The organism is Pseudomonas imperatae (genome assembly GCF_057128625.1).
In genome coordinates this window covers 168,672-284,014 of record NZ_JBSKHP010000003.1, presented here as the reverse complement: position 1 = coordinate 284,014, position 115,343 = coordinate 168,672, and the positions used below count along the sequence as shown (strand labels likewise).

Below are 115,343 nucleotides of genomic sequence, written 5' to 3'. Positions count from 1 at the left end.
GATGAAGACCCTGGCGCTGGAAGGCATGACCATGATCTGCGTCACCCACGAAATGGGCTTCGCCCGCGAAGTGGCGCACCGCGTGCTGTTCTTCGACCACGGCAAACTGCTGGAAGACTCGCCCCCCGAGCAATTCTTCAGCAACCCCCGCGACCCCCGCGCCCAGGCGTTCCTGCGCCAGGTGCTGTAACCACCCCCACCCCATGGCCGCCGTGACGCAGCCTTCGGCAGCTGCTACGCGGATGCCCCGTAGCAGCTGCCGCCAGGCGGCGTCTGCAGGCGCCGCGGATGGCCCTGACGCAGCCTTCGGCAGCTGCTACGGGGTTAGACTCGGAAGCGGCCTACCAGGCCTTGGAGGTGGGTGCCCAACCGCGCCAGCTCGATGCTCGACGCTGCCGTCTCTTCACTGGCCGCCGAGGTCTGGTCCGACACATCCCGCACGTTCAGCACGCTACGGTTGATCTCTTCGGCCACCGCGCTCTGCTGTTCGGCCGCCGCGGCGATCTGCTGGTTCATGTTCTGGATGGTCGACACCGTGCGGGTGATGTTTTCCAGCGAGTTGCCGGCGCGGCGGGTCAGTTCGACGCTGCTGTCGGTGAGGCTGCGGCTGTTGTCCATCACGGTGGCGACTTGCTGGGTGCCGCTTTGCAGGCCGGCGATCAGTTGCTCGATCTCTTCGGTGGATTTCTGCGTGCGCTGGGCCAGGCTGCGCACCTCGTCGGCCACCACGGCGAAGCCGCGGCCGGCTTCGCCTGCGCGGGCGGCCTCGATGGCTGCGTTCAGGGCCAGCAGGTTGGTCTGCTGGGCCACGGACTTGATCACGTCCAGCACGCCGCCGATCTTGTCGCTTTCGCGCTTGAGGTGGCCCATGGCCTCGGTGGAATGGCCCACCTCGGCCGCCAGGCGCTCGATCTGCTCGATGGCCTCGCTCACCACCCGGTCGCCCTCGCGGGCCTGCTGGTCGGCGGCCACGGCGGCCTCGCTGGCCTGTTCGGCGTTGCGTGCCACCTCCTGCACGGTGGCGGCCATCTGGTTCATGGCGGTGGCCACCTGGTCGGTCTCGACTTTCTGGCTGGTGACGCCGGCGCTGGTCTGCTCGGTGACCGCCGACAGCTCCTCGGCGGCGCTGGCCAGCTGGGTGACGCCGTCGCTGATGCCGGCGATCAATGTGCGCAGGCCCACGGTCATGCGCTGCAGGCTGTTCTGCAGCTGGCCCAGCTCGTCGCTGCGGTCCACGGTGTGGGCGTGGGTGAGGTCGCCGGCGGCCACCTCGTCCATGATTTTCAGGGTGGCGTGCAGCGGGTGCACTACCTGGCGGGTGATGGCGAAACCGGCCAGCACGCTGAACACCAGGGCCATGAGCGCGCTGCCCGCCAGCCACTGCCTGGCGCTGGTGGCGTCGGTGTCGCGCTTGGCGGTTTGCGAGCGGGTCAGCTCGGCGCTCATGTCCAGCAGCACGCTGCCGTCATCGGCCAGGCGCTTGAACAGCGGCGCGGTGTCGCGTTGCGGGTCATTGGCCTTGCGCGCCTGGTCCAGCTCGGTGACGGTCTGGCGGTAGTCGCGGGTGGCGCTGATCTGCCGCTCCAGGCGTTCCACGTCCTCGGGAGAGGTAAGCAGCGCGTGGGCGCTGGCCAGCTGCGTGTCCAGCTTGCCCAGCACCGCCAGCACGCCTTCGATGCTGCCGTTCTCGTTCGCCACGCTCAGGCGGGCGATGCGCAGGTCGCGGGTCAGGTCGCTGACCGTGGCAATGCTGTTGAGCTTGTTGCCGCGCTCGATCAGCGCGCCCAGGCCGTTCCAGCCGGCGGTGAAGGTGAGCAGGGTCATGGCCAGCACCAGGCCGAAGCCCAGCATCAATTTGCGTTGCACACCGATGTGCCCGAGGTGGTATTGCATCCAACGATACATGCGCTTGCACTCCTAGCGAGCAGACAGGGCGTTTTGCCATTAGCGTGCCTCTGTATCGGCCCTGTGCCTAGGATCTGTAATACCGTGGATCGGACTTTTCTAGAACAAACGCGCCAGCAGCGCGGTGACGGCAGTCTCGACGCGCAGGATGCGCTCGCCTAGCTGTACCGGGTTCAACCCGGCCTTGCCCAGCAGTTCGACCTCGTAGGGAATCCAGCCGCCTTCCGGGCCGATTGCCAGGGTCACCGGCTCGCTCAGGCCGCGGGGGCAGGGCGGGTGGTCGCCGGGGTGGCCGACCAGACCCAGGGTGCCGTCGGCGATGGCCGGCAGGCGGTCTTCGACGAAGGGCTTGAAGCGTTTCTCGATGATGATTTCCGGCAGCACGGTGTCACGCGCCTGCTCCAGGCCCAGCACCAGATTCTCGCGAATGGCGTCGGGCTGCAGGAAGGGCGTCTGCCAGAAGCTTTTCTCCACCCGGTAGCTGTTCACCAGGATGACCTTGGCCACGCCCATGGTGGCCACGGTCTGGAACACCCGCCGGAGCATTTTCGGCCGCGGCAGGGCCAGCACCAGGGTCAGCGGCAGCTTGGCCGGCGGCGGCTGGTCCAGGACCACCTGCAGCTCGGCTTCGCGGGCCTCCAGGCGCAGCACTTCGGCGCGGCCCATCAGGCCGTTGATGCGGCCCACGCGCAGGCTGTCGCCCACGGCCACGCCGTGCACTTCCTGCATGTGCTTCAGGCGGCGGTCGCGCAGGACCACCCGGTCGGCCGCGATGAAATCGGCCTCCTCGAGCAACAGCAGGTTCACGCCTGGGTCGCTGGCGGCTGGTCGTTGTGGTCGCTGGCGTCCTCTTCATGGTCGCCACGCTTGCTGACCAGGCCGCCGAACAGCACGCCGATCTCGAACAGCATCCACATGGGCACGGCCAGCAGGGTCTGCGAGAAGATGTCCGGCGGGGTCAGCAGCATGCCGACCACGAAGCAGCCGATGATCACGTACGGGCGCATCTTCTTCAGCTGCTTGACGTCGACCACGCCGATCCACACCAGCAGCACCACGGCCACGGGGATCTCGAAGGCCACGCCGAAGGCGAAGAACAGGGTCATGACGAAGTCGAGGTAGCTGGTGATGTCGGTCATCATCTGCACGCCGGCCGGGGTGGCCGAGGCGAAGAACTTGAAGATCAGCGGGAACACCAGGAAATACGCGAAGGCCATGCCGCAGTAGAACAGCAGGATGCTGGAGATCAGCAGCGGCACTGCCACGCGCTTCTCATGCTTGTACAGGCCGGGCGCGATGAAGCCCCAGATCTGGTGCAGGATGACCGGGATGGCCAGGAACAACGAGACCATCATGGTCAGCTTCAGCGGCGTCAGGAACGGCGACGACACGTCGGTGGCGATCATGGTCGCGCCTGCCGGCAGGTATTCGCGCAGCGGCACCGACACGAAGGTGTAGATCTGCTGGGTGAAGGCGAACAGCGCGGCGAAGATGACGAAGATCGCCGCTACGCAGCGCAGCAGGCGGGTTCGCAGCTCGGTGAGGTGCGAGACCAGCGGCATGGGCTGGTCGTTTTCGGGAATTTCGCTCATGGGGCTCGCGGCGGCTGGGTCGGATCGTGAGGCGGCGTGTGGGCGCCGGGGACTTGCTCGGGCGAGGCCTGCACCGGGGCGGCCGGTGCAGGTTCGGCGTGCACAGGCGCAGGTTGTGGCTGCACCACCGGTGGCTGCGCGGGCTGCACAAGCGGGTTGAGGATCTTCTTCGCTTCCTGTTCCAGCGAGAGGATGTGCTCGTTGTGCAGCTGCCGGCGAATCTCGTCGGCGCCGATTTCACGTTCCACTTCCGCCTTGATGGCATTGAAGCTGCGCTTGAGCCGGCCTACCCACAGGCCGGCGGTGCGGGCGGCGCCCGGCAGGCGCTCGGGGCCGAGCACCAGCAGGGCCACCAGGCCCACCAGAAGCAATTCGCTGAAGCTGATCCCGAACATGACTTCAGTCTTTCCTGATGGGGTCTTCGACTTTCTGGGCCGTGGCATCGATGGTGTGCGGCTGGCTCAGGGGCGAGGTGGCCTGCGGGTGCACTGGCTGGGCAGGTGGCACCGGCTGGTCGGCGGGCTTTTCGTCGTCGTTCATGGCCTTGCGGAAGCCCTTGATGGACTCGCCGACGTCGGTGCCCAGGTTTTTCAGTTTCTTGGTACCGAACACCAGTACCACGACAATCAGGATGACAATCCAGTGTTTCCAGTCAAAGAGACCCATGGGGTAATTCCTCGTTCGATACGTTATGCAGAAGGCTGGCGGGCGGCTTTTTCGACGTGGCCGGAAAGCCCGAAGCGGCGGTCCAGTTCGTCCAGGACGGCCTGCGGGTGTTGCCCCAGCGCAGCCAGCATGACCAGGCTATGGAACCACAGATCGGCGGTTTCATAGATGACATCGCTGTAATCTCCGCTGACGGCGGCGTCCTTGGCGGCGATGATGGTCTCGACCGACTCTTCGCCGACCTTTTCCAGAATCTTGTTCAGGCCCTTGTGGTACAGGCTGGCGACGTACGAGCTGTCTGGCTCGGCGCCTTTGCGCGACTCCAGTACCTCGGCGAGCCGGGTCAGGGTGCTGTCAGTCATGGGAGTGTCCTGGCTGGTAGATGGCTTTCGGGTCCTTGAGCACGGGGTCGACGGTTTGCCAGCCGCCGTGCTCGTAGACGCGGTAGAAGCAGCTCTGACGACCAGTATGGCAGGCAATGTCGCCCACTTGTTCAACCATCAGGATAATCACGTCGGCGTCGCAGTCCAGGCGCATTTCGTGCAGGTGCTGCACGTGGCCTGAGTCCTCGCCCTTGCGCCACAGTTTGCCGCGCGAGCGCGACCAGTAGATGGCGCGGTTCTCGGCGGCGGTCAGGGCCAGCGCCTCGCGGTTCATCCAGGCCATCATCAGCACGCGCCCGGTCTTGTGATCCTGGGCGATGGCCGGGACAAGGCCGTCGCTGTTCCAGTTGATCTCGTCCAGCCAGTCTTTCATTTTTGACTCCGACAACGAGTTCGATCAGCTCGAACTCCTCACTAGTGTGCCACCCCGATGGGCGGCTGGCTATCAACGCGCGACCAGGTACAGGCCCGCGGCCAGCATGATCCACGCGGGCCACGCGGCCAGGCTGTCAATGGCGCCGCCGGTGGCGGCCAGTGTCGCACCCCCGGCCAGCAGGGCGCCACCCACCACGCGCAGCACGCGCTGTTCGCGTGGCTGTTGCCAGGGCGGCGGGGCGTCCTTGGCGTGGGGCTGCGACATGCGTTCCAGCAGGTCGCGGGTCATGTTGGCCAGGTGCGGCAGTTGCTCTACCTGGGATTGCACGTTGTGGAACAGGCTCTTGGGGCTCATGCGCTCGCGCATCCAGCGTTCCAGGAACGGCTGGGCGGTGCTCCACAGGTCCAGGTCCGGGTACAGCTGCCGGCCCAGGCCCTCGATGTTCAGCAGGGTCTTCTGCAACAGCACCAGCTGCGGCTGCACTTCCATGTTGAAGCGCCGCGCGGTCTGGAACAGGCGCATCAGCACCTGGCCGAAGGAGATGTCCTTCAGCGGTTTCTCGAAGATCGGCTCGCAGACGGTGCGGATCGCCGCCTCGAACTCGTTGAGCTTGGTCTCGGCCGGCACCCAGCCCGAGTCGATGTGCAGCTGCGCCACGCGGCGGTAGTCACGCTTGAAGAACGCAAACAGGTTGCGCGCCAGGTAGTCCTGGTCCTCGGGCGTGAGGCTGCCGACGATGCCGCAGTCGATGGCGATGTACTTGGGGCTCCACGGCGCCACGGTGCTGATGAAGATGTTGCCCGGGTGCATGTCGGCGTGGAAGAAGCTGTCGCGGAACACTTGGGTGAAGAAGATCTCCACGCCGCGCTCTGCCAGCAGCTTCATGTCGGTGCGCTGGTCGGCCAGGGTGGCCAGGTCCGTGACCTGGATGCCATAGATGCGCTCCATCACCAGCACCTTGGGGCGGCACCAGTCCCAGTACACCTGGGGCACGTAGAGCATGTCCGAGGCTTCGAAGTTGCGCCGCAGCTGGCTGGAGTTGGCCGCCTCGCGCAGCAGGTCGAGCTCGTCGTAGATGGTCTTTTCGTAGTCGGCGACCACGTCCACCGGGTGCAGCAGGCGTGCGTCGGCCGAGAACTTCTCGGCCCAGCGGGCCAGCAGGAACAGCCACGCCAGGTCCTGGCCGATGACCGGCTTGAGGCCGGGGCGCACCACCTTGACCACCACTTCCTCGCCGCTGCGCAGCTGCGCCGAGTGCACCTGGGCCACCGAGGCCGAGGCCAGCGGTTCGACGTCGAAGCGGCTGAACACCTCGACGATCTTCTTGCCAAGTTGCTCTTCGATCAGCTTGATCGCCTGTTGCGGGTCGAACGGCGGCACGCGGTCCTGCAGCAGCATCAGCTCGTCGGCGATGTCTTCGGGCAACAGGTCGCGGCGCGTGGACAGCAGCTGGCCGAACTTGATGAAGATCGGCCCCAGGTCCTGCAGCGCCAGGCGCAGGGCGGCGCCGCGGGTCAGCTCCAGGCGCTTGCGCGGCAGCCAGCGCCAGGGCATGGCGAAGCGCGTGATGCGCAGGAACCACGGCAGGGGGAGGGCGAATAACAGGTCATCGAGACGGTAGCGGATCACGACGCGCTGAATGCGCAACAAACGGCGGACGGCAAGCAGCTTCATGCGTTATCGCTAGGTTTGAGGGATCGGGCGAGGCGCTCTAGGCGCGCTTCGAGGCGTTCGACATCGAGCTTGAGCTCGTCGATTTCGGCAAACCTGGCTTCGGCTTCGTGCTTGCCCACCAGGGTGCGGGTTTCTTCGGCCAGGTATTCGGCCATGTTCTGGTTCAGGCTGGACAGGCCCTTGCGCACCCAACTGGCGTCGCGGCGCAGGTGGCCGCTGATCAGCTGGCTGGCCACCGGGCCGAGCCAGCGTTGCAGCTCGTATTCCCAGTCCAGTTCCAGGTCCTGCAGCACCGCCACCAGTTCCAGCAGCACGGCGCTGTCGCCGGCCAGGTCCACTTGCGGGCTGTGCAGCACGGCGGTCTTGTCGCGGCTCAGCGCCAGCTGCGCCAGGCTGCTGGCCGGGGCCTGCAGCACGCAGTCGGCCGGCGCCGCCCATTGGCTGGCCAGCATCAGGCCTTCACCGCTGGGCAGGATGAACAGTTTCATGGCCGGCATCAGGCAATCGATCTCGATCACCTTGCCGGCCAGGCGCGCCAGCCGTGGCAACGCCGTGCTGTCCAGGCGCAACACACGGTTGAGGCCGTGTTCGGCGCTGGCGATCAGGCCGCTGTACAGCATCAGGGCTTGATGCCGCGGTGCAGGGCGACGATGCCCGAGGTCATGTTGTGGTAGGTGACGCGGTCGAAACCGGCCTGCACCATCATCGACTTCAGGGTTTCCTGGTCCGGGTGCATGCGGATCGATTCGGCCAGGTAGCGGTAGCTTTCCGAGTCGTTGGTGATCAGCTTGCCGGCCAGCGGCATGAACGCGAACGAATAGGCGTCATACACCTTGGACATCAGCTTGTTGGTGGGCTTGGAGAACTCCAGCACCAGCAGGCGGCCGCCTGGCTTGAGCACGCGCAGCATCGAGGCGATGGCGTCTTCCTTGTGGGTGACGTTGCGCAGGCCGAAGGCGATGGTCACGCAGTCGAAGTAGTTGTCCGGGAACGGCAGCTTCTCGGCGTCGGCCTGGACGAACTTGACGTTGCCGGCCACACCCAGGTCCAGCAGGCGGTCGCGGCCTACCTTGAGCATGGAGGCGTTGATGTCGGCCAGCACCACTTCGCCGCTGCTGCCCACCAGGTGGGAGAACTTGCGGGTCAGGTCGCCCGTGCCGCCGGCGATGTCCAGCACGCGGTTGCCGCTGCGCACGCCCGACAGTTCGATGGCGAAGCGTTTCCACAGCCGGTGCATGCCGCCCGAGAGCACGTCGTTCATCAGGTCGTACTTGGCCGCTACCGAGTGGAATACCTCGGCGACCTTCTCGGCCTTCTTGCTTTCGGGCACGTTCTTGTAGCCGAAGTGGGTAGTAGGTTCGGCATCGCTGGCTTTGCGCTGATCGGTCATATCGCTGTCACCGGAAAAAATTACTGGCCATTCTAATCCCCATGGCCGGCTTTGTCTTGGCAAGGCTGGTCGCAGATGGCTTGGAAGCGCAACCGCGCTACTATAGCCAGCATTATCACTTGAGCGGGACTGGTTGGATGACGCAAATCAGCGTTGAGCGCAAACATGGCCTTGGGCGCGATGCGGCCCGGCAGAAAGCCGAGGTGCTGGTGGACAAGCTGGCCAGGGAATATGACCTGCAGGCCCGGTGGGACGGGGATGTGGTAGAGGTCAAGCGCAGCGGCGCCAGCGGTACCATCCGCATCGGTGAGGACACCATCCGCGTGGACCTGAAGCTGGGCATGATGCTGTCGATCATGGGCTCGTCGATCAAGGGCGAGATCGAGAAGGCACTGGATAAAGCGCTGGTCAGCTGACTCGTAGCCGCTGCCGCCAGGCGGCGTCAGCGGCTTGCGCGGTGCCTGTGACGCGGCCTTGCGGCCGCTGCTACGGGGGTTTTGGTTACTTCTGGACTACGGCGGTGCCGTCGGCCTTGGGCGCGATGGTGGCGTAGTCACGCAAGGTCTTGGGGTTGTACGGGTCGCCGATCAGGCGCGGGCGCGCCACGAACTTGTCGTTGACGATGCTCTTGGTCGGGTCCCATTCGTTGAAGCTCAGGCCCGCCAGGTCTGCCCACGTGTGGATCAGGTTCTGGGTGCTGTACGGCCGGTTGGCGTCGCCCTGGAAGCCCCACGCGTGGTCAGCCTTCCATTTCGGCGAGGCGTAGACCATGAACGGAATGGTGTACATGGCCGAGGTCGGGTTGCCTTCGTTGCGGCCCAGGTTGGTGTGGTCGCCCGAGTCGTACACGTCTTCGCCGTGGTCGGACAGGTACAGCAGGAAGCCGTTCGGGTCGGCGGCCTGGTAGTTCTTGATCAGGCTCGACACCACGAAGTCGTTGTACAGCACTGCGTTGTCGTAGTCGTTGTAGGTCTGCAGGCGTTCGCCGGTGATCGACGGCGGCACGCCGACGTTGTCCTTGAACTTGTCGAACTCTGGCGGGAAGCGGTACTGGTAGCTGACGTGGGTGCCCAGCAGGTGGATCACGATCAGCTTGCGCGGTGCGCTGTCGGCCAGGGCCTTGGTGAACGGCTCGATCACGTCGCCGTCGTACTGGCGGGCGTTCTGGTTGCGGTTGTTGTTCATGTACGACTGCTCGTCCGCCTGCGCAGAGAAGGTGGTGAGCATGGTGTTGCGCTTGGTCAGGGTCTGCTGGTTGGTGATCCAGAAGGTCTTGTAGCCCGCCTGCTTCATCATCTTGACGATGGACGGCGTCTTCAGGAACAGGTCCGGGTGCTCTTCGTCGGCGAAGGTCAGCACCTGCTGCAGCGCCTCGATGGTGTAGGGGCGCGGGGTGACCACGTCGTTGAAGATGCTCAGCTGGTCGCGCATCTTGCTCAATTCGGGGTTGGTGTCACGGCCATAGCCGTACAGGCTCATGTGGCCGCGGTTGGTCGACTCGCCAATCACCAGCACCAGGGTGGACGGCTGGCCGGCAGCCGTGTCCTTGAGGTTGGTCAGCGGCGGGATCTTCGCGTCCAGCGCCAGCATGTCCTGCATGCCGTCCAGCTGCTTGAGGTAGTTGTTGTAGCCGATCACCAGCTGCCACGGCACCGCAGGCTCCATGCGGCCCTGGAAGTTTTCCATGCCGTTCTCGAAGCCGCCTTTCTTCTTCACCGCCTTCACCAGCGGCCACACCACCAGGCCCAGGATCAGCGCCAGGCTCACCGCGATGGCCTTGGTGGTGCTGATGCGCACCGGGCGCAGGCGGGTCCAGATGAACACCGGCACCGCCGCGTAGAGCAGGAAGGTCGGCACCATCCACCACTGGAAGTACTGGCCCAGGTACTCGCCGGCTTCAGCGTTGTTGGACTCGAACATGATGAAGATCACGCTCTGGGAGAACTCCTGGTGGTACACCAGGAAGTAGAACAGGCTGCCCAGCGAGCACAGGAACAGCACGATGCCGATGACCGCGGCGATCACCTTGGTGCGCGAAGGGAACAGCAGCACCGGGATCAGCCACAGGGCGCTGAGGAAGAAGGCGTCACGGAAGCCCTGGAAACCGGTGGTGCCGGCGGCCAGGATCAGCGCCTGGGTCACGCCCGAGAAGTACCAGAAGAACAGGAAAAGCCAGCCCAGTCCTGCCCAATCGGTGCGGGCGCGGCGGGCAACTGCGGGGGATGCGGTGGTCATGTGGGTTCCAACTCTCGGCGATCAGGCGCCGGAGTCAGCTGCCCGAAATCAAAAACGACACGCATGCTACGACGTCATATGTGAGTTTTTTGTCAAAACCCTGAATATTTCGTGACAAACGGATTTTGGTGCTTAGGGTGAGCATTCTAATTTTTGTCATTAAGGTGTGCCTATGCCCTGTGGTCGGGTGGGCAATCCTCCCTCTTTACAAGCATGAGGTGCACCATGGCAAAAGCGATCCTGAAGAAGAAGGTCCAGGTTCCGGCGGAACACGCCGCCGGTGAGGTTCGTTCCTACGCCCGCAAGATCTGGCTGGCCGGTATCGGTGCCTACGCCAAGGCCGGCAAGGAAGGCGTCAGCTACATCAAGGAGCTGATCAAGACCGGTGAAGACGTGGAAAAGACCGGCAAGAAAAAGATCGACGCCGAGATCAAGGCCGCCAACACCGAGATCGCCGAAGTGAAGGGCGAGGTGAAGGCCGAGCTCAAGTCCGTGAAGGGCAAGGTCGAGCTGCAGCTCGATCGCATCGAAAGCGCATTTGATTCCCGGGTAGCCAGTGCCTTGAACCGCATCGGCATCCCGTCCCGGCATGACGTTGAGACACTCTCTGCTAAGCTCGATGAGCTGACGGCATTGCTTCAACGTGTCGAGCGCAAACATTAAGGAGAGCAGGATGGCTGGCAAGAAGAAGGTTGAGAAAGAAGGCAGCTCCTGGGTCGGCGAAGTAGAAAAATACTCGCGTCAGATCTGGCTGGCTGGTTTGGGCGCTTACTCGAAGATCAGCAATGACGGCAGTAAGCTTTTCGAGAACCTGGTCAAGGACGGCGAAAAAGCCGAGCAACAGGCCAAGGAAGAAGTCGACAAGGGCGTGGACTCGGTGAAGTCCACCGCCAAGACCGCCAAGTCACGGGTGGGTGATGTGAAAGAGCGCGCACTGGGCAAGTGGAGCGAGCTGGAAGAAGCGTTCGACAAGCGCCTGAACAGCGCCATTTCGCGCCTGGGCGTGCCTAGCCGCCTGGAAGTGAAGCAGCTGCACAGCAAGGTCGATACCCTGACCAAGCAGATCGAGAAGCTCACCGGGCAGTCGGTGACGCCGATCTCCAGCCGCACCGCAGCTGCCAAGCCTGCGGCCAAACCGCTGGCCAAGGCCGCTTCCACCGCCAAGGCCGCCACCAAGGCGGTGGCCAAGCCGGTTGCGGCGAAAACCGCAGCAGCGGCCAAGACCGCCACCAAGGCAGCCGCCAAGCCAGTCGCTGCCGCCAAGGCCGCCGCCAAGCCTGCTGCCAAGCCGGCGGCGAAAAAGCCTGCGGTGAAAAAACCGGCAGCCGCCAAGCCGGCCGCTCCGGCCGCCAGCGCTGCCCCGGCGTCCACCGCCAACAGCGCCGCCGCCCCGTCCGCGCCAGCGCCAAGCAGCGCGTCGGCCCCGGCAAGCGCCCCGCAGTCCTGATAACCTCAGGCTGACCAAACGCCCGGCCCCGCAAAGGCCGGGCGTTTTTATTTGCCTCCGTAGCAGCAACTGTCTTGTGGGAGCTGGCTTGCCAGCGAGCTTTTATGGCCCCAACAACTCGCTGGCAAGCCAGCTCCCACAGGATGCCGCGTCAGCCCTCCAAGTAGCGCAGGGCGATGCGTTCGGCGGCGTGCCGGGGCTCGGGGTGCAAGTGCGGGGCCACCAGCATCATGATCTGGTACACCACCACGCCCACCTCGCCGTCGCGGCCCAGGATGCGCTGGTAGTCCAGGGAAAACACCAGGGTCAGGGTGATCTGCTCCACCAGTTGCCCCAGGGCCTGGGTGTCGCTGGTGACCTGGCCCTGGGCTTTCAGGCTGGCCAGCAGCGAGGCCAGGGTGCGCTTGATGCCGTTGAGCAGGCTGCGCACGCCGCGCGCCAGCTTGGGCAGGCGCCCGGCCAGGTTGGACAGGTCCTGGAACAGGAAGCGGTACTGGGCCATGCGCTCCACGATCAGGTGCAGGAACAGCCAGTAGTCCTCGGCGCTGAGTTCCACGTGTTCGGGTGGGTCCAGCAGCGGCGTCAGCTCATCTTCGAAACGCTCGAACAGCCCCAGTATCAACGGCTCCTTGCCGTGGAAGTGGTAGTAGAGGTTGCCGGGGCTGATCCCCATTTCATTGGCGATCTCCATGGTCGAGACATTGGGTTCGCCCTGCTGGTTGAACAGCTGCAGGGCACACGCCAGGATACGGTCGCGGGTTTTCATCCGGTTTCTTGTCAGTCCTTGAGCAAAAAGTCAGCGCACCAGCACATAGGTACCTGGCGCGGCGTCCAGAGTCGGGTAGGTGGCGCTGCCGAGGGCCATCTGGGTCTCGCGCTGGGTGCCCGAGCGCGCTTGAATCCAGCTCAGCCATTCCGGCCACCAGCTGCCTTCGACGTGCTTGGCGTCGTAGTACCAGGCCCGCGGGTCGCTGCTCAGGCGGGTGTTTTCCACGTAGTTGGCCTTGGGGTTGCCCGGCGGGTTGAGGATGCTTTGCACGTGGCCGCTGTTGGACAGGATGAAACGGCGCTCGCCGCCCAGCAGCAGGGTGGAGCGGTAGACCGCGTCCCACGGGGTGATGTGGTCGTTGATGCCGGCCACGCTGAAGCTGTCCACGGTGACCTTGGACAGGTCGATGGCCGTGCCGCACACCTCCAGGCCGCCGGAGTGGCTGAGCGGGTTGTGCTTGAAGAAGTCCAGCAGGTCGCCGTGCAGCGCGGCGGGCAGGCGCGTGGTGTCGTTGTTCCAGTAGAGGATGTCGAACGGCGGCGGGGTCTTGCCCAGCAGGTAGTTGTTGACGAAGTAATTCCAGATCAGGTCATTGGGGCGCATCCAGGCGAACACCCGGGCCATGTCGCGGCCGTCCAGCACGCCGTGCTGGTAGGAGCGGCGCTTGGCCGCTTCCAGCGCCTGCTCGTCGATGAACAGCGCCGCCGGGCTTTCGATCTGGCTGTCCAGCAGGCTCACAAGGTACGTGGCGCTGGCCACGCGGCGGCCCTGGCGCTTGGCCTGCAGCACGCCTTGCAGGGCCGCCATGGTCAGGCCGCCGGCGCAGGCGCCGATCAGGTTCACGTCGCGCGAGGCGGTGATGGAGCGGCAGACGTTCACTGCTTCCTCCAGCGCCTCGACGTAGGTGGACAGCCCCCACTCCCGATGGCGGGCATCGGGGTTGCGCCAACTGATGGTGAACACCTGCAGGCCGTTCTTCAGCGCGTACTGGACGAAGCTGTTGGTGGGGCTGAGGTCAAACACGTAGTACTTGTTGATCTGCGGCGGCACGATCAGCAGCGGCTTGGCGTACTGCTTCTCGCTCATGGGCTTGTACTGGATCAGCTCCAGCAGTTCGTTGCGAAACACCACCGCGCCGGGCGTGGTGGCCACGCTCTTGCCCACCTCGAACGCCTCGCGGCTGACCTGGCGGGGCAGGCCGTCGTTGTGGCGCAGGTCGTCGAGCAGGTGGCCGATGCCCTTGATCACGCTGGTGCCGCCCGAATTGAACAGCTCCTTGAGCGCCAGCGGGTTGAGCAGCGAGTTGGTGGGCGACATGGCGTCGTTGATCAGCGCGAAGACGAAGTGCGCGCGCACGCGGTCGTCCTCGGGCAGGCCGCTTTCGTCGATCCAGGCCTTCACCTCCTTCTGCCAGCTGAGGTAGGCCTGTAGCCCGCGGCGGTAGAAGGGGTTGAGGCTCCAGGTGGGGTCGCTGAAGCGGCTGTCCTTGGGGTTGGGCTGGTGCAGCGTGTCGCCCATCAGTACCCGGCTCAGCTGGCTGCCCAGGCGCAGGGCATGGCGGGCAGTGAGCACCGGGTGCAGCAGGCTGTGGCGGCCTACGCTGCGCAGGGTCGAAACCAGGTCACGACCCCGCAGCCCGGTGATCGCGCTCTGGGCGTTCATAAAGGTGGCAGCGATGGGCGTGTGCCCCTTGGCTGGTTTCTCTTTCATGCGTCAACACTCCTTCGTCGGGCCTTCTACCAACACATGGGTGCAAGCGCCGTGCAGCACGCTTGCGTTGATCGCGTTGGCAGCACTCCGGCCACGCACGCGACAACCAGCGGCCCCTCAGGGGCCGCGAAATGGCGCCGGTTGCGGGTGCATCACCGCGCGTTGGCGCTCTTCCTGGAGAAACTTCATGATGATCGGCGCGACGGCTTCCGCCCGGGTAATCAGGAACAGGTGGCCGTCGTCGATTATGTGTAGTTGGGCGTTGGGAATGCGCCAGGCCAGCAGGCGCATATTGATCAGCGGGATCAGCGGGTCATCGTCGCCGGCCAGCACCAGGGTCGGCTGGTGGATCTTGTGCAGCCAGTGGATGCTGGTCCAGCCCAGCCCGGCGAACAGCTGCCAGTAGTAGCCCAGCTTGCCCGAGGAACGCACCTTGGCGGCGTGGTTCATGGCCAGGTCCGGGTCGCGGCGGAACGCGCCGCCGTAGATCTCCGGGGCAATGCGCACCACGTGCGAGGGCTGGATGTAGCGCCGCGGGCTGGCCATCATCCACAGCACCTTGGGCTTGCCCGGCACCATCACCGCGCCGGCCGCCGTGGCCGCCAGCACCAGTTTCTTGCAGCGCTCGGGGTAGTCGTAGGCGAACTGCTGGGCCAGCGCGCCGCCCCACGACACGCCAATGGCGTTCACCTGGCCGTAGTCCAGGTAGTCGAGCATGCGCGCGGTCAGGCGTGCCAGCCCCGGGAACCGGTAGGGGTAGCTGGGCGTGGAGGAGCCACCGACCCCGGGCACGTCGAACGCAATCACTTCCAGGTCAGGGTCCAGCGCCTGCACGAAGGGGAATACCAGCTCCAGGTTGGCGCCGATGCCGTTGAAAATCAGCAGTGGGGTCAAATGCGGCTTGCCTGGCCTTACCGCGGTGCGGATGGCCTGGCCATCCAGATCCACGGTCCGGAAGATGTACTGTTCCTGCATGCATCAAGCCCTATAAGGTTGTGCCGCCACGCCAATTGTCGTGGCGGTTCTCGGACGGGCCTGGCGCCTCAGCGCTCGTGCACGTAAGTCCCGGGTGAAGCCTCCCCGGCCGGGTACGCCTTGTTGCCCAGCTTGAGTGGCGCCTTTTTCAGTTCCCCTGAACGTTCGGTCAACCAGGCTGCCCAGTACAACCACCAGGAATCGGTGTGCTTGGTCGAATCCTCCTGCCACTGCACGGGGGTGGACGTCAGCTCGCTATTGGTCATGAACCGCGCCTTGGGGTTGCCCGGCGGGTTGAGAATGCTTTGGATATGACCGCTGCTCGACAGCACGAACTCCACCTTGCCGCCAAACAGTTGTGCTGATTTGTAGCACGAAGTCCATGGCGTGATGTGATCGTTGGTGCCCGCCAGGCAGAAAATATCGCTGTCCACCTGCTTCAGGTCGATGGCGGTGCCGCAGACTTCCAGGGCGTTGGCGCGGGTCAGCGGGTTGTTCTTGAACATTTCGATCAGGTCGCCGTGGAAGGCGGCCGGCAGGCGCGTGGTGTCGTTGTTCCAGAACAGGATGTCGAACACCGGCGGCTCGTTGCCCATCAGGTAGTTGTTGACCCAGTAGTTCCAGATCAGGTCGTTGGGGCGCATCCAGGCGAAGATCTTCGCCATGTCCTTGCCTTCCAGCACGCCCGATTGGTAGGAGTGGCGCTTGGCCGCCTCCAGGGTCTGCTCGTCGACGAACAGCGCCACCTGAGTGTCCAGGGTGGTGTCGAGCACGCTCACCAGCAGGGTCAGGGCGTTCACCTTGCGCTCGCCCAAGGCGGCGTAGTGGCCCAGCAGCGCGGTGCAGGTGATGCCGCCCGAGCAGGCGCCGAGCATGTTCAAGTCCTTGCTGCCGGTGACGGCCAGCACCACGTCCACCGCTTCCTTGAGGGCGTCGATGTAGGTCGACAGGCCCCACTCGCGCTGCGCCTTGGTAGGGTTGCGCCAGCTGATGATGAAGGTCTGCACGTTGCTGCGCAGGCAGAAGCGCGCCAGGCTCTTCTCGGGGCTGAGGTCGAACACGTAGAACTTGTTGATCTGCGGCGGTACCACCAGCAGCGGCCGTTCCAGGGTCTGCTCGGTGATGGGGCTGTACTGGATCAGCTCCAGCACGTCGTTGCGGTAGATCACCGCGCCCTCGCTGGTGCCCAGGTTCTTGCCCACCTCGAACGCGTCCATGTTGACCTGGCTGGGCATGCCGCCGTTGTTCACCAGGTCCTTGGCCAGGTGCGACAGGCCGTCGAGCAGGCTCTTGCCGCCGGTCTCGAAGAAGCGCTTCACCGCTGCCGGGTTGGCCATAGTGTTGGTGGGCGCCATGGCCTCGGTCATCAGGTTGATGACGAAGTGCGCGCGGGCGATGTCCTGGGCCGAGAGGTTGCTCTCGCCAGCCCAGTCGTGAAGCTCCTTGCGCCACGCCAGGTAGGTCTGCAGGTAGCGGCGGTACAGGGGGTTCTGGCTCCAGGCCGGGTCACCGAAACGACGGTCATCGTTTTCCGGCACCAGGCTGGATTTGCCGAAGATCACGTTCTTCAGTTCGATGCCAAAATGGGCCACGTGCTTGGCACTGTGCAGCGGCTGCTTGAGAGCCTGCCGCAAAATCATGCGCGCAGAGCTGAGCAGATCCTTGCCGCGCAAGCCGATGACAGGGTTCAGGCCCAGAGTATTTTCCGAGGCCTGGTACTTCAGTTCATCGTTGTTCTTGTTACTCATCTACGACGCTCCGTTGTCCTGAGACGAGTACTGGTGGGACTGTGCCGACAGCGCAGCCGCGAGCCAGTACTACTGCCCGGGTGACCAGTGATAGCGAACAGTTGTGTAACGACTGGCCGGGCAATGCATCGCGGAGTCTTGCTGGCAATCCTGCGCCTGCGGAAGGCTACCTTCTCTCGCAACGTCCGAACCCGACCAGTGCCCTGAGTGATGCAGGGAACTTGCCACTTCCATTGGTTACCCGACTTTGTACGAAATCGCAAGCGACCGTTGTAGGACCGCTGCCAAGGCATTCAAGCAAATAGAATTAGAAAATGCTCTCTAGAAAATCCGAGCCGCGGGCTAGAGCATCAGTTTGACTACCGACAATGCGGGGTCGCGGGTCTTGCCGGCTTTTTGCAGCTCGTCGAGGTAATCCGCCCACAGTTGCTCCTGGCGAATCGACAGCTGGTAGAGGTAGTCCCAGGTGAACAGGCCGCTGTCGTGGCCGTCGTCGAAGGTCAATTTTAGTGCGTACTGGCCGGCCGGCTCTATTTTGGACAGGCCAACGCCCAGCTTGCCGAACTGCAGGATGGGTTTGCCGTGGCCCTGGACCTCGGCGGAGGGAGAGTGCACGCGCAGGAATTCGGCGGGCAGGTGGTACACCTCGCCAGGGCCGTAGGTGAGGCTCAAGGTCTTCGAGGCTTTGTGCAGGTTGATGGCGGTGGGGAGCTTGGTCATCGATACAGGGCTCTGAAGTTCAGGTCGCCCTTGTGGGAGCTGGCTTGCCAGCGAGCTTTTCGCTTCTAAAAGCTCGCTGGCAAGCCAGCTCCCACAGCACAGGTGCTACGGGCAGGTCTTGCCTTACAGGATATACCGAGACAGGTCTTCGTTCTGGGCCAATTCGCCCAGGTGGCTGTTCACGTACTCGGCGTCGATGCGGATCGGCGTCTCGTCGTGGGCGCTGGCCAGGTCGCCAGCGCTGAAGGACACTTCTTCCAGCAGGCGTTCGAGCAGCGTGTGCAGGCGGCGGGCACCGATGTTCTCGGTCTTCTCGTTGACCTGGAAGGCGATCTCGGCCAGGCGCTTGATGCCCTCGGGCGCGAACTCGATGTTCAGGCCTTCGGTCTTCAGCAGCTCGCGGTACTGCTCGGTCAGCGAGGCGTGCGGCTCTTGCAGGATGCGCTCGAAGTCTTCCGGGGTCAGGGCCTTGAGTTCCACGCGGATCGGCAGGCGGCCTTGCAGCTCGGGCACCAGGTCGCTTGGCTTGCTCAGGTGGAAGGCGCCGCTGGCGATGAACAGGATGTGGTCGGTCTTGACCATGCCCAGCTTGGTGTTCACGGTGCAGCCTTCGATCAGCGGCAGCAGGTCGCGCTGCACGCCTTCACGGGACACATCGGCGCCGCCGACGTTGCCGCGCTTGGCCACCTTGTCGATCTCGTCGATGAACACGATGCCGTGTTGCTCGACTGCTTCCAGGGCCTTGGCCTTGAGCTCTTCCTCGTTCACCAGGCGACCGGCTTCTTCCTCGCGCACCAGCTTCAGGGCTTCCTTCACCTTGAGCTTGCGGGCTTTCTTCTTGCCCTTGCCCATGTTGGCGAACAGGTTCTGCAGCTGGTTGGTCATCTCTTCCATGCCCGGTGGCGCGGAAATGTCGACGCCCATGGCTTCGGCCACTTCGATCTCGATTTCCTTGTCATCCAGCTGGCCTTCGCGCAGGCGCTTGCGGAACAGCTGGCGGGTGTTGGAGTCGGTGCTGTGGGTCTGGTCTTCGTTGAAGCCCATGCGTGCCGGCGGCAGCAGGGCGTCGAGGATGCGCTCTTCGGCGGCGTCTTCGGCGCGGTGCTGCACGCGGGTGATCTCCTGCTCGCGCAGCAGCTTCAGGGCGGCGTCGGCCAGGTCACGGATGATCGACTCGACGTCGCGGCCCACGTAGCCCACTTCGGTGAACTTGGTGGCTTCGACCTTGATGAACGGTGCGTTGGCCAGCTTGGCCAGGCGGCGCGCGATCTCGGTCTTGCCCACGCCGGTAGGGCCGATCATCAGGATGTTCTTGGGCGTCACTTCAACGCGCAGCTCGGCCGGCAGCTGCATGCGGCGCCAGCGGTTGCGCAGGGCGATGGCGACGGCGCGCTTGGCATCGTCCTGGCCGATGATGTGGCGGTTGAGTTCGTGGACGATCTCGCGGGGGGTCATGGACATGATATGTGGCGGTCCTCTAGCGGTGCTGACAAGCGTGGGAAGGCCCGGCCGCAGCCGGGCGCCAGAACAACTTGTTACTCCGCGAGGTCCTGCTCCTCGATGGTCAGGTTGTGGTTGGTGAACACGCAGATGTCGCCGGCGATACCCAGTGCGGTCTCGGCGATTTCGCGGGCCGACAAGTCGGTTTTCATCAGCAGCGCGCGGGCAGCGGCTTGTGCGAACGCGCCACCCGAACCCATGGCGATCAGGCCGTCCTCGGGTTCGACGACGTCGCCGTTGCCGGTAATGATCAAGGAGGCGTCCTTGTTGGCCACGGCAAGCATGGCTTCCAGGCGGCTCAGGGAACGGTCGGTGCGCCATTCCTTGGCCAGCTCGACGGCGGCGCGCACGAGGTGGCCCTGGTGTTTCTCCAGTTGGCCTTCAAAACGCTCGAACAGCGTGAAGGCGTCGGCGGTGGCACCGGCAAAACCGGCGATTACCTGGCCGTGGTACAGGCGACGCACTTTCTTGGCGTTGCCTTTCATCACGGTATTACCGAGGGAAACCTGGCCGTCGCCGCCCATGACGACTTTGCCGTGGCGACGAACTGAAACGATGGTGGTCAAGGGGAGAGTCTCCACGCAGCGGGGCGAAAATGCCCTGATGGAAACTCATATGGGGGTGCGGTTGGCTATTTCAACCTTGGGGGATGAGCGGTGTTATTGCAGGGGGCTGGGGACGCGGCCTGCGGCCGCTGCTACAGGGCCGCGTCCGAAGGGCTTACTGGCGGGTCTGGCGTTGTTGTAACAACAAGTTGCTGAAACCGCTGCCCGACAGCTGCTTCTGCGCCACGGTCAGCTGTTCGCGGTTGCTGAACGGGCCGACCAGCACCCGGTACCAGGTCTCGTCCTTCACGGTGCCCGATTCAACCGCCACCGCCTGGCCCAGCAGGATGATCTGCGCGCGCACGCGGTCCGCATCGGACTGCTTGCGGAACGAGCCGGCCTGCAGGAAGAACTGCGTGGTGGCTGCCGGCTTGATCACCGCCGGTGCTGGCGGTGGCGTCTGCCCCGACAGCGCCGCCTGGGCGCGCGCGGTGTCGATCTTCGCCGCTTCCGCCGGGGTGACCGGTGGTTGCGCCGGCACCGGCGGGGTTTTCTCCGGCACGGCTTCAGGCGGCACGATCACTTCCGACTCGGGCAGCAGGGTGTAGAAGTCGTACTTGGGCTTCACCGGCGCCTGCGGGCTTGGCGGCGTCTTGTTGGCCTCGGCGATCTTGTCGGCCTTGGCCTGCTCGGGTTTCACCCGCTTGACGTCGTCATGCCCCGGCTCCAGCTTCATCAGGAAGACGATGAAGGCGCCGACCGTGAGGCCGACCGCCATCCATACCCAACCCGGGATCGGCTTTTTCGCTGGAGCGGAATTTCGGCTGGCGCCACGCTTGGGAGCAGGTTTTTTCTTGGCAACCAACTTACATGCGCTCCAGAGTTTCCAGGCCCAGCAGCTCCAGGCCTTGCTTGAGGGTGCGACCGGTCAGGGCGGCCAGGCGCAGGCGGCTTTGTTGCTGGGCCGGGGTGTCGGCGGCCAGCACCGGGCAGTTCTCGTAGAAGCTGGAGAACAGCCCGGCGACGTCGTACAGGTAGGTGCACAGCACGTGCGGGGTGCCTTTCTCGGCGACGTTGTTCAGCACTTCGCCGAACTGCGCCAGCTTGGCGGCCAGTTCGTGCTCCTGCGGCGCCTCCAGCACGATCTCGCCTTCGACGTCGGCGAAGTTCTTGCCCAGCTTGCGGAACACGCCGGCGGTACGGGTGTAGGCGTACAGCAGGTACGGCGCGGTGTTGCCTTCGAAGTTCAGCATCAGGTCGAAGTTGAAGCTGTAGTCGCTGGTGCGGTGCTTGGACAGGTCGGCGTACTTCACCGAGTCGATGCCCACCACCTTGGCGATGTTGCGCAGCTCGTCCTCGGCCAGTTCCGGGTTCTTTTCCTTCACCAGCGCGTAGGCGCGTTCCTGGGCTTCGGTCAGCAGGTCGATCAGCTTCACGGTGCCGCCGTCACGGGTCTTGAACGGGCGGCCGTCGGCGCCGTTCATGGTGCCGAAGCCCATGTGCTCCATGTCCATCGGGTGGGTGACGAAGCCGGCCTTGCGGGCCACGGCGAACACTTGCTGGAAGTGCAGGGCCTGGCGCTGGTCGACGAAGTACAGGGCGCGGTCGGCGGCCAGCTTGCCGCTGCGGTAGCGCACGGCGGCCAGGTCAGTGGTGGCGTACAGGTAGCCGCCATCAGCCTTGACGATGATCACCGGCAGCGGCTCGCCCTCGGCGTTCTTGAACTCGTCGAGGAACACGCACTGGGCGCCGTTGCTTTCGACCAGCAGGCCGGCGGCCTTGAGGTCGTTGACCACGTTGATCAGGTCGTCGTTATAGGCGCTTTCGCCCATCACGTCGGCCATGGTCAGCTTGACGTTCAGCAGCTCGTAGATCTTCTGGCAGTGCGAGAGCGAGATGTCCTTGAACTTGGTCCACAGGGCCAGGCAGTCCGGGTCGCCGGCCTGCAGCTTGACCACCAGGCCGCGGGCACGGTCGGCGAACTCTTCGGACTCGTCGAAGCGTTGCTTGGCGGCGCGGTAGAAGTTCTCCAGGTCCGACAGCTCGTCGCTGGTGATCGGGTTTTCCTGCAGGTACGCCATCAGCATGCCGAACTGGGTGCCCCAGTCGCCCACGTGGTTCTGGCGGATCACGGTGTCGCCGAGGAATTCCAGCACGCGGGCCACGCCGTCACCGATGATGGTGGAACGCAGGTGGCCGACGTGCATTTCCTTGGCCAGGTTGGGGGCCGACAGGTCGACCACCACGCGCTGGGTGGCGCCGGCCTTGCGCACGCCCAGCTGGGCGTCGGCCAGGGCGGCGTCCAGGCGGGCAGCCAGGGCCTGGGTGTTCTGGAAGAAGTTCAGGAAGCCGGGGCCGGCGATCTCGACCTTGCTGATCTGCGCGTCGGCAGGCAGGGCGGCGATCAGTTTCTCGGCCAGGTCGCGCGGTTTCAGGCCGGCCGGCTTGGCCAGCATCATGGCGATGTTGCTGGCGAAGTCGCCGTTCTTCTTGTCGCGGGCGTTTTCCACCTGGATCGCTGGCGTCAGCCCTTCAGGCAACACACCTTCCGTGACGAGTTGGGTGAGGGCTTGTTGAATCAGCTGGCGAATGGTGTCTTTCATGGTCTTCTCGTTCGACCGCATGGGCGGGCGGCGCCTGGAAGCGCGGGTGGAAAAACTGGATATTATCCGGTGCCAAGGTTGGCTTGCCAACCTTGTTTAGTGCAAGTTGTGGGAGCTGGCTTGCCAGCGAGCTTTTGGGCCTATTGAAAAACTCGCTGGCAAGCCAGCTCCCACGGTCTTTAATACAGGTCCACCGGGTCGACATCCAGCGACCAGCGCACCTGGCGGCCGCTGGGCATCTGCTCGAGCACCAGCAGCCAGCTGGCGATCAGGCGGTGCAGCGGCGCCCGGGCGCTGGCCTGCAACAGCAACTGCGCGCGGAAGCGGCCGGCGCGGCGCTCCATGGGGGCAGGCACCGGGCCGAGCAGTTCGATGCCTGCCAGCTGCATTTGTTCCCGCAGGCGTTCGGCCTCGCTGCAGGCTTCATCCAGGAACGCTTCGGCCTGGCCCGGCTTGTGCGCCTCGGCGCGCAGCAGCGCCAGGTGGGCGAAGGGCGGCAGGCCGGCGGCGCGGCGTTCGCTCAAGGCCTGTTCGGCGAAGGCGAAGTAGCCCTGTTCGGTGAGTTGCACCAGCAGCGGGTGGTCGGCCAGGTGGGTCTGGATGATCACCCGGCCGGGCTCTTCGGCGCGGCCCGCACGGCCCGCCACCTGCACGATCAGCTGGGCCATGCGCTCGCTGGCGCGGAAGTCGCCGGAAAACAGGCCGCCATCGGCATCCAGGATCGACACCAGGGTGACTCGCGGGAAGTGATGTCCCTTGGCCAGCATCTGTGTGCCCACCAGGATGCACGGCTGGCCCTTCTGGATGGTGGCGAACAGCTGGTTCATCGCGTCCTTGCGCGAGGTGCTGTCGCGGTCCACGCGCAGCACCGGGTAGTCGGGGAACAGGATGCTCAGGCGTTCCTCGGCGCGCTCGGTGCCGGCGCCCACTGGCCGCAGGTCCACGGTGTTGCACTTGGGGCAGTGGCGGGGCACGCGCTCCACGTGGCCGCAATGGTGGCAACGCAGCTCGCCGTAGCGCTGGTGCACGGTGGTGCGCGCGTCGCAGCGCGGGCACTCCGACATCCAGCCGCAGTCGTGGCACAGCAGCGTCGGCGCGAAGCCGCGGCGGTTGAGGAACACCAGTACCTGCTGGCCGGCCGCCAGGGTCTGGCCAATGGCCTGCTGCATAGGGCCGCTGATGCCGCTGTCCAGCGGCCGGCTTTTCACGTCCAGGCGCAGGAACCTGGGCTGCTTGGCGCCGCCGGCGCGGTGTTCCAGCTTCAGCAGGCCGTAGCGGCCGGTGTAGGCGTTGTGCAGGCTTTCCAGCGACGGCGTGGCCGAGCCCAGCAGGATCGGGATGTTCTCCTGGCGCGCGCGCACCAGCGCCAGGTCGCGGGCGTGGTAGCGCAGGCCTTCCTGCTGTTTATAGGAGCCGTCGTGCTCTTCGTCGATGATGATCAGGCCGGGGTGCTTCATGGGCGTGAACAGCGCCGAGCGGGTGCCGATAATAATGTCGGCCTCGCCGTCGCGCGCTGCCAGCCAGGCGTCCAGGCGCTCGCGGTCGTTGACCGCCGAATGCAGCAGGGCGATGCGCGCGTTGAAGCGCTGTTCGAAGCGCGCCAGGGTCTGCGGCCCCAGGTTGATCTCGGGGATCAGCACCAGCGCCTGCTTGCCGGCCTCCAGGGTCTCGCGGATCAGCTGCAGGTAGACCTCGGTCTTGCCGCTGCCGGTGACCCCGGCCAGCAGGAAGGCATGGAAACTGTCGAAGCCGGCGCGCACCGCCTCGAACGCCGCGCGCTGTTCGGGGTTGAGCGGCAGCTCGGGCTGCGCCAGCCAGTGTTCGTGGCGCACCCCGGGGGCATGCCGGCGCACTTCCACCTGTACCAGCTCTTTTTCCAGCAGCAGGTCCAGGCTGCCCTTGTTCAGGCCCAGCTTGCTCAACAGCTGGTGCGGCACACCGTGGGGGTGCTGGGCCAGGGTGGCCAGGGCCTCGCGCTGGCGAGGGGCGTTCTTGATGCGCGGGTCGTCCTGGCGCGCGTTGGGCGCGGCCAGCCAGAAGCGCTCCTGGCGCGCCTCGGCGGGCTCGCCCTGGCGCAGCAGCACCGGCAGGGCCCAGCTGAGGGTGTCGCCCAGGCTGTGCTGATAATATTGCGCGGTCCACAGGCACAGCTTGAACAGCGCCGGTGGTAGCGGGCTGACCGGGTCCAGCAGGGCCACCGCCGGCTTGAGTTTGTCGGCCGGCACGTCGCTGCTGTCGGCCACCTCGATCAGGATACCGATCATCTCCCGGCGCCCGAACGGCACGCGCAGGCGCATGCCCGGGGTGAACGCGCTGGCTGGCATGCCGGCTGGCGCCCGGTAGTCGAACAGGCGTCGCAGCGGCGAGGGCAGGGCGAGGCGCAGAATGACGTCGGGCACGCGTGGGGGCTCTCTGAAGTAGGGGCTGATTGCAGGGGCGCAGCCTACCAGACGACAGTCGGTGCAAGCGATAACTTGCGTGTTTGACAAGGTCTGATAAGATACGCGGCCTAATTACGTGCGGTATTCAACAATGGTGTTGGATGGCGGCACGCAGCCTGAGGAAGTGACCATGAAACCAGAAATTCATCCAGCGTACGAAGCCGTTGACGCCACCTGCAGCTGCGGCAACGTCATCAAGACCCGTTCGACTCTGTGCAAGCCACTGAGCCTGGACGTTTGCTCCGAATGCCACCCGTTCTACACCGGTAAGCAGAAAACTCTGGACACCGGCGGCCGTGTTGACCGCTTCCAGAAGCGTTTCGGCGGTTTCGGCGCTCGCAAGGTTTGATCTAACGATCGAGCTGGTAAAGAAAGGTGTCCTTCGGGGCACCTTTTTTTTGCCTGTTTTTTGAACAATAGAAGCTATGAATTGTTCACATAAATTAAATTAATTGTAGACAGTCGCAAGCCCCGCCGGCCGTGGCCCTGCGGCCAAAGTCCAATAGCCAGGCGCTTAAACCAAGTGACCGGCCAGTCTTGTCGCCTGTTTGCTGGGCGAGTATCCTCGGCGCTTCTAAAAGTCCATAGCACAAGCGGAACGCCAAAATGTCAGATTTGAAAACTGCCGCTCTCGAGTACCATGCCCAGCCACGTCCTGGGAAACTGAGTGTCGAGCTGACCAAGCCCACCGCCACTGCCCGTGACCTGTCGCTGGCCTACAGCCCAGGTGTGGCCGAGCCGGTCCGCGAAATCGGTCGCGACCCAGAGCTGGCCTACAAGTACACCGGCAAGGGCAACCTGGTAGCAGTCATCTCCGACGGCACCGCCATTCTCGGCCTGGGTAACCTGGGCCCACTGGCTTCCAAGCCAGTGATGGAAGGCAAGGGCGTTCTGTTCAAGCGTTTCGCCGGCATTGACGTGTTCGACATCGAAGTCGACTCCGAAAGCCCGCAAGCCTTCATCGACACCGTCAAGCGTATCTCCATCACCTTCGGTGGCATCAACCTGGAAGACATCAAGGCACCCGAGTGCTTCGAGATCGAGCGCGCCCTGATCGAACAGTGCGACATTCCAGTGTTCCACGATGACCAGCACGGCACCGCCATCGTTACCGCGGCCGGCATGATCAACGCCCTGGAAATCGCCGGCAAGACCCTGGAAGACGCGAAGATCGTCTGCCTGGGCGCTGGCGCTGCGGCCATCTCCTGCATGAAGCTGCTGGTGAGCATGGGTGCCAAGGTCGAGAACATCTTCATGATCGACCGCACCGGCGTGATCCACGCTGGCCGTGACGACCTGAACCAGTACAAGGCCGTGTTCGCCCACGCCACTGACAAGCGCACCCTGGACGACGCCATCGAAGGCGCTGACGTGTTCGTCGGCCTGTCGGGCCCGAACCTGCTGAGCGCCGAGCAACTGAAGCGCATGGCGGCCAACCCGATCGTGTTCGCCTGCTCGAACCCGGACCCGGAAATCTCGCCAGAGCTGGCCCATGCCACTCGCAGCGACGTGATCATGGCCACCGGCCGTTCGGACTACCCGAACCAGGTCAACAACGTGCTGGGCTTCCCGTTCATCTTCCGTGGTGCCCTGGACGTTCGCGCCAAGCGCATCAACGAGGAAATGAAGATCGCCGCCGCCAACGCCCTGCGCGAACTGGCCAAGCTGCCGGTGCCTCAGGAAGTGTGCGACGCCTACGGCGGTATCGGCCTGGAGTTCGGCCGTGAGTACATCATTCCGAAGCCAATGGACGCTCGCCTGATCACCGTGATCTCCGACGCCGTGGCCAAGGCCGCCATCGAGACTGGCGTGGCTACCCTGCCGTACCCGAAGAACTACCCGCTGAAAAGCGTGGATGACGTGTTCAACGGCTAACCGCAGCCGGTAACAAAAAAGCCCGACTCATTGAGTCGGGCTTTTTTGTGGGTCTTGCATTATCCGTGTAGCCGCTGCCGCCAGGCTGCGCTGGCCGGCGTGAGCCCTGGAGATCTTCAGTGAAGCACAGGGCCAGCGCAGCCTGGCGGCAGCGGCTACGGGATTGGGCGCGCCTTAGAACAGATCGATAGGCGCTGACTCGTCCGCCGGCAGCGGGCTGCCAGGGGCGCTGCCGTTGCCCAGTTCGTTGACCGACGGCGGCGTGTCCTCGCTCTTGAACAGCTCGAAGTAGGCGTTCGGCGTGCTCGGCGTCGCCGCGCGGCCGCTGATCGGGTCTACGCGCAGGCTGACGATGCCTTCCGGCTCGGCCTGGGTGTGGGCCGGCTTGTCCTTCAGCGCGGCGGCCATGTAGTTCATCCAGATCGGCAGTGCCACGGTGCCACCGAACTCACGGCGGCCCAGGCTTTCAGGCTGGTCGAAGCCGGTCCACACGGTGGTCATGTAGTCGGCGTTGTAGCCCGAGAACCATGCGTCCTTGGAGTCGTTGGTGGTACCGGTCTTGCCGGCCAGGTCGCTGCGGCCCAGGGCCATGGCGCGGCGGCCGGTGCCCTTCTTGATCACGTCCTCGAGCATGCTGTTGAGGATGAACGTGGTGCGGCCATCGACCACCCGGGTGGCCACGGCTGGCGGCTCGGTCAGCGCCGGGCTGGTGGCGCCGGTGATCAGCGAGTGCTCCGGTGCGGCGACGCCCGGCGCGGTGGCAGCGGCGCTGGTGTCGGCCGGCACGCTGGGCGGGTTGGCGACGAACAGGGTGTCGCCGTTGCGGCTCTCGATCTTCTGGATCAGGTACGGCGACACCTTGTAGCCGCCATTGGCGAAGGTGCTCCAGCCGGTGGCGATCTCGATAGGTGTGAGGGTCGCGGTACCTAGGGCCAGCGACAGGTTCGGCGGCAGGTCCTGCTTGTTGAAGCCGAAGCGGGTGATGTAGTCGATGGTCGGGTTCACGCCCAGTGCCTGCAGCACGCGGATCGACACCAGGTTGCGCGACTTGTACAGCGCTTCGCGCAGGCGGATGGGGCCCAGGAAGGTGTTGGTGTCGTTCTTCGGCCGCCAGACGTTGTCCATGTTGGCGTCGGCGAACACGATGGGGGCGTCGTTGACCAAAGTGGCCGGGGTGTAGCCGTTGTCCAGCGCCGCGCAATAGATGAACGGCTTGAAGCTGGAGCCTGGCTGGCGCTTGGCCTGCACGGCGCGGTTGTAGTTGCTCTGCTCGAAGGCAAAGCCGCCCACCAGGGCGCGGATGGCGCCGTTCTGCGGGTCAAGCGACACCAGCGCGCTCTGCACCGTCGGCACCTGGCTGAATTTCAGGGTGCCGTCCGGCTGTGGCTGCACGCGAATCAGGTCGCCCACCTGGGCCACGTCCGAGGGCTGCCCTGGGGCGCGGCCCTGGCTGTTGGTGTTGAGGAAGGGGCGGGCCCACTTCATGGTGTCCCAGGCTACGTGCTGCTGCTCGCCGTTGCGGTTGAGCACGCTCAGGCCGCCTTTATCCACCTGGGTGACGATCGCCGGCTCCAGGCCGTTGAGCGGCCGTTGCTTGGCCAGCTCCTGCAGCCAGGCGTCGCGGGTCTTGCCCGGCAGGCGCGATTCGGGGCCGCGGTAGCCGTGGCGCTGGTCGTATTCGATCAGGCCGGCGGAGACGGCAGCGTTGGCGTCTTCCTGCAGGTTGCTGGGCACCGTGGTGGTGACGCGGAAGCCTTCGGTGTAGGCGTCGCTGCCGTAGCGGCCGACCATCTCGGCGCGGGCCATCTCGGCGATCCACGGCGCGTTCACTTCCGGGGTCGGCACGTGGTAGCTGGCGTTGATCGGCTCGGCCAGGGCGGTCTGGTATTCGTCCTGGGTGATCTTGCCCAGCTTGTACATGCGGCCCAGGATCCAGTCGCGGCGCTCCTTGGCGCGCACCGGGTTGGCCAGCGGGTTGAAGCGCGACGGCGCCTTGGGCAGGCCGGCGATCATGGCCATCTGCGCCAGGCTGATGTCGCGGATCGACTTGCCGTAGTACACCTGCGACGCGGCATCGATGCCGTAGGCGCGGTTGCCCAGGTAGATCTTGTTCACGTACAGCTCGAGAATTTCATCCTTGGTCAGCTGGCGTTCGATCTGCAGGGCCAGGAGAATCTCCGTGGCCTTGCGGGAGAAGCTACGCTCACTGCTCAGGAAGTAGTTCTTGGCCACCTGCATGGTGATGGTACTACCGCCCGTCTGAATGTGGCCGCTGCTGAACAGCTGGCCGGCGGCGCGCATCAGGCTGCTGGGATCCACACCGTAGTGATTGGCGAAATTATCGTCTTCGGCCGACAGCAGCGCTTGAATGAAGTGCGGCGGAATTTCGGCGAACTTGATTGGAGAACGGCGCATTTCGCCAAACTCAGCGATCAACTTGTTGTCGCTGCTGTACACCCGCAGCGGTATCTGTAGCTGCACGCTCTTGAGCGCGTCTACAGACGGCAGGCTGGGGCTAAGATACAGGTAGGCACCGCTCAGGCCGAGCAGCAGGCCACAGAAAACGGCGACGAAGGACCACCAGAAAAACTTCAGCAGGCGTATCAAGGCTTTTGGATTTCCAGATAAAAGAATGGGTTACGCGCAAGGCACGGCGACAAGGGCAAAAGTGCTGGGCATTATAAGCATTTTTAGACACAGAGCGTTATTTGCGCTTCTGTCAAGACTGCTATTAAATGCTTCGTACTATAAGTGGTCCGTAAGTCACGGATAATGATAGGGAATCGGGCGTGCTTGGACTCTTCGGCAAGAAAGCAAATTCGCTTTTGGGGATCGACATCAGCTCGACATCGGTGAAGCTTCTGGAGCTCAGTCGCTCCGGCAACCGGTTCAGAGTCGAAGCCTACGCGGTTGAGCCCCTCCCGGCCAACGCGGTGGTGGAAAAGAACATCGCGGAGCTCGAGGGCGTGGGCCAGGCCTTGTCACGCGTGCTGGTCAAGGCCCGCACCAACGCCAGGACCGTGGCCGTGGCGGTCGCAGGTTCCGCTGTCATTACCAAGACCATCGAGATGGACGCTGCGCTTTCCGAAGACGAAATGGAAAACCAGCTCAAGGTCGAGGCCGATCAATACATTCCCTACCCGCTTGAAGAGGTCGCCATCGACTTCGAGGTGCAGGGCTATTCGGCGCGCAACCCCGAACGGGTGGACGTGCTGCTGGCGGCCTGCCGCAAGGAAAACGTCGAGGTGCGCGAGGCGGCCCTGGCCCTGGCCGGCCTGACCGCGCGCGTGGTCGACGTCGAGGCCTACGCCCTGGAGCGCGCCTTCGGCCTGCTGGAACCGACGCTGATGGAGGGCGAGGGCCCGCTGACCGTGGCCGTGGTCGACATCGGCGCCACCATGACCACCCTCAGCGTGCTGCACAACGGCCGCATCATCTACACCCGCGAACAGCTGTTCGGCGGCCGCCAGCTCACCGAGGAAATCCAGCGCCGCTACGGGCTGTCCATGGAAGAGGCGGGCCTGGCCAAGAAACAGGGCGGCCTGCCTGACGACTACGTGGCCGAGGTGCTGCAGCCGTTCAAGGACGCCGTGGTGCAGCAGGTCTCGCGCTCGCTGCAGTTCTTCTTCGCTGCCGGCCAGCACAACGACGTCGACTACATCCTGCTGGCCGGTGGCACCGCCTCCATTTCCGGCCTCGACCAGCTGATCCAGCAGCGCCTGGGCACCCCGGCCATGGTCGCCAACCCCTTTGCCGACATGGCCCTGAGCAGCAAGGTCAACGCCGGCGCCCTGGCCAGTGACGCGCCAGCGCTGATGATTGCCTGCGGCCTGGCGTTGAGGAGTTTTGACTGATGGCGCGCATCAACCTGCTGCCGTGGCGCGAACAGCTGCGCGAAGAACGCAAGAAACGCTTCCTGCTGGCCCTGGCCGGCGTGGTGGTGGGCGGTGTCGGCATCATCCTGCTGGCCGACCAGTACTACAGCCATGCCATCGATCAGCAGAACGCCCGCAACGCCTACATCCAGACGCAGATCACCGCCCTGGACGAGCGCATCAAGCAGATCGCCGAGCTGAAGGCGCGGCGCAAGCAACTGATCGAGCGCATGAAGATCATCCAGGACCTGCAGGCCAACCGCCCGATCATCGGCCACCTGTTCGACCAGCTGGCGCGCACCGTGCCGGACGGGGTGTATTTCACCGACGTGAAGATGACCGACAAGAGCATTGCCGTGTCCGGTTCGGCTGAATCCAACAATCGTGTATCGGACTTGATGCGCAACATGGAAGCTTCGCCGTGGATGGCCGCCCCCAGCCTGACCGAGGTCAAGGCCAAACAGGGTGCGGACCAGCAGCAGACCAACAGCAATAATTTCCAGCTCACGGTCCGCCAGACCTCGCCCGCCACCGAGGAGAACGCAAAATGAATTTCTCCGAATGGATGGACGGCCTGCGCAAGATCAACCTCAGCGAGCTGGACTTCAACAACCTGGGCTCCTGGCCGCCGGCGATGAAGGGCATCGCCGGGGTGCTGCTGATGGTGTTGATCCTGGCCCTTGGCTACAACTTCCACATCAGCGACATGGGTGACGAACTGGAGCGCGCCCGCGCCCAGGAACAGACGCTCAAGGAGCAATACGCCAGCAAGGCGTTCCAGGCGGCAAACCTGGAGGCTTACACCCAGCAGATGAAGGAAATGGAAATTTCCTTCGGCGCCATGCTGCGCCAGTTGCCCAGCGACACCGAGGTGCCGGGCCTGCTGGAAGACATCACCCGTACCGGCCTGGGCAGCGGCCTGGAGTTCGAGGAAATCAAGCTGTTGCCCGAGGTCACCCAGCAGTTCTACGTGGAGCTGCCCATCCAGATCACCGTGACCGGCAACTATCACGACCTGGGCACCTTCGTCAGCGGCGTGTCGAGCCTGCCGCGCATCGTCACCCTGCATGACTTCGAGGTGAAGCCGGTGGTCGACGGCAACACCACGTTGCTGCGCATGAACATCCTGGCCAAGACCTACCGCTACCACGACAGTGACAAGGACAAGGGGCCGGGCCCGGCCCAGGACAAGGGAGCGGCCAAATGAGGGCAGCATGCAGCCTTGTGCTGATCGGTTTCATGGCCCTGCTTTCCGGCTGTGGCAACGGCGATTTCGATGACCTGAAAGCCTACATGGATGGTGTCAAGGCACGGCCGCGGGGGACGATCGAGCCGATCCCCAAGTTCGCCCCCTACGAGCCGTTCACCTACCAGGCCTCGGCCTTGCGCAGCCCCTTCCAGCCGCCGGTCAAGATCGACCTGGCGCACCGGCAGAAGGGCGCCAAGCCGGTCAAGCCCGATCCCACCCGGGTCAAGCAGTTCCTGGAAGGCTTCAACATCGAGCAGTTTGAAATGGTCGGCACGCTGGCCAACGAAACCGGCAAGTTCGCCCTGATGAAGGGCGCCGGTGGGGTTTACCGCATGAAGGTGGGCGACTACCTGGGCCGCAACGAAGGGCGAATCGTGTCGATCACCGATTCGCAGGTCGACGTGGTCGAGATTGTCCCCGATGGCGAGGGCGGCTGGCTGGAACGGCCGCGCACCATCACTTTGAAAGAACGCTCATAACGGGCCTGGTCACGCACGCATAGTGGAAATCGATAATGAATAGGATGCTTTCAGCCCTTGGTCTCTCGCTATGGATGGCGCTGCTTTCGCCTGCCTTGATGGCGGCCACCCTGAAAACACTGGATGTGGCGGCGTTGCCAGGGGACCGGGTTGAGCTCAAGCTGACCTTCGACGCCCCCGTGCCGGCGCCACGCGGCTACACCACCGACCAGCCGGCGCGCATTGCCCTGGACCTGCCCGGGGTGACCAACGGCCTGGCCACCAAGACCCGTGACCTGGGCGTGGGCAACGCCCGCAGCGTGACCGTGGTGGAAGCCAAGGACCGCACCCGGCTGATCGTCAACCTCACCAACCTGGCGCCCTATGGCACCCGCGTGGAAGGCAACAACCTGTTCGTGATGATCGGCCAGGGCGCCAGCAACCTGGTGGGTGGCTCGGTGGCCCGTGCCCCGGCGCCTGCCGCCGCTGCCCCGGTTGGCGCGCTGCCACGCACTGCGGTGGCCAGTGCGGCGCCGTCGCGCCCGGTGTACGGCCAGCCAGCCGGCCGCGCCATTCGCAACGTCGACTTCCAGCGCGGCGAGCAGGGCGAAGGCAACGTGGTGCTCGACCTCAGCGACCCAAGCATCAGCCCCGATATCCAGGAGCAGGGCAACAAGATCGTCCTGACCTTCCCCAAGACCCAGCTGCCTGAGCCGCTGCGCGTGCGCCTGGACGTCAAGGACTTCGCCACCCCCGTACAGTTCGTCAACTCCACGGCCTCGGCGGACACCGCCACCGTGACCATCGAGCCGGGCGGCACCTTCGATTATTCGGTGTTCCAGACCGACAACAAGCTGACCGTCAGCGTGCGTCAGGTCACCGCCGAGGACATCGCCCGCAAGAACGCCGATCGCTTCGTGTACACCGGCCAGAAGCTGTCGCTGAATTTCCAGGACATCGACGTGCGTTCGGTGCTGCAGCTGATCGCCGACTTCACCAACCTCAACCTGGTGGCCAGTGACACCGTGCAGGGCGGCATCACCCTGCGCCTGCAGAACGTGCCGTGGGACCAGGCCCTGGACCTGGTGCTCAAGACCAAGAACCTCGACAAGCGCAAGGTCGGCAACGTGCTGCTGGTGGCGCCGGCAGCGGAAATCGCCGCCCGCGAGCGCCAGGAGCTGGAGTCGCAGAAGCAGATCGAGGAGCTGGCGCCGCTGCGTCGCGAGCTGCTGCAGGTGAACTACGCCAAGGCCGCCGACATCGCCAAGCTGTTCCAGTCGGTGACCAATTCCAAGGTCAAGACCGACGAACGTGGCTCGATCACCGTTGATGACCGCACCAACAACATCATCGCCTACCAGACCCAGGACCGCCTGGACGAACTGCGCCGTATCGTCGCCCAGCTGGACATTCCGGTGCGCCAGGTGATGATCGAGGCGCGCATCGTCGAGGCCAACGTCAACTACGACAAGAGCCTGGGCGTGAGCTGGAGCGGTGCGACCAACGGCTCGGGCAGCAGCAAGTGGACCGTGGCCGGCACCCAGACCACCAGCACCAACACCTTCGTCGACCTGGGTGCCACCAATGCCACCTCGGGCATCGGCCTGGGCTACGTGTCCAACAACCTGACCCTGGACCTCCAGCTCAGTGCCATGGAAGCCACCGGCAACGGCGAAGTGGTGTCGCAGCCCAAGGTGGTGACCTCGGACAAGGAAACCGCGCGCATCATCAAGGGCACCGAAGTGCCGTACCAGGAGTCCTCGTCCAGCGGTGCCACCTCGGTGGCGTTCAAGGAGGCCTCGCTGTCGTTGGAGGTGACGCCGCAGATCACCCCGGACAACCGCATCATCATGGACGTGAAGGTCAACAAGGATGAGCCCGACTACGCCAACGAGCTCAACGGCGTGCCGCCGATCAAGAAGAACGAGGTGAAGGCCAAGGTCCTGGTCAATGATGGCGAAACAGTGGTAATTGGCGGTGTTTTCTCCAATACCCAAACTAAAACGACAGACAAGGTGCCATTTCTCGGTGATGTGCCGTATCTTGGCCGCCTGTTTCGATCGGATACCGTGTCTGAGGCAAAAACCGAGCTGCTGGTGTTCCTCACTCCGCGTATCATGAATAACCAGGCGATTGCTGTGAGTCGTTGATTCTGTGCGAAATTTGATACTTGTTGGGCCAATGGGTGCCGGTAAGAGCACCATTGGTCGATTGCTGGCCAAAGAGCTCCGGTTACCGTTCAAGGATTCCGACAAGGAAATTGAACTGCGCACGGGTGCGAACATTCCTTGGATCTTCGATCAAGAAGGCGAAGCCGGTTTCCGTGACCGCGAGCAGGCCATGCTGGCCGAGCTGTGCGGCTATGACGGGCTGGTGCTGGCCACCGGTGGCGGTGCGGTGATGCGCGGTGAAAACCGCCAGGCCCTGCACGCCGGTGGCCGCGTGGTCTACCTGCATGCCTCCGTGGAGCAGCAGGTGGGCCGCACCGCCCGTGACCGCAACCGGCCACTGCTGCGCACCGCCGACCCTGCGGGCACGCTGCGTGCGCTGCTGGCCGTGCGCGACCCGCTTTATCGGGAAATCGCCGACCTGATCGTGGAAACCGACGAGCGGCCGCCACGCATGGTGGTGCTCGACATTCTCGAACGGCTGGCGCAGTTGCCGCCCCGCTGACGCGAATCGTCATGGAGTGCCCGCGCAAATGCGCTATCCTCGGCATCGCCCCGGCTTGCCAGCCAGGGTGCATGTCGACAAATAATAAATCCTGAGACAGGGCGACGGGCCCGGCTTCACTGTGGGGAAACATGCAGACAATCAAGGTCGAACTGGGTGAGCGCAGCTACCCGATCTACATTGGCGAAGGCCTGCTGGGCCAACCCGAGTTGCTGGCACCGCACATTGCCGGTCGTCAGGTGGCCATCGTCACCAACGAGACCGTCGGCCCCCTCTACCTGGAACAGCTGAGCCGCGCCCTGGGCGCCTTCTCGGTGACCTCCGTGGTCCTGCCGGACGGCGAGGCCTACAAGAACTGGGAAACCCTGCAGCTCATCTTCGATGGCCTGTTGACCGCCCGTCATGACCGTCGCACCACCATCATCGCCCTGGGCGGCGGCGTGGTCGGTGATATGGCCGGCTTTGCCGCAGCCTGCTACCAGCGCGGCGTCGATTTCATCCAGGTGCCTACCACGCTGCTGTCCCAGGTCGATTCGTCGGTGGGCGGCAAGACCGGCATCAACCACCCGCTGGGCAAGAACATGGTGGGCGCGTTCTACCAGCCCAACGCCGTGGTCATCGATACCGCCAGCCTCAAGACCCTGCCGGCGCGCGAGCTGTCCGCAGGCCTTGCCGAGGTGATCAAGTACGGGCTGATCTGCGACGAGCCGTTCCTGGGCTGGCTGGAAGACAATGTCGACGCCCTGCGCGCGGTGGACCAGACCGCCCTGACCTACGCCATCAAGCGCTCCTGCGAGGCCAAGGCCGAAGTGGTCAACGCCGACGAGCGCGAGACCGGCGTGCGCGCCACCCTGAACCTGGGGCACACCTTTGGCCACGCCATCGAGACCCAGATGGGCTACGGCGTGTGGCTGCACGGTGAAGCCGTGGCCGCCGGCACCGCCATGGCCCTGGAAATGTCCATGCGCCTGGGCTGGATCAGCCAGCAGGCCCGCGACCGCGGCATCCGCCTGATGCAGCGCGCCGGCCTGCCGGTGGTGCCGCCGGCGGACATGACCCCCGCACAATTTCTCCAGCATATGGCCGTCGACAAGAAAGTGATCGATGGCCGCATGCGCCTGGTGTTGTTGCGTCACCTTGGCGAAGCCGTGGTGACCGACGATTATCCAACTGAAGTTCTACAAGCCACGCTGGCGGCGGATTACCGCGCCATCGCGGCTTCGCTTTGAGGTAATAGAGTTCGATGACACTGCACGCCGATGAGGCCTTTCTGGGCCACTACCAACTGGACCACGACCCCTTTGCGGCCCGTGTCCCGGGCTTCAAGTTCTTCCCCGCCCAGCGCAAGCCGGTGCTGGGGCAGCTGCACCACCTGGCGCGCTACAGCCAGCTGCTGCTGGTAGTCACCGGCCCCGAGGGCAGCGGCAAGACCCTGCTGCGCCAGGCCCTGGTGGCCAGCACCAACAAGCAGTCGGTGCAGAGCGTGGTGGTATCGGCCCGCGGCGCCGGCGACGTGGCCAGCGTACTGGCCCAAGTGGCCCAGGCGCTGAACCTGGCCAAGGCCGACACCCAGGCCATCCTGGCCCAGGTAGTACAGCTGGCCCTGACCGGCCAGGAAGTGTATTTGCTGGTGGACGATGCGGAACAACTTGAGGAATCCGCACTCGAAGCCCTGCTGACGTTGGCAGCCGGTACCCCGGAAGGCCGCCCCCACGTGTTCCTGTTCGGCGAGGCGTCGGTGATCGACGGGCTGGAGCAGCTGAGCGCCGAGCAGGAGCTGTTCCACGTTATCGAGCTGCAACCGTACAGCGTCGAGGAAACCCGCGAGTACCTGGCCCAGCGTCTGGAAGGGGCAGGGCAGGGGATCCAACTCTTTACCAATGATCAGATTGCCGACATTCACGAAAATTCCGAAGGCTGGCCCGGCGCAATCAACCAGGTCGCCCGTGATGCAATGATCGAGGCCATGATCGCTAGCCGCTCGGCGGTGAAGCGTCCATCTATGGGGTTCAAAATGCCGAAAAAACACGTACTGGCACTGACCGGGGTTGTGGTGATCGCCGTGGCTGCGGCGGCCCTGCTGCCGGGCCGCAAGTCTGCCAACGCGCCTACAGCGCCGGCTACCGAACAGGCGCAGCTGCCGCTGGGCCAGGGCACGCCGGGCAACGCCCAGCCGAACCAGGACGGCAGCAACGCCGCCATCGAGTTCGCCGGCAACTCCAAGCCCATGCCGCTGCCGCTGGTCGGCCAGTCGCAGCCCGTGATGCGTGGCCCGCTGGCCGAGGCCGCAGGTTCGGGTGATGGCGAGGAAACCACGCCAATTGCCCACGGTTCCTCGGCGCCGCCCACTGTGACCACCACCGCGCCGCCACCTGGCGTGCCGGCAGGCCCTGCAGCCACGCCAGTGCCGGTGCCAACCCCCGCGCCTGCCCCCGTGGCCGCCGCGCGCCCTGCACCGGCGCCTGCGCCTGTGCACAAGGCGCCAGTACAGGTGGCTACCGCCAAGCCCGAGCACAAGGCCGTCGAGAAGAAGCCTGAGCCCGTGGCCGCTGCCAAGCCTGCCGCAGGCGGCGCTGGCGCTGGCTGGTACAAGGGCCAGGCCGCTGGCAACTACGTGGTGCAGATCCTGGGCACCAGCAGCGAAGCCACCGCGCAGAACTACGTGAAAGAGCAGGGCGGCGAGTACCGCTACTTCAAGAAAACCCTGCAGGGCAAACCCCTGTACGTGATCACCTACGGCAGCTTCAGCAACCGCGATGCAGCGGTTGCGGCAATCAAGAACTTGCCAGCGAAGGTCCAGGCTGGTAAACCTTGGCCTAGAAGTGTCGCCAGCGTCCAACAAGACCTGGCATCGACGCGCTGAATGCCGCAAGCCCTGACCCTATGGCGGTCGGGGCCTTGTCCGGTGGCACCATCCCCGCCACCCCGCTGAGCGTCTCCTGATACGACCCCAAGCCTGCTGCGCAGAACGCGGCAGGCTTTCGTGTCCCAGACTGTCTGTGGTTACCCCCATTGCAGTCCAGGCTGATAAGCTTCAGACTCAAGCATCGTTGCTACCACAACACCTTGCTTAAAACTTATAGAATTGCGACATGATTTTGTGCGGAGTCGCCGTGCAAATTTGTGGGCGACCCTGTCGCTGTGTACAATGACCTCCCTTTTGCCCCTGCAAAGCTGGCGTACGTTCGGCGCGGTTGGTAAGCGGTTGAATTGAAAAGAAATTTGTCCCCCAAGGGGGCAGCCTGGTGAGAAAGTGTCTATGAAAACAGGTCTGTACCAACCCGATGAATTCAAGGACAACTGTGGCTTTGGGCTGATTGCCCATATGACCGGCGAACCCAGTCACCACCTGTTGCAAACAGCCATCGAAGCCCTGACCTGCATGACCCACCGCGGTGGGATCAACGCGGACGGCAAGACCGGTGACGGTTGCGGCCTGCTGATGCAGAAGCCCGATCAGTTCCTGCGCGCCGTCGCCCAGGAAACCTTCGGCGTCGAGCTGCCCAAGCAGTACGCCGTGGGCATGGTGTTCCTGAACAAGGACGACGCCCGCGCCGATGCTGCGCGCGAAAACATGAACCGCGAGATCCTGGCAGCCGGCCTGAACCTGATCGGCTGGCGCCAGGTGCCTATCGACACCAGCGTCCTGGGCCGCCTGGCTCTGGAGCGCCTGCCGAAAATCGAGCAGGTGTACATCGGTGGCGAAGGCCTGAGCGACCAGGAATTCGCGATCAAGCTGTTCAGCGCCCGTCGTCGCTCGTCCGTGGCCAACGCCGCCGACACCGACCACTACATCTGCAGCTTCTCGCACAAGACCATCATCTACAAAGGCCTGATGATGCCGGCGGACTTCACCGCCTTCTTCCCGGACATGAGCGACGAGCGCATGAAGACCGCCATCGCGGTCTTCCACCAGCGCTTCTCCACCAACACCCTGCCGAAGTGGCCGTTGGCGCAGCCGTTCCGTTTCCTCGCCCACAACGGCGAGATCAACACCATCACCGGCAACCGCAACTGGGCCCAGGCCCGTCGCACCAAGTTCGCCAACGACCTGATCCCGGACCTGGAAGAGCTGGGCCCGCTGGTCAACCGCGTGGGTTCCGACTCCTCGAGCATGGACAACATGCTGGAGCTGATGGTCACCGGCGGCATCGACCTGTTCCGTGGCGTGCGCATGCTGATTCCGCCAGCCTGGCAGAACGTCGAGACCATGGACCCCGACCTGCGGGCGTTCTATGAGTACAACTCCATGCACATGGAGCCGTGGGACGGCCCGGCCGGCGTGGTGCTGACCGAAGGTCGCCATGCCGTCTGCCTGCTGGACCGCAACGGCCTGCGCCCGGCCCGCTGGGTGACCACCAAGAACGGCTACATCACCCTGGCGTCGGAAATCGGCGTGTGGAACTACAAGCCTGAAGACGTCGTGGCCAAGGGCCGCGTCGGCCCGGGCCAGATCTTCGCCGTGGACACCGAAACCGGCCAGATCCTCGACACCGATGCCATCGACAACCGCCTGAAGTCGCGCCACCCGTACAAGCAGTGGCTGCGCAAGAGCGCCCTGCGCATCCAGGCCACCATGGAAGACAACGACCACGGGTCGTCCTTCTATAACCCCGAGCAGCTCAAGCAGTACATGAAAATGTACCAGGTCACCTTCGAGGAGCGTGACCAGGTGCTGCGCCCGCTGGGCGAGCAGGGCTACGAGGCCGTGGGCTCCATGGGCGACGACACGCCGATGGCGGTGCTGAGCCAGCGCGTGCGCACCCCGTACGACTATTTCCGCCAGCAGTTCGCGCAGGTCACCAACCCGCCGATCGACCCGCTGCGCGAAGCGATCGTGATGTCCCTGGAAATCTGCCTGGGCGCCGAGCGCAACATCTTCCAGGAGTCGCCTGAGCACGCTTCGCGCGTGATCCTCAGCTCGCCGGTCATTTCCCCGGCCAAGTGGCGCTCGCTGATGAACCTCGACCTGCCAGGCTTCGAGCGGCAGATCATCGACCTGAACTACGACGAAAGCGTGGGCCTGGAAGCGGCCGTGCGCAACATCGCCGACCAGGCCGAAGAAGCCGTGCGTGCCGGCCACACCCAGATCGTGCTCAGCGACCGTCACATTGCCCCGGGCAAGCTGCCGGTTCACGCCTCGCTGGCCACCGGCGCGGTGCACCACCGCCTGACCGAGAAAGGCCTGCGTTGCGACAGCAACATCCTGGTGGAAACCGCCACGGCACGCGACCCGCACCACTTCGCGGTGCTGATCGGCTTCGGCGCCTCGGCGGTCTATCCGTTCCTGGCCTACGAAGTGCTGGGCGACCTGATCCGTACCGGTGAAGTGCTGGGCGACCTCTACGAGGTGTTCAAGAACTACCGCAAGGGCATCACCAAGGGCCTGCTGAAGATCCTGTCGAAGATGGGCATCTCCACCGTGGCCTCGTACCGCGGTGCGCAACTGTTCGAGGCCATCGGCCTGTCCGAGGAAGTCTGCAACCTCAGCTTCCGTGGCGTGCCAAGCCGCATCAAGGGCGCGCGCTTCGTCGACATCGAAGCCGAACAGAAAGCCCTGTCCGTCGAAGCCTGGAGCGCGCGCAAGCCGATCCAGCAAGGCGGCCTGCTGAAGTTCGTGCACGGTGGCGAATACCACGCCTACAACCCTGACGTGGTCAACACCCTGCAAGCCGCCGTGCAGCAGGGCGACTACGCCAAGTTCAAGGAATACACGTCGCTGGTGGACAACCGCCCGGTGTCGATGATCCGCGACCTGTTCAAGGTCAAGGAACTGGACACCCCGCTGTCGATCGACGAGATCGAGCCGCTGGAAGCCATCCTGCAACGTTTCGACTCGGCGGGTATCTCGCTGGGTGCGCTGTCGCCCGAGGCTCACGAAGCCCTGGCCGAAGCCATGAACCGTCTGGGCGCGCGCTCCAACTCCGGTGAGGGCGGCGAAGACCCGGCCCGCTATGGCACCATCCGCAGCTCCAAGATCAAGCAGGTGGCCACCGGCCGTTTCGGTGTTACCCCCGAATACCTGGTCAACGCCGAAGTGCTGCAGATCAAGGTAGCCCAGGGCGCCAAGCCGGGCGAGGGCGGCCAACTGCCAGGCGGCAAGGTCAACGGCCTGATCGCCAAGCTGCGCTACGCGGTACCGGGCGTGACCCTGATCTCGCCACCGCCGCACCACGACATCTACTCCATCGAAGACTTGTCGCAGCTGATCTTTGACCTGAAACAGGTCAACCCGGCCGCACTGGTTTCGGTGAAGCTGGTGGCCGAGGCAGGCGTGGGTACCATCGCCGCCGGCGTGGCCAAGGCCTATGCCGACCTGATCACCATCTCCGGCTATGACGGCGGTACCGGTGCCTCGCCACTGACCTCCATCAAGTACGCGGGCGCACCGTGGGAGCTGGGCCTGGCCGAGACCCACCAGACCCTGCGCGGCAACGACCTGCGCGGCAAGGTGCGGGTACAGACCGACGGCGGCCTGAAAACCGGCCTGGACGTGATCAAGGCAGCCATCCTCGGCGCCGAGAGCTTCGGCTTCGGCACCGCGCCGATGATCGCCCTGGGCTGCAAATACCTGCGCATCTGCCACCTGAACAACTGCGCCACCGGCGTAGCCACCCAGAACGACAAGCTGCGCAAGGACCACTACATCGGCACCGTCGACATGGTCATCAACTTCTTCACCTACGTGGCTGAAGAAACCCGTGAGTGGCTGGCCAAGCTGGGCGTGCGCTCGCTGGGCGAGCTGATCGGGCGTACCGACCTGCTCGAAGTGCTGGAAGGCCAGACCGCCAAGCAGAACCACCTGGACCTGACGCCGCTGCTGGGCAGCTCGCACATTCCGGCCGACAAGCCGCAATTCTGCGAAGTGGACCGCAACCCGCCGTTCGACCAGGGCCTGCTGGCCGAGCAAATGGTCGAAATGGCCAAGGGCGCCATCGCTGCCAAGTCCGGCGGCGACTACAGCCTGGACATCTGCAACTGCGACCGTTCGATCGGTGCCCGTATCTCGGGTGAAATCGCCCGTGCCTACGGCAACCAGGGCATGGCCAACGCGCCTGTGACCTTCCGCTTCAACGGCACCGCAGGCCAGAGCTTCGGCGTGTGGAACGCCGGTGGCTTGAACATGTACCTGGAAGGCGACGCCAACGACTACGTGGGCAAGGGCATGACCGGCGGCAAGCTGGTGATCGTTCCGCCCAAAGGCAGCCCGTTCAAGACCCAGGACAGCGCCATCATCGGCAACACCTGCCTGTACGGCGCCACGGGCGGCAAGCTGTTCGCCGCCGGTACCGCGGGCGAGCGCTTCGCCGTGCGTAACTCCGGTGCCCACACGGTGGTGGAAGGCACTGGCGATCACTGCTGTGAATACATGACCGGTGGTTTTGTCTGCGTACTGGGCAAGACCGGCTACAACTTCGGCTCCGGGATGACCGGTGGTTTCGCCTACGTGCTGGACCTGGACAACAGCTTCGTTGACCGCGTCAACCACGAACTGGTGGAAATCCAGCGCATCAGCGGCGAAGCGATGGAGGCCTACCGCAGCCACATCGAACGCGTGCTGGCCGAATACGTGGCAGAAACCGATAGCGAGTGGGGCCGTAACGTCTGGGAAAACCTGGACGACTACCTGCGCCGTTTCTGGTTGGTCAAGCCCAAGGCTGCCAGCTTGAAATCGTTGCTCACCAGCACCCGTGCCAACCCGCAGTGATATGCGCCTGAAGAAGTTGATGAGGTTTTAAAATGGCTGAACGTCTGAATAATGACTTCCAGTTCATCGAGGTCGGGCGCAAGGATCCGAAGAAGAAACTGTTGCGTCAGCGCAAGAAAGAGTTCGTGGAAATCTACGAACCCTTCAAACCCCAGCAGTCGGCCGACCAGGCCCACCGCTGCCTGGGTTGCGGTAACCCGTACTGCGAATGGAAGTGCCCGGTGCACAACTTCATTCCCAACTGGCTGAAGCTGGTGGCCGAGGGCAACATCCTCGCCGCCGCCGAGCTGTCGCACCAGACCAACACCCTGCCTGAAGTGTGCGGCCGGGTGTGCCCGCAAGACCGCCTGTGCGAGGGTGCCTGCACCCTCAACGACGGCTTCGGCGCGGTGACCATCGGTTCGGTGGAGAAGTACATCACCGACACCGCGTTCGCCATGGGCTGGCGCCCGGACATGTCCAAGGTCAAGCCGACCGGCAAGCGCGTCGCCATCATTGGCGCCGGCCCTGCCGGCCTTGGCTGCGCCGACGTGCTGGTACGCGGTGGCGTGACCCCGGTGGTGTTCGACAAGAACCCGGAAATCGGTGGCCTGCTGACCTTCGGCATCCCCGAGTTCAAGCTGGAAAAGACCGTGCTGAGCAATCGTCGCGAAGTCTTCACCGGCATGGGCATCGAGTTCCGCCTGAACACCGAGGTGGGCAAGGACGTGACCATGGAGCAACTGCTCGAGGAATACGATGCCGTATTCATGGGCATGGGCACCTACACCTACATGAAGGGCGGCTTCCCGGGCGAAGACCTGCCGGGCGTGCACGACGCGCTGGACTTCCTGATCGCCAACGTCAACCGCAACCTGGGCTTTGAAAAGTCGCCGGAAGACTTCGTCGACATGAAGGGCAAGAAGGTCGTGGTACTGGGCGGCGGCGACACCGCGATGGACTGCAACCGCACCTCCATCCGCCAGGGCGCCAAGGCCGTTACCTGTGCCTACCGCCGTGACGAGGCGAACATGCCGGGCTCGCGCAAAGAGGTGAAGAACGCCAAGGAAGAAGGCGTGAAATTCCTCTACAACCGCCAGCCTATCGCCATCGTCGGCGAAGACAAGGTCGAAGGCGTCAAGGTTGTCGAGACCCGTCTCGGCGAGCCTGACGCCCGTGGCCGTCGCAGCCCCGAGCCGATCCCCGGTTCCGAAGAGATCATCCCGGCCGACGCCGTGGTCATCGCCTTCGGCTTCCGTCCAAGCCCGGCGCCGTGGTTCGAGCAGTTCAGCATCCAGACCGACAGCCAGGGCCGCGTCGTGGCCCCGGAACAGGGCAAGTTCAAGCACCAGACCAGCAACCCGAAGATCTTCGCTGGTGGCGACATGGTCCGCGGTTCTGACCTGGTGGTGACGGCCATCTTCGAAGGCCGCAACGCCGCCGAAGGGATCCTGGATTACCTGGAAGTCTAAGCCCATGAAACTGGCCGGCTCCTGTGGGAGCTGGCTTGCCAGCGAGTTGTTGAGGCCCTGAAAAGCTCGCCGGCAAGCCAGCTCCCACGGTTGTTTGTGATGCCGGTGGGTTGTGGCAAATCGCCTCGATAGATAAAAGGCACGGCACACGCCGTGCCTTTTGCGTTCCAGTCTGGGAAAATGCTGGCACTTATCTGCCGGATGCTCCCATGACTGCCCTGAAGAACGACCGTTTCCTTCGTGCCCTGCTCAAGCAACCCGTCGACGTCACCCCCGTGTGGATGATGCGTCAGGCCGGTCGCTACCTGCCTGAATACCGCGCCAGCCGCGCCAAGGCCGGTGATTTCATGAGCCTGTGCATGAACCCGGCGTTCGCCTGCGAAGTCACCCTGCAACCGCTGGAGCGCTACCCGCTGGATGCGGCCATCCTGTTCTCCGACATCCTCACCATCCCCGATGCCATGGGCCAGGGCCTGTACTTCGAGACCGGCGAAGGCCCACGCTTCAAGAAAGTGGTCAGCACCCTGGCCGACATCGAGGCGCTGCCGATCCCCGATCCGCAAAAGGACCTGGGCTACGTGATGGACGCCGTCAGCACCATCCGCCGCGAGCTCAACGGCCGCGTGCCGCTGATCGGCTTCTCGGGCAGCCCCTGGACCCTGGCCACCTACATGGTCGAAGGCGGCTCGTCGAAAGACTTCCGCAAGACCAAGGCCATGCTCTACGACAACCCGCACGCCATGCACCTGCTGCTGGACAAGTTGGCCCAGTCGGTCACCAGCTACCTCAACGGCCAGATCCTGGCCGGCGCCCAGGCCGTGCAGATCTTCGACACCTGGGGCGGCAACCTGTCGGCCGCGGCGTACCAGGAGTTCTCGCTGGCTTACATGAAGAAAATCGTCAGCGGCCTGATCCGCGAGCACGAAGGCCGCAAGGTGCCGGTCATCCTGTTCACCAAGAACGGCGGCCTGTGGCTGGAAAGCATCGCCGACGCCGGCGCCGACGCGCTGGGCCTGGACTGGACCTGCGACCTGGGCGAAGCCCGCCGCCGCGTGGGTAACAAGGTGGCCCTGCAAGGCAACATGGACCCCACCGTGCTGTACGCCAAGCCCGAAGCCATCCGCGCCGAAGTGGCGCGCATCCTGGCCAGCTACGGCAACGGCACTGGCCACGTGTTCAACCTGGGCCACGGCATCACCCCGGAAGTGGACCCGGAGCATGCAGGCGCGTTCATCAACGCGGTGCATGAGTTCTCGGCGCAGTACCACCAGTAACGTCATTACTGACGATTGCTAAGGACTTTTCCTTCAAGCATTAGGAAACGTCTGACAGTAGCGTCCTAGGACGCCTCCGTACACTCGTCCCTCTTCTGATCTGAACAGGGACGTACTGTCATGAAACGTATCTTCACACCCGGTGCAGTGCTGGCGGCTGCCGGCATCGCACTGCTGGCCAGCCAGCAGGCGGCAGCCCACGGTTACATGAGCTATCCCCCCTCACGGGCCAAGCTGTGCCAGGACCGCCTGAACACCGATTGCGGTGGCGCGCAATATGAGCCCCATAGTGTCGGCGAAACCCTCAAGGGCTTTCCCGCCACTGGCCCGGCAGACGGCAAGCTGGCCAGCGGCCCGGACCGCTTCGGCGCCATGGACGCCCAGTCCGGGACGCGCTGGCACAAAACTGAAATCACCGACCGCGACATCGCCTTCGACTGGCGCTTCACCGCCGCCCACCCCACCACGGGCTGGGAGTATTTCATTACCCAGCCAGGCTGGAACCCCAACGAGCCGCTGACTCGCGCAAGCTTCGACCTGACGCCGTTCTGCACCGTGGCCTTCGGCGGCGGCTTTCCTACCGGCGGTTCGAACGCCAACCCTGGTGACCTGGGGCAGAAGCACTCATGCACCCTGCCTGCCGACCGCCAGGGCTACCACGTGATCCTGGGCGTGTGGACCGTGCATGACACCGGCAATGCCTTCTACAACGCCGTAGACGTGGACATCCAGACCGACCCCTATGACGATGGCTGGAAAAAGGTCGGCTCGTTCGCGCCGCTGCCCCAACTGATCGCCGGCGACCAGGTGACGGCGCGCGCCTTCAGCAGTGCCGGGGAAAGCACCGATTATTCGGTGTCGCTGGAGATCGCCAGCAACGAACAGGGCCAGCAGGACACCTGGAGCCTGGCGCTGGCGCAAAAACTCAACGCCGCGCACCCGCTGGTGCGGGCCGGCCAGCGCAACGCAGAGGGTGTGATCGAAGCCCAGCGTGGCATGAACCTGCTCTATGCCCAACCCGACAGCGACGTGGTCAGCTACCAGATGGACTTCCAACTGGTGGGCGACCCACAGGCCTACGCGCGCCTGGAAGAGCTGCAGCCCGAGTATGAACTGCATCAGGGCCGGGTCGACGTTGACCTGAAGGTGGCCACCAACCGCAAGCTCAACGTCGACGTCACCCTGTTCGATGCCGAGCACAAGGCGGTGGGCAGCGTGCAGCAGGTGGTCGATGCCACCACCGCGCCGCTGCGCATTGCCGTGCGCTCCAGCCCCGGTGCCCACCAGGCCAAGCTGATTGCACGCAGTGACGATGGCCGTATCAACCTGCAGGCGCTGCACGACCTGACGTTGACCGGCGAAGCGGGCGGGGCTGATTACGACTACGTCTACGGCGAAGGCGTCGAGCATTACAAGGGCGGTACCACGGTGCTGCAGACCAACGGCAAGGTCTACCGCTGCCTGTCCGACCAGCTCATGAGCTGGTGCCAGAACACCTCGCCCATTCATTACTCGCCGGGTATTGGCCATGCCTGGCAACAGGCGTGGGAAGAGCTCTGATCCTTGTTGCCGACCTGCCGGGTAAACGCTTGCCCGGCAACCTGCCTGAGTTAAGTTTTCATGACCCTACGTGTGTTCACCCCCCTGCAGGTCACCCTGCACTGGCTTTCGGCCGCCGTGATCTTGTGGGCGCTGTGCAGTGGCTTCCTGGTTGCCTTTGCTGATCTGCCGGCCCCGATCAAGATTTGGATCAGTGGTTTCAACGTTTCATTGACGACCTTGCTGACCCCGCTGTTTGCCCTGCGCATGGCCCTGGCCTGGCGCCACCGGCACCGGTGCGTGCAGGCCCCGGGCTTGATGGGCTATTTGGCGCGCCAGGCCCATCGTGCCTTGTACGCCGTTACCGCGTTGGTGCTGTTGACCGGGGTGCTGATGATGGATCGTGACATCGAAGTATTTGGCCTGCTGCGCCTGCCGGCGTTGGTAGACGACCCGCTGATGTTGCGGCGCTATCATGCTATCCACCTAAATGCCTGCGTGGTGCTCGCAGGCCTGCTGGTGGCGCACCTGGGCGCTGTGGTCATGCACCACTGGCGCCGCACGCCAGTGCTGCAGCGGATGTGGTTTTGATGGCCCGGCCCGCTGCGCTGCTTCAATTCCTCGCGCCCTTGTTGGTGGTGGGCTGGGCGGGCTGGCAAGGTGTGCAGGAGTATTACCTGCGCTTGCTGCCTGTGCCTGCGCCGCCCTTGACCATGCCGTCACCGGCGCCTGGCACTTTCGATGGCGGGGACATCGCCCTGCTGTTCGGCCTGGGGCCGCAAGCGCCCGCCGGTGAGCCTGTTGCAAGCCATGACGTGAAGGCTATTCTGGCCGCCCGCGATGGCCAGGGCGTGGCCTTGATTGCCAGCGCGGGCCAGCAGCACCTGTATCGCGTGGGCGATGCCCTGCCATCGGGCGCGGTGGTGCGACGTATCGAGCCTGGCCGGGTCATCATCTGGCACGCTCGCCATGAGCACACCCTCAGCCTGGCGGCCGCGCCGGCCTGGTTGGCCACCCGCGTGCCCGCAGAGGCGGTGCCACGTCATCTGCGCCAGGGTGGCAGGCCATGAAGCGCTGGCTTTGCCTGGTTGCCCTGGGCGTCTGCGGCCTGTGCCTGGCGCAGGATGAGCACTGGTACCTGAGTATGAAGGATGCCGAGCTGCGCGACGTGGTGCAGGAGATGTCCGCCATCCTGGGCACCACTATCGTCCTCGATTCGCGGGTGAAGGGCCGCATCAGCGTGCACTCGGACCGCGAGTTGGACCGCACGGGTGTGCGCGAACTGTTTTATTCCGTGCTCGACACCCATGGCTTTGCGGCGGTGGCCGATGGTGAGCAGCTGCTGATCGTGCCGGCCAGCGAGGCCAAGGGGCGCTCGGGCAGTGAGGGCCGCAGCCAATTCGTCACCCGCGTGGTGCCCTTGGGCGCTGCCAGCGCGGCGGACCTGGCAGCGTTGTTGCGCCCGCTGGTCTCCGCCAACGGCTACCTGGGTCCTTCGGCCTCGGCCAATGCCCTGGTCATCACCGACGCGTCGCGCAACGTGCAGCGCCTGGTGGACATCGTGCAACGCCTCGACACCGGCGCCAACCTCGTCCACGACGTGGTCGAGCTGCGCCAGGGGCTGGCGACCGAGGTAGCCAGGGTCATCGAGCAATCCCTGGGCAAGGTGGGCAGCGAGGCCGGCAGCCAGGTGCTGGCCGACCCGCGCAGCAACCGCCTGATCATCATCGGCACCCAGCCGGCCCGCCAGCGCCTGGTGCAACTGGCTCGCTCGCTGGACACCGGCGCCAGCCAGAAGACCGACAATTCACGGGTGGTCCGCCTGCGCCATGGGGATGCCGCACAGTTGGCCGAAGTGCTCGATGGCATCGCCCAGCAGATGGGCCAGGCCGTGCCAGCCGGGGCCGGCAAGGCCACGTTCAAGGCTGGGGGCGAGGTGATGGTGCGGGCCGACCAGAGCCAGAACGCCCTGGTGCTGATTGCGCCACCCCTGCAGCTGGACACCCTGGCGCGCATCATCGAGCAGTTGGACCAGCCGCGGGCACAGGTACTGATTCACGCAGCCATCGTCGAGATATCCGGCGACGTCAAGGAGGCCCTTGGTGTGCAGTGGGCGTTCAGTGGTGGCAGTGCGGGCGGTGCCATCAATTTCCCTGGTACAGGTATCAGCATTGGCTCGTTGCTGGGCAAGGGCGAAGTGAGCCTGCCGGAAGGGGCCGTGGTGGGGGCGGGCAGCGATCGTTTCGGCGTGCTGGTCAGCGCCCTGGCCAGCAGCAGCCACAACAACCTGCTGTCCACCCCCAGCCTGCTGACGCTGGACAACCAGCCTGCGGAAATCCTGGTGGGGCAGAACGTCCCGTTCCAGACCGGTTCCTACACCACATCCGGTAATGGCGCCGACAACCCGTTTACCACGGTCGAGCGCAAGGACGTTGGTATCAGCCTGAAGATACTCCCGCATATCAACGAAGGGGCCACCTTGCGGCTGGAGGTGGAGCAGGAAAGCTCCGAGATCGCCACGGTCGCCACCGGCAGCAAAGACCTGATCACCAACAAGCGCGCGCTCAAGAGCACCATCCTGGCCGACGACGGCGAAATTATCGTCATCGGCGGGCTGATCAAGGACAGCCTGCGCCACCAGGAGTCGGGCGTGCCGCTGTTGCGCAGCATTCCCTGGCTGGGCGGCTTGTTCCGTTGGCGCAGCGAGGTGAAGGAAAAAACCAACCTGATGGTGTTCCTGCGCCCCACCATCGTGCGCGGCACGGACACCCTGGCGCGGTTCAGCCAGGGTAGCTACGACCAGTTGCGTGGCCCCGGCGACGGCTCGCCGCTGCTGCCCGGGCGCCTCGACCAGGTACTTGACGCGCCTACCGTAGACCTACGGCGACGCAAGGGGGACGCGCCATGACCGTCCTGCCGTTCGCCTTCGCCCAGCGCTTTGGCGTGCTGCTGCAGGGCAATGGCCTGTGGGTTCGCGAGGATGCGCCACTGACTGCCATTGCCGAGGGCTTGCGGCTGATGCCGGCAGGTGGCGCCTTGCAGGTGGTCAACAGCGCGGACTTCGCCGCGCGCCTGGCGCAGTGTTATCAACGTGGCCAAAGCGCCGCCGAGCAAATGGCCCAGGGCCTGGACGGCGACCTGGACCTGCTGCGGGTAGCCGAGGCGCTGCCACGTACGGCGGATCTGCTGGAGCAGGAAGGGGACGCGCCGATCATCCGCCTGATCAATGCGCTGCTTGGCCAGGCAGTGCGGGAGAAGGCTTCGGACGTGCACCTGGAAACCTTCGAGCACAGCCTGGTGGTGCGCCTGCGCATCGATGGCCAGTTGCGCGAAGTGTTGCGGCCGCGGCGCGAGCTGGCCAGCCTGCTGGTGTCACGGATCAAGGTTATGGCGCGGCTGGATATCGCCGAGCGCCGCTTGCCCCAGGACGGGCGCATGGCCTTGCGCCTGGCGGGGCACGAGGTGGACGTGAGGGTGTCGACCTTGCCTTCCGCCCACGGCGAACGGGTGGTGCTGCGCCTGCTCGACAAGCAGGCCGGCCACCTCGACCTGGCGGCCCTGGGCATGGCCAGCGACACCCTCGCGCGTTGGCACGACGTGCTCGCGCGCCCCCACGGCATCGTGCTGGTGACCGGCCCCACCGGCTCGGGCAAGACCACCAGCCTGTATGCAGCGTTGCAGCAGCTCAACGACAGCACGCGCAACATCCTCACCGTCGAGGATCCGGTTGAATACCACCTGCCCGGTATCGGCCAGACCCCGGTCAACCCCCGTGTGGACATGACCTTTGCCCGTGGCCTGCGAGCCATCCTGCGCCAGGACCCGGACGTGGTCATGGTCGGCGAGATCCGCGACGCCGAGACTGCCCAGGTGGCGGTGCAGGCGTCGCTGACCGGGCACCTGGTGCTGTCCACCCTGCATACCAACAGCGCGACCAGTGCCGTTACCCGCCTGCTGGACATGGGCGTTGACGCCTACCTGCTGGCTTCGTCGCTGACGGCCGTGCTGGCCCAGCGGCTGGTGCGCACGTTATGCCCGGCCTGCAAGGTGGCCTACGTCGCACAACCGCCTGAGTTTGCCCGCCTGGGCTTGCCGCCGGGCAGCCAGCAACAGCTCTGCCGCGCCCATGGCTGCGACGACTGCCTGCAAGGCTACCGTGGGCGGCAGGGCATCTATGAGCTGTTGGTCATGGATACCTGCTTGGCCGCGCTTGTACATGCCGGGGCTGCCGAGGGCGAGTTGCTCAAGGTGGCGCGCCAGGCGGCGCCCAGCCTGTTCGAAGATGGCCGGCGACTGGTGCTGGCTGGCCAGACCAGCCTCGACGAGCTGTTGCGCGTCAGCCGGGAAGATTGACCATGGCGCTTTTCAATTACCGTGCCCGAGGGGCCAACGGCCGCTTGCAGCGCGGCGAGCAAGCGGCCGATAGCGCCCGCCACGCTCGGCAATTACTGCGCGAGCGCGGCCTGGCCGTGGAGCACATGCAACCTGTGCAGCAGCGCCGCCGGGGCGGTGGTTTGAGCGCGGGCCAATTGGCCCTGTTCACTCGCCAATTGGCTACCCTGGTACAAGCCTCGCTGCCACTGGAAGAGGCCCTGGCCGCGGTGGCCGCGCAAAGCGCAAGGCCGGCGCAGGCGAGCCTGGTCCAGGCGCTGCGCTTGCACATCATCGCCGGGCACGGCCTGGCGCAAGCGCTGGCCTGTCATCCGGGCAGTTTTCCCGAACTGTACCGCGCCGCTGTGGCCGCAGGCGAAAGCTGCGGCTACCTGGGCGCGGTGCTTGAGCAACTGTCCGACTACACCCAGGCGCGCCTGCAGGCACGCCAGCGCATCCAGATGGCGCTGGTCTATCCCTTGATCCTGCTGCTGGCGTCCATGGCCATTGTGCTATTCCTGCTGGGCTTCGTGGTGCCCGACGTGGTGGCGATGTTCGCCGACAGCGGCCAGGCGCTGCCCTGGTTGACGCGTGCGCTGATCGTGGTCAGCGACGCAGTGGCCGATCACGGCGGGGTTGGCCTTCTGCTGGGCGTCATGGCCGGAGTGGCGGCGGCCCTTGCCCTGCGCCGGCCTGGCGTGCGCCTGCGTTGGCACCAGTGGCTGCTGCGCGTGCCGCTGCTCGGCACCACGGTGCGTGCCATGGAAGCGGCACGTTTTGCCAGCACCCTGGCCATCCTCGGCCACAGTGCCGTGCCGTTGCTGGATGCCTTGCGCACGGCGGCCAGCGTGGTCGGCAACCTGAGCATGCGCGCGCGCCTGTTGCTGGTGGCCGAGGCCGTGCGCCAGGGCACTAGCCTGACCAGCGCCCTGGGCCAGGCGGGCGACCTGCCGCCGATGATGCTGCACATGATCGCCTGTGGCGAACGGGTCGGGGAGCTCAACCCCATGCTCGAACGCGCCGCGCAACAGCAGGAAAGGCAGCTGGCCGCACAACTGGCCTTGCTGGCCAGCCTGTTCGAACCCCTGATGCTGGTGGTGATGGGCAGCGTCGTGCTGCTGATCGTCATGGCCATCCTGCTGCCCATTCTCAGCCTCAACCAACTGGTGACCTGATGCGAACCCGGCAACGTGGATTTACGTTGATAGAAATCATGATCGTGGTGGTGATCATCGGCGTGCTCGGCGCCCTGGTGGTGCCGCAATTCATGAGTAGGCCCGACCAGGCCAAGGCCACTGCAGCGCGCAGCGACCTGCAGGCCATCGCCACAGCGCTGGAAATGTACCGGCTCGACAACCACGGCTACCCCTCGACGCAGCAGGGGTTGCAGGCCCTGGTGCAGCGCCCGCTGGGGCAACCCGAGGCGCGCGCCTGGAACCCCCAGGGCTATTTGCGCCAGGTGCCGGTAGACCCCTGGGGCACCGCCTACCAGTACCGCAGCCCCGGGCAGCGTTCGCCTGGGCACTATGACCTGTACTCCCTGGGCGCCGATGGCGCGCCGGGTGGGGACGGCGTGGCCGCCGAGATCGGCAATTGGCAGCAGCCATGAGGCGTCTGGCCACTCGTGGTTTTACCCTGCTCGAAACCCTGGTGGTCATTGTGCTGCTGGGCGTGCTGCTGGGAATGGCCACCTTGGTTGCCGGGCCTTCGACGGGCCGGCAGGCCCGCGACCAGGCCACGGGCCTGCTGCAGGTGCTGCACGCGGCGCGTGAAGCCGCCGTGTTGGATGGGCGTGAATATGGGCTGCTGTTCAGGCACGACAGCTATCGCCTGCTGCGTTTGCAGCCCGATGGCTGGCAGCCGGTAGCGCCTTTGCGCAGCGCCGGCAGGTTGCGCTGGACGCTGGCGCAAGGCGGCCTGCCGGCGGCACTGGGGCCGGAACAGGATGTGCCACAGGTGTGGCTGCTCACCAGTGATGAGTACAGCCCCTTCGAGCTGCAGCTTGAGGCCGACGGCAAACCGCTGGTGGCCATCATTGGCGATGGCCTGAACGAGCCTGCCTGGCATGAGTAATGAGCGCGGGTTCACCTTGCTGGAAATGATGGTGGCGCTGGCGGTGTTTGCCGCGCTGGCGACCGCCGTGCTGGGTGCCAGCCAGTTCAGCTTGCGCCAGGCCAGCCACTTGCAGGAGCGCCAGTTTGCCCAGTGGATCCTGGACAACCATCTGGCGCAGGTGTGGCTGGAGGCCGGTGGGCCGGGCAGCCTGGACGTACAGCGCATCGATTTTGCCGGGCGCCGCTGGCAGCTGCAGGCACGCCACGAGGGCGATAGCCTGCACCTGCAGCTGCGCTTGGAAGGTGACGAGAGCACCCTGCATACCTTGCACGCGTGGGTGCCCCGAGGTGGCTAGGCAACGGGGCTTTACCCTGCTGGAAATGCTGATCGCCCTGGCGCTGTTTGCCCTGTTGGGCGTGGCCTGCTGGCGCCTGTTCGACACGGTAGTGCGCGCCCAGCGCGCCAGTACCGAACAGGCCCAGGCGCTGCGCGGCCTGCAACGTGCGTTGGCGGTGGTGGAGCGTGACGTGTTGCACGTTGATCCTCGCTCCTTGCGCTTGGCTTCGGGGAGCCTGCAGCTGATACGGGGTAACTGGCCAGCCCCTGCATCCTTGCAGCGCAGCGAATTTCAGGATGTGCGGTACCAGCTGGCGCAGGGCGCGCTGCTGCGCACGGGGTTACAGCCCCAGGCCCAGCGCCTGCTGGCCGGTGTCGAGCAACTGCAGTGGCGCGTACGCGACCACGAGGGCCACTGGCATCTGCGCTGGCCCAATGGTGGTGCGCGCCGGCCGGTGGCGCTGGAGCTGAGCCTGTCCACTACTCGTCATGCCAATGTACGACGCCTGTGGTTGCTGCCGGTTGGCCCACCATGAAGCAGGGGCAGGCAGGGATGGCATTGATTACCGTGCTGCTGGTCATGGGGCTGGCGCTGTTGCTGACGGCAGCGATGTTACGTGAGCAACGGCTGATGGTGCGCAGCAGCGCCTTGCAGTTGCACACCCTGCAACTGCGTCAATGGGTGATCAGCGCAGAGGGCTGGGCCAAGGCGCAACTGCCGCGCCAGCCTGGCCCTGTGGCGAGCAGCCAGCAGTGGGCGCTGGCGCAGCCACCATGGCGTGCGCCGGGTGGGCTTATGGAAGTGGCCATCGAAGACCTGGCCGGGCGGGTAAACACACCCTCGCAGGGGCCATCCCTCAGTGACAGGCACAATCCCCAGGTCAGCCATCTGCCACGGCATGTGGGGTTGAACATCAATACCGCGAGCCTGGATTCGATGCTGGCAAGCGGCCTTGCCCCGGAGGTGGCCCGGCGGTTGATCGCCGAACGGCCCCGCGGTGGCTATTCCAGCGTCAAAGCCGCTTTCAACGGGCAGGTACCGGCGGCTCCAGCCTTGAGCGTGACCAGCCGTTGGTTCCAGGTACGGGTGCGCGCGACCCTGGGCGACCATGGCCTGCTGCTGGTCAGCGATTTCGAACTGGCACGCAACGGTCGTGAGCCGTTGCTGCGGCAAAGGCGGCTGTTACCCATCAGCGGCGCAGGGGGCTACTGGCCATGAGTAACTGGTTATATCTACTGCCTGCAGGCCTCGCCGATCCAGGCCCACAATGGCCTTGCCTGCTGTACCGGGCCGGTGAGCCGGCGCGTCCGCTGTCGCTGGCCGACGCCGTGGGACGCGGGCACATGCGGGTCGTGCTGCCCATGGAGATGTTCGGCTGGTTGCAGACGCAGCCATGGCCGGGGCGCCGGCCCTCGGCGCTGACGGTGGCCTATGCGCTGGAGGAGCAGATAGCGGGCGATATCGACACCCTGCAGCTGTTCCTCACGCCACCCGACGCCTTGCGCCGCCACTGCCTGTGGTTCACCGAGCGCACAAGGTTCGCCGCGCTGCTGGCGCTGTTGCGGCCCCTTAGGCCCGACAGCGTGTGTATCGACGCCGACCTGCTGCCCAAGGCGCTCCCTTGCGGGCGCTGGTGGGGCGGGCGCTGGTTGCTGGGCGGTGCACTGCCGGCACGCCTGGCGGTGCCGGCGAGCGGGCGCGAGGCGTTGCAGGCGCACCTGCCCGCCGGCATGACATGGCTGGATGCCGAGGAACACTGGGCGCCTTCCGCGCCTGGGTTCGATGTGCTCGGCGGCAAAGGGCGGGCCTGGGCCTGGCCTTGGCGCAGCCTGGCGGCCAGTGCCGCGCTGATGTGGCTGCTGGCTTGTGTCTTCACAGCCCTGCGCACGCAACACGTCGACCACCAGCTACAAGCGTTATCCACCGCCAACGACCTGCGTTTCGGCCAACTGTTGCCGCAGCACGCGCACGTTAGCGATGTGGCGACCCGCTTGCGCATTGCCGCGCAGCCGCCCACCGCCAGCGCCGGCACCGACATGGTTCGGCTGATGACGCTGGCAGCGTCACTGGCGGGTAGCGCCGACCTGCAGCTGCAACGTATTACCCTGCGCCCTGGGCAGGGCTGGACCCTGGACGTCAGTGTCAGCCACCTGCAGGCGCTGGAACAGCTCAAGGCCCGCAGCCCGCTGCCGGTCCAGGTGCGCAGCGCCACCCAGGAGCAAGGGCGGGTGCAGGCCACCCTGGATGTGGAGGGCGTACAGCCATGAAAGGCTACTGGCAACGACGCTCCGCACGTGAGCGGCAATGGCTGAAGGGGGCGGCGCTGTTGCTGGCCGCAGTCACTGGCTACCTGGGCCTGTGGCTGCCTGCGCACCAGCATTTGGCCACCGTGCAGGCGCGTTATGAGCAACAGCTGCAATTGCAGCGGGTGCTGGCGTCAGTCGGGGCCCAGCACGGGCAGCCTGCGCCCGCCTCACTGGCCAGCCTTGTGAGTGAAAGCGCGCAGCGGCGTGCGGTGCTGGTACGCGAGATGAGCCTGGCCGCCGGCAGCCTGCGCCTGGCCGCGAGCGGCGAAGCGCTGGCCTTGTTGGCGTGGCTGGCGGAGCTGGAGCAGGCTGGAGCACAGTGGCAGAGCCTGGTACTAACCCGCGAGGAGGAGGGGCTGCTGGTGCGCATGAGCCTGGATGACGGCTGAACCGTTGCTTTTCAAATGCAAAGGGTTACCATTACAATTTGTGCGATAATATCCATTCGCCATCATCTTGTTTTGTAACCCGCGACCGCCATGAAGCCAGCCCATTACACATTTACCCAGATCGGCCTGCACTGGCTGTCGGCCCTGTTCATCCTCTGGGCGCTGGTGATGGGCTTCTCGGTGATGCTCCTCGACGTCACCCCAGGCTTCAAGGCCACCATCGCCGGCCTCAACGTGTCGCTGTCGATCCTGTTCATCCCGGTATTCGCCCTGCGCACCTGGCTGCGCCTGCGCCACCTGCGTGGCCACGGCCACCGCCCCGGCGAGCGCCTGGCCGGGGTTATCCATAACGTCATCTACGCCGTCACCGCCCTGGTGCTGCTGACCGGCGTGCTGATGATGGACCGGCCCATCCAGGTGTTCGACTGGGTGACCTTGCCACAGCCCATCCTCGACCCCGTGTGGGACCACCGCTTCCACACCCTGCACGCCGCCTGCAATGCCCTGCTGGGCATGCTGGTGGCGCTGCACGTGCTGGCGGTGGTCAAGCATGAAGCGCTGGGCAAGCCGGTGCTGCGGCGCATGTGGGTAGAAGCGCGTCCGTAATCCCCGACGCGGCCTCGCGGCCGCTGCTACACGGATTCTCTGTAGCCGCTGCCGCCAGGCTGCGCTGGGCCTTCTCCACGCTGAAGACCTTCAGTGTACTCAGGGGCCAGCGCAGCCTAACGGCAGCGGCTACGCACACCTTCGCGCATTGCCCCTATCAGCGCAGGGTTTCGCCAGCGTGGCTGCGCTGGTCCAGGGTGTTCAGCGCCGCGCAGCCGGGCTCCAGTAGCAGGTAGGCGGCCAGGGCGAAGTGGCTCAGGTCGGCGTCCTCGGTGTTGCGCGCGCTCATGCAGGCCAGGCCCTTGAGCATGTTGTTGGCGGCGCGCATGCGCAGCTCGGTGAACTCGAGCAGGTCGGCCATGGGTGCCTCGGTGTCCAGGTGGAGGACGGGGGTGGCGGTGAAGTTGCTGGTCAGTGCAAGAAAACGCGACATTCGAAAATCTCATTTGAAGTGATTGAGGCCGCCCAGCGAATCAGTTGGGTGGCAGCTGCGTACGGGTTAGCAGACCGGTCACACTCATCCCGGCGCACCCGAAGGTGCCCCGCCCGCAGCTGCCATAGTCGAAATGAGGGCGAGCGAAAACACCTCGAATCGAAAGCGAGTTGCGAAAGATAAATGTGATCTGGACTGCTAAATCCAGGCCGCAAAAACGCGGCCGCCGGCACTATGCGGCCACGATTCCCCCTCAACAACCCCATTTCCGGCCTTTAGGAAACGTCCTGCAAGACTCTCGGATCATATAAAGGATTTGTAGGAAATGCCTCGGCGGGGGAGTGAGCGAATGTAACGCGATGGCAATTGTCCTTGGGGCTCAGGCGCCCGCGTAGCAGCTGCCGCCAGGCTGCGTCGCGCCGCAGAGCGGCGCTCGATCATCACCCTACTTTCCCCCCAACGGCGCCAGCCGCGCCAACCGCGCCGCCACCGCCAGCGCCACCACCAGCAACCCACCAATAAACACCCCAACCCCATTCCACCCCGCATAGTTCCACGCCACCCCGCCCAGGGTGCCGGCTACGCTTGAGCCCACGTAGTAGCTGAACAGGTACAGCGACGAGGCCTGGCCCTTGGCCTTGGTGGCGCGGCGGCCGATCCAGCTGCTGGCCACGGAGTGGGCGCCGAAGAAGCCGAAGGTGAACATCAGCATGCCGACGATGATCACCGGCAGCGGGCTCAGCAGGGTGGCCAGCAGGCCGGCGAACATCAGGGTGATGCTCATCCAGAACACCTTGCGGCGGCCGTGCTGGTCGGCCAGGGCGCCGACCTTGGCCGAGCTGTAGATGCCGGCTAAGTACACCACCGACAGCAGGCCCACCAGCGCCTGGCTCATGTGGTACGGGCCGGCCAGCAGGCGGTAGCCGATATAGTTGAACAGCGTGACGAAGGCGCCCATCAGCAGGAACGCTTCCAGGAACAGCCACGGCAGGCCGGCGTCCTTGAAGTGCATGGTGAAGCCTTCCAGCAGGCCGCGCGGGTTCATCTTGCGCGGGCGGAAGTTGCGCGATTCGGGCAGGATCTTCACGAACACCAGCGCGGCAACCAGGGCCAGGGCGCCGATCACCAGCATTGCCGTGTGCCAGCTGACGAAGTCGATGAGCACGCCGCTGATCAGCCGCCCGCTCATGCCGCCAATGGCGTTGCCGCCGATGTACAGGCCCATGGCCAGGCCGATGTGTTGCGGGTGAATTTCTTCGCTCAGGTAGGTCATGGCCACTGCGGCCAGGCCGCTGAGGGACAGGCCGGTGAGTGCGCGCATCACCAGCACGCCCTGCCAGGTGGGCATCATGGCGCTGGCCAGGGTGCACAGGGCGGCGGCGAACAGGGCGAAGACCATCACCGGCTTGCGGCCGATGGCGTCGCTGATGGGCCCGGTGATCAGCAAGCCGATGGCGAGCATGCCGGTGGACACCGACAGGATCAGGCTGCTTTGCGCCGCGTTGATGGCGAACTCTTTCGACAGGATCGGCATCATCGGCTGCACGCAGTACAGCAGCGCGAAGGTGGCGAAGCCGCCGGAGAACAGCGCCAGCACGGTGCGCATGAACAGCGGCGTGCCTTTCTCGATGTAGGCTTCGCTCAAGTGCGTGGCAACATCGGCGAGGGAAGTGGGGGGCGTTTCGGAGTGCTGGACGGCAGCGGCAGTTTTCACGCGGGGCCTCGAAAGGTGCGGCACAAGTGGCAATGAGAAAAAGCATATAGCTGGCTAATTATTCTTTCCAATATATTGTTCGACCCATTTGATAGCTTCAACGACCTATTCGAGGCCGCCATGGAACTGCGACACCTGCGTTACTTCATCGCCGTGGCTCAAGAGCTGCATTTTGGCCGTGCCGCCGAGGTGCTGGGCATCTCGCAACCGCCCCTGAGCCAGCAAATCCAGGCGCTGGAGCAGGAACTGGGCGCACGCCTGTTCGAGCGTACCAACCGTCGGGTGGCGCTCAGCGAGGCCGGGCGGTTGTTCCTGGAAGAGGCGCGGCTGGTGCTGGCCCAGGTGGACAAGGCCGCCAACGTGGCGCGCCGCGCGCAGCTGGGCGAACTGGGCGAGATGAAGATCGGCTTCACCTCGTCGGCGCCGTTCAACTCCGGCATTCCCAAGGCCATCTACGCGTTCCGCCAGGCCTTCCCGGCGGTGCACCTGAACCTGGAAGAGATGAGCAGCGTGGGCGTGGCGGAGGCACTGGTGGACGAGACCATTGAAGTGGGCCTGATACGGCCCCTGCCGTTGCCCGACTCGCTGACCTGGGTCGAGCTGTTCAGCGAACCGCTGGTGGCCGTGCTCAACGCCGACCACCCCCTGGCCCAGGGCAGCGAAGCGGGGCTGTACATGAACGCCCTGGCGCAGGAGCCGTTCGTGTTCTTCCCGCGCAGCTACGGCAGTGGCCTGTATGCGCAACTGATCAACCTGGCGACCCAGGCCGGCTTCAGCCCGCACTTCGCCCAGGAGGCCGGCGAGGCCATGACCATCATCGGCCTGGTGTCCGCCGGCCTGGGCGTGTCGGTGCTGCCGGCCTCTTACCAGTCCATGCGCATCGAAGGTGTGGTCTACCGCACCCTGCTCGACCCCGAGGCCATCACCTCGGTGTGGCTGGTGCAGCGCAAGGCCAACACCTCGGCCATGGCCAAGGCGTTCGTGGACATTGTGACCCGGCAATCAAGCCCTTGATAAATGGTCGAAATGGTCCGTTCAAGTTGTCGCACCCCAGGCCGATGACTTCAGGGCGAGTTATCCCCCTGGAGTCCCTATGAACGTCCGTCAGCTGCGCATCTCGACCCGTGCCTTCCTCAGTTTCGGCCTGATCAGCCTGTTGATGCTGGGCTTTGGCATCTTCTCCATGAACCAGATCACGCACATGCGTGAAGCCGTGATTCATACTGAGGACGTGTCCCACGCCGGCACCCGGTGGTTGGGCAGCATTCGCGACAACTCCCTGGGCATTCGCGTGCTCACCTTCCGCCTGATGCTCAACCGCGACCCGGCGCAGCTGCGCCCGGCCCTGGACCGCATGACCTTCCTGCGCGGCGAGCTGGACAAGGCGCTGCAGGGCTACACCCCGATCGTGCCGGACGCCGCCCGTTCGGCGTTCGCGCAGATGCAAAGCGTGGTGGGCCGCTATCAGGAGCAGCTGTCGCGCTACCAGGCGCTGTCTGACCAGGGCGACACCCAAGGCATGCTGGCGCTGCTCAACGGCCCGATCCAAGACCTGTCCGACCAGACCGGCAACCTGTTCAACGAGCTGGTGAAGATCAACCTGCAGGAATCCGGCCTGTACACCGCCGCCGCCAAGGCCCGCTACGAGACCGCCATGCAGACCACCATCGTGGTGCTGGTGATTGTCTTCCTGCTGACCGTGGCGCTGGCCTGGATGCTGACCCGCAGCATCGTCAAGCCGCTGGAAGAAGCGGTGACCGCCGCCGGCCGAATCGCCCAGGGCGACCTCACTGGCCGTATCAACGTCGATGGCGAAGACGAAGCCGCCGCGCTGCTGCGCTCGCTGGTGGCCATGCAGAAAAGCCTGACCGACACCTTGCGCCTGATCGGCGACTCGTCGCACCAGCTGGCGGCGGCGTCGGAAGAAATGACCGCCATCACCAACCAGACCTCGGGCGACCTGAACAACCAGAACGCCGAGATCCAGCAGGCCGCCACCGCGGTCAACGAAATGACTGCCGCGGTGGAAGAAGTGGCGCGCAACGCCGTCTCCACCGCTGACGCGTCCAGCGCCTCGACCAAGACCGCCCAGCTGGGCCGTGAGCGCGTCGACACCACCATCATCGCCATCCAGCGCATGGGTGAGCGCGTCGAAGACGCCTCCGAGCAGGTCAAGGAACTGGCCGCCCACTCCCAGGACATCGGCAAGATCCTCGACGTGATCCGTGGCGTGGCCGAGCAGACCAACCTGCTGGCGCTGAACGCCGCCATCGAGGCCGCCCGTGCCGGCGAGGCGGGCCGCGGCTTCGCCGTGGTGGCCGACGAAGTGCGCGCCCTGGCCGGCCGCACGCAAACCTCCACCCAGGAAATCGAGCAGATGGTCGCGGCCATCCAGCAGGGCACGGCCAAGGTGGTCGAGACCATGCAGGCCAACAACGACCAGGCGCTGTCGACCCTGGACACCGCCAAGACCGCCGGTACCGCCCTGGACGAAATCGCCGCGGCGATCTCGTTGATCCACGAGCGCAACATGGTCATCGCCAGCGCCTCGGAAGAACAGGCCCAGGTGGCACGCGAAATCGACCGCAACCTGGTCAACATCCGCGACCTGTCGATCCAGACCTCGGAAGGCGCCGGCCAGATCGACGAAGCCAGCCAGTCGCTGTCGGGCCTGTCCCATGACCTGAAGAACATGGTGGGGCGCTTCCAGCTCTGACCTCGCCCCTGTAGCAGCGGCCGCAGGCCGCGTCCGCCATCGATCTACCACGCCAGCGTGGTTGTGACGCGGCCTGCGGCCGCTGCTACGGGATGCGAGATATCCGTTCAAAGGTGCTGGCCGCCGTGCCACCAAGCCATCTACACTCGGGCATTCACTGGTACACGGAGGTTTTCCATGCGGCGCGTGGTGTTCAATCAGAAAGGTGGCGTTGGCAAATCGAGCATCGCCTGCAACCTGGCGGCGGTCAGTGCCCAGGAGGGCTATCGCACCCTGCTGATCGACCTGGATGCACAAGCCAATTCGACCCATTACCTGACCGGGTTGACGGGCGAGGACATCCCCATGGGCATCGCCGACTTCTTCAAGCAGACCCTGTCCTCCGGGCCGTTCGCCAAGAAGAACACGGTGGATATCTACGAAACGCCCTTCGACAACCTGCACGTGGTCACCGCCACGGCGGAGTTGGCTGACCTGCAGCCCAAGCTGGAAGCCAAGCACAAGATCAACAAGCTGCGAAAGCTGCTGGATGAGCTGGCCGAAGACTACGACCGCATCTACATCGATACGCCGCCGGCGCTGAATTTCTACGCGGTTTCCGCGCTGATCGCCGCCGATCGCGTGCTGATTCCCTTCGACTGCGACACCTTCTCGCGCCAGGCGCTGTACGGCCTGATCGCCGAGATCGGCGAGCTGCGCGACGACCACAACGAAGACCTGGAAGTGGAAGGCATTGTCGTCAACCAGTTCCAGGCCCGCGCCAGCCTGCCCCAGCAGATGCTCGACGAACTGATCGCCGAAGGCCTGCCGGTGCTGCCGGTGTACCTGACGAGCTCGGTGCGCATGCGCGAATCACACCAGGCCAGCATGCCGCTGATCCACCTTGACCCACGGCACAAGCTGACCCAGCAGTTCGTCGAACTGCACCAGCTGCTGGAAGCCAACGCTGCGGCTTAAATGCCCTGGCTGTTGAGCCACGCCAGCAGCTGCGGCAACGGGAACGCGCCGCTCTGGCGCGCCACTTCGCGACCGTGCTTGAACAGGATCAGGCTGGGGATCGAACGAATGTTCAATTGCCCCGCCAGCTGCTGGTTGGCCTCGCTGTCCAGCTTGGCCAGGCGGCAGCGGCCGCTCAGTTGGCCGGCGGCTTGCTGGAAGATCGGCGCGAAGGATTTGCATGGCCCGCACCATTCCGCCCACACGTCCACCAACAGCGGCAGGTCGCCCTTGATCTGGCTGGCATAGTCGCCTTGGGCCAGGTCGAACGGTGCGGCCAGGATGACCTGGCCCTTGCAGCGCCCGCATTTGGGCGAGTCGCCCAGGCGTTCGGCGGGGATGCGGTTGAGGCCGTTGCAGTGGGGGCAGGGGATGACCAGGGGTTCGGACATGGTGGCTCCAGGTTTGGCAGTTTTGCAGATTCTACCGTTAAGCGAATCCCGTAGCAGCGGCCACAGGCCGCGTCAGCAGCGCCGCTGGACGCCGCCTGCGGCAGCTGCTACGGGCGTAGGGGTGGTCACGAGGAGCAACTGATTTCCAGGTGCTTGCCCCATTCCGGCGGCCGCTGGGCGTAGGCGTCCATGCCTTCCTGCGCTTCGAACGGCCTGGTCAGCACCTGGTGCAGCCGGCGCACTTCTTCGTAATCCCCTTGCTGGGCTGCATCGATCGCTTTCTGCGCCAGGTAGTTGCGCAGCACGTACAGCGGGTTCACCGCGTGCATGCGCGCAGTACGCCCGGCGTCGTCGCCATCGCGGGCAATACGTTGCAGATAATCGGCGGCCCAACGGTCGAAGCCCTCGCGGTCGACGAAATCGTCGCGCAGCACCGCCACGGCGGCCGCCGCTGGCTGGTCGCCCAGGCGGCGGAAGAACAGGTTGTAGTCCACGCCGCTGTTCTGCATCAGCCGCAGCAGGCTTTCGACCATGGCCTTGTCGCCGTCTTCGGCGCGGGTGAAGCCCAGCCGGCGGCGCATCAGGTCCAGGTAGTGGGCCTCGTACAGCGGCAGGAACAGCTCCAGGGTCTCGCGCAGGGCCTCGACGCTGATGAACGGTGTCAGCGCCTGGGCCAGCGCGCTGAGGTTCCAGTGGGCGATGGGCACCTGGTTGCTGAAGCTGTAGCGGCCCTGGTCATCGGAGTGGTTGCAGATGAAGTTGGCGTCGAAGTCATCGAGGAAGGCGAACGGGCCGAAGTCGAAGGTAATGCCCAGGATCGACATGTTGTCGGTGTTCATCACCCCGTGGCAGAAGCCATAGGCCTGCCACTTGGCGATCAGCTCGGCGTTGCGTTCCAGCACGCTGCGGAACATGGCCAGGTACGGCTCGGGCTGCTCCAGGCATTCGGGGAAGTGCATGGCCAGCACGTGCTCGCCCAGCACCTTGGCCTGCTCCGACTGCTTGGTGTAGTAGAAGTATTCGAAGTGGCCGAAACGTATGTGGCTCGGCGCCAGGCGCAGCAGCATGGCGCCGCGCTCCTGGGTTTCGCGCCATACCGGGGTGTCGGAGCCGATCACGCACAGCGCGCGGCTGCTGGGGATGCCCAGGGCATGCAGCGCTTCGCTGGCAAGGAACTCGCGGATCGACGAGCGCAGCACCGCGCGGCCGTCGCCCATGCGCGAATAGGGGGTCAGGCCGGCGCCCTTGAGGTGCAGGTCCCAGTGCTGGCCGGCGTCGTTGTACACCTCGCCCAGCAGCAGCCCGCGGCCATCGCCCAGGCGCGGGCTGTAGCCGCCGAACTGGTGCCCCGAATACACCATGGCCCGCGGGTCGGCGTCGGCCCACAGCTTGTGGCCGCCGAACAGCTGGGCGAAGGTGGGGGAGTGGGCCTCGGTAGGGTCCAGGTCGAGCAACGCCATGGCCGCATCACTGGCCACCACCAGGCGTGGATTGTCGAGGGGGTCGGGCAATACCGAGGTTGAGAACGCGTCGCCCAGGCGGGCGAAGCGGTTGTCGAAGGTCAGTTCGTCGAGGGCTTTCAACGGCCATCTCCAGCAGAATGTCCGAGCATTCTGCTGGGGGATGGCCATGGCGTCCAGTCAGTCCAGATGAATGTCGGGCGGCTCGGGGCGGGTTTTCGCCTGCGGCTGGGCGTTGGGCAGCAGCTGCTCGTCGACTTTGTCCATCGGCACCATCTTGAACTCCTGGCCTTGGGTGTTCTTGAGGTACACCTCCATCTGCCGGAACGAGATGTTGATGTTGTTCTTCTTGAACTCGCGGTTGATGTAGCGGTTCATCTCGTCGAGCACCGGGTTGCGGTCGCCCAGGTCGCGCACGTGCATGCGCAACTCGTGGTCCAGGGTGCTCTCGCCGAAGTTGAGGAAGTACACGCTGGGGCCTGGGTCCTTGAGCACCCGAGGGTTCTCCTGGGCGCCCTTGAGCAGCAGCGCGCGCACCAGGTCCAGGTCCGAGCCGTAGTCCACGCCCAGCTTCAGGGTGACACGGGTGATGGTGTCGGTCAGCGACCAGTTGATCAGTTGCCCGGTGATGAACGTCTTGTTCGGGACAATGATGTCCTTGCGGTCGAAGTCGGTGATGGTGGTGGCGCGGATGCGGATCTTGCTCACCGTGCCCGACAGGCTGCCGATGGTGATGGTGTCGCCGATGCGCACCGGACGTTCGAACAAAATCATGATGCCGGAGATGAAGTTGGCGAAGATCTCCTGCATGCCGAAGCCCAGGCCTACCGACAGCGCCGCCACCAGCCACTGCAGCTTGTCCCAGCTGACGCCCAAGGTCGACAGCGACGAGACGAAGCCGATGCCGATGATGATGTACGACAGCAGCGTGGTGGTGGCGTAGGCACTGCCCTGGGCCAGGTTCAGGCGCGACAGCACCAGTACCTCCAGCAGGCCTGGCAGGTTGCCCGCCAGGGCCACGGTGATGCCGACGATGATCAGCGCGCCCAGCAGGTCGCCGAGGCTGATGGGCACCATGCTCATGGTGGCGCCGGTGCCGCTGGTGTATTCGTAGAGGGTGATGTTGTCCAGGTAGGCGAACACGCTGATCAGGTCCGACCACACCCAGTACAGCCCGGCGATGAACACGCCCATCAGCGCCAGGCGAATCAGGCGCAGGGACTGCTGGTTGACCTGTTCGATGTCCAGGGTCGGCTCTTCCACGGGGATCTCGCCGTCGCCGCTTTCCTTGGCCGCCTGGCGCTTGCTCAGGGCGCGCTGGTAGGCCAGGCGCCTTGCCGCCACGCTGAGGCCGCGGACGAAGGCGGCTTCGATCACCAGCCACAGCATCAGCAGGTACAGGGTGTCGATCAGCCGGTCGGTGAGCTTCAGCGCGGTGTAGTAGTAGCCGAAGCACACGGCCATGAACAACGCCACCGGCAGCGCCGTGAAGGCCACGCCCACCGCCTTGCGGAACAGCGAAGTGTTGCCGTGGGTGGGGCTGCTGAGCAGCAGGCGGCTGAGCAGCCAGGCCATCAGGGCGTAGCAGGTCAGCACCACGACGATGCCGATGACATCGTCGGCCAGGGCCGAAGGCTGCAGCTCGGCCACCGCCACCACGGCCACCAGGGCCATGACCACGATGCCCAGGCGGCGGATCCAGTTGCGCAGGAACTCCACCTGGGGCTTCTGCCAGCGGAAGTGCACCTCGGCCACGCCGCCGGGCGCCAGTATCCGGTAGGCGGTGTAGAACACCAGCCAGGCCTGGGCCATTTGCAGCAGCGCCGAACCCAGGCTGGCGTTCTGGCCGCGGGCGTCTATCTGCAAGGCCAGGCCGCACAGCGCCAGCCCCAGGCCCACGGGGATGGCCAGCAGCACGTTGACCAGCAGCGCCTGGGGCGTGTGCCACTGGCTGTCACGCTTGAAGTGGCCAATGTCCTTGTGCACGCGGTTGAGGCGGTTGTGCAGGTAGCTGCGGCGCCACAGCAGCACGCCGATCAGCAGCAACAGCGGCACGAAGAACAGCGGCCGCTGCGCCAGGCCGTCGGCCAGCTCGCTGAGGCTGGAGGCCCAGGGCAGGGTGGTCAGCTGCTTGCTCAGGTGCGACGGCGCGCTTTCCAGCCAGTCGGGGTCCAGCGGTTTGTTGCTGGGAATCCAGAACATTTGCTCGTCGAGGGTGGCGCGCAGGCTCAGGGCGGTGCTCAGCAGCTGTTTCTGGTTCAACTGCAGGGTGATGGACTCGTTGAGCAGCGCGCTCAGCTCGCGGTTCAGGCGCTCCAGCAGGTCGCTGCGGGTGACCGCCAGGTCCAGCAACTGCTTGCGCAGTTGCGGCGTGACCTGCTCGGGCGGCTGCGCGGCGATCAGGCCGTCGACGTAGGCGGTGGGGCTGCTCAGGGCTTCGCGCTGCTGGTTGACCTCGAACTGGTACAGGCGGATGTCGGCGATCTCGTCCGCCAGGTTGCGGTCCACCTTCAGGTGCGGCAGCGCCTGTTTCTGCTTATAGAGGATCTTCGACAGCAGCAGGCTGCCCTTGAGCACGTTGATCTGCTCGTCCAGGGCCTGGTCGCTCTGGGTCAGGCTGTCCAGCTGCTGCTGGGTGTGCAGGTTCTGCTGGGTCAGGTCGTTGAGGCGGTCGGTGCTTTTCAGCAGGTAGTCCGACAGCTTGAGGTTGGTGGCGCTCTCGGTGGCCAGCACGCTGCTGCCGCCGGCCTTCTGCGCTTCGATGGACTGCTGCGTCACCGTCTCTTGCGACTGCGCCAGGCGCTTCTCGTTGATCAGCGACTGCAGGTCCTGGATTTCCTGGCTGATGCGCGAGATTTTCTCGAACACCAGGTCGTGCTGGCTGTTGCCCAGGTCCTGCAACAGGGTATTGCCGGCCAGCTCCTGGCGGCGCAGGGCAATCAAGGCGTTCAGCGAGGCCTGCTCGGCCAGCAGCTGGTTGCGCTGGTCGGCGGACACCACCTTGCCGTTGTCCTTGCCGGCCTTGAGGATGCCGTTGATCTGGGTGATGCGCGCCTGGCTGTTGCTGATCTCGGTCTGCGCCCGCTCCGGGCGGGTCTGGGCGGTGATGCTCAGGCTGTTGGCCTCGGTCAGCTGCTTCTGCAGGTCACCCTGCTGGGCGCCGCGGTCGTTGAGCAACTGCTCCAGCTGCGGCACCGACAGGTTGGCGTAGCGCTGGGCGACCGGGATCACCTTGGTGGCCTTCAGCTTGGTCAGCTCGCGCTGGTTCTCGCTGATCACTTGCGGGGCTTCGGTCAGCTGTTTCTTCAGCGCGGGCAGCTGGTTGTTGCTGTCGTCGCGGCTGGAAAGGTACGCCAGGGTCTGCTCCAGCACCTGTTGCAGGGCTTTCTGGTCGGCGTCCGACAGCTTGCGGTCGGCGATCTTGTCGATGCTTTGCTGCACGGACTCGCTGGTGGGTGGGTCGGCCGCGTGTACAGCGGTGACAGTCAGGCACAGCCCAAGCAGGGCTGCGGAGAAAAATGAGCGCAGTGAGGGCATAGTGAAAAGTCGTTTACAGCTCGAGAGAGAATGGCAGTTTAGAGGAAGAGTCCGGGCCCCGGCGCACTTCCTTCGGGCAGTTTGACGCCCACTTTCTGGATCTTGTTCCCGTCCATCACGGCCACGGTCCAGATTGTGTTGTTCCACACCACGTGGTCGCCCACCACCGGCGCGCCGCCAACCTTCTGCATGATGAAGTGGCTGAGCGGCGTCTGCGGGTCCTGGCCGTCGAGCTGCAAACCGTACAACGCGGCTACAGGCCCCAGTTCTGCGTCCCCTTCGAGCACGAAGTCGCCGAAGAAGCGCAAATCCAGACCCCGTTGCGGCGCCTGGCTGAACAGCTTTCCGAGTGCTGGCAGATTGTGTTCGTGGCCGATTACACAGAGCAAATCATCCACTTCCAACACCGTACTACCCGACGGATGGAGCAGTTCCTGCCCCCTGAACAGGGCCGCGATACGGGTACCCTCGGGCATTTTCAGCTCGCGCAGCGGCGAGCCGATGCACCATTTCTCGGCGCCCAGCTTGTAGACGAACAGCTCCCACTCGCTGGTGACGTGCACCTCCAGCGCCGAGCGGGAAATGGGCGCCGGGTCCGGCGGCACGGTGACCTTCAGCAGCTTGGCCACCCACGGCAGGCTGGTGCCCTGCACCAACAGCGACACCAGCACGATGAAGAACGCCAGGTTGAAGTACAGCTGCGCCTCGGGCAGCCCGGCCATCAGCGGGAACACCGCCAGGATGATCGGCACCGCGCCGCGCAGGCCTACCCAGGAAATGAAGGCTTTCTCACGGCCGTGGAAGGCCTTGAACGGCAGCAGGCCGACGAACACCGACAGCGGCCGTGCTACCAGGATCATGCCCAGCGCCAGCGCCAGGGCGGGCAGGGCGATGGGCAGCAGGTCGTGGGGCGTGACCAGCAGGCCCAGCACCAGGAACATGCCGATCTGCGCCAGCCACGCCATGCCGTCGAGCATGTGCAGGATGCCGTGGCGGCTGCGGATAGGCTTGTTGCCCATCACCAGGCCGCACAGGTACACGGCCAGGAAGCCGCTGCCGTGCAGGGCGTTGGTCAGGGCGAACACCACCAGGCCGCCAGCGACCACCAGGATCGGGTACAGGCCGCCGGCCAGGTTGATGCGGTTTACCAGCTGCAGCATCACCCAGCCGCCGCCCAGGCCGATGACCGCGCCGATGCCGAATTCCTGCACCAGGTGGCCCAGCAGGCTCCAGTGCAGGCCGGTCTGGTGGCTGGCGAGCATGTCGATCAGGGTCACGGTAAGGAACACCGCCATGGGGTCGTTGCTGCCCGATTCGATCTCAAGGCTCGCCGTTACCCGCTCGTTCAGGCCCTTGCCGCCCAGCAGCGAGAACACCGCCGCAGCATCCGTGGAACCGACGATGGCGCCGATCAGCAGGCCCTGGATGATGTTCAGGTTGAACAGCCAGGCGGCCATCATGCCGGTCAGGCCGGTGGTGATCAGCACCCCCACCGTGGCCAGCGACAGCGCCGGCCACAGCGCCACGCGGAAACTCGCCACCCGCGTGCGCAGGCCGCCGTCCAGCAGGATCACCGCCAGTGCCAGGTTGCCGACCAGGTAGGCCGTGGGGTAGTTGTCGAAGATGATACCGCCGCCGTCGACGCCGGCGGTCATACCCACCGCCAGGATGATCACCAGAATCGGGATGCCCAGGCGCGAGGAGAGGGAACTGACCAGAATGCTAGCACCTACCAGCAACGCGCCGATCAAGAACAGGCTGTTGATGGTCGTCGCATTCAAAGGCAGTACTCCCTAAAACTGAGGTGGCGAAACAGCCTGCATCATGCAGGCTGCGTGCCAAGGGATTCTAACCTGTGCAAATGTACCCATGTCAAAAAGGTTCGTATTTTGGTGGCCGTGACGCGGCCTGCGGCCGCTGCTACGAGGGCCCCGTGTACCTCGTCGATCGCGTCGCCTGCATCGCGATCAGCGGGGTGCGCGCGGCCCCGTAGCAGCTGCCGAAGGCTGCGTCATCGATCGCGCGCCTAAAACCAACTGTCAGCCATCCCCAGGCAGGTATCGTCTCGGCTCTGCAACAGATGCAGGTCGTGATGACAGGCCGGCAGCTCCCACGTCAGGAAATACCGCGCTGCCTGCAGCTTGCCCTGGTAGAACTCGCGATCCACGGCGTTGCCCTGGTCCAGCCCCTCCTGCGCGCGAATCGCCTGCTCCAGCCAGCGCCAGCCAATCACCGTATGGCCGAACACCTTCAAATAAAGCGCCGAGTTCGCCAGGGTGCCGGTGACCTGCCCCTTGGCCAAATCGCCCAGCAGCCCCAGGGTCACGCCTTGCAGCGCGGTCAACATGGTTTCCAGCGGCTGGCGCAGGGCGCTCAGCGAGTCATGCGCCTGGGCGCGCTCGCAGGTCTGGCTGATCAGGCGCATCAACTGCTTGAGCCCGGCGCCGCCGTTCTGTGCCAGCTTGCGGCCCAGCAGGTCCAGCGACTGGATGCCATGGGTGCCTTCGTGGATCGGGTTCAGGCGGTTGTCGCGGTAGTACTGTTCCACCGGGTATTCGCGGGTGTAGCCGTGGCCGCCGAGGATCTGGATCGCCAGCTCGTTGGCCTTCAGGCAGAACTCCGACGGCCAGGATTTGACGATAGGCGTCAGCAGGTCCAGCAGCTCGTGGGCCTGGCGGCGCACCTCGTCGCTCTCGCCGGTCAGGGTGTCGTCGAACAGCCGCGCGGCGTACAGGCCCAAGTCGAAGGCGCCTTCCACGTAGGCTTTCTGGGTCAGCAGCATGCGCCGCACGTCGGCGTGGTTGATGATCGCCACCGGCGCGGTGGTCGGGTCCTTGGCATCGGGCAAGCGGCCCTGGGGCCGTTCGCGGGCATAGTCCAGGGAATACAGGTAGCCTGCGTAGCCCAGCATCACCGCGCCCATGCCGACGCCGATGCGTGCCTCGTTCATCATCTGAAACATGTAGCTCAGGCCCTGGTGCGGTTTGCCCACCAGGTAGCCGACGCAGTTGCCGTTATCGCCGAAGTTCAGCGCCGTGGAGGTGGTGCCGCGCCAGCCCATCTTGTGGAACAGCCCGGCCAGCAGCACGTCGTTGCGCGGGCCCAGGCTGCCGTCGTCGTTGACCAGGAACTTGGGCACGATGAACAGCGAAATACCCTTCACCCCCGGCGGCGCGTCCGGCAGCTTGGCCAGCACCAGGTGCACGATGTTCTCGGACAGCGGGTGATCGCCGCCGGAAATGAAGATCTTGTTGCCCTTGAGGCGGTAGCTGCCGTCGGCGGCAGGCTCCGCACGGGTACGGATGTCCGACAGCGACGAGCCGGCGTGCGGCTCGGTGAGCGCCATGGTGCCGAAGAAACGCCCGTCGATCATCGGTTGCAGGAAGCGGCGCTTCTGCTCGTCGCTGCCGAAGCTCTCGATCAGGTTGGCGGCGCCCATGGTCAGGAACGGGTACGAGGTACTGCCGGCGTTGGCGGCCTGGAAATGCGCGAAGCAGGCTTGCGACAGCAGGGTCGGCAGCTGCATGCCGCCGTCCTCGAACGCACGGGCGGCGTTGAGGAAGCCGGCCTGCAGGAACGCATCCACCGCAGGCTTCACTTCCGGGATCAGCACCGCGGCGCCATTTTCATAGCGCGGCTCGTTCTCGTCGGCCTTGCGGTTATGCGGCGCAAAATACTTCTCGGCGATGCTGCGCGCGGTGCTGATGGCGGCGTCGAAGGTCTCGCGGTTGTGCTCGGCGAAGCGCTCGCGCTGGGTGAGGCTTTCGGCGTCCAGCACTTCGTACAGCTCGAAAGCCAGGTTGCGGGCGCTGAGGAGGGTCTCGGACATGGCGGCATCCTTTTATTTGATGCGCCGAGTGTAGAAGCGAGGTGGGGGCAGGAACAGCAAGATAGACAACAGTGATGATGCAAGCCCTGTAGCAGCGGCCGCCAGGCCGCGTCCCAAGCGGCGCGGTATCTGGTCGCCTTGAGCTTTTGCTTTACTTTATTGGAATTTTGTAACGGTTAGTTCAAGCTCAAAGATATAGCCGCTGGTAATGAAAGTGAATTTGGTGGTTGCGCCTGCAATCAACGCAGATATGGCCAGGGGCTGTGTGACTGCTGCGGCCAGCGTATTAGCGAAAGGAATTGAAAAAGGGAACGCGGAAATCTTGAGGGTGACGTCAAACTCTAGAATGCTTTTGCCGGGTAGCGGTGGATTGAAGTATGTGTTGGAAACATGTTGGTATCCAGGCGTCTGTAGTTTTGTCGGGTCGCCATTAACTGCTAATCCTGACAAGTTTGTAACGATAATTTCCTGTAGGGCTGTGAACACTGCTGCCTGCTCTGCCAAGAAAGGCTGTGCGGGTGGGAGGGGAGCCCAGGCTGGCGGTGGCGGGTTAGCCCCCAAGACTGTGGGATACAGGCCGATGGCCAGGGGATGAAGTGTGGGAGTTGCCATGTTACTTCTCCTGATACTGTTCGGCTCTCGGCCGGGAGTACAAGGTAACGCGAAATTTCATTGTTGAGGAAGGAAAATGATTGTACATAAATAACCAATAACTACGGTGTTTATCGTGTTGCGTGGGTGTATGAGATTGTTCGGTGAAGTCTGTTTCTCATGTGGGGGCGGTGAGGTCGGTTTATAATATTTGGTGCATAAAAAAGGCGCCCATAAGAGCGCCTTTTTTTTGTTGCAGCTATCAGCCGATGGTCATCAAGCTGGCATTCCCCCCCGCCGCAGCGGTGTTCACGCTCAACGCACGTTCGATCACCAGCCGCTCCAGGGCGATGTTGCTTTCGCCGTGGGACAGCCCCTGCACGCCAACGATGGCGCCGGCACGCTTGGCCACTTGCTGGCACACCGCGCGCAGTTGGTCGGAGTCGCCGTGGTGGATGACGGCGTCGAACACCACTTCATCCTTGGTCCACTCCGGCACCAGCTGGATGCGGGCCTGTACTTCCTTCGGCAGGCGCGCGCGCAGCGGTTTGGCGATCTCGCCTTCCGGCCATACGGCGGTGCTGCCCACGGCCAGGGCGGCGGCCAGTTGCACCAGCAGGTCGGCTTCCTGGTCGGCCAGGCACAGCACGTGTTCGCGCGGCAGGATGCTGTAGCTGTTGCGCTCGCCGGTAGGGCCTGTCAGCTGGCGGGTCACGCCGCTTTGCGACTGCTGGGCGAATTGGCCGCACAGGGTGGCCAGTTCCGCGTGCTGGTTGCTGCCGGCCCAGGCTTGCAGGGCTTGCAACGGCTTGGCCATGGCGTCGCGCAGGCGCACGTCGGGGGCGGCTTCGCTGTCGGCGCGCTTGAAGGTGTGCTCGATGGCGCCTTCAGGGCGGGTGGACAGCAGGCGGTACAGGTACAGCGGGCCGCCGGCTTTCGGGCCGGTGCCCGACAGGCCTTCGCCGCCGAACGGCTGCACGCCCACCACGGCGCCGACGATGTTGCGGTTGACGTAGACGTTACCGGCGTTGACGTTATCGATGACCTTGGCGATGGTCTCGTCGATGCGGGTGTGCACGCCCAGGGTCAGGCCGTAGCCGGAGGCGTTGATCTGCTCGATCAGCTGGTCGAGGTTCTTGCGGCTGTAGCGCACCACGTGCAGCACCGGGCCGAAGATTTCGCGTTGCAGCTCGTCGAAGCTGTCCAGTTCGATCAGCGTTGGCATCACGAAGGTGCCGCGCTTCACTTCCTCGGCGTCGGCGATGGCCACCTGGTACACGGCGCGGCCTTTGTCGCGCATGCCCTGGATGTGCTTCTCGATGCCGGCCTTGGCTTCGGCGTCGATCACCGGGCCGATGTCCACGGACAGGCGCTCGGGGTTGCCCAGGCGCGATTCGGCCATGGCGCCCTTGAGCATTTCGATCACGCGGTCGGCGGAGTCTTCCTGCAGGCACAGCACGCGCAGGGCCGAGCAGCGCTGGCCGGCGGAGTCGAAGGCCGATGACACCACGTCGATGACAACCTGCTCGGTGAGCGCCGAGGAATCGACGATCATCGCGTTCTGGCCGCCGGTTTCGGCGATCAGCGGGATCGGCCGGCCCTGGCTGTCCAGGCGCCCGGCGATGTTGCGTTGCAGCAGGCGCGCCACCTCGGTGGAGCCGGTGAACATCACGCCTTTCACGCGCTCGTCACCTACCAGGCGCGCACCCACGGTTTCGCCGCGGCCCGGCAGCAGTTGCACCACGCCCTCGGGGATGCCGGCTTCCAGCAGCAGGCGCACGGCCTGGGCTGCCACCAGCGGGGTCTGTTCGGCCGGCTTGGCCAGCACCGGGTTGCCGGCGGCCAGCGCCGCGGCTACCTGGCCGGTGAAGATCGCCAGCGGGAAGTTCCACGGGCTGATGCACACCACCGGGCCCAGGGGGCGGTGGGCGTCGTTGCTGAAATCGTTGCGGGCCTGCACCGCGTAGTAGCGCAGGAAATCCACGGCCTCGCGCACCTCAGCGATGGCGTTGGCGAAGGTCTTGCCGGCTTCGCGGGCCAGCAGGCCCATCAGCGGCTGGATCTCGGCCTCCATCAGGTCGGCGGCGCGTTCCAGGATGGCGGCGCGCTCGGCCGGCGGGGTGGCCTGCCAGATCGGGCCGTTGCTCATGGCGCACAGAATGGCGTTGTCGACGTCGGCGACGGTGGCTTCCTGCACGTGGCCGACCACGTCGCGGTGGTCGGACGGGTTCAGCACTGCCTGGGCCACTTCGGTGCTGGCGTCGCAGCCCAGCATGGGCGCGGCTTTCCAGTCGGTGTGGGCGGTGCTCAGCAGCGCGCACGACAGCGACGCCAGGCGGTGTTCGTTGGCCATGTCGATGCCGGCCGAGTTGGCGCGTTCGCTGCCATACAGGTCACGCGGCAGCGGAATGCGCGGGTGCGGCAGGCCGGTGGTGCCTTCCTGGGTGGCCATGCGTTCGATGGTGCTGACCGGGTCGGCCACCAGTTCCTGGATGGAAATGGAGGTGTCGGCAATGCGGTTGACGAACGAGGTGTTGGCGCCGTTTTCCAGCAGGCGGCGTACCAGGTAGGCCAGCAGCGTTTCGTGGGTGCCGACCGGTGCGTACACGCGGCACGGACGGTTCAGCTTGCCATCGGCGACCTTGCCTACCACCTGTTCGTACAGCGGTTCGCCCATGCCGTGCAGGCACTGGAACTCGTACTGGCCGGGGTAATAGTTCTGACCAGCGATGTGGTAAATGGCCGACAGGGTGTGGGCGTTGTGCGTGGCGAATTGCGGGTAGATGACTTCCGGCACCGACAGCAGCTTGCGTGCGCAGGCGATGTAGGACACGTCGGTGTACACCTTGCGGGTGTACACAGGGTAGCCTTCCAGGCCTTCCACCTGGGCGCGCTTGATTTCGCTGTCCCAGTAGGCGCCCTTCACCAGGCGGATCATCAGGCGGTGGCGGCTGCGGCGCGCCAGGTCGATGACGTAGTCGATCACGTACGGGCAACGCTTCTGGTAGGCCTGGATCACGAAGCCGATGCCGTTCCAGCCAGTCAGCTGCGGTTCGAAGCACAGGCGCTCGAGCAGGTCCAGGGACAGCTCCAGGCGGTCGGCTTCCTCGGCGTCGATGTTCAGGCCGATGTCGTATTGCTTGGCCAGCAGGGTCAGCGACAGCAGGCGCGGGTACAGCTCGTCCATCACGCGCTCGTACTGGGCGCGGCTGTAGCGCGGGTGCAGCGCCGACAGCTTGATGGAGATGCCCGGGCCTTCATAGATGCCGCGGCCGTGGGAGGCCTTGCCGATGGAGTGGATGGCCTGCTCGTAGGACGCCAGGTACTTTTGCGCGTCGTGCTCGGTGAGCGCGGCTTCACCCAGCATGTCGTAGGAGTAGCGGAAGCCCTTGGCTTCGAACTTGCTGGCGTTGGCCAGGGCTTCGGCGATGGTCTCGCCGGTGACGAACTGCTCGCCCATCAGGCGCATGGCCATGTCGACGCCCTTGCGGATCATCGGCTCGCCGCTCTTGCCGATGATGCGGCTCAGGGACGAGGTCAGGCCCGCTTCGTTGTGCGTGGACACCAGCTTGCCGGTCAGCAGCAGGCCCCAGGTGGCGGCGTTGACGAACAGCGACGGGCTGTTGCCCAGGTGCGGCTGCCAGTTGCCGTTGCTGATCTTGTCGCGGATCAGCGCGTCGCGGGTGCCCTTGTCGGGGATGCGCAACAGCGCTTCGGCCAGGCACATCAGCGCCACGCCTTCCTGGGAGCTCAGGGAGAATTCCTGCAGCAGGCCCTGGACGATGCCGGCACGGCCGCCGGCGCTTTTCTGGTTGCGCAGTTTTTCGGCGATGCCGGCAGCCAGCTTGTTGGTGGCCTCGGCCATGGCGGCGGGCAGGCGCGCCTGCTCCAGCAGCATCGGCACCACTTCCGGCTCGGGGCGGCGGTAGGCGCCGGTGATGGCCGCGCGCAGCACCGATTGCGGCAGGATGCTCTCGGCAAACTCCAGGAAGCACTGGTGGGCGTGGTCGGCCTGCAGGTCGCCGGCGTCGTCGTTGGCCGAGTGTGGCTGGCCGTTGAGTTCAGGCAGGGTGGCGCCACCCTCGAGCTTTTCCAGGTAATTGAAAATCGCCTGCTTGATCAACCAGTGCGGGGTGCGGTCGATGGACTGCGCAGCTGATTTCAGTCGCTCGCGGGTAGGGTCGTCAAGTTTGACCCCCAGGGTGGTCGTCGCCAATTTCTTGTCCTCATCAAGGCCACGTAGGTGTGGCAATAAAGCCGGCGGCAAGATTAGCCGTTGCTCACGGTAGGGTGCAACTAGGTGCAACCCGTATTTCGATGAAAAGTTGCACCTGTCATCGACTTGCTTTTTTTGTGTGGCGAATCTGCACAACGGCAGTGCGCGGCGCGCGCCCAATGCTCCCAAAGGAAGCAGAAGCAAGGCTTTGCGGGCGGCAGCCGGCTGTTGTGTAACAAGGTGCAACTTGCAGGCCATTTCGGTTGCGCCCTGTCCGCTGATCGCACCAAAATGCACTTCGTTGGTGCAACCCTTTCCCGGGGCATCAGCCTTCGTGCAAAAAGGTGCAACCCGGTGGTTGCTACATAACAACAACTAAAAGGAAGTTTCCCCGATGGGTGCGAGCAACCCCACCTTGATCACGTTCGTGGTCTATATCCTCGCCATGGTGCTGATCGGCTTCATGGCCTACCGCGCCACCAACAACCTCTCCGACTACATCCTGGGCGGGCGCAGCCTGGGCAGCGTGGTCACGGCGCTGTCGGCCGGCGCCTCGGACATGAGCGGCTGGCTGCTGATGGGCCTGCCTGGCGCGGTCTACCTATCCGGGCTGTCGGAAAGCTGGATCGCCATTGGCCTGATCGTCGGCGCCTACCTCAACTGGCTGTTCGTGGCTGGCCGCCTGCGGGTGCAAACCGAGCACTGCGGCGACGCCCTGACCCTGCCGGACTACTTCGCCAGCCGCTTCGAGGACCGCAGCGGCCTGCTGCGAGTGATCTCGGCGGTGGTGATCCTGATGTTCTTTACCATCTACTGCGCCTCGGGCATCGTCGCCGGCGCGCGGCTGTTCGAAAGCACCTTCGGCATGAGCTACGAAACCGCCCTGTGGGCCGGCGCGGCGGCGACCATTGCCTACACCTTCGTCGGTGGCTTCCTGGCGGTGAGCTGGACCGACACCGTGCAGGCGACGCTGATGATCTTCGCCCTAATCCTCACGCCCATCGTCGTGGTGCTGGCCACCGGCGGCGTCGATACCACCTTCCTGGCCATTGCCGCCCAGGACCCGGCGCACTTCGACATGCTGCGCAATACCAGCTTCATCGGCATCGTCTCGCTGCTGGGCTGGGGCCTGGGCTATTTCGGCCAGCCGCACATCCTGGCGCGGTTCATGGCGGCCGATTCGGTGAAATCCATCGCCAAGGCCCGGCGCATTTCCATGACCTGGATGATCCTGTGCCTGGGCGGCACTGTGGCCGTGGGCTTCTTCGGTATCGCCTATTTCGCCGCGCACCCGGAGCTGGCCGGGCCGGTCAGCGACAACCACGAGCGGGTGTTCATCGAACTGGCGAAGCTGCTGTTCAATCCCTGGGTGGCCGGCGTGCTGCTGTCGGCCATCCTGGCGGCGGTAATGAGCACCCTGAGCTGCCAGCTGCTGGTGTGCTCCAGTGCCCTGACCGAAGACTTCTACAAGGCCTTCCTGCGCAAGGCGGCCGGCCAGCGCGAACTGGTGTGGGTGGGGCGCGGCATGGTGCTGCTGGTGGCGCTGGTGGCCATTGCCATGGCCGCCAACCCGGAGAACCGCGTGCTGGGCCTGGTCAGCTACGCCTGGGCCGGCTTTGGCGCGGCGTTCGGGCCGGTGGTGCTGCTGTCGGTACTGTGGCGGGGCATGACCCGCAATGGCGCCCTGGCCGGTATCGTCGTGGGCGCGGCAACGGTGGTGCTGTGGAAGCAGTTCAGCCCGGTGCCGCTGTACGAGATCATCCCCGGCTTTGCCTTCGCTACCCTGGCCATCTGGCTGGTCAGCGTGCTCGGCAAGGCGCCGTCGCTGGCGGCGCGTGACCGTTTCGACGCCTCCAGCGCGGCTTACCACGCCGGCAAATGATCGGATCGCGGCCCTGCAGCCTTGGGTTGCAGGGCCGCCCCGAGGTAAACTCCCGGGCCTTGCAGGAGTTGCCATGAACTATCGTCACGCCTATCACGCCGGCAACCACGCCGACGTCTTCAAACACCTGGTCTTGAGCCGCCTGCTTGCGCTGATGTCGCGCAAGGAGCAGCCCTTTGCCTACCTGGACACCCACGCCGGCATTGGTCTGTACGACCTGCGTGGCGACCAGGCCAGCCGTACCGGCGAGTTCCTGGAAGGCATCGCCCGCCTGTGGCAGGCCGATGACCTGCCGGCGCTGACCGCCGACTACATGGGCCTGGTGCGCGACATGAACCCCGACGGTGAGCTGCGCTACTACCCCGGTTCGCCCGAGGTGGCCCGCCGCCTGACCCGCCCGCAGGACCGCGTGCAGCTCAACGAGAAGCACCCGGCCGACGGCCTGCTGCTGAAAGACAACATGAAGGGCGACCGCCGCGTGGCCGTGCACCTGGGCGAGGGCTGGCACGTGCCGCGGGCCCTGCTGCCGGTGCCGGAAAAGCGCGCGGTGATGCTCATCGACCCGCCGTTCGAGCAGCTGGACGAGATGCAGCGTTGCGCCAAGGCGCTGAAAGAGGCGGTAGGGCGCATGCGCCAGACCGTGGCAGCCATCTGGTACCCGGTGAAGGACCAGCGTGCGCTGAAGCGCTTCTACCAGGACCTGGCCGGCAGCGGCGCGCCAAAGTTGTTGCGCGTGGAGCTGCTGGTGCACCCGGTGGATACGCCGCAGAGCCTGAACGGTTCGGGCTTGGCCATCGCCAACCCGCCGTGGGGCCTGGAAGAGGAACTGCGCGAGCTGCTGCCGTGGCTGGCCGAGAAGCTGGGCCAGACCCAGGGCAGCTGGCAGATGGACTGGCTGATCGCCGAGTGATTCGGCGGCGCCTGTGACGCGGCCTTGCGGCCGCTGCTACAGAGGTGCCGGGCCCCGAGATCGTAGCCGCTGCCGAAGGCTGCGCTGGCCGGTGTGAACACTGGAGGTTTCCAGTGGGGCATAGGGCCAGCGCAGCCTGGCGGCAGCGGCTACGCAATAGGCGTAGTTAGCGGTTCAACCAAGGCGGCATGCACACGCCGGTGCCACCCAGGCCGCAGTAACCCTCGGGGTTCTTGGCCAGGTACTGCTGGTGGTACGCCTCGGCGTAGTAGAAGGTCGGCGCTTCGGCGATTTCAGTGGTGATCTCACCTTCGCCGGCCTTGGTCAGTTCCTCTTGGTACGCGGCCTTGCTGGCCTCGGCCGCAGCCAGCTGCTCAGCCGTGGTGGCAAAGATCACCGAGCGGTATTGGGTGCCGATGTCGCCGCCCTGGCGCATGCCCTGGGTAGGGTTGTGGGATTCCCAGAACGGCTTGAGCAGTGCCTCGTAGCTGGTTTCCTTTGGATCGAACACCACCAGCACCACTTCGCTGTGGCCGGTCAGGCCCGAGCAGGTTTCTTCATAAGTAGGGTTGGGCGTCATGCCTCCGGCGTAGCCCACGGCGGTGGTGTACACGCCTGGCTGTTGCCACAGCAGGCGCTCGGCGCCCCAGAAGCAACCCATGCCCAGGATGGCCACTTCCAGGCCCTCCGGGAACGGCCCGGTCAGGGTGCGGCCGTTGACGAAGTGCTCGGTGGGCACGGTCATGGCGGTTTCACGGCCAGGCAGGGCCTGGGCAGCGGTGGGCAAGACGTTTTTGTTCACAAGAATCTCCGAGCGCAGAACCATGTCCCATTCCCCTGAAGGCAGGTGTGGATAACCTGGGTGGTCATCTATTGATAGCCCGGTAGTTTGCCCGAGAGTGGCGCCGATGTCAGGCGCCGGGGCCGCGTGGGTAGCGCTTGAGGCGGCGCAGCAGCTCGTGGCTGGGAATAGGGCGGTCGAACAGGTAGCCCTGGCCCACGTCGCAGCGGTGGCGGCGCAGGAAATTCAGCTGCTCGGCGGTCTCGATGCCTTCGGCCACCACCTTGAGCTTGAGGTTGTGGGCCATGGCGATCACCGCCGAGGTGATCTCCATGTCGTCCTGGTTGTCGGGAATCTCGTGGATGAAGCTGCGGTCGATCTTGAGAATGTCGATCGGGAATTTCTTCAGGTAGCTGAGCGACGAATAACCGGTGCCGAAATCGTCCATGGCCAGGGTCAGGCCCAGCGCCTTCAGCTGGTCCAGCTGCTGGTGGGTGTCGTCGGTGGCTTCCAGCAGCAGGCCTTCGGTGAGTTCCAGCTCCAGCAGCGCCGGGTCCAGGTCTTCGTCCTTGAGGATGTGGGCGATGGACGCCACCAGGTCCGGGTCGGAGAACTGCTTGGGCGACAGGTTGATGGCCACCTGCAGGCGGCCTAGCCCGGCGGCGATCAGGCTCTTGGTCATGCGGCAGGCCTGGCGCGCGATCCATTTGCCGATGGGGATGATCAGGCCGGTTTCTTCAGCCACGCTGATGAACTGGTCGGGGCGGATCATGCCCTTTTCCGGATGGTTCCAGCGCAGCAGCGCCTCCATGCCCAGCAGGCGCCCGGTGCGCAGGCACAGCTTGGGCTGGTAGAACACCTCCAGCTCGTTCTGGGTCAGGGCGCGGCGCAGGTTGTTTTCCACGAACAGCTTGTAGCTGGCCTCGGCGTTCAGCGCCTCGGTGAACACCTGCACCTGGTGCTTGCCGTTGGCCTTGGCCTTGTGCAGCGCCAGGCCGGCGTTCTTCATCAGGGTCTGCGGGTCACGGCCGTGCAGCGGTGCGCAGGCCAGGCCCACGGAGCCGGTGACGTTGATCAGCTGGTTGTCGACGAACATCGGCTTGTCGAGGGTCTTGAGCACCTGCACGGCGGTCTGCTGGCCGGCTTCCAGGTCGGTGTTATCCAGCAGCACCGCGAACTCGTTGCTGGCGAAGCGCGCCAGGCTGCCGCTGGGGCTCAGGCTGTTGCGCAGGCGCCGGGCCAGGCTGATCAGCAGCTTGTCGCCGGTCTGGTGGCCGAGGCTGTCGTTGATGCGCTTGAAGTTGTCGATGTCCACCAGCAGCAGGCTGATGGGGGTGTCGCTGTCGCGGGCGAAGCGCTCGTCCAGGTTGCGGATGAACGCCGGCCGGTTGCCCAGGCTGGTGAGGTTGTCGGTGTAGGCCAGGCGCTCGATGCGCTGCTGGGCCAGCTTGCTCTGGGTGATGTCTTCGTAGATACCGATGTAATGCGTCAACTCGCGGTTGTCGCCGTACACCTTGGAAATCGACAGCTGGCCCCAGTAGGGTTCCAGGTTCTTGCGGCGGCTCTTGAACTCGCCCTGCCAGCTGTTGCTGTTGGCCAGGCTGCCGGGGGCGTCGAACAGAATTTCGCTTAGGTTCTCCAGGGCCGGCAACTGCGACAGGCGCTGGCCGTGGACCTCTTCGGTGCTGTACTGGGTGATGGCGGTGAAACTTGGGTTCACGTACTCCACCACGCCGTCGCAGTTCACCAGCAGGAAGGCGTTGGCGCTCTGTTCCACCGCGCGCTGGAACAGGTGCAGGGCGCTGGTGGCGGCGCGGCGGTTGTGGTTGTTGATGACCTGGGCGAACTGGTCGGCCAGCTCGCCGGCAAAGGCGATCTCGTCGGACTGCCAGGGCCGGGTTTCGCCGGTCTGCTCCAGGCACAGCACGCCCACCACCTGGCCGTCGATGCGGATGCTGGCGTCGAGGATGGCGTTGATGTCGCGCGCGCGCAGGCTCTCGACCATCTCGTGGGTGCGCGGGTCGAAGGCGGTGTCGTTGACGTCCACCGCGCGGCTGGTGTGCAGCGCCTCCAGGTAATCGGGGTAGCGGCTGACGTCGATGGGTTGCAACGGGCGGTATTCGCCCTTGAGGCCGTCGTAGGCGGCGATGGGCTCCATGCGCTGGTCGTTCAGGTTCCACAGGCTGGCGCCGCCGATGTCGTAGATTTCGCAGGCGCTGCGGGTGATCAACTGCGCCGCTTCGAGCATCGGGTTGTTGGTGCTGTAGCGCTGGCGGGCCAGGCGCAGGATCAGGTCCTGCTGGGCGCGCACGCGGTCCAGGTGTTGCAGTTGCTCTTGCTGGGCGCGCTGGTTCAGCTCCAGGGCGATCTGCAGGCGGTTGTTCTGCGATTCCAGGTCGCCCTGGCCGGGTAGTAGATCGCCCAGCAGGTCGTCGATCACCAGCAGGTAGCCGCGCAGCAGCTGGCGGTTGTGCTGCTTGTAGGGCTCGCCCAGCTCCAGCAGCGCCAGCGGGCCTGCCGAGGTGTGCAGGGTGTAGCGCACCAGGTAATGGGGCTTGCTGGCCAGCTGCAGCTGGATGGCGTCGTGCAGTTGGTAGCGAGCCTCGGGCTCCATCAGGCTGGCGTAGGGCGAACCGACCAGCGCGCACAGCTCCGCCGCGGGCAGGCCAAATTGGCGCTCGCAGTTGGGGTCCAGGAACAGCAGAGCCCAATTGGCTTCATTCAGCCGTTCGAAACGCAGCATACCGAGGCGCGAAGGCACCGGTAACTGCGTCACTACCTCGGCCGCCATACGGCTGGCGGCATCGGGTTGGCTTTTCATGGGGAGCTCGCTTCAAGAGTGCTGGTCGTGCGCGGGCGGGTACAAACCCTCAGGTTTCCGGGCGCATGTGGCAAGGTTGCATCATGGCGCTCAGGCTGACAAGCAATACAGTGGCTCCGTGCCTGTATCGTTATCGGCAGTGCGGTTCGATACTTCAATTTCCAGTGAAAATCAGTGTTTGTGGCGGTTTTGTTGGCGCCAGAGACCGGGTGGTTCTGAAGCGAAATCACTTGGGGCAACCCCAATTTGTTGCCCTGCCAACAAGGCGGACTGCGCAGATGCCACCGACTGTGCACGCCCGAAACAGATGTAGGACCGGGCTTGCGCGTCAGGCGGGGAAGCGCCGCGCGGGCGGTGCGCGGTCTGACGAACGCCGAAAATCCCAAGCGCACACCTCCAAGGCCCCACTACAACCTGTAGCCGCTGCCGCCAGGCTGCGCTGGCCTGCGTGAACCCTGAAGATCTCCAGCATAAGCGAGGGGCAGCGCAGCCCAGCGGCAGCAACTATAACGCCTAGCTTTGCGCTGCTTGATCCAATCCTTCCAGCGCAGCCGCCAGCAAGCCGCTGCTGCTGTCGATCAGTTGGCCCATGATTTGGTTCAAGGCTCGAGTTGTCCTCGTATCTGCGTCACATGCCTCGTCACACAATACGGCCATGTTTGCGAGGCTGGCGGCGAGGTGTTCGAGGGCTTCGTGTAGTGGGATGCCTGGTTGCACGCTGAAAAGCGCGTTGCCGGAAGATGTATGTCCGAAGGGGATGGCGAGCGTGGTCAATGCGTCTGAAGTCATGTTCATGGTCAGTTCCTCAAGTTTTGCCGCCACCTGTCGCCGTCAAACGAATAGGTGGCAGCTGTACGCAGGTTGACGGACCGGAGGAACCAACAAACCCGGCGCACCCGAAGGTGCCCCGCGCACAGCCGCCATAACGCGTGGACGAGCGCGTGCGCGTCCGAAATCTGCGATGGGACTTTGTTGATTTTCGAGGCCGTCAAACCTCATCACGAATGGGTCGTGACGGAGGCGAGGATAGGGGGTGAGTTCGGCAGGGTCAATCGTGGATGGTCTGGATTGTTGGGAAATATCCGCCACTAAAAATTGATCTCGCCGATCTTCAGTCGGCCAAACAAGGCGGACGGTGGAGAGGCCACTGACTGTGCACGCCCGAAACAACTGTGGGAGCGGGCTCTGCCCGCGAAGCGCCGTGCGGTGTGATGGGCGCCGAAAATCCCAAGCGCACACCTCCAGGCCCCACGACATGCGCTGGCCTGCGTGAACGCTGAAGATCTCCAGTGTAAATGAGGGCCAGCGCAGCCTTCGGCAGCGGCTACAGGGATTTTGGTGGGCCTCTGAAGTGTGCGCTTGAGATTTTCAGTGTTCACACAATCGAGCGCCGCCCGCGCGGCGCTTCGCGGGCAGAGCCCGCTCCCACAGTTTGTTTCGGGCCAATCATGCCAGTGGCATCTCCACCGTCCGCCTTGTTTGTTCGCCATTGGATGGGTGGCGCGCCGTTTTAAAAGCAAAAAAAAGCCCCGCCAAATTGGCGGGGTTGAGGTACGAGCGTGGCGCTCGGAAAAAACAGGCCGCCCCCCACGTGGGGAGGCGGCGAACAGCGGTTTACAGCAGCATGGTGCGGATGTCGGTCAGCAGGTCGCCCAGGCGCTTGGTGAAGCGCGCGGCCGCGGCGCCGTTGATCACGCGGTGATCGTAGGACAGCGACAGTGGCAGCATCAGCTTGGGTTGGAAGGCCTTGCCGTCCCACACAGGCTGCATGGTGGCCTTGGACACGCCCAGGATCGCCACTTCCGGCGCGTTGACGATCGGCGTGAAGCCGGTGCCGCCAATGTGGCCGAGGCTGGAGATGGTGAAGCACGCGCCCTGCATGTCGTCGGCCGAGAGCTTCTTGGTCCGGGCTTTTTCAGCCAGGGCCGCGGCTTCGGCAGCCAGTTGCAGCAGGCTCTTCTGGTCGACGTTCTTGATGACCGGTACCAGCAGGCCTTCAGGGGTGTCTACCGCGAAGCCGATGTTGACGTACTTCTTGCGGATGATGGCCTTGCCGCTCGGGGCCAGGGACGCGTTGAAGTCCGGCAGCTCCTTGAGCAGGTGGGCGCACGCTTTGAGCAGCAGCGGCAGCACGGTCAGCTTGACGCCAGCCTTCTCGGCCACGGCTTTCTGCGCGACGCGGAAAGCTTCCAGCTCGGTGATGTCAGCCTGGTCGAACTGGGTGACGTGCGGCACGTTCAGCCAGCTGCGGTGCAGGTTGGTGGCACCGGCCTGCATCAGGCGGGTCATCGGCACTTCTTCGATTTCACCGAAGCGGCTGAAGTCCACGACCGGGATCGGCGGGATGCCGGCGCCGCCGGTAGCGCCGGCTGCAGCAGCAGGGGCTTCCTTGGCCTTGGTCATGATCGACTTCACGTAGGCCTGAACGTCTTCCTTCAGGATACGGCCGTGTGGACCGGTGGCGCTGACAGCGCTCAGCTCGACGCCGAACTCGCGGGCCAGCTGGCGAACCGCCGGGCCTGCGTGAACCTTGGCGCCCGACGCGGCAGCCGGGGCGGCAGCGGCAGGGGCTGGGGCGGCCGGGGCCTTGGCAGCCGGGGCTGCGGCAGGCGCGGCGGCGGCCGGTGCGGCAGCTGGGGCCGGGGCAGCAGCGGGGGCTGCGCCTGCGACTTTCAGCTTGAGGATCAGGTCGCCGGTGCCGACTTCGTCGTCCAGCTTGACGCTGATGCTCTCGACCACGCCTGCGGCAGGAGACGGGATCTCCATGCTGGCCTTGTCCGATTCCAGGGTGATCAGCGATTGGTCGACTTCGACGTTGTCGCCGACCTTGACCGACAGCTCGATGATCTTGGCCTTGCCCGACGAGCCGATGTCCGGCACGTGGATGTCCTGCACGCTAGGCGCAGCGGCGGCAGCGGCTGGCGCCGGTGCAGCAGCAGGTGCCGGAGCAGCGGCAGCAGCAGGTGCGGCCGCCTGGGCCGGTGCAGCGGCTGAGGCAGCGCCCGCCACCTTCAGCACCAGGATCAGGTCGCCGGTACCCACTTCGTCGTTCAGCTTGACGCTGATGCTTTCCACCACGCCGGCTTCCGGCGACGGGATTTCCATGCTGGCCTTGTCCGATTCCAGGGTGATCAGCGACTGATCAGCCTCGACGGTGTCGCCGACCTTGACCGAGATCTCGATGATCTGGGCCTTGCCCGACGAGCCGATGTCCGGCACGTGCACGTCCTTGCTGGCGGCAGCAGCGGCCGGGGCCGGTGCTGCAGCTGGCGCAGGGGCCGCGGCTTGTGGCGCAGCAGCCGGGGCGGCAGCGGCAGGCGCAGGCGCCGCGGGTGCTGCGGCAGCACCCTCGACTTCCAGCTCCAGCACGTCGTCGCCTTCTTTCAGGCGGTCGCCCAGCTTGACCTTGATGGCCTTGACCACGCCGGCCTTGGGAGCAGGGATTTCCATGCTCGCCTTGTCCGACTCCAGGGTCAGCAGGCTCTGGTCGGCTTCAATGCGGTCGCCGACCTTCACCAGCAATTCAATTACTTCACCCTCACCGCTGCCGATGTCAGGTACGCGAATGATCTCGCTCACGAAAATTCTCCTCAGCAGTCCAGTGGGTTGCGTTTCTCGGGGTCGATACCGAACTTCACGATGGCCTCGGCCACCACTTTAGGTTCGATGTCGCCACGATCAGCCAAGGCTTCCAGGGCAGCCAGCACGACGAAGTGGCGGTCGACTTCGAAGAAGTGACGCAGCTTCTTGCGGCTGTCGCTGCGACCGAAGCCATCGGTACCCAGGACTTTGAATTCCTTGGAAGGAACCCACTGACGGATCTGCTCGGCGAACAGCTTCATGTAGTCGGTGGAGGCGATGACCGGGCCCTTGCGGCCAGTCAGGCACTCTTCGACGTAGGTGGCGCGAGGCTTCTGGCCTGGGTGCAGGCGGTTGAAGCGCTCGGCGGCCAGGCCGTCGCGACGCAGTTCGTTGAAGCTGGTGACGCTCCATACATCGGCGCCGACGTTGAACTGCTCGCGCAGGATCTTCGCCGCCTCGCGGACTTCGCGCAAGATGGTGCCCGAACCCAGCAGTTGTACGTGGTGGGCCGCTTCCTTCTTGTCTTCTTCCAGCAGGTACATGCCCTTGACGATGCCTTCCTCGACACCGGCCGGCATGGCTGGCTGCTGGTAGGACTCGTTCATCACGGTGATGTAGTAGAAGACGTCCTGCTGCTCTTCGGTCATCTTCTTCATGCCGTCCTGGATGATCACCGCCAGCTCGTAGCCGTAGGTAGGATCATAGGTGCGGCAGTTCGGGATGGTGGCAGCCAGGATGTGGCTGTGACCGTCTTCGTGCTGCAGGCCTTCACCGTTCAGGGTGGTACGGCCGGCGGTGCCGCCGATCAGGAAACCACGGGTGCGGCTGTCGCCAGCGGCCCAGGCCAGGTCTCCGATACGCTGGAAGCCGAACATCGAGTAGAAGATGTAGAACGGCAGCATTGGCTGGTTGTGGCTGGAGTACGAAGTACCGGCAGCGATGAACGAGCTCATGGCGCCAGCTTCGTTGATGCCTTCTTCAAGGATCTGACCTTTCTGGTCTTCCTTGTAGAACATCACCTGGTCTTTATCGACCGGCTCGTACAGCTGGCCGACGGAAGAGTAGATGCCCAGCTGGCGGAACATGCCTTCCATACCGAAGGTACGGGCTTCGTCCGGGATGATCGGGACGATGCGTGGGCCGATTTCCTTGTCCTTGACCAGCTGCGCCAGGATGCGCACGAAGGCCATGGTGGTGGAGATTTCACGGTCGCCCGAGCCGTCCAGGATAGCCTTCAGGGTATCCAGTGGCGGGGTCGGCACGCTGAAGCTGTTGGCGCGACGCTGTGGCACGAAGCCGCCCAGTGCGTTGCGACGGTCAGCCAGGTAACGGGCCTCGGCGCTGTTTGGCTCTGGCTTGAAGAACGGCAGGTTTTCCAGCTCTTCATCCTTGACCGGGATGTCGAAGCGGTCACGGAACAGCTTCAGGCTGTCGACGTCGACCTTCTTGGTGTTGTGCGCGGTGTTCTTCGCTTCGCCCGCACCGGTACCGTAACCCTTGATGGTCTTGGCCAGGATGACGGTAGGTTGTTCCTTGTGGTTGACCGCTTCGTGGTACGCCGCGTAGACCTTGTACGGGTCGTGGCCGCCACGGTTGAGCTTCCAGATCTCGTCGTCGGACAGGTCGGCAACCATCGCCTTGAGTTCAGGCGTGTTGAAGAAGTGCTCACGTACGAAGGCGCCGTCTTTGGCCTTGTAGTTCTGGTACTCGCCGTCGATGACTTCGTCCATGCGGCGTTGCAGGATGCCGTCGACGTCCTTGGCCAGCAGTGGGTCCCAGAAACGGCCCCAGATGACTTTGGTAACGTTCCACTGGGCGCCGCGGAACACGCCTTCCAGTTCCTGGATGATCTTGCCGTTGCCGCGAACCGGGCCGTCGAGGCGCTGCAGGTTGCAGTTGATGACGAAGATCAGGTTGTCCAGCTTCTCGCGGCCGGCCAGGGAGATGGCGCCCAGGGATTCGGGCTCGTCGCACTCGCCGTCGCCCAGGAAGCACCAGACTTTCTGCTTGCCTGGCTGGATGAAGCCGCGGTGCTCCAGGTACTTCATGAAGCGTGCCTGGTAGATCGCCTGGATCGGGCCCAGGCCCATGGATACAGTCGGGAACTGCCAGAAGTCAGGCATCAGCCAAGGGTGCGGGTAGGACGACAGGCCCTGACCGTCCACTTCCTGGCGGAAGTTGTTCATCTGGTCTTCGGTGATGCGGCCTTCCATGAACGCGCGGGCGTAGACGCCTGGCGAGGTGTGGCCCTGGAAGTAGATCAGGTCGCCGCCGTGCTCGTCGGTCGGGGCCTGGAAGAAGTAGTTGAAGCCGATGTCATACAGGGTCGCACTGGAAGCGAAGCTGGAGATGTGACCGCCCAGGTCCGAATCCTTGAGGTTCGTGCGCATAACCATTGCCATGGCGTTCCAGCGCACCAGCGAGCGAATGCGGCGTTCCATGAACAGGTCGCCAGGCATGCGTGCTTCGTGGGTGACAGGAATGGTGTTGCGGTACGGCGTGGTGATTGCGTAGGGGAGTTGCGAACCACTGCGGGTGGCCAACTCGCCCATGCGAGTCATCAGGTAGTGAGCGCGGTCTTCGCCTTCTTTGTCGAGAACCGACTCCAGGGCGTCCAGCCATTCCTGGGTTTCGACGGGATCGAGGTCTTGCATGGCTTGCTCCAGGGCGGAAAGGCTTCCAGAATCGAAGCCTGAGTTTGCGACGGCCTTGTGGGCAGACGATATAGATTCTTGGATTACCGGGGGTTGTGCCGGCGTCGTGTAGTTTTACTACAAATCGTTCGTCATTTCATGCGTTGACATTGCGACCATCGTAGTAAAACTACAGGCAGAGGGCTTTTGGCCACCTGTCCCGTTGTGAGAAAAATCGATAACGTGGGTTAAAAACAAGTCCTCGAAAGGTTGAGTGCGATGCTTTCTGCCAGGAAATACGAATTTTCAGCTATTTCTAACTTTTGTACGACAGTCCAACCGGCGCGAATCAAACGCCCGGTGCCGTGCAACCCCCTTCGCACGCCGATCAAGGATAGACCATGAGCCTGCCAACAACGGTGCAATTGCCGGCCATTTTGACGCAACTTGTTGCGCGCAATCGCCAGACCTTCGAAGCCGCCGTGGCCACTACCGAACGTGCCGGCGAGCTGGCCAATTGGCCTGCAGCGACCTGGCAGGCGTTCGACCATGTGTGCGCCGCCAGCGACTTCGTCATCCAGCAGGCCAGCGCCACGCCCACGCTGTTGCTTGACCTGGTGGCCAGCGGCGAACTGGACCGCAGCTTCGCCGCCGGCGAGTTGCGCGCACAGCTTGCCGCCGCCGTGGCCGCCGCCGGCAGCGACGATGAACTGGGCCGCCAGCTGCGCCGCCAGCGCGCGCGCCAGCAGGTGCGCATCATCTGGCGCGACCTGACGCGCCAGGCCGACCTGGTGCAAACCTGCCGCGATTTGTCCGACATGGCCGACGCTGCAATAGATGAAGCATATAAATGGTTGTATAGACGTCACTGCGACCAATTCGGCGTGCCCAAGGGGCGGCGCACGGGCGAAGTGCAGCAGATGGTCATCCTGGGCATGGGCAAGCTGGGGGCAGTGGAGCTGAACCTGTCCTCGGACATCGACCTGATTTTCGCCTACCCCGAGGGCGGCGAGACCGAGGGCGTGAAGCGCCCGCTGGACAACCAGGAGTTCTTCATTCGCCTGGGCCAGCGGCTGATCAAGGCGCTGGACCCGGTGACCGTCGATGGCTTCGTGTTCCGCGTCGACATGCGCCTGCGCCCCTACGGCTCGGCCGGCGCCCTGGTGCTGAGCTTCAACGCCCTGGAACAGTACTACCAGGACCAGGGCCGCGACTGGGAACGCTACGCCATGATCAAGGCGCGGGTGGTGGCCGGCGACCAGCAGGCTGGCGCGCAGTTGCTGGAGATGCTGCGGCCGTTCGTGTACCGCCGCTACCTGGACTTCTCCGCCATCGAGGCGCTGCGCACCATGAAGCAGTTGATCCAGCAGGAGGTGCGGCGCAAGGGCATGGCCGAGAACATCAAGCTGGGCGCCGGGGGCATCCGCGAGGTGGAGTTCATCGCCCAGGCGTTCCAGCTGATCCACGGCGGCCGCGACCTCAGCCTGCAACAGCGGCCGTTGCTCAAGGTGTTGGCCACCCTGGAAGGCCAGGGCTACCTGCCGCCTGCGGTAATCGCCGAACTGCGCGAGGGCTACGAGTTCCTGCGCTACACCGAGCACGCCATCCAGGCCATCGCCGACCGCCAGACGCAGATGCTGCCCGATGGCGCAACCGACCAGGCGCGCATCGCCTTCATGCTCGGTTTCGCTGACTGGAACAGTTTTCACGAGCGCCTGATGCACTGGCGCGGCCGTATCGACTGGCACTTCCGCCAGGTCATCGCCGACCCCGATGAAGACGAGGGCGACGAAGGCGAGGTGGTAGTGGGCGGCGAGTGGCTGCCGCTGTGGGAAGACGTGCAGGACGAAGAGGCAGCCTGCCGGCAGTTGCAGGACGCCGGTTTCAGCGACGCCAGCAAGGCCCTGCGGCAGTTGGCCGGCCTGCGTGCCAGCCCGCAGCTGCGCGCCATGCAGCGCATCGGCCGCGAGCGCCTCGACGCGTTCATCCCGCGCCTGCTGGCCCAGGCCGTGGAACACGACAACCCGGACCTGGTGCTGGAGCGCGTGCTGCCGCTGGTGGAGGCCGTGGCCCGGCGTTCCGCCTACCTGGTGCTGCTGACCGAAAACCCCGGTGCCCTGCGCCGGCTGCTGACCCTGTGTGCCGCCAGCCCGTGGATTGCCGAGCAGATCGCCCGCTACCCGCTGTTGCTGGACGAGCTGCTGAACGAAGGCCGGCTGTTCAATCCGCCGCTGGCGCCGGAACTGGCCGCCGAGCTGCGCGAGCGGCTGACGCGCATCCCCGAGGACGACCTGGAGCAGCAGATGGAGGCCCTGCGCCACTTCAAGCTGGCCCACAGCCTGCGCGTGGCGGCCTCGGAAATCGCCGGCAGCCTGCCGCTGATGAAGGTCAGTGATTACCTGACCTGGCTGGCCGAGGCCATTCTTGAACAAGTCTTCATGTTGGCCTGGCGCCAGACCGTGGCGCGCCACGGCCTGCCGCAGCGGGCCGACGGCAGCCCCTGCGATCCGGGTTTCATCATCGTCGGCTACGGCAAGGTCGGTGGCATCGAGCTGGGCCACGGCTCGGACCTGGACCTGGTGTTCATCCACGACGGCGACCCCACCGCCGAGACCGATGGCGCCAAGCCCATCGACGGCGCGCAGTTCTTCACCCGCCTGGGCCAGCGCATCATTCACCTGCTGACCACGCAGACCAACTCAGGGCAGTTGTACGAGGTGGACATGCGCCTGCGGCCCTCTGGCGCCGCGGGTTTGCTGGTCAGTTCCTTGAACGCCTTCGGTCGTTACCAGGAGCACGAAGCCTGGACCTGGGAGCACCAGGCGCTGGTGCGCGCGCGGGTGCTGGTGGGCTGCAAGCACGTGGGCACCGCCTTCGAGCAGGTGCGCGCGCAGGTGCTGGGCCGCGAGCGCGATTTGCCCAAGCTGCGCGCCGAGGTCAGCGAGATGCGCGCCAAGATGCGCGACAACCTGGGCACCAAGGCCACCGCCGCCGGCACCGGGGCCAACGCCTTCGAGCCGGGGGCGCCGTTCGATATCAAGCAGGACGCCGGTGGTATCGTCGATATTGAATTTATGGTGCAATACGCGGCCCTGGCGTGGTCCAGGGATTATCCGGCGTTGCTGAAATACACCGATAATATCCGCATTCTGGAAGGGCTCGAGCAGGCCGGGTTGATACCCGCCACCGACGCGAGCCTGTTGCGCGAAGCCTACAAGGCCTACCGCTCGGCCGCCCACCGCCAGGCCCTGCAGAAGCAGGCCGGGGTGATCGGCGGGGATCAGTTTGTCGCCCAGCGTAGGGAAGTGCTGCGCATTTGGGCCGAAATGGGCTTGAGTTGATGTAGCAGGGCTGGGAGGCCTGGAAGGCCTGAAAGGGGCGCAGGCGGTCAATCTGCGCCTGACCAAAAGACAAGACGGGGAGGCCAGGCTGTACACCAACGGCCTGCTGCCTCCTCGGTCGTTTCTGGAAAAAGCATGAAAATTCTGATCATTGGACCCAGCTGGGTCGGCGACATGGTGATGGCGCAGACACTGTTCCAGTGCCTCAAGGTGCGCCACCCCGACTGTGTGATCGATGTGCTGGCGCCCGAGTGGAGCCGGCCGATCCTGGAACGCATGCCCGAAGTGCGCCAGGCCTTGAGCTTCCCGCTCGGCCACGGCGCGCTGGAACTGGCCACGCGGCGCACCATCGGCAAGTCGCTGAAGGGGCAGTACGACCAGGCGATCCTGCTGCCCAACTCGCTGAAGTCGGCGTTGGTGCCGTTCTTTGCCGGCATCCCGAAGCGCACCGGCTGGCGTGGCGAGCTGCGCTATGGCCTGCTCAATGATGTGCGGCGCCTGGACAAGGCCCGGTACCCGTTGATGATCGAACGCTTCATGGCCCTGGCCTTCGAGCCAGGCGCCGAGCTGCCCAAGCCGTACCCGCGCCCCACCTTGCGCATCGACCCGGCCAGCCGCGACGCGGCCCTGGCCAAGTTCGGCCTGGTGCTGGACCGGCCGTTACTGGTGCTGTGCCCCGGTGCCGAGTTCGGCGAGGCCAAGCGCTGGCCGTCGGAGCACTATGCCAAGGTCGCCGAGATGAAAATCCGCGAAGGCTGGCAGGTGTGGCTGTTCGGCTCGAAGAAGGACCACCCGGTGGGCGAGGCCATCCGCGGCCGGTTGATCCCGGGCCTGCGCGAAGAGTCGGTGAACCTCAGCGGCGAGACCTCGCTGGCCGAGGCCATCGACCTGATGAGCTGCGCCGACGCCGTGGTGTCCAACGACTCGGGCCTGATGCACGTGGCCGCAGCGCTGAACCGCCCGCTGGTGGCGGTGTACGGCTCGACCTCGCCGGGCTTCACGCCGCCCCTGGCCGACCAGGTGGAAGTGGTGCGCCTGGGCCTGGATTGCAGCCCGTGCTTTGACCGCACCTGCCGCTTCGGCCACTACAACTGCCTGCGCCTGTTGGAGCCGCAACGGGTGTCCGATGCCCTGCAGAAGCTGGAAGGGCCGGCCACGGTCGAACTGACGGTCGGGGTCGATTAAGTTGCGGGTACTGTTGATCAAGACCTCGTCCCTGGGCGATGTCATCCATGCGCTGCCGGCGCTGACCGATGCCGCCCGGGCCATCCCGGGCATCCGTTTCGACTGGGTGGTGGAAGAAGGCTTCGCCGAGATCCCCACCTGGCACCCGGCTGTGGATAAAGTCATTCCGGTGGCCATCCGCCGCTGGCGCAAGAACGTCTGGGAAACCATCAAGAGCGGCCAATGGCGGCGCTTCAAGCAGGCGTTGGGCGAGCGCAAGTACGACCTGGTGATCGATGCCCAGGGCCTGCTGAAAAGCGCCTTGCTGACCCGCTATGTGAAAGCACCGATCGCCGGCCTGGACCGTGAGTCGGCGCGCGAATCCCTGGCCAGCCGCTTCTACGACCGGCGCCTGGCCGTGGGCCGCGGCCAGCACGCGGTGGAGCGCCTGCGCCGGCTGTTCGCCCTGGCGCTGGGCTACGACCTGGCCCCCGGCCCGGGCGAATACGGTCTGGCGGCCGAGCGCCTGGGCAACGGCAAGTCGCGCGTGCCCTACGTGGTGTTCCTGCATGGCACCACCTGGGACACCAAGCACTGGCCCGAGATCTACTGGCGCGAAATGGCCGAGCGCTTGGGCCATGCCGGCATCGAAGTGCGCCTGCCCTGGGGCAACCCGGTGGAGCATGAGCGCGCCGAGCGCATTGCCGCAGGCTTGAAAAACGCCGTGGTGCTGCCCAAATTGAACCTGGCGGGCGTGGCGAAAGTGCTGGTGGCGGCGCGCGCCTGCGTGGCGGTGGACACCGGCCTGGGCCACCTGGCCGCAGCGCTGGACGTGCCGACCATTTCCCTGTTTGGCCCTACCAACCCGGGGCTGACCGGGGCCTATGGCCGCGACCAGGAGCACCTGGCCAGCGACTTCGCCTGCGCCCCGTGCCTGTCCAAGACCTGTACCTATCAGCCGACGCCGGAAGACCAGCGTCGGTTCGATCTTAAACGCGAGTGGCCCCTGTGCTTCACTCGCCTGAATCCCGAGCGTGTGGCGAGCCGACTAAGCGCATTGTTACTGGCTGAGGATCTTCGTTGATGCAACTGGCGTTTGTTCTATACAAGTATTTCCCGTTTGGCGGGCTGCAGCGCGACTTCATGCGCATTGCCCTGGAGTGCCAGAAGCGCGGGCACCAGATTCGCGTGTACACGCTGATCTGGGAGGGCGAGGTGCCGCCCGGTTTCGAGGTGCTGGTGGGCCCGGTGAAGGCGTTCTCCAACCACCGCCGCAACATCAAGTTCAGCGCCTGGATGGACAAGGACCTGGCCAAGCGCCCGGTCGACCGCGTGATCGGCTTCAACAAGCTGCCGGGCCTGGACGTGTACTACGCCGCCGACGGCTGCTACGAGGACAAGGCCCAGACCCTGCGCAACCCCATGTACCGGTTCTGGGGCCGCTACCAGCATTTCGCCGAGTTCGAGCGCGCGGTGTTCGCGCCCGAGGCCAAGACCGAAATCCTGATGATTTCCGAGGTGCAGCAGCCGCTGTTCATCAAGCATTACCACACCCCGCTGCAGCGCTTTCACCTGCTGCCGCCGGGCATTTCCCTGGACCGCCGGGCGCCGGCCAACGCCGCGCAGATCCGCGCCGAGTTCCGCGCCGAGTTCAAGCTGGGCGCCGACGACCTGCTGATGGTGCAGATCGGCTCCGGCTTCAAGACCAAGGGCGTGGATCGCAGCCTCAAGGCCCTGGCGGCGCTGCCGCCGGAGCTGAAGAAGCGCACGCGGCTGTTCGTCATCGGCCAGGACGAGCCCAAGTTCTTCCAGCTGCAGGCTGCTGCCCTGGGCCTCAGCGACCAGGTGGAGATCATGAAGGGGCGCAGCGATATCCCGCGCTTCCTGCTGGGCGCCGACCTGCTGATTCACCCGGCCTACAACGAAAACACCGGCACCGTGCTGCTGGAAGCCGCCGTGGCCGGCCTGCCGGTGCTGGTGTCGGCGGTGTGTGGCTACGCCCACTACATCGCCGAGGCCGACTGCGGCCTGGTGCTGGACGAGCCGTTCGAGCAGGCGCAATTGAACCAGTACCTGGTGCGCATGCTCAGCGATGGCCAGGCGCGCGCCGACTGGGGCCGCAACGGCCTGGCGTTCGCCGACAGCGCTGACCTGTACAGCATGCCGCAGCACGCCGCCGACGTGATCCTGGCCGGAGCCGCCTCATGAAGCTGATCCTTGCCGAGCCGTTCAAGACGCTGTGGGCCGGACGCGACCCGTTCGAGGCCGTGGAGGCCTTGCAGGGCGAGGTGTACCGCGAGCTGGAAGCGCGCCGCACGCTGCGCACCGAAGTGGATGGCCGCGGCTATTTCGTCAAGATCCACCGCGGCATCGGCTGGGGCGAGATCGTCAAGAACCTGGTCACCGCCAAGCTGCCGGTGCTGGGCGCCGGCCAGGAATGGCAGGCCATCGAACGCCTGCAGCAAGCGGGCGTGGCGACCATGACTGGCGTGGCCTACGGCGAGCGCAACAGCAACCCGGCCGACCAGCATTCGTTCATCATCACCGAAGAGCTGGCGCCGACCGTCAGCCTCGAAGACTACAGCATCAACTGGCGCGCCGAGCCGCCGCAGCCGCGCCTCAAGCGTGCGCTGATCGCCGAGGTGGCGCGCATGGTCGGCATGATGCACCGCGCGGGCGTCAACCACCGCGACTGCTACATCTGCCACTTCCTGCTGCACACCGACAAACCGGTGACGCCGGACGATTTCAAGCTATCGGTGATCGACCTGCACCGCGCCCAGACCCGCTCGGCCATCACCCGCCGCTGGCGCAACAAGGACCTGGCCGCGCTGTATTTCTCGGCGCTGGACATCGGCCTGACGCGCCGCGACAAGCTGCGCTTCCTGCGCGGTTACTTCCAGCAGCCGCTGCGCCAGGTCCTCAAGGACGAAGCGCGCCTGCTGGCCTGGCTGGAAGGCAAGGCCGAGAAGCTCTACGCGCGCAAGCTGCGCTACGGGGATGCGCTCTGATGGCGGGTTGGAACCTGGCGCCGGAATACGCGCACCTGCACGCCGAGTTCGGCACCCTGGACGCGGTGTTCGCGCTCAAGGGCGAGCACCTGACCCGCGACCCGCTGTCGGAAGTCAGCCGCGTCAACGTCGCTGGCGTGAACTACTACGTCAAGCGCTACACCGGCGCCGGCAAGGGCCTGCGGCGGTACCTGGGGCGGCCACGGGTGAAGTCCGAGTGGCAGAACCTCAAGCGCTTCGCCAAGTGGGGCATTCCCACTGCCGAGATCGTCGGCTGGGGCCTGGAGCGCAAGGGCGCGGCCTTCCACCGTGGCGCGCTGATCACCCGCGAGTTACCCAACACCGTGGACATGTCGGCGCTGGCCGACCAGCACGACCCGCGCCTGCAAGACCGCGCCTGGGTCGATGTCATCAGCCGCCAGCTGGCGCGCGCCACGCGGGCGATGCACGACGAGCACTTCACCCACAACGACCTGAAGTGGCGCAACCTGCTGGTGGACGACAAGAACACGCTGTTCTTCATCGACTGCCCCAACGGCGCGTTCTGGGTCAGTTTCTGGCTGCGCTACCGTATCACCAAGGACCTGGCCTGCCTGGACAAGGTGGCCAAGTACCAGCTGTCCAACACCCAGCGCCTGCGTTTCTACCTGCAGTATCGCAACCGCAAGCACCTGAACGCTTCGGACAAGCGCCGCATTCGTCACATCATCACGTTTTTCGAGGGCCGCGAATGAGCGACTTCATCGCCGACGCCGAGCAGGGTTTGCTGCAGCGTCATGGCCTGGACAGTTTCGATGCGCTGTGGACCCTGCAGCTGGACCCGGTGGACGAGCCCAACACCGCCCGCGGTGGCTACAGCCAGGTGTTCCGCCTGGAGCTGGAAGGCAAGGGCTACTACCTCAAGCGCCAGCGTGGCTACCTGACCCGCACCTTGCACCACCCGCTGGGCGAGCCGACGTTCTCCCGCGAGTTTCGCAACATCCGGCGCTACCAACAGCTGGCGATTCCTGCGTTGCAGGCTGCCTACTACGGGCAGCGCAAGCTGGACGGCGACCTGTGCGCCATCCTCATGACCCGCGCGCTGGACGGCTGGACTGACCTGGACGCGCTGTTGCTGGATTGGAGCGCCTCCACGGCCTCGCGGCGCCAGGCCATCCTGGCTGCCTGCGGCACGCTGGCGCGCACGCTGCACGGTGCCGGCCAGGTGCATGGCTGCTTCTACCCCAAGCACATCTTCCTGCGCCAGGGTGCCCACGGCTACCAGGCGCAGCTGATCGACCTGGAGAAAACCCGCCCGGCGCTGTTTGGCCGGCGTGATCGCGTGCGCGATCTGGAGCCGCTGCTGCGCCGCGCGCCCATGTGGGGCGAGGCCGACATTCGCGTGTTCCTGGCCGCCTACCTGAACCAGGACGCCGCCAGCCCGCTGGTGCGGGACTGGCTGCAACGCCTGACCCGCCGCCGCAGCCACAAGGAGGGCCGCTGATGCGCCTGTCCGAACTGACCAGGGCCGGCCGTGCGCCGGCCTTGCCGTTGAGCCTGACCCTGGCCGACGCCGCTGGCAGCGCCGAACTGCAACTGCTGAGCCTGCTGCGCGTACTCCCCGGCCAGCGGTACGTCGGTGCCGGCGTGTGGCGTGGCCGCACGGTGCTGGCCAAGCTGCTGGTGGGGCCCAAGGCGGCGCGACACTTCCAGCGTGAGCGCGATGGCGTCAAACACCTGGCCTCCCAAGGCCTGACCACCCCGCAACTGCTGGCCGAAGGGCTGCAGGACGGTGAGGGCGGCTGGCTGCTGTTCGAATACCTGGAAGGCGCACAAAGCCTGGCCCAGGCCTGGGCAGCGGTGGAAAACCTGCCGGTGCTGGCCGATGCGCAGACCGAGGTGCTGGGCGAGGCCCTGGCCGCCGTCGCCGCCATGCACGCCAAGGGCCTGTGGCAGGAAGACTTGCACCTGGACAACCTGCTGCGTCACGACGGCCAGCTGTACCTGATTGACGGCGCCGGCATCTGCGTGGAAGAACCCGGCAAGCCGCTGTCGCGCCAGCGCGTGCTGCAGAACCTGGGCGTGTTCTTCGCCCAACTGCCCAAGCCGTTCGAGCCCTTCATCGAAGAACTGCTGGTGTATTACCTGCTGGCCAACGGTGAGCACGCGTTGCCGCTCGAAGCCCTGCTCAAGCAGGTCGATAAGGTGCGCGCCTGGCGCCTGAAGGATTTCCTGGCCAAGGTGGGCCGCGAGTGCAGCCTGTTCGCCGTCAAGCGTGGGGCGTTCATGCTGCGCGCCATCCGTCGCGGGGAGGAGCCGGCCATGCTACCGGTGCTGGCCCAGGCCGACGCCTTGCTGGACCAGGGCCACCTGTACAAGACCGGCGGCGCTGCCAGTGTCGGCCAGGTGCAGGTGGGCGGCCGGCCGCTGGTGATCAAGCGCTACAACATCAAGCACTTCGCCCACTGGCTCAAGCGCTTCTGGCGCCCCAGCCGCGCCTGGCATTCGTGGGTGCAGGGCAACCGCCTGGCGTTCCTGGGCATCGCCACGCCCAAGCCGCTGGCCGTGCTGGAGAAGCGCTTCCTGTGGCTGCGCCGCAGCGCCTACCTGGTCACCGAACACCTGGCCGGCCCCGACCTGATCGAGCGTTTCGCGCCCTATGTGGATAACGCCGCCGTGCCGGAAGCCGAACTGACCGCCCTGGACCAGTTGTTCGCCGACCTGACCCGCGAGCGCATTAGCCACGGCGACCTCAAGGGCCACAACCTGTTCTGGGACAGCGGCCGCTGGGCGCTGATCGACCTCGATGCCATGTGCCAGCACAGCAGCCAGGCCAGCTTCGCCCCGGCCTACGCCCGCGACCGCGCGCGCTTCCTGCGCAACTGGCCAGCGGACAGCGCCCTGGCCCGAATGCTGGACCAGCGCCTGCCGCGTTTGCCCTGACGCCGCCTGCGGCAGCTGCTACGCCAATCTATGTAGCAGCGGCGGGGCGGCCATCCGCCGAAGGCCGCGTCATTGGCTTAAAACCCGTATTCCAACCCCACCCCCGCATACCACGACCGCCCCGGCGCCGCCTCGTAGTAGCGCTTGTTGCTGTCGCCCACGATCACCGAGCCCACGTACTGGCGGTCCAGCAGGTTGTCCAAACGCACGATCTGGTGGAAGGTCCAGTGGTCGACTTTCTGTTCGAAGCGCGTGCGCAGGTTGAACACCGCATACGAGGGCGCAGCCTTGTCCTGGTTGGTGTCCTCGACGTAGACCTTGCTGCGGTACATGCCTTCCAGCGCGGTGCTGACCCAGTCCTGCGGCTGCCATTTCAACTCGCCGAACAGGGTGTCCTTGGGCACGCCGGGCAGGTAGTTGCCCTTGTCCACCTGCCTGGCGGTGGTGCCGCTGCCGCTGGTGAAGTCGCTGTCGTAGGTGGCATTGAGGTGGGTGTAGGCCAGTTGGGTGCTCCAGGTGGGCGTCAGCTGGCTGTCCAGCGACAGCTCCAGGCCGCGGCGCAGGGTGCGGCCGGCGTTCTGGTAGCTGGTGCGGCCGTCGGTGGATTCGGCCACCACCAGCTCGTCGTCGGTGGTGATCTGGAACAACGCCGCGTTGATGCGGGTGCTGTCGCCGACCTTGGCTTTCAGGCCGATTTCGTACTGGCGGCTTTCCGAAGGCTTGAGGTTGAAGTTGAAGCCCTCGACGTTACCCGGCGCGTAGGCCATTTCCGCCTGGGTCGGGGTTTCGAAGCCTTTGCCGGCGCTGACGTAGCCATGCAGGTTCTCGGTGAAGGCGTACATCACGCTCAGCGACGGGGTGTTCTGCTGGTAGTCCTTGCTGCCGCTGGCGTCGCCGTTGCTGAGGAACTTGTCGTCCACGTCCATGCGCATGGTGCTATGGCGGACGCCGGCCTGCAGGGTCCAGTCGCCCAGGGCCCAGTTGGCCTGCACGAAGGGGTCGAGGCTGGTGGCGGTGTCGATCTCGTCGCGGGCCATGGCGCCTTTCACGCCCAGGGTGCTGCCCACGTAGTTCTGGTAGCCCTGGCGGTCGTCCTGGCTGCGGTCGTAGTCCAGGCCGGCAATGAGCTTCAGGTCGCCGGGGGCGGCCAGGATCGGCTGAATCCAGTGCAGGCTGCCGCCGTAGAAGGTGCGGTCGAAGTTGACCACGCCGCCGCCACGGGTGTCCGCTGGCGTGCCTTTGGGAATCGACAGGTACTGAATCACGCTGCGCGTGCCGTAGTAGCTGGTGACCTGCAGCGTCGCGTCGCCAATGTAGCGCTCGTAGTTCAGCCCCAGTTGCTGGTGGTCGATGCTCTTGCGCGTGTTGTAGTTCAACGCTGCAGCGGCCACCGAGCGCGGGTCGGCCTTGTAGGCGTCCCAGGTCTGGCCCAGTGGGTCCTGGGTGCCGTTCTGCTCCAGGCTGCTGTAGATCAGCGCCAGCTTGCTGTCTTCGTCGGGCTTGAGGTTGAGCTTGGCGAAGGTGGTGTCCCGGCGTGCGGCGCTGTGGTCGCGGTAGCCGTCGGTGTCCATGCGCGAGGCGTCCAGCACGAAGCCGGTGTCGGCGTCGATGCCGCCCTCGGCGTACACGTGGTGCTTGCTCATGCCATCGCTGCCCATCACCGTCTCGGCACCCACCTTCGGCGCGCCGCTGCCGTCGCGGGAGAACATCTGGATAACGCCGCCGGCGTTGCTGCCATACATGGTGGCCGCCGGCCCGCGCAGCACCTCGATGCGCTCGGCGGTGTCGAGGTTGAACGTCGCTGCCTGGCCCTGGCCGTCCGGCGTGCTGGCCGGAATGCCGTCGGCAATCAGCTTCAACCCGCGCACCCCGAACGCCGAGCGCGCGCCAAAGCCGCGCGAGGAAATCTGCAGGTCCTGGGCGTAGTTCTGGCGGTTCTGCACCACCAGCCCGGGAATGCGTTGCAGCACCTCCGAGGCATTGATGCCCAGCTGCCCGTCGTGAATCTGCTCTGCACTGACGCTGTCCACCGAATAGGGCAGGTCAAAGCTGCTGTTCTCGCTGCGCGCGCCGCTGACCACCACCGAATCGAGCACGATCTCGGGCGTATCGGCCTGGGCCAGGGGGCTGGCCAGCAACAGGCCGGTGAGCAGGGAGCGACGGCGCAGGAAGGGTGGGGCAGAAGTCATCGTGGGGAAAGGTCCGCAAGTGAAGATATGTACTGAATCGGACAAGTTTACCAACTCTGAAGCCCAACCGGTCCCGTAGCAGCTGCCGCCAGGCTGCGCCTGCCGCGCGCGACGTGCCTGGATAACCGCAGCGCCTGTGACGCGGCCTGGCGGCCGCTGCTACGGGGTTTGGGCTTGGTCCTACGATTGTGTGGGAAATGGCTGGCTTTCAGGGAGCAAGGTTCACCCTAGGCTCCGGGTTCCCAATCTGGAGGATCGCTTCATGCTAGTTCGCGGTGCATTGCTACTGAACCTAACGCTGTTGGCGGGGTGTGCGGAATTCGAAGTGGTAGACCCGGCTGATCGCTGGCCGGAGCCGGTTCAACCGTACCAATGCCAGGGCGATGGGGCGCGGTTTGGGTGTGCGCATAAGTGGCCGGGGTATACGGAGGATTATCGGCTTCGTCGGCGCAAGTAAGGCATTTGGGCATCATGGCGTAGGAAAAATCGCTCAACTACATCGGATCCACCTTTCGTTGTCGACGGAATCTGCTGACTTCCTCCCGCAGGTTTCCATGCGCCTAATACCACCCTCTTACCCTGCAAGCGGTGGCGCGATGTGTAGATTCATCCTCTTATCTGTGGGCGGCTTCCTCCTCACCGGCTGCGCCCTTATGGAATGGGCCGCCGACCAGGGCTTCGGCTGGCACCCAGGCGACGCCCGCCAGCGGTTCAAGTGCGACATGGACCCGCTCAAGCCCGGCTGCGCCTACTACCAGCGTGAATACAAGGAACAGCTGCTGAAATGGCGTGAGCCGCCGGCGCTTCTTGAGCAGGAGGGCTGAGCCCCGCGACACCCAGGCAATGCCCCCATATGCAGCCGCCACCGTGAATGCGCTATAATCCCGCCCTTTCGCCGCCGACAGCCCCACGGCCCTCGGCGCATATATTCCGTTGAAAGAGGCTAGACCCTTGGCATTGACGATTCTTGGCCTGTCCGGCGCCCTTAGCCATGATCCTTCCGCAGCCCTGTACATCGACGGCAAGCTGATCGCGGCTGCCGAAGAAGAGCGCTTCGTTCGTGACAAACATGCAAAGAACCGCATGCCCTATGAGTCGGCGAAGTTCTGCCTGGAGCAGGCCGGCATCAAGCCTTCCGACGTTGACGTGGTGGCGATTCCGTTCGCGCCCATCAGCCTGTTCGGCAAGGCCCGCTGGCACTACGCCAAGCGCTACTGGTACGCACCGGACCGCGCCCTCGACGCGCTGCTGATGGGCAACCGCCGCTACAAGCGCTACCGCAACAAGATCGTGTGGTGCCTGGAGCAACTGGGCTTCGACCCGAAGAAAATCAAGATCGAGCCGGTGGAACACCACCTGGCCCACGCCTCCAGCGCCTACCACTGCTCGGGTTTCAAGGAAAAAACCGCGATCCTGGGTATCGACGGCAAGGGTGAGTACGCCACCACGTTCTTCGGCTACGGCGAGAACGGCAAGATCCACAAGATCAAGGAATTCTTCGACCCGGATTCGCTGGGTGGCCTGTATGGCGCCATCACCGAGTTCCTGGGCTTCGAAATGCTCGACGGCGAGTTCAAGGTCATGGGCATGGCGCCGTACGGCGACGCCAGCAAGTATGACTTCTCGCGCCTGGCCAGCTTCGAGAACGGCGAACTGGTGATCAACACCGACTACGCCAACGTCGTCGGCATCCGCCGCTACAAGGAAAAAGGCAAGGGCTTCTACTTCTCGCCCAAACTGATCGAGTGGCTGGGGCCCAAGCGCGAAGGCGACATCGCCGACGAGCCGTACATCCACTACGCGGCCAGCATGCAGGCGCTGTTCGAGAAGCTGGCGCTGCAGATGATCGACTACTACCTGGGCGACGTGCTCAAGGAAACCGGCAAGCTGGCGTTCGCCGGCGGCTGCGCCCTGAACGTCAAGCTGAACCAGAAGATCATCGCCCGCAACGACGTGAAGGAGCTGTTCGTGCAGCCCGCTTCCGGCGACGCCGGCACCGCCGTGGGCGCTGCCGCCTACGTGTCCCACGCCCGTGGCGTGCCGGTCGAGAAGATGGAGCACGTCTACCTCGGCCCGTCGTACAGCAACGAAGACGTAATCGCCGCCTGTGCCCGTCACCCGGACAAGCCGGCGTTCCGCAAGCTTGAGAACATGCCCGAGCAGATCGCCCAGATCATGGTCGACGGCAACCCCGTGGCCTGGTTCCAGGGCCGCATGGAATTCGGCCCGCGTGCCCTGGGTGGTCGTTCGATCATCGGCTGCCCAAGCGTGCCGGGCGTGGCCGACCGCATCAACCACCAGATCAAGTTCCGCGAGCGCTGGAGGCCTTTCTGCCCGTCGATGCTCGACACCGTGGCCCCGCAGATGATCAAGATCGACCACCCGGCGCCGTTCATGACCTTCACCTTCGAAGTGGCTGAAGAGTGGAAGACCCGCGTGCCGGAAGTGGTGCACGAGGACGGTACTTCGCGTGCCCAGGTGCTCAAGCGCGAATACAACCCGCGCTACTACGACATGATGAAGGCACTGGAAAACCTGACCGGCAACGGCGTGTCGCTGAACACCTCGCTCAACCGCCGCGGCGAGCCGATGATCTGCTCGCCTACCGACGCCCTGAACATGTTCTTCGGTTCCGACCTGCAGTACCTGATCATGGAAGACATCCTGGTGGTCAAAGACGGCGCGAACGCTTATGACACGCTCGGCTGAGCGTCATGTGCTGCAGTTCTGCCACGGCTATGACGGGCCGTTCCTGGACTGCGCACGGCAATACGCCAGCCTCTTCGCCGGTACCGGCTATCGCGTGACCACGGTCTTTTTGACCGGGGTCGCCGACCCGCAGGTGGCGGCGGGCTGCGCCAGCGATGAAGTGCTGTTCATGGAATACAGTTCCAAGGCCATTCGTGGCCTGAAGCTGGGCGCCATTCGCGACTTGCGCAAGATTGCCGCCAGTCGCGACTTCAGCTTCTGCATCGCCCACCGTTTCAAGCCCATCTACATCACCCTGCTGGCCACCGCGTTGCCGGTGATCGGCGTGCACCATGCCTTCGGCGACTACCAGCGTGGCTCGCGCAAGCTGTTCGCGCACCTGTTCCGCAAGCGCCTGAGCCTCCTGGGCGTGTCGGACGCGGTGCGCGACGACATGCGCCAGTGCCTGCCCAAGTGGCCGACCGGGCGCATCCGCACCCTGTACAACCGCATCGACGTGGCCGCGCTGCAAGCCAGCCAGCTGCCTGCGGCCCAGGCGCGTGAAGCGCTGAAGCTGGACGCCGATGCCTGGATTGTCGGCAACGTCGGCCGCCTGCACCCGGACAAGGACCAGGCCACGCTGCTGCGTGGCTTCGCCCAGGCGCTGCCAACGCTGCCGGCCAGTGCACAGCTGGTGATCATGGGCACCGGGCGCCTGGAACAGGACCTCAAGGAACTGGCTGCGGAGCTGAAAATCAGCGAACGTGTGCGCTTCCTGGGGCAAGTGCCGGAAGCGCGGCGCTATTTCCGCGCCTTCGACGTGTTTGCCTTGAGCTCGGACAACGAGCCGTTCGGCATGGTGCTGCTCGAAGCCATGGCCGCCGGCGTGCCGCTGTTGGCCACGGCCTGTGGCGGTGCCAAGGAAGTGGTCGAAGGGGTGGGTATCCTGTTCCCCTTCGGCGACGCCGAACACCTGGCCCAGGCGCTGGTGCACCTGTCGACGCTGGACGGCGAACAACGCCAGGCCTGCGCCGACCTTATGCTGCAACGCCTGGCCGAGCGTTTCTCGGACCAGGCCGTACGCGAGACTTTCTGGCGCTTGCCGCAAGTCACCGACATTACTGCGGAGGCTTGATGCTCAACCGTTTTCAAGGCTGGCGCGAGCGCGGCTGGACCCAGATCGACGCTGGCACTTATGCACAGGCATGGCAGCGTTTTGGCGGTAGCGTGGCCACCCACCCACTGGTGGTGGAGCGCCTGGCCGGTTTGGCCGGGATCCCGGTGCGCTACCTGGGCTGGGAGCAGGCGGGCGAGCTGCGCGCGGCCATTCCTACCTGGGGCCGCTCGCTGGCCTTGTCCAAGGACGAGCTCAAGCGCGCGGGCAAGAAAGGCCTGTTCGACCTGGGCAACGCCGAGCTGATCCTGCCCGCCGCCAGCGACGCCCAGGCGCCGCTGCGGCATGCCGGGCGCTACCTGTCGGAACTCAACCAGGGCCGTTTCGCCACGCTCAAGCCCCAGGCTGAATCGCTGGCCATGGCCCGCACCCCCGAAGACCTGTCGAAGAAATTCCGCTACAACCAGCGCCGCGAGCTGCGCCTGCTGGAAGAGGCGGGCGGGGTGGTGCGCCCGGTCAGCGACTTCAGCAGCAGCGAACTTGCCGCCATGTACTGCGACCTGTTCCTGCGCCGCTGGGAATTCCCGGCCACCGGCGCCGAGCACATGGCCGAGGTGGTGGAGCTGTTGCGCGAGCTGCTGATCGGCTCGGTGCTGTTCCTCAACGACGCGCCCATCGCCATCCAGCTGGTTTATCGGGTGGAGGCGCCCGAGTGGGTCAGCGTCGAATACATCAACGGCGGCGTCGACCCGCAGACCCGTGCCTTCAGCCCGGGCAGCGTGCTCAGCTTCCTCAACACCCAGGCTGCGTGGGAAGATGCCCGTTTCCTTGGCAAGGCGTTGCGCTTCTCCTTCGGCCGCGCTGACCGCGAGTACAAGGATCGTTGGTGCAACCCGGTACCGGTATTCCAGATTTGAGCCGAAAACAGCAGCTCCTCAAGCGTCATCGTCGCAACAAGCGCCTGGCCCTGCTGGCAGGGCTGGTGGTGTTGGTCCTGCTGGGCGTACTGGTGAAGTGGTGGCTGGCGCCGCTGCTGGCCGTGCTGGCGTGGGTGGCTCACGAGGCCTGGTTTGCCGACCACCTGTTCTACGCCCCTGGCGACGACTACCAATACAACTTTGGCGACAGCGCCACGCAGCCGGCCGTGACCCTGGCCGACGGCCGCCTGCGCCTGGGCGAGCCGCTGGCATTGGACGGCAGCGAGACGCTGGTGCTGGCAGTCAAGGTCAAGGCCGGCTGGCTGGGGCGTTTCGTCGATCCGTGGGTGGAAATCAGCGGTGGCGGCCAGGCTGACCGCCAGGCCTTCGAGCGTGGCGTCGATGGCCTGCGCTACCTGAACCTGAGCAGCTTCGGCCCGGCCCTGGCGGCGGGCGAGCTGCAACTGCGCGGGCGTCATTGCCGCCTGCAAGGCGAGCCGCAGGCGTGGCTGTGGCGCCACCCGGACCTGCGCCAGCAGCGCGTGATGGTCATCGCTCCCCATGCCGACGACGCCGAACTGGCAGCTTTCGGCCTGTACAGCCAGGCGGATACCTGGGTGGTCACCCTAACCGCAGGTGAGATCGAAGCCGAGCACTACCAGGCCATGGGCCTGCCCATGGCAGACGCCGCGCGCCTCAAGGGCCGCCTGCGCGCCTGGGACAGCATCGCCGTGCCGGCCTGGGCCGGCGTGGCCCAGGAGCGCTGCGTGCAGCTGGGCTATTTCTGCCTGCAGCTACCCGCCATGCAGGCCGCGCCTGACCAGCCGGTGGCGTCCCGCGAGGCGCAGCTGGACGACACCCGCCTGTTCCGCCAATACAACCGCATTGCCCTGCCCGGCGATGATGGGGTGCCCAGCTGGAACAACCTGCTGGCCGACCTGCGCGCGCTGATCGAGCTGGCGCGCCCCGAGGTGCTGGTGATGCCCGATGCGGCCATCGACCCGCACCCGGATCACATCTGCTCACAAACTGCCGTGCTGGAAGCCTTGCAGGGCACTGGGTGGCAACCGCACACTTTGTTGGGTTATGCCAACCACCTGCATGACAACGACCGCTGGCCCATGGGCGATGCGCATGCCGGTGTCAGCCTTCCACCTTTTTTTGATGCGTCGCAGGTTATGGTGCCGCTCAGCCTGGAACTGGCCCCCACCGTGCAGGTGGACAAGGCCATGGCCCTGGGCATGATGCACGACTTGCAGCCGGCGCCGCCGTTCAAGCGCAAGGTGCGTCGCTGGTTGCAGCAGCTGCTGGCCGGGCGCCGCTGGCCGCCGTATGGCGAGAATGAATTCATGCGCAAGGCCGTGCGCCGCCATGAGCTGTTTTGGATCGGTTCGCCGTCGCGGAGTAAATGATGAAGGTCCTGTTTCTGGTTCAAAAAGAGCAGCGGGTGATCCTGGACCGCCTCTATCAGGCCGTGGCCGACCATTGCGAGTGCGACCTGCGCTGGCTGGACAGCGCCGACCAGCGTGACCTGCGTGGCTACTTCCGCCGTGAGGTGGACGCCAGCCAATATCACCGCATCCTGTTTTTCCTGCGTTTCAAGCAGGAGATCCGCCAAGTGGCGTTCATCCGCAGCGTGCCCAACCTGGTGATCCTGGAGCACGACGCCTACCAGAACTACATTGATTGCAAGTACACCGGCAAATTCAGCCGGCACTACCGCAACATTCCCTGGGTGCGGGTGATCAGCTCCGGCTACCAGGTCACCCAGCGCCTTGCGCAGGAGGGCTTCGACGCCGCCTTCGTGGCAAAAGGCTATGACCAGACGTTGCTCCGTGACCTGGGCGTGGAACGTGACATCGAATTGGCATTCGTGGGCAGCACCGGCAGCGTCGCCTACAGCGGGCGCAAGGCGCTGCTGGATGAGCTGGGCGCGTGTGAAAATCTGCTGGTGACCCGAACGAAGTCCGGTGACGACTATCTGAATACCCTGAACCGTATTCGCTTCTTCGTCAGCGCCGACGTGGGCATGGGCGAGTACATGATCAAGAATTTCGAAGCGATGGCGTGCGGGTGCGTGCTGCTGGCCTACGATCAAGGTGAGGCAGAGAACCGTGCGTTGGGCTTCGTCGACATGCACAACCTGGTGCTGTACACCTCGGTAAGCCAGTTGCAGGAAAAGCTGCAAGCGTTACGCGCCAATCCGCAGCTGGTGCGCGCCATCGCGCAGAACGGCAAGGAGCTGGTGGAGAGCCGCTACGGTTTCGATCGTATCGGCGCGCAGATTGTCGAGGCCATGCAGGCGCCGCTGCGTCCATCTAGTCTTGAGGGAAGCCTGGGCGAGTTCTGGCTGCGGGTGCGCCGATGGGTGTCAGGATAGGGTGTCTACGCAAGGCGGTGACACAGGGATAGGGACCGTTGGACGAAGGCTGTGCCACAGCAGTAAGGGACTGAGCATCAAGATGAAATGGCCATTGGTATCGATACTGGTTCCTTGTTACAACCACGAACTCTACATCGAGGAATGCCTGCTGAGCATCTTGCGGCAGGACTACGACAATGTAGAGCTGATCGTGGTCAATGACGGTTCTACCGACAGCAGCGGCGAAAAGATCAAGGCGCTGGCCCAGGCACACTCATTCCAGTACTACGAACAGAGCAACCAGGGCGTCAGCGCGGCGTTGAACCTTGCCTTGAGCCACGCCCGGGGCGACTTCATCATCACCCCCGATTCCGATGACGTGATGCTGCCTGGCCGCTTGAAGCTGCAGGTCAGCCACCTGCAGCAGCACCCCGAGGTCGGCTGCGTCGGCGGCCGGGTCATCTTCATCGATGCCCAGGGCGCCGAAATCAAGCGCGAGGCCTCAAGCTACGTGGACATCGAGCGCTTCGATTTCGCCCGGTTGCTGGAGCAGGCGTACTCGGTGGGTGCGCCGGTGGCCATGTATCGCCGTGAGGCCATCGAGCGGGTGGGTGGCTATGACCCGAGCATCCGTATCCAGGACTTCCAGATGACGCTGAAAATCGCGCACCTGGGGTACACCATCGACGTGCTGCCGCAGGCGTTGACCCTCTACCGTCGCCACGACACCAACATCTCCAAGACCGCCTACAAAAGCCAGCTGACCTACGACATGCAGGTCATTGACCGCTACAAGGACCACCCCGCCTATGCACGTGCGCGGGTGGCGGTGGTCAACAAGGCGCTCAAGCAGGCGGTGCGGTATGACTACTGCCTGGCTCGCGAGCTGTTCGCCAGCCTGCCGGTGCGCAGCTGGGACCGCGTCACCTGGAAGCGCTTCAGGCGCTACCTGTTCAAATCAAAATTCGGTTTCTCCAAGGAATAAGGCGTGGCATCACTTTACCCCCAGCAGCACCATTTCGATTTCGCCGTGGGCCCTATCCGGGCGGGCGTGCAGCAGTTGCGCGGCAAGCTGGGCATCGCCGGCCTGCTGTTGGGCTTCGGGCTGTTCTGGAGCGTGGCGGGTGTGCTGCTGACGCCGAACCTGAAGTTCTACGTGTGGCTGCTGTCGGCGTTCGCCTACGCGCCAAGCCTGTACCTGCTGGTGCGCCATTACCGTGACGCCGGGGTGATGCTGCGCGAGCGCAAGGAGTTGTGGGGGTACCTGGCGCTGCTGGCGTGGGCGCTGGTGACCCAGGCCTGGCCCATGGACAACCTGGACATGCCGTTGACCATGGTCAAGCGCGAGTCGCTGTTCCTGCTGCTGGTGCTGGGCTGGGCCTTGTGGGGGCGGTTCAACGCCTGGGGCCTGCAGTTGATGATCATCCTCTGGGGCGCGCTGGCGGGGCTGTATGCGTTGGCCGGGCTGGTGACCTACCCGATGCGCCACATCGACCGCCTCTTCGGCTTTGGCGGCTTCATGGACAACCCCAACCCGGCGGCCTATTCGATCGCCTGCCTGATGATAATGGGCCTGACCTGGTGGCCGCGCGCAGGTTGGGCGCGGGTGTTGTGGGGGGCGCTGAATCTTTGCTCGCTGGTGTTCGTGGTGTTGTCGGGCAGCCGTGGCGCGCTGCTGGCGACGGCTGCCGCGGCTATCGCCTATGTGCTGGCCGGGGGCAGGAAATTCCATTGGTTGACCGCGCTGGTGGGCCTGGGCTGCGCGGGGCTGGTGCTGTGGGTCGACCCATCGCTGCTGGCGCGGGGTGATTCCGAGCGCCTGGAGCTGCTGCGCCAGGCCGTCGGGTTCATCAAGGCGCACCCGTGGGTGGGCATCGGCATCAGTGGTGACTACCGCATGGACATGCCGGGCCAGGACCTTGAGCACTGCCACAACTTCATTCTCGACACCGCCATTCGCTACGGCGTGATCGCCACGGGCGTGTGGCTGGTGATGTGGGGCTGGGTGGGGGTGCAGGCCTATCGCCTGCGGCACCAGGCCCTGGGCATGGCGGCGTTGCTGTTCTGGGTGTTTGCCTGCGTGGCCATTCAGTTCGATGTGTTCGCCCTGTTCGGCCGCAACCGTGCCATGTGGCTGGCGGTGTGGGTGCCGGTGCTGCTGGTCATGTGCCTGCCCCGCCAGCCCACCGAAGCCCCGTAGCAGCAACTGTCTTTGTGGGAGCTGGCTTGCCAGCGAGCTTTCAGGGCATCAACAGCTCGCTGGCAAGCCAGCTCCCACAGGGAGATTTCAGGCGGGTCAGCTCAGGCGTTCAGCCAGCTGGCCGCTGTCCCAGCGCTGCGGCGCATGGGCGGCGTAGGCCTGGAAGAACGGCAGGCCGCCGTCCTGCATCAGCCAGTCGCGGTCCTGCTCGTAGCGCAGCATGTGCTGGAAGTTGCGCAGGCACAGGCTCTTGCGCAGGGCCCAGGGGTAGGTGCGCAGGTCGGCGATGTCGATCAGCCCCAACTCGCCTTCCGGCGTCATCACCACGTTGCCCAGGTGCAGCGAGCGGAAATACACGCCGCGTTCATGCAGGCCGGCGACGAAGGTGGCGAATTGGGTCAGCAGCGCCCGCGGCGGCGGCTCCGCCCCGGTGATCAGCTGGCGCAGGGTGTCGCCGGGCAGTGGCGCGTAGTGCACCACGTCGCGCTCGATCTCGGCCACCCGGTAGGTGGCCAGGATGCGCGGGCAAGGAATGTCACGCTTGCGCAGGGCCTCGGTGTTGCTGGCGAAACGCTGGGCGTAGGGGAACAGGGCGGCGGAGGTGATGACGCGCTTGCGGCGGAACAGCTTGAGGAAGTTGCCATCGGGCAGCAGCAGTACCTTCTCGCCGTGGCCGTCGGCCTCGATCACCCGGGCGCCCTGGCGAAGGACCTGATAGTCCGCGTAGTCGAGTCTTTGCATGCCGGCCCCCTGAAAATAGCCGGCTATCATACCCCAGCCGGGCCCCATACGCTTAACCGGCCGACCCTGTGTTAGTATTTCCGCTCTCTTGTACGTGCAGATTTCTATGAGTCAGTCAGAAAAAGCCGAACCGTCCAGCCTCAAGGTCTACTTCCGCCTGCTGTCTTATATGCGGCCATATGTAGGCATTTTCGCCTTGAGTATCGTGGGCTTCCTCATTTTCGCGTCCACGCAACCGATGTTGGGCTACATCCTCAAGTACTTCGTGGATGGCCTGACCAACCCTAACGCCTCGCTGTTCCCCACGGTCCCTTACCTGCGTGACCTGCGCCTGTTGCAGGCGGTGCCGCTGCTGATCGTGTTGATCGCCGCCTGGCAGGGGCTGGGGTCGTACCTCGGCAACTACTTCCTTGCCAAGGTTTCCCTGGGCCTGGTGCAGGACCTGCGCATCGAGCTGTTCAACAACCTGTTGACGCTGCCCAACCGCTATTTCGACCAGAACAACTCCGGGCGCCTGATCTCGCGCATCACCTTCAACGTGACCATGGTCACGGGCGCGGCCACCGACGCGGTCAAGGTAGTAATTCGCGAAGGCATGACCGTGGTGTTCCTGTTCGGCTCGCTGTTGCTGATGAACTGGCGCCTGACCCTGGTGATGGTTGCCATCCTGCCGCTGATCGCGATCATGGTGCGCACCGCCAGCGGCAAATTCCGCAAGCAGAGCAAGAAGATCCAGGTGGCCATGGGCGACGTCACCCACGTGGCCTCCGAGACCATCCAGGGCTACCGCGTGGTGCGCAGCTTCGGTGGCGAGGCCTTCGAGCGTGATCGCTTCCTGGCCGCCAGCCAGAGCAACACCGACAAGCAACTGCGCATGACCCGCACCGGTTCCATCTACACGCCGATGCTGCAACTGGTGATCTACACGGCCATGGCCGTGCTGATGTTCCTGGTGCTGTTCCTACGTGGCGACGCCTCGGCTGGCGACATGATCGCCTACATCACCCTGGCCGGCCTGCTGCCCAAGCCGATCCGCCAGTTGTCCGAGGTCAGCTCCACCATCCAGAAAGGTGTGGCGGGCGCGGAAAGCATCTTCGAACAGCTGGACGAGACCCCGGAAGTCGACACCGGCACCGTGGAGCGCGACCGCGTCAGCGGCCGCCTGGAAGTGCGCAACCTGAGCTTCACCTACCCGGAAACCGACCGCCGTGTGCTGGACGACATCAGCTTCAGCGTCGAGCCGGGGCAGATGGTGGCGCTGGTGGGGCGTTCGGGCAGTGGCAAGTCGACCCTGGCCAGCCTGATCCCGCGTTTCTACCACCACGACCAGGGTGAAATTCTGATCGACGGTGTCGAGGTCGAGGACTTCAAGCTGATCAACCTGCGCCGCCACATCGCCCAGGTCACCCAGCATGTCACGCTGTTCAGCGACACCGTGGCCAACAACATCGCCTACGGCGACCTGGCCGGTGCCCCGCGCGCCGACATCGAGAAAGCCGCGGCCGATGCCTATGCCAAGGAGTTCATCGAGCAGCTGCCCGAAGGCTTCGACACCCAGGTGGGCGAGAACGGCGTGCTGCTGTCCGGTGGCCAGCGCCAGCGCCTGGCCATTGCCCGTGCGCTGCTCAAGAACGCTCCGGTGCTGATCCTCGACGAGGCCACCTCGGCGCTGGACACCGAGTCCGAGCGGCATATCCAGGCGGCCCTTGACCAGGTGATGAAAGGCCGCACCACCCTGGTGATCGCGCACCGCCTGTCGACCATCGAGAAAGCCGACCTGATCCTGGTGATGGACCAGGGCCGTATCGTCGAGCGTGGCACCCACGACGAGCTGCTGGCGCACAACGGCTTCTACGCCAAGCTGCACGCCATGGGCCTGGACGAGCCGGTGACCGCCGACATCACCTGACGGCCAATGTAAAGCGCGTGGTACCTGGGGGGCGGCATATGTGTCGCCCCCTTTACGTTGTTGACCAAGGCTAAATATTTCTTCAGCTGCCAGTTGCTATTGTCTGCCCTCGATGCGCGGGTAACCCACACGGGGCCCGCCTTTAACACTCGGGTGCTGCAATGCTGCAACGTATGATCTGGAAGTTGCTTCCAAAGCCCCAGCGGGCGTTCCTGCTGGGGCGCCTGTCCGTGGTCGACCGCCAGGCTGTGAACAAGTCCATGTCCGGCTCCCTGACATTTCCCCAGGCGTTCGCCGAACGCGGCTGCCTGTTCATCCATGTGCCCAAGTGCGCGGGCAGCAGTGTCAGCACGGCGCTGTTCGACGGCTGGTTCCCCGGTCATATTCCCCTGTACTGGTACGAGCAGCAGTTTCCCGAGCAATTCGCCGCAAGCTTCAAGTTTGCCTTCGTGCGCGACCCGCTGGAGCGCGCGTATTCGGCGTTCGCCTACCTCAAGGGGCGCCCCAACGCCCGCGACGGCCAGGCCCATGCCATGGTCAGCCGCTACAACGACTTCAACACCTTCGTCAGCCATTGGTTGCATGGGGACAACCTGCGCAAGCAGATCCATTTCGCGCCGCAGACCGATTTCCTGGTGGACTCCCTGGGCCACCTGTCGATGGACTTCATCGGCCGCCAGGAGCATATCCAGCGCGACTTCGGCCAGCTGTGCGAGCGCTTCGGCGTGAGCCGCGAGCTGCCGCTGGTCAACCGCTCGCGCAACCGGGTCGAGGCCCTGGCCCGGGAGTTCTGCAGTGTACGAACCCGGCGCCTGGTGCGCCGCGCCTATCAACGTGACTATGAGTTGCTTGGCTATGAATGAAGTGCTGCTGCGCCGTAGTGAGCAACCACAGATACGCCCCTATACCCTGGCCGTGCCGGTGCAGGCCCGGGCCGCCATCAAGGGCCAGCGCCCGCGGTGCATCTGGATGACCGGGTTGTCGGGGGCCGGCAAGTCGACCCTGGCCAATGCCCTGGAGGTGCAACTCAATCAGCGCTCGCTGCACACCTTCCTGCTCGACGGCGACAACGTGCGCGGCGGGCTGTGCAACGACCTGGGCATGAGCGCCGCGGCGCGCAGGGAGAACATCCGCCGGGTTGCCGAAGTGGCGCGGCTGATGGTGGACGCCGGGCTGATCGTCATCGTCTCGGCGATTTCGCCGTTCCGCGCGGAGCGTGACGCCGCGAAGGCGCTGTTCGGGCCGGGCGAATTCTTCAGCGTGTATGTCAGTACCTCGTTCGCCACCTGTGCGCGGCGCGACCCCAAGGGCCTTTACCAGAAAGCCCTGAGCGGCCAGATCAAGGATTTTACCGGCCTGGACAGCCCTTATGAGGCCCCTCTGGACGCAGATTGCGACATCGACACCGAGCTGCTGGACCTCGGCCAGGCCACCGCCATGCTGCTGG

General features: G+C 65.0%; 92 protein-coding genes and 2 pseudogenes (2 of these 94 cut by a window edge). 55 read left to right on the top strand and 39 right to left on the bottom strand.

Annotated features, from left to right (window positions below; all coding sequences use genetic code 11):
* Window positions 1–190: the 3' end of an amino acid ABC transporter ATP-binding protein gene (locus ACWKWX_RS05930; RefSeq protein ID WP_473006804.1), read on the top strand. It extends 545 nt beyond the left edge of the window; the window shows 190 of its 735 coding nt (coding positions 546–735); its start codon lies off the left edge, out of view; its stop codon occupies window positions 188–190.
* 134 nt (window positions 191–324) lie between these two features.
* On the opposite strand, the pseudogene ACWKWX_RS05925 reads toward ACWKWX_RS05930, so the two are convergent.
* From ACWKWX_RS05925 to ubiE, 11 genes and pseudogenes are all read right to left on the bottom strand, one after another.
* Window positions 325–1,428: pseudogene (locus ACWKWX_RS05925) on the bottom strand (methyl-accepting chemotaxis protein); the annotation flags it as partial.
* 81 nt (window positions 1,429–1,509) lie between these two features.
* Window positions 1,510–1,824 (bottom strand): annotated as a pseudogene (locus tag ACWKWX_RS05920) (methyl-accepting chemotaxis protein); the annotation flags it as partial.
* A 180-nt stretch (window positions 1,825–2,004) separates the two neighbouring features.
* On the bottom strand, window positions 2,005–2,712 hold the full coding sequence (locus tag ACWKWX_RS05915) for a 16S rRNA (uracil(1498)-N(3))-methyltransferase (RefSeq protein ID WP_416422031.1): 708 nt from the start codon (window positions 2,710–2,712) through the stop codon (window positions 2,005–2,007).
* On the bottom strand, window positions 2,709–3,497 hold the full coding sequence (tatC, locus tag ACWKWX_RS05910) for a twin-arginine translocase subunit TatC (RefSeq protein ID WP_416422032.1): 789 nt from the start codon (window positions 3,495–3,497) through the stop codon (window positions 2,709–2,711). The genes ACWKWX_RS05915 and tatC overlap by 4 nt, the downstream gene beginning before the upstream one ends.
* The gene (tatB, locus tag ACWKWX_RS05905) at window positions 3,494–3,892 is read right to left on the bottom strand and encodes a Sec-independent protein translocase protein TatB (RefSeq protein ID WP_483827215.1); all 399 of its coding nucleotides are present in this window, start codon (window positions 3,890–3,892) and stop codon (window positions 3,494–3,496) included. Before tatB ends, tatC begins: the two co-directional genes overlap by 4 nt.
* A 4-nt stretch (window positions 3,893–3,896) precedes the next feature.
* The gene (locus ACWKWX_RS05900; protein WP_416422034.1) at window positions 3,897–4,163 is read right to left on the bottom strand and encodes a twin-arginine translocase TatA/TatE family subunit; all 267 of its coding nucleotides are present in this window, start codon (window positions 4,161–4,163) and stop codon (window positions 3,897–3,899) included.
* Window positions 4,164–4,186: 23 nt separating this feature from the next.
* Window positions 4,187–4,525 carry a phosphoribosyl-ATP diphosphatase gene (locus ACWKWX_RS05895; protein ID WP_483827214.1) on the bottom strand — a complete coding sequence of 113 codons (339 nt, stop codon included), beginning with the start codon at window positions 4,523–4,525 and terminating at the stop codon, window positions 4,187–4,189.
* Entirely contained in the window at window positions 4,518–4,919 is a 402-nt protein-coding gene (gene hisI / locus ACWKWX_RS05890; protein WP_483827213.1) for a phosphoribosyl-AMP cyclohydrolase, read from the bottom strand. The genes ACWKWX_RS05895 and hisI overlap by 8 nt, the downstream gene beginning before the upstream one ends.
* A gap of 72 nt (window positions 4,920–4,991) precedes the next feature.
* Complete coding sequence (gene ubiB, locus ACWKWX_RS05885) at window positions 4,992–6,596, bottom strand: ubiquinone biosynthesis regulatory protein kinase UbiB (RefSeq protein WP_416422037.1); 1,605 nt, start codon at window positions 6,594–6,596, stop codon at window positions 4,992–4,994.
* On the bottom strand, window positions 6,593–7,216 hold the full coding sequence (locus ACWKWX_RS05880) for a ubiquinone biosynthesis accessory factor UbiJ (protein WP_483827212.1): 624 nt from the start codon (window positions 7,214–7,216) through the stop codon (window positions 6,593–6,595). Before ACWKWX_RS05880 ends, ubiB begins: the two co-directional genes overlap by 4 nt.
* A complete protein-coding gene (gene ubiE, locus ACWKWX_RS05875; protein ID WP_476294849.1) occupies window positions 7,216–7,986 on the bottom strand; it encodes a bifunctional demethylmenaquinone methyltransferase/2-methoxy-6-polyprenyl-1,4-benzoquinol methylase UbiE in 771 nt (256 codons plus the stop codon). Before ubiE ends, ACWKWX_RS05880 begins: the two co-directional genes overlap by 1 nt.
* 137 nt (window positions 7,987–8,123) lie before the next feature.
* Here ubiE and ACWKWX_RS05870 point away from each other — a divergent pair, with 137 nt between their 5' ends.
* Window positions 8,124–8,402, top strand: coding sequence for a polyhydroxyalkanoic acid system family protein (locus tag ACWKWX_RS05870; protein ID WP_416422040.1), 279 nt, complete (start codon window positions 8,124–8,126; stop codon window positions 8,400–8,402).
* An 85-nt stretch (window positions 8,403–8,487) separates the two neighbouring features.
* Here ACWKWX_RS05870 and cptA read toward each other — a convergent pair whose 3' ends face one another.
* A complete protein-coding gene (gene cptA, locus ACWKWX_RS05865) occupies window positions 8,488–10,221 on the bottom strand; it encodes a phosphoethanolamine transferase CptA (protein ID WP_416422041.1) in 1,734 nt (577 codons plus the stop codon).
* Between the two features lie 225 nt (window positions 10,222–10,446).
* Here cptA and ACWKWX_RS05860 point away from each other — a divergent pair, with 225 nt between their 5' ends.
* Window positions 10,447–10,884, top strand: coding sequence for a phasin family protein (locus ACWKWX_RS05860; protein ID WP_416422042.1), 438 nt, complete (start codon window positions 10,447–10,449; stop codon window positions 10,882–10,884).
* A 10-nt stretch (window positions 10,885–10,894) separates the two neighbouring features.
* Window positions 10,895–11,668: a phasin family protein gene (locus ACWKWX_RS05855; protein WP_483827211.1), complete on the top strand. Its 774-nt coding sequence runs from the start codon at window positions 10,895–10,897 to the stop codon at window positions 11,666–11,668.
* A 151-nt stretch (window positions 11,669–11,819) separates the two neighbouring features.
* Here the strand turns inward: ACWKWX_RS05855 and ACWKWX_RS05850 are convergent, their stop codons facing one another.
* From ACWKWX_RS05850 to ACWKWX_RS05805, 10 genes are all read right to left on the bottom strand, one after another.
* Window positions 11,820–12,434, bottom strand: a complete 615-nt coding sequence (locus tag ACWKWX_RS05850) for a TetR/AcrR family transcriptional regulator (RefSeq protein ID WP_416422044.1) — start codon at window positions 12,432–12,434, stop codon at window positions 11,820–11,822.
* A gap of 30 nt (window positions 12,435–12,464) precedes the next feature.
* Window positions 12,465–14,147, bottom strand: a complete 1,683-nt coding sequence (phaC, locus tag ACWKWX_RS05845) for a class II poly(R)-hydroxyalkanoic acid synthase (RefSeq protein ID WP_416422045.1) — start codon at window positions 14,145–14,147, stop codon at window positions 12,465–12,467.
* A gap of 117 nt (window positions 14,148–14,264) precedes the next feature.
* Window positions 14,265–15,122 carry a poly(3-hydroxyalkanoate) depolymerase gene (phaZ, locus tag ACWKWX_RS05840; protein WP_416422046.1) on the bottom strand — a complete coding sequence of 286 codons (858 nt, stop codon included), beginning with the start codon at window positions 15,120–15,122 and terminating at the stop codon, window positions 14,265–14,267.
* 68 nt (window positions 15,123–15,190) lie between these two features.
* Window positions 15,191–16,870, bottom strand: coding sequence for a class II poly(R)-hydroxyalkanoic acid synthase (phaC, locus tag ACWKWX_RS05835; protein ID WP_416422047.1), 1,680 nt, complete (start codon window positions 16,868–16,870; stop codon window positions 15,191–15,193).
* A 342-nt stretch (window positions 16,871–17,212) separates the two neighbouring features.
* Window positions 17,213–17,590 (bottom strand): gamma-butyrobetaine hydroxylase family protein, encoded by a 378-nt coding sequence (locus ACWKWX_RS05830; RefSeq protein WP_483827210.1) that lies wholly within the window; start codon window positions 17,588–17,590, stop codon window positions 17,213–17,215.
* Window positions 17,591–17,713: 123 nt separating this feature from the next.
* Window positions 17,714–19,051 carry an ATP-dependent protease ATPase subunit HslU gene (hslU, locus tag ACWKWX_RS05825; protein ID WP_416422049.1) on the bottom strand — a complete coding sequence of 446 codons (1,338 nt, stop codon included), beginning with the start codon at window positions 19,049–19,051 and terminating at the stop codon, window positions 17,714–17,716.
* Window positions 19,052–19,125: 74 nt separating this feature from the next.
* On the bottom strand, window positions 19,126–19,656 hold the full coding sequence (gene hslV, locus ACWKWX_RS05820) for an ATP-dependent protease subunit HslV (protein ID WP_008368013.1): 531 nt from the start codon (window positions 19,654–19,656) through the stop codon (window positions 19,126–19,128).
* Between the two features lie 154 nt (window positions 19,657–19,810).
* Complete coding sequence (locus ACWKWX_RS05815; RefSeq protein ID WP_416422050.1) at window positions 19,811–20,500, bottom strand: SPOR domain-containing protein; 690 nt, start codon at window positions 20,498–20,500, stop codon at window positions 19,811–19,813.
* A 1-nt stretch (window position 20,501) separates the two neighbouring features.
* Entirely contained in the window at window positions 20,502–22,238 is a 1,737-nt protein-coding gene (gene argS / locus ACWKWX_RS05810) for an arginine--tRNA ligase (protein WP_483827209.1), read from the bottom strand.
* Between the two features lie 179 nt (window positions 22,239–22,417).
* Window positions 22,418–24,637, bottom strand: a complete 2,220-nt coding sequence (locus ACWKWX_RS05805; RefSeq protein WP_483827208.1) for a primosomal protein N' — start codon at window positions 24,635–24,637, stop codon at window positions 22,418–22,420.
* 172 nt (window positions 24,638–24,809) lie between these two features.
* Between ACWKWX_RS05805 and rpmE the strand changes: the two genes are divergently transcribed.
* Together rpmE and ACWKWX_RS05795 are read left to right on the top strand one after the other, a co-directional pair.
* A complete protein-coding gene (gene rpmE, locus ACWKWX_RS05800) occupies window positions 24,810–25,028 on the top strand; it encodes a 50S ribosomal protein L31 (RefSeq protein WP_158154476.1) in 219 nt (72 codons plus the stop codon).
* Window positions 25,029–25,285: 257 nt separating this feature from the next.
* A complete protein-coding gene (locus ACWKWX_RS05795) occupies window positions 25,286–26,554 on the top strand; it encodes a malic enzyme-like NAD(P)-binding protein (protein WP_416422053.1) in 1,269 nt (422 codons plus the stop codon).
* A 174-nt stretch (window positions 26,555–26,728) separates the two neighbouring features.
* Here ACWKWX_RS05795 and ACWKWX_RS05790 read toward each other — a convergent pair whose 3' ends face one another.
* Window positions 26,729–29,161 (bottom strand): penicillin-binding protein 1A, encoded by a 2,433-nt coding sequence (locus ACWKWX_RS05790; RefSeq protein ID WP_476294842.1) that lies wholly within the window; start codon window positions 29,159–29,161, stop codon window positions 26,729–26,731.
* 182 nt (window positions 29,162–29,343) lie between these two features.
* On the opposite strand from ACWKWX_RS05790, the gene ACWKWX_RS05785 reads away from it, so the two are divergent.
* The 25 genes from ACWKWX_RS05785 to ACWKWX_RS05665 all read left to right on the top strand — a co-directional run bounded on the left by ACWKWX_RS05785 (window position 29,344) and on the right by ACWKWX_RS05665 (window position 56,845).
* Window positions 29,344–30,408, top strand: a complete 1,065-nt coding sequence (locus ACWKWX_RS05785; protein WP_483827207.1) for a pilus assembly protein PilM — start codon at window positions 29,344–29,346, stop codon at window positions 30,406–30,408.
* Window positions 30,408–30,980, top strand: a complete 573-nt coding sequence (locus ACWKWX_RS05780) for a PilN domain-containing protein (RefSeq protein ID WP_476294841.1) — start codon at window positions 30,408–30,410, stop codon at window positions 30,978–30,980. The genes ACWKWX_RS05785 and ACWKWX_RS05780 overlap by 1 nt, the downstream gene beginning before the upstream one ends.
* Window positions 30,977–31,636, top strand: a complete 660-nt coding sequence (gene pilO / locus ACWKWX_RS05775) for a type 4a pilus biogenesis protein PilO (RefSeq protein WP_483827206.1) — start codon at window positions 30,977–30,979, stop codon at window positions 31,634–31,636. The genes ACWKWX_RS05780 and pilO overlap by 4 nt, the downstream gene beginning before the upstream one ends.
* Complete coding sequence (gene pilP / locus ACWKWX_RS05770; RefSeq protein ID WP_483827205.1) at window positions 31,633–32,157, top strand: type 4a pilus biogenesis lipoprotein PilP; 525 nt, start codon at window positions 31,633–31,635, stop codon at window positions 32,155–32,157. Before pilO ends, pilP begins: the two co-directional genes overlap by 4 nt.
* 35 nt (window positions 32,158–32,192) lie before the next feature.
* Window positions 32,193–34,286, top strand: coding sequence for a type IV pilus secretin PilQ (locus tag ACWKWX_RS05765; RefSeq protein WP_483827204.1), 2,094 nt, complete (start codon window positions 32,193–32,195; stop codon window positions 34,284–34,286).
* Window positions 34,287–34,290: 4 nt separating this feature from the next.
* Entirely contained in the window at window positions 34,291–34,809 is a 519-nt protein-coding gene (aroK, locus tag ACWKWX_RS05760) for a shikimate kinase AroK (RefSeq protein WP_416422060.1), read from the top strand.
* A 131-nt stretch (window positions 34,810–34,940) separates the two neighbouring features.
* Window positions 34,941–36,038 (top strand): 3-dehydroquinate synthase, encoded by a 1,098-nt coding sequence (gene aroB, locus ACWKWX_RS05755; RefSeq protein WP_483827203.1) that lies wholly within the window; start codon window positions 34,941–34,943, stop codon window positions 36,036–36,038.
* A gap of 14 nt (window positions 36,039–36,052) precedes the next feature.
* Window positions 36,053–37,672 (top strand): SPOR domain-containing protein, encoded by a 1,620-nt coding sequence (locus tag ACWKWX_RS05750; RefSeq protein WP_416422062.1) that lies wholly within the window; start codon window positions 36,053–36,055, stop codon window positions 37,670–37,672.
* A 396-nt stretch (window positions 37,673–38,068) separates the two neighbouring features.
* Entirely contained in the window at window positions 38,069–42,517 is a 4,449-nt protein-coding gene (gene gltB / locus ACWKWX_RS05745) for a glutamate synthase large subunit (protein WP_483827202.1), read from the top strand.
* 32 nt (window positions 42,518–42,549) lie between these two features.
* Window positions 42,550–43,968 carry an FAD-dependent oxidoreductase gene (locus ACWKWX_RS05740; protein WP_158154464.1) on the top strand — a complete coding sequence of 473 codons (1,419 nt, stop codon included), beginning with the start codon at window positions 42,550–42,552 and terminating at the stop codon, window positions 43,966–43,968.
* Between the two features lie 209 nt (window positions 43,969–44,177).
* The gene (hemE, locus tag ACWKWX_RS05735; RefSeq protein ID WP_416422064.1) at window positions 44,178–45,242 is read left to right on the top strand and encodes a uroporphyrinogen decarboxylase; all 1,065 of its coding nucleotides are present in this window, start codon (window positions 44,178–44,180) and stop codon (window positions 45,240–45,242) included.
* Between the two features lie 120 nt (window positions 45,243–45,362).
* Window positions 45,363–46,802, top strand: a complete 1,440-nt coding sequence (locus tag ACWKWX_RS05730; RefSeq protein ID WP_483827201.1) for a lytic polysaccharide monooxygenase — start codon at window positions 45,363–45,365, stop codon at window positions 46,800–46,802.
* Window positions 46,803–46,862: 60 nt separating this feature from the next.
* The gene (locus tag ACWKWX_RS05725; protein WP_476294835.1) at window positions 46,863–47,372 is read left to right on the top strand and encodes a cytochrome b; all 510 of its coding nucleotides are present in this window, start codon (window positions 46,863–46,865) and stop codon (window positions 47,370–47,372) included.
* A complete protein-coding gene (locus tag ACWKWX_RS05720) occupies window positions 47,372–47,851 on the top strand; it encodes a type II secretion system protein N (RefSeq protein WP_483827200.1) in 480 nt (159 codons plus the stop codon). The genes ACWKWX_RS05725 and ACWKWX_RS05720 overlap by 1 nt, the downstream gene beginning before the upstream one ends.
* Entirely contained in the window at window positions 47,848–49,689 is a 1,842-nt protein-coding gene (gene gspD, locus ACWKWX_RS05715; protein WP_483827199.1) for a type II secretion system secretin GspD, read from the top strand. Before ACWKWX_RS05720 ends, gspD begins: the two co-directional genes overlap by 4 nt.
* Window positions 49,686–51,134, top strand: a complete 1,449-nt coding sequence (gene gspE / locus ACWKWX_RS05710; RefSeq protein WP_483827198.1) for a type II secretion system ATPase GspE — start codon at window positions 49,686–49,688, stop codon at window positions 51,132–51,134. Before gspD ends, gspE begins: the two co-directional genes overlap by 4 nt.
* Before the next feature lie 2 nt (window positions 51,135–51,136).
* Window positions 51,137–52,327 carry a type II secretion system inner membrane protein GspF gene (gene gspF, locus ACWKWX_RS05705; RefSeq protein WP_483827197.1) on the top strand — a complete coding sequence of 397 codons (1,191 nt, stop codon included), beginning with the start codon at window positions 51,137–51,139 and terminating at the stop codon, window positions 52,325–52,327.
* Window positions 52,327–52,761, top strand: coding sequence for a type II secretion system major pseudopilin GspG (gene gspG / locus ACWKWX_RS05700; protein WP_416422071.1), 435 nt, complete (start codon window positions 52,327–52,329; stop codon window positions 52,759–52,761). Before gspF ends, gspG begins: the two co-directional genes overlap by 1 nt.
* On the top strand, window positions 52,758–53,225 hold the full coding sequence (gene gspH / locus ACWKWX_RS05695) for a type II secretion system minor pseudopilin GspH (protein WP_483827196.1): 468 nt from the start codon (window positions 52,758–52,760) through the stop codon (window positions 53,223–53,225). The genes gspG and gspH overlap by 4 nt, the downstream gene beginning before the upstream one ends.
* Window positions 53,218–53,562: a type II secretion system minor pseudopilin GspI gene (gene gspI, locus ACWKWX_RS05690; RefSeq protein WP_416422073.1), complete on the top strand. Its 345-nt coding sequence runs from the start codon at window positions 53,218–53,220 to the stop codon at window positions 53,560–53,562. Before gspH ends, gspI begins: the two co-directional genes overlap by 8 nt.
* Window positions 53,555–54,079: a type II secretion system protein GspJ gene (locus tag ACWKWX_RS05685; protein ID WP_483827195.1), complete on the top strand. Its 525-nt coding sequence runs from the start codon at window positions 53,555–53,557 to the stop codon at window positions 54,077–54,079. Before gspI ends, ACWKWX_RS05685 begins: the two co-directional genes overlap by 8 nt.
* Window positions 54,080–54,096: 17 nt before the next feature.
* Window positions 54,097–54,762: a type II secretion system protein GspK gene (locus tag ACWKWX_RS05680; RefSeq protein ID WP_483827194.1), complete on the top strand. Its 666-nt coding sequence runs from the start codon at window positions 54,097–54,099 to the stop codon at window positions 54,760–54,762.
* On the top strand, window positions 54,759–55,811 hold the full coding sequence (gene gspL, locus ACWKWX_RS05675) for a type II secretion system protein GspL (RefSeq protein WP_483827193.1): 1,053 nt from the start codon (window positions 54,759–54,761) through the stop codon (window positions 55,809–55,811). Before ACWKWX_RS05680 ends, gspL begins: the two co-directional genes overlap by 4 nt.
* Window positions 55,808–56,239 carry a type II secretion system protein GspM gene (gene gspM / locus ACWKWX_RS05670; protein WP_483827192.1) on the top strand — a complete coding sequence of 144 codons (432 nt, stop codon included), beginning with the start codon at window positions 55,808–55,810 and terminating at the stop codon, window positions 56,237–56,239. Before gspL ends, gspM begins: the two co-directional genes overlap by 4 nt.
* Window positions 56,240–56,329: 90 nt before the next feature.
* On the top strand, window positions 56,330–56,845 hold the full coding sequence (locus ACWKWX_RS05665) for a cytochrome b (RefSeq protein ID WP_483827191.1): 516 nt from the start codon (window positions 56,330–56,332) through the stop codon (window positions 56,843–56,845).
* A gap of 157 nt (window positions 56,846–57,002) precedes the next feature.
* Here ACWKWX_RS05665 and ACWKWX_RS05660 read toward each other — a convergent pair whose 3' ends face one another.
* Window positions 57,003–57,278, bottom strand: coding sequence for a hypothetical protein (locus tag ACWKWX_RS05660; RefSeq protein WP_416422079.1), 276 nt, complete (start codon window positions 57,276–57,278; stop codon window positions 57,003–57,005).
* A gap of 445 nt (window positions 57,279–57,723) precedes the next feature.
* Entirely contained in the window at window positions 57,724–58,992 is a 1,269-nt protein-coding gene (locus ACWKWX_RS05655; RefSeq protein ID WP_483827190.1) for an MFS transporter, read from the bottom strand.
* A 120-nt stretch (window positions 58,993–59,112) separates the two neighbouring features.
* Between ACWKWX_RS05655 and ACWKWX_RS05650 the strand changes: the two genes are divergently transcribed.
* From ACWKWX_RS05650 to ACWKWX_RS05640, 3 genes are all read left to right on the top strand, one after another.
* Window positions 59,113–60,006 (top strand): LysR family transcriptional regulator, encoded by an 894-nt coding sequence (locus tag ACWKWX_RS05650; RefSeq protein WP_416422081.1) that lies wholly within the window; start codon window positions 59,113–59,115, stop codon window positions 60,004–60,006.
* 79 nt (window positions 60,007–60,085) lie between these two features.
* On the top strand, window positions 60,086–61,708 hold the full coding sequence (locus ACWKWX_RS05645) for a methyl-accepting chemotaxis protein (protein WP_483827189.1): 1,623 nt from the start codon (window positions 60,086–60,088) through the stop codon (window positions 61,706–61,708).
* Between the two features lie 177 nt (window positions 61,709–61,885).
* Entirely contained in the window at window positions 61,886–62,665 is a 780-nt protein-coding gene (locus ACWKWX_RS05640) for a ParA family protein (protein ID WP_416422082.1), read from the top strand.
* Here the strand turns inward: ACWKWX_RS05640 and trxC are convergent.
* From trxC to putA, 7 genes are all read right to left on the bottom strand, one after another.
* Window positions 62,662–63,096: a thioredoxin TrxC gene (gene trxC / locus ACWKWX_RS05635; RefSeq protein ID WP_476294821.1), complete on the bottom strand. Its 435-nt coding sequence runs from the start codon at window positions 63,094–63,096 to the stop codon at window positions 62,662–62,664. The two genes, ACWKWX_RS05640 and trxC, sit on opposite strands and share 4 nt — an antisense overlap.
* A 125-nt stretch (window positions 63,097–63,221) precedes the next feature.
* Window positions 63,222–64,679, bottom strand: a complete 1,458-nt coding sequence (gene selO / locus ACWKWX_RS05630; protein WP_483827188.1) for a protein adenylyltransferase SelO — start codon at window positions 64,677–64,679, stop codon at window positions 63,222–63,224.
* 57 nt (window positions 64,680–64,736) lie between these two features.
* A complete protein-coding gene (gene mscK, locus ACWKWX_RS05625; protein ID WP_416422085.1) occupies window positions 64,737–68,093 on the bottom strand; it encodes a mechanosensitive channel MscK in 3,357 nt (1,118 codons plus the stop codon).
* Window positions 68,094–68,131: 38 nt separating this feature from the next.
* A complete protein-coding gene (locus tag ACWKWX_RS05620) occupies window positions 68,132–69,874 on the bottom strand; it encodes a potassium/proton antiporter (RefSeq protein ID WP_416422086.1) in 1,743 nt (580 codons plus the stop codon).
* A 245-nt stretch (window positions 69,875–70,119) separates the two neighbouring features.
* Window positions 70,120–71,922 (bottom strand): acyl-CoA dehydrogenase, encoded by a 1,803-nt coding sequence (locus ACWKWX_RS05615; RefSeq protein WP_483827187.1) that lies wholly within the window; start codon window positions 71,920–71,922, stop codon window positions 70,120–70,122.
* Window positions 71,923–72,078: 156 nt separating this feature from the next.
* A complete protein-coding gene (locus tag ACWKWX_RS05610) occupies window positions 72,079–72,534 on the bottom strand; it encodes a hypothetical protein (RefSeq protein WP_483827186.1) in 456 nt (151 codons plus the stop codon).
* A 241-nt stretch (window positions 72,535–72,775) separates the two neighbouring features.
* A complete protein-coding gene (putA, locus tag ACWKWX_RS05605; RefSeq protein ID WP_416422088.1) occupies window positions 72,776–76,729 on the bottom strand; it encodes a trifunctional transcriptional regulator/proline dehydrogenase/L-glutamate gamma-semialdehyde dehydrogenase in 3,954 nt (1,317 codons plus the stop codon).
* A 394-nt stretch (window positions 76,730–77,123) separates the two neighbouring features.
* Between putA and putP the strand changes: the two genes are divergently transcribed.
* Both putP and ACWKWX_RS05595 read left to right on the top strand, forming a co-directional pair.
* Window positions 77,124–78,611 (top strand): sodium/proline symporter PutP, encoded by a 1,488-nt coding sequence (gene putP / locus ACWKWX_RS05600; protein WP_483827185.1) that lies wholly within the window; start codon window positions 77,124–77,126, stop codon window positions 78,609–78,611.
* A gap of 73 nt (window positions 78,612–78,684) precedes the next feature.
* Window positions 78,685–79,521, top strand: a complete 837-nt coding sequence (locus tag ACWKWX_RS05595) for a 23S rRNA (adenine(2030)-N(6))-methyltransferase RlmJ (protein ID WP_416422090.1) — start codon at window positions 78,685–78,687, stop codon at window positions 79,519–79,521.
* 166 nt (window positions 79,522–79,687) lie between these two features.
* Here the strand turns inward: ACWKWX_RS05595 and msrA are convergent, their stop codons facing one another.
* The 5 genes from msrA to aceE form a co-directional block, all read right to left on the bottom strand.
* A complete protein-coding gene (gene msrA, locus ACWKWX_RS05590; protein ID WP_476294813.1) occupies window positions 79,688–80,347 on the bottom strand; it encodes a peptide-methionine (S)-S-oxide reductase MsrA in 660 nt (219 codons plus the stop codon).
* Window positions 80,348–80,432: 85 nt separating this feature from the next.
* A complete protein-coding gene (locus ACWKWX_RS05585) occupies window positions 80,433–83,123 on the bottom strand; it encodes a sensor domain-containing phosphodiesterase (RefSeq protein ID WP_473005166.1) in 2,691 nt (896 codons plus the stop codon).
* Window positions 83,124–83,636: 513 nt separating this feature from the next.
* Entirely contained in the window at window positions 83,637–83,918 is a 282-nt protein-coding gene (locus ACWKWX_RS05580; protein WP_483827184.1) for a DUF3077 domain-containing protein, read from the bottom strand.
* A gap of 819 nt (window positions 83,919–84,737) precedes the next feature.
* Complete coding sequence (gene aceF / locus ACWKWX_RS05575; RefSeq protein WP_483827183.1) at window positions 84,738–86,702, bottom strand: dihydrolipoyllysine-residue acetyltransferase; 1,965 nt, start codon at window positions 86,700–86,702, stop codon at window positions 84,738–84,740.
* Window positions 86,703–86,713: 11 nt separating this feature from the next.
* On the bottom strand, window positions 86,714–89,359 hold the full coding sequence (aceE, locus tag ACWKWX_RS05570; protein ID WP_416422095.1) for a pyruvate dehydrogenase (acetyl-transferring), homodimeric type: 2,646 nt from the start codon (window positions 89,357–89,359) through the stop codon (window positions 86,714–86,716).
* A gap of 380 nt (window positions 89,360–89,739) precedes the next feature.
* On the opposite strand from aceE, the gene glnE reads away from it, so the two are divergent.
* From glnE to ACWKWX_RS05530, 8 genes are all read left to right on the top strand, one after another.
* Window positions 89,740–92,679, top strand: a complete 2,940-nt coding sequence (gene glnE, locus ACWKWX_RS05565; protein ID WP_483827182.1) for a bifunctional [glutamate--ammonia ligase]-adenylyl-L-tyrosine phosphorylase/[glutamate--ammonia-ligase] adenylyltransferase — start codon at window positions 89,740–89,742, stop codon at window positions 92,677–92,679.
* 135 nt (window positions 92,680–92,814) lie between these two features.
* Window positions 92,815–93,864 carry a lipopolysaccharide heptosyltransferase II gene (gene waaF / locus ACWKWX_RS05560; protein ID WP_416422097.1) on the top strand — a complete coding sequence of 350 codons (1,050 nt, stop codon included), beginning with the start codon at window positions 92,815–92,817 and terminating at the stop codon, window positions 93,862–93,864.
* Between the two features lies 1 nt (window position 93,865).
* Window positions 93,866–94,927, top strand: a complete 1,062-nt coding sequence (gene waaC, locus ACWKWX_RS05555; RefSeq protein WP_416422098.1) for a lipopolysaccharide heptosyltransferase I — start codon at window positions 93,866–93,868, stop codon at window positions 94,925–94,927.
* Entirely contained in the window at window positions 94,927–96,051 is a 1,125-nt protein-coding gene (locus tag ACWKWX_RS05550; RefSeq protein ID WP_416422099.1) for a glycosyltransferase family 4 protein, read from the top strand. Before waaC ends, ACWKWX_RS05550 begins: the two co-directional genes overlap by 1 nt.
* Complete coding sequence (gene rfaP / locus ACWKWX_RS05545; RefSeq protein ID WP_483827181.1) at window positions 96,048–96,854, top strand: lipopolysaccharide core heptose(I) kinase RfaP; 807 nt, start codon at window positions 96,048–96,050, stop codon at window positions 96,852–96,854. The genes ACWKWX_RS05550 and rfaP overlap by 4 nt, the downstream gene beginning before the upstream one ends.
* Complete coding sequence (locus tag ACWKWX_RS05540; RefSeq protein WP_473005171.1) at window positions 96,854–97,588, top strand: lipopolysaccharide kinase InaA family protein; 735 nt, start codon at window positions 96,854–96,856, stop codon at window positions 97,586–97,588. Before rfaP ends, ACWKWX_RS05540 begins: the two co-directional genes overlap by 1 nt.
* Window positions 97,585–98,337, top strand: coding sequence for a lipopolysaccharide kinase InaA family protein (locus ACWKWX_RS05535; RefSeq protein ID WP_483827180.1), 753 nt, complete (start codon window positions 97,585–97,587; stop codon window positions 98,335–98,337). Before ACWKWX_RS05540 ends, ACWKWX_RS05535 begins: the two co-directional genes overlap by 4 nt.
* Window positions 98,337–99,776 (top strand): lipopolysaccharide kinase InaA family protein, encoded by a 1,440-nt coding sequence (locus tag ACWKWX_RS05530; protein ID WP_483827179.1) that lies wholly within the window; start codon window positions 98,337–98,339, stop codon window positions 99,774–99,776. Before ACWKWX_RS05535 ends, ACWKWX_RS05530 begins: the two co-directional genes overlap by 1 nt.
* 77 nt (window positions 99,777–99,853) lie before the next feature.
* Here ACWKWX_RS05530 and ACWKWX_RS05525 read toward each other — a convergent pair whose 3' ends face one another.
* Window positions 99,854–101,965 carry a TonB-dependent receptor family protein gene (locus ACWKWX_RS05525; RefSeq protein WP_483827178.1) on the bottom strand — a complete coding sequence of 704 codons (2,112 nt, stop codon included), beginning with the start codon at window positions 101,963–101,965 and terminating at the stop codon, window positions 99,854–99,856.
* A gap of 653 nt (window positions 101,966–102,618) precedes the next feature.
* Here ACWKWX_RS05525 and ACWKWX_RS05520 point away from each other — a divergent pair.
* The 8 genes from ACWKWX_RS05520 (at window position 102,619) to ACWKWX_RS05485 (ending at window position 111,246) form a co-directional block, all read left to right on the top strand.
* The gene (locus tag ACWKWX_RS05520) at window positions 102,619–102,789 is read left to right on the top strand and encodes a hypothetical protein (protein ID WP_483827177.1); all 171 of its coding nucleotides are present in this window, start codon (window positions 102,619–102,621) and stop codon (window positions 102,787–102,789) included.
* Window positions 102,790–102,916: 127 nt separating this feature from the next.
* Window positions 102,917–104,674 carry a carbamoyltransferase family protein gene (locus tag ACWKWX_RS05515; protein ID WP_473005175.1) on the top strand — a complete coding sequence of 586 codons (1,758 nt, stop codon included), beginning with the start codon at window positions 102,917–102,919 and terminating at the stop codon, window positions 104,672–104,674.
* Window positions 104,658–105,788: a glycosyltransferase gene (locus tag ACWKWX_RS05510; RefSeq protein ID WP_483827176.1), complete on the top strand. Its 1,131-nt coding sequence runs from the start codon at window positions 104,658–104,660 to the stop codon at window positions 105,786–105,788. Before ACWKWX_RS05515 ends, ACWKWX_RS05510 begins: the two co-directional genes overlap by 17 nt.
* On the top strand, window positions 105,788–106,684 hold the full coding sequence (locus tag ACWKWX_RS05505; RefSeq protein ID WP_483827175.1) for an antimicrobial resistance protein Mig-14: 897 nt from the start codon (window positions 105,788–105,790) through the stop codon (window positions 106,682–106,684). The genes ACWKWX_RS05510 and ACWKWX_RS05505 overlap by 1 nt, the downstream gene beginning before the upstream one ends.
* Window positions 106,681–108,096, top strand: coding sequence for a PIG-L deacetylase family protein (locus tag ACWKWX_RS05500; RefSeq protein ID WP_483827174.1), 1,416 nt, complete (start codon window positions 106,681–106,683; stop codon window positions 108,094–108,096). Before ACWKWX_RS05505 ends, ACWKWX_RS05500 begins: the two co-directional genes overlap by 4 nt.
* Window positions 108,096–109,064, top strand: a complete 969-nt coding sequence (locus tag ACWKWX_RS05495) for a glycosyltransferase (protein ID WP_483827173.1) — start codon at window positions 108,096–108,098, stop codon at window positions 109,062–109,064. Before ACWKWX_RS05500 ends, ACWKWX_RS05495 begins: the two co-directional genes overlap by 1 nt.
* Before the next feature lie 82 nt (window positions 109,065–109,146).
* Window positions 109,147–110,031, top strand: coding sequence for a glycosyltransferase family 2 protein (locus ACWKWX_RS05490; RefSeq protein WP_473005178.1), 885 nt, complete (start codon window positions 109,147–109,149; stop codon window positions 110,029–110,031).
* Window positions 110,032–110,034: 3 nt separating this feature from the next.
* On the top strand, window positions 110,035–111,246 hold the full coding sequence (locus tag ACWKWX_RS05485; RefSeq protein WP_483827172.1) for an O-antigen ligase family protein: 1,212 nt from the start codon (window positions 110,035–110,037) through the stop codon (window positions 111,244–111,246).
* A 96-nt stretch (window positions 111,247–111,342) separates the two neighbouring features.
* On the opposite strand, the gene ACWKWX_RS05480 is transcribed toward ACWKWX_RS05485, so the two are convergent.
* Complete coding sequence (locus tag ACWKWX_RS05480) at window positions 111,343–111,987, bottom strand: protein kinase family protein (protein WP_483827171.1); 645 nt, start codon at window positions 111,985–111,987, stop codon at window positions 111,343–111,345.
* A gap of 106 nt (window positions 111,988–112,093) precedes the next feature.
* On the opposite strand from ACWKWX_RS05480, the gene msbA reads away from it, so the two are divergent.
* From msbA to cysC, 3 genes are all read left to right on the top strand, one after another.
* Window positions 112,094–113,896, top strand: coding sequence for a lipid A export permease/ATP-binding protein MsbA (gene msbA, locus ACWKWX_RS05475; protein ID WP_473005181.1), 1,803 nt, complete (start codon window positions 112,094–112,096; stop codon window positions 113,894–113,896).
* Window positions 113,897–114,057: 161 nt separating this feature from the next.
* Window positions 114,058–114,759, top strand: coding sequence for a sulfotransferase family 2 domain-containing protein (locus ACWKWX_RS05470; protein WP_473005182.1), 702 nt, complete (start codon window positions 114,058–114,060; stop codon window positions 114,757–114,759).
* Window positions 114,752–115,343, top strand: the 5' portion of a protein-coding gene (gene cysC, locus ACWKWX_RS05465) for an adenylyl-sulfate kinase (protein WP_483827170.1). 20 nt of this gene lie beyond the right edge of the window; 592 of the gene's 612 nt are visible here — the first part of the coding sequence; the start codon lies at window positions 114,752–114,754; the stop codon falls past the right edge of the window. The genes ACWKWX_RS05470 and cysC overlap by 8 nt, the downstream gene beginning before the upstream one ends.

What these genes read in the sequence shown, in the direction of transcription:
- ACWKWX_RS05505 (WP_483827175.1), top strand. Translation starts at nt 105,788, where the DNA reads ATGCTCAACCGTTTTCAAGGCTGGCGCGAGCGCGGCTGGACCCAGATC.
- ubiE (WP_476294849.1), bottom strand. Translation starts at nt 7,986, where the DNA reads ATGACCGATCAGCGCAAAGCCAGCGATGCCGAACCTACTACCCACTTC.
- ACWKWX_RS05530 (WP_483827179.1), top strand. Translation starts at nt 98,337, where the DNA reads ATGCGCCTGTCCGAACTGACCAGGGCCGGCCGTGCGCCGGCCTTGCCG.
- ACWKWX_RS05615 (WP_483827187.1), bottom strand. Translation starts at nt 71,922, where the DNA reads ATGTCCGAGACCCTCCTCAGCGCCCGCAACCTGGCTTTCGAGCTGTAC.
- ACWKWX_RS05680 (WP_483827194.1), top strand. Translation starts at nt 54,097, where the DNA reads ATGGCATTGATTACCGTGCTGCTGGTCATGGGGCTGGCGCTGTTGCTG.
- phaC (WP_416422047.1), bottom strand. Translation starts at nt 16,870, where the DNA reads ATGAGTAACAAGAACAACGATGAACTGAAGTACCAGGCCTCGGAAAAT.
- gspI (WP_416422073.1), top strand. Translation starts at nt 53,218, where the DNA reads ATGAGTAATGAGCGCGGGTTCACCTTGCTGGAAATGATGGTGGCGCTG.
- ACWKWX_RS05895 (WP_483827214.1), bottom strand. Translation starts at nt 4,525, where the DNA reads ATGACTGACAGCACCCTGACCCGGCTCGCCGAGGTACTGGAGTCGCGC.
- waaF (WP_416422097.1), top strand. Translation starts at nt 92,815, where the DNA reads ATGAAAATTCTGATCATTGGACCCAGCTGGGTCGGCGACATGGTGATG.
- gspL (WP_483827193.1), top strand. Translation starts at nt 54,759, where the DNA reads ATGAGTAACTGGTTATATCTACTGCCTGCAGGCCTCGCCGATCCAGGC.
- ACWKWX_RS05520 (WP_483827177.1), top strand. Translation starts at nt 102,619, where the DNA reads ATGGAATGGGCCGCCGACCAGGGCTTCGGCTGGCACCCAGGCGACGCC.
- ACWKWX_RS05740 (WP_158154464.1), top strand. Translation starts at nt 42,550, where the DNA reads ATGGCTGAACGTCTGAATAATGACTTCCAGTTCATCGAGGTCGGGCGC.
- hemE (WP_416422064.1), top strand. Translation starts at nt 44,178, where the DNA reads ATGACTGCCCTGAAGAACGACCGTTTCCTTCGTGCCCTGCTCAAGCAA.
- ACWKWX_RS05665 (WP_483827191.1), top strand. Translation starts at nt 56,330, where the DNA reads ATGAAGCCAGCCCATTACACATTTACCCAGATCGGCCTGCACTGGCTG.
- gspM (WP_483827192.1), top strand. Translation starts at nt 55,808, where the DNA reads ATGAAAGGCTACTGGCAACGACGCTCCGCACGTGAGCGGCAATGGCTG.
- ubiB (WP_416422037.1), bottom strand. Translation starts at nt 6,596, where the DNA reads ATGAAGCTGCTTGCCGTCCGCCGTTTGTTGCGCATTCAGCGCGTCGTG.
- hslU (WP_416422049.1), bottom strand. Translation starts at nt 19,051, where the DNA reads ATGTCCATGACCCCCCGCGAGATCGTCCACGAACTCAACCGCCACATC.
- aceE (WP_416422095.1), bottom strand. Translation starts at nt 89,359, where the DNA reads ATGCAAGACCTCGATCCCGTCGAAACCCAGGAATGGCTGGACGCCCTG.
- trxC (WP_476294821.1), bottom strand. Translation starts at nt 63,096, where the DNA reads ATGTCCGAACCCCTGGTCATCCCCTGCCCCCACTGCAACGGCCTCAAC.
- ACWKWX_RS05860 (WP_416422042.1), top strand. Translation starts at nt 10,447, where the DNA reads ATGGCAAAAGCGATCCTGAAGAAGAAGGTCCAGGTTCCGGCGGAACAC.
- rfaP (WP_483827181.1), top strand. Translation starts at nt 96,048, where the DNA reads ATGAAGCTGATCCTTGCCGAGCCGTTCAAGACGCTGTGGGCCGGACGC.
- tatB (WP_483827215.1), bottom strand. Translation starts at nt 3,892, where the DNA reads ATGTTCGGGATCAGCTTCAGCGAATTGCTTCTGGTGGGCCTGGTGGCC.
- ACWKWX_RS05645 (WP_483827189.1), top strand. Translation starts at nt 60,086, where the DNA reads ATGAACGTCCGTCAGCTGCGCATCTCGACCCGTGCCTTCCTCAGTTTC.
- ACWKWX_RS05850 (WP_416422044.1), bottom strand. Translation starts at nt 12,434, where the DNA reads ATGAAAACCCGCGACCGTATCCTGGCGTGTGCCCTGCAGCTGTTCAAC.
- ACWKWX_RS05585 (WP_473005166.1), bottom strand. Translation starts at nt 83,123, where the DNA reads ATGAAAAGCCAACCCGATGCCGCCAGCCGTATGGCGGCCGAGGTAGTG.
- msrA (WP_476294813.1), bottom strand. Translation starts at nt 80,347, where the DNA reads ATGGTTCTGCGCTCGGAGATTCTTGTGAACAAAAACGTCTTGCCCACC.
- ACWKWX_RS05830 (WP_483827210.1), bottom strand. Translation starts at nt 17,590, where the DNA reads ATGACCAAGCTCCCCACCGCCATCAACCTGCACAAAGCCTCGAAGACC.
- mscK (WP_416422085.1), bottom strand. Translation starts at nt 68,093, where the DNA reads ATGCCCTCACTGCGCTCATTTTTCTCCGCAGCCCTGCTTGGGCTGTGC.
- gspH (WP_483827196.1), top strand. Translation starts at nt 52,758, where the DNA reads ATGAGGCGTCTGGCCACTCGTGGTTTTACCCTGCTCGAAACCCTGGTG.
- ACWKWX_RS05750 (WP_416422062.1), top strand. Translation starts at nt 36,053, where the DNA reads ATGACACTGCACGCCGATGAGGCCTTTCTGGGCCACTACCAACTGGAC.
- hisI (WP_483827213.1), bottom strand. Translation starts at nt 4,919, where the DNA reads ATGAAAGACTGGCTGGACGAGATCAACTGGAACAGCGACGGCCTTGTC.
- gspE (WP_483827198.1), top strand. Translation starts at nt 49,686, where the DNA reads ATGACCGTCCTGCCGTTCGCCTTCGCCCAGCGCTTTGGCGTGCTGCTG.
- ACWKWX_RS05495 (WP_483827173.1), top strand. Translation starts at nt 108,096, where the DNA reads ATGAAGGTCCTGTTTCTGGTTCAAAAAGAGCAGCGGGTGATCCTGGAC.
- ACWKWX_RS05490 (WP_473005178.1), top strand. Translation starts at nt 109,147, where the DNA reads ATGAAATGGCCATTGGTATCGATACTGGTTCCTTGTTACAACCACGAA.
- ACWKWX_RS05550 (WP_416422099.1), top strand. Translation starts at nt 94,927, where the DNA reads ATGCAACTGGCGTTTGTTCTATACAAGTATTTCCCGTTTGGCGGGCTG.
- ACWKWX_RS05870 (WP_416422040.1), top strand. Translation starts at nt 8,124, where the DNA reads ATGACGCAAATCAGCGTTGAGCGCAAACATGGCCTTGGGCGCGATGCG.
- rpmE (WP_158154476.1), top strand. Translation starts at nt 24,810, where the DNA reads ATGAAACCAGAAATTCATCCAGCGTACGAAGCCGTTGACGCCACCTGC.
- ACWKWX_RS05660 (WP_416422079.1), bottom strand. Translation starts at nt 57,278, where the DNA reads ATGTCGCGTTTTCTTGCACTGACCAGCAACTTCACCGCCACCCCCGTC.
- ACWKWX_RS05855 (WP_483827211.1), top strand. Translation starts at nt 10,895, where the DNA reads ATGGCTGGCAAGAAGAAGGTTGAGAAAGAAGGCAGCTCCTGGGTCGGC.
- ACWKWX_RS05780 (WP_476294841.1), top strand. Translation starts at nt 30,408, where the DNA reads ATGGCGCGCATCAACCTGCTGCCGTGGCGCGAACAGCTGCGCGAAGAA.
- pilO (WP_483827206.1), top strand. Translation starts at nt 30,977, where the DNA reads ATGAATTTCTCCGAATGGATGGACGGCCTGCGCAAGATCAACCTCAGC.
- msbA (WP_473005181.1), top strand. Translation starts at nt 112,094, where the DNA reads ATGAGTCAGTCAGAAAAAGCCGAACCGTCCAGCCTCAAGGTCTACTTC.
- pilP (WP_483827205.1), top strand. Translation starts at nt 31,633, where the DNA reads ATGAGGGCAGCATGCAGCCTTGTGCTGATCGGTTTCATGGCCCTGCTT.
- ACWKWX_RS05580 (WP_483827184.1), bottom strand. Translation starts at nt 83,918, where the DNA reads ATGAACATGACTTCAGACGCATTGACCACGCTCGCCATCCCCTTCGGA.
- ACWKWX_RS05765 (WP_483827204.1), top strand. Translation starts at nt 32,193, where the DNA reads ATGAATAGGATGCTTTCAGCCCTTGGTCTCTCGCTATGGATGGCGCTG.
- argS (WP_483827209.1), bottom strand. Translation starts at nt 22,238, where the DNA reads ATGAAAGACACCATTCGCCAGCTGATTCAACAAGCCCTCACCCAACTC.
- ACWKWX_RS05640 (WP_416422082.1), top strand. Translation starts at nt 61,886, where the DNA reads ATGCGGCGCGTGGTGTTCAATCAGAAAGGTGGCGTTGGCAAATCGAGC.
- ACWKWX_RS05525 (WP_483827178.1), bottom strand. Translation starts at nt 101,965, where the DNA reads ATGACTTCTGCCCCACCCTTCCTGCGCCGTCGCTCCCTGCTCACCGGC.
- ACWKWX_RS05730 (WP_483827201.1), top strand. Translation starts at nt 45,363, where the DNA reads ATGAAACGTATCTTCACACCCGGTGCAGTGCTGGCGGCTGCCGGCATC.
- gspG (WP_416422071.1), top strand. Translation starts at nt 52,327, where the DNA reads ATGCGAACCCGGCAACGTGGATTTACGTTGATAGAAATCATGATCGTG.
- cptA (WP_416422041.1), bottom strand. Translation starts at nt 10,221, where the DNA reads ATGACCACCGCATCCCCCGCAGTTGCCCGCCGCGCCCGCACCGATTGG.
- ACWKWX_RS05900 (WP_416422034.1), bottom strand. Translation starts at nt 4,163, where the DNA reads ATGGGTCTCTTTGACTGGAAACACTGGATTGTCATCCTGATTGTCGTG.
- ACWKWX_RS05470 (WP_473005182.1), top strand. Translation starts at nt 114,058, where the DNA reads ATGCTGCAACGTATGATCTGGAAGTTGCTTCCAAAGCCCCAGCGGGCG.
- ACWKWX_RS05725 (WP_476294835.1), top strand. Translation starts at nt 46,863, where the DNA reads ATGACCCTACGTGTGTTCACCCCCCTGCAGGTCACCCTGCACTGGCTT.
- ACWKWX_RS05610 (WP_483827186.1), bottom strand. Translation starts at nt 72,534, where the DNA reads ATGGCAACTCCCACACTTCATCCCCTGGCCATCGGCCTGTATCCCACA.
- gltB (WP_483827202.1), top strand. Translation starts at nt 38,069, where the DNA reads ATGAAAACAGGTCTGTACCAACCCGATGAATTCAAGGACAACTGTGGC.
- ACWKWX_RS05480 (WP_483827171.1), bottom strand. Translation starts at nt 111,987, where the DNA reads ATGCAAAGACTCGACTACGCGGACTATCAGGTCCTTCGCCAGGGCGCC.
- ACWKWX_RS05795 (WP_416422053.1), top strand. Translation starts at nt 25,286, where the DNA reads ATGTCAGATTTGAAAACTGCCGCTCTCGAGTACCATGCCCAGCCACGT.
- glnE (WP_483827182.1), top strand. Translation starts at nt 89,740, where the DNA reads ATGAGCCTGCCAACAACGGTGCAATTGCCGGCCATTTTGACGCAACTT.
- gspF (WP_483827197.1), top strand. Translation starts at nt 51,137, where the DNA reads ATGGCGCTTTTCAATTACCGTGCCCGAGGGGCCAACGGCCGCTTGCAG.
- tatC (WP_416422032.1), bottom strand. Translation starts at nt 3,497, where the DNA reads ATGAGCGAAATTCCCGAAAACGACCAGCCCATGCCGCTGGTCTCGCAC.
- gspD (WP_483827199.1), top strand. Translation starts at nt 47,848, where the DNA reads ATGAAGCGCTGGCTTTGCCTGGTTGCCCTGGGCGTCTGCGGCCTGTGC.
- ACWKWX_RS05595 (WP_416422090.1), top strand. Translation starts at nt 78,685, where the DNA reads ATGAACTATCGTCACGCCTATCACGCCGGCAACCACGCCGACGTCTTC.
- ACWKWX_RS05720 (WP_483827200.1), top strand. Translation starts at nt 47,372, where the DNA reads ATGGCCCGGCCCGCTGCGCTGCTTCAATTCCTCGCGCCCTTGTTGGTG.
- putP (WP_483827185.1), top strand. Translation starts at nt 77,124, where the DNA reads ATGGGTGCGAGCAACCCCACCTTGATCACGTTCGTGGTCTATATCCTC.
- ACWKWX_RS05510 (WP_483827176.1), top strand. Translation starts at nt 104,658, where the DNA reads ATGACACGCTCGGCTGAGCGTCATGTGCTGCAGTTCTGCCACGGCTAT.
- ACWKWX_RS05880 (WP_483827212.1), bottom strand. Translation starts at nt 7,216, where the DNA reads ATGCTGTACAGCGGCCTGATCGCCAGCGCCGAACACGGCCTCAACCGT.
- ACWKWX_RS05535 (WP_483827180.1), top strand. Translation starts at nt 97,585, where the DNA reads ATGAGCGACTTCATCGCCGACGCCGAGCAGGGTTTGCTGCAGCGTCAT.
- aroB (WP_483827203.1), top strand. Translation starts at nt 34,941, where the DNA reads ATGCAGACAATCAAGGTCGAACTGGGTGAGCGCAGCTACCCGATCTAC.
- phaZ (WP_416422046.1), bottom strand. Translation starts at nt 15,122, where the DNA reads ATGCAGGAACAGTACATCTTCCGGACCGTGGATCTGGATGGCCAGGCC.
- ACWKWX_RS05650 (WP_416422081.1), top strand. Translation starts at nt 59,113, where the DNA reads ATGGAACTGCGACACCTGCGTTACTTCATCGCCGTGGCTCAAGAGCTG.
- phaC (WP_416422045.1), bottom strand. Translation starts at nt 14,147, where the DNA reads ATGAAAGAGAAACCAGCCAAGGGGCACACGCCCATCGCTGCCACCTTT.
- ACWKWX_RS05540 (WP_473005171.1), top strand. Translation starts at nt 96,854, where the DNA reads ATGGCGGGTTGGAACCTGGCGCCGGAATACGCGCACCTGCACGCCGAG.